The sequence below is a fragment of the Citrobacter sp. Cpo148 genome (assembly GCF_030332375.1).
GTDB classification, from domain to species: Bacteria; Pseudomonadota; Gammaproteobacteria; order Enterobacterales; family Enterobacteriaceae; genus Citrobacter; species Citrobacter portucalensis.
Window position 1 is genome coordinate 1 of sequence record NZ_JAOWHY010000048.1, and the last position, 115,343, is coordinate 115,343.

Below are 115,343 nucleotides of genomic sequence, written 5' to 3' on the forward strand. Positions count from 1 at the left end.
CGTGCGTGATGCGGTGGTGTCGGTCGCACGGGCCGTCTGGGACTGGATATTCTTCTGATATCGCAATTTTCTCTGCGAATGATGAACTGGTTGTTAATGATGTGTTGATTGTGGACACGTCCTTTCCACTGCGTTTTATCATCAATTAAATCAGGCGAAGCATCATTATCTGTCAGACGAGCGCCTACAAGGCTGGACTGCTCATAAAAAATAGTTCCGATGTTGTCCATACCCTGTCCACTCCTTCCTTTAAAGTAATCATTATTAATTCATAGAGTTAACTTCTCAGGAGAAATCTTTCATGACGCTTCAGGAGCGGCGACATGACCGGCTTGCCGTCAGGTTGTCGTTGATTATCAGCCGCCTGGTGTCCGGTGAAACTCTGTTTATTCGCAAGCTGGCAACTGAATTCGGGGTGTCAGAGCGCACGTTACGTCGTGACTTTCGGGAACGTCTGATGTATCTCGACCTGGATTATTACCAGGGGCAGTGCAGTCTGCGCTCAGATATTCACAGTACGCGGCAGGAAATAGATATTCTGACCTTTGCTCACCGCACGGGGCTGGCCGGGGTTTTCCCGGGCTTTGACCGGCGACTGGTCAGCAGCCTGCTGGACTGTGATGATCGACCCTGTCTGGTATGGCATCAGGACAGACCTCATCCCCCGGCAGGAAAACTCTGCTTCTACAGGCTGGTCAGAGCTATTTCGGGATGTCAGCGCATCACCATTCTGACTGAAGGGGAGCGTCATGAGGCCGTTGCACCTTACCGGCTAATCGCCCTGGATGGTTACTGGTATCTGGTCGCTGAACATAACAGGCAATTACGTGTCTTCCGGCTGGATGAGATTCATCTGGTAAGGCCATCCCGGGAAACATTTATTCGCAGTGAGCTTCTCTATCAGCTGTCGGAAGATAAACATTTTATCTCTGCCTTACCTCATTTCCATTTTATTCAGCAGTCGCTGAATTCATTTTCTCCATCAGAAAGTCGGGGGCAATCCGGACACACTGATTAGAGATAGTCTCCATAATTGAATGTAAGGTTAATCTAATGAAAAAATTGAAATTATTTTCTTTACTGCCAGTCATGTTGTTCCCCCTGCTTATCGCAGGTAATTCTCACGCAGCACGTCCTTATAGCGGGTTCCTGCCTGCGGCAGTGAATAATAAGAGTGGGAATATATTCTGGTGTGATGCCCACCGACAGGTCAGAAAACTGTGTACAGCGACGGAAGTGGATTCAATGGGATGGTTTATTGTTGTTCGCTCGAAACCTTCCAGAGATTGTCCGGGTGGCATATGGGGGTGGATCACTCCCAGTAAAGATGATGTGGCAACAGGGTATACCATTACGCCAGGTAAAGAATTCAATCTGACCATGAAGGATATGTGCAGTCCCGATATGAACGTAACGTTCCGCCCGAATAAAAAGGACCCTCGTTATGACGATCTCGTCGGGATTTATGCCGGGAAAGAAGCGTTTCGCTACAAACAAATAAAATAACCCAACTATTTATTCATTTCTTTATTGTTTTGCACAACAAAAGCTTTATTACATGATTTTAGGACAACATTATGCGACTGCCTTACGTAATAGTTACATTAGCTATGCTGGCTTCTGTATCAACAGCACAGGCTATTCCCAATATGTGGACGAGTGGTTTTGGGATGGGCGTGACCGAATATATCATTACCAGCCCGGATAAGGTGGTGTTTAATCTGAACTGTACTGGCAATCCGGATGCGCAGAATATTCTGCAACACGGTGTTGATCTCACCCTGCCTGATGGGACATCAATAAGCTCTCATGACGACGGGACAGAAATAACGGTAGTCATGGATAGCAGCCAGTATCCGTTACCTTCATCCCTCGGCTGGCGAAATGGTGATAATGCCTGGGTGTCATTTATTGACGCGCTGGGTCAGTCGTCCAATTTCGATGTTTACGTCAACAATAATAAAGTTGGCTCCTTCAGTCCGGGGCTGAAGAATACGCAAAAAGAGCTGTCTGACCTCAGTGAATGCCGGACCACACACTACAGCGATTAGTTACTTACATTTCAGACCTCTCCACCCCACAACATACCAACACCAGATAGCAACAGGCCATGCTCCTTCGGGAACATGGCCTTTTTGTTTTTAATTCATTATCAGATAAGGAGTTAGCTATGCGATTAGCCAGCCGCTTTGGTCGTATAAACCAGATACGCCGTGACCGGCCTCTGACCCATGAAGAGCTGATGAGTCATGTACCCAGCGTGTTCGGGAGTGACAAGCATGAATCTCGTTCAGACCGTTATACCTACATCCCGACCATCACCATCCTCGAAAGCCTGCAGCGTGAAGGCTTTGAGCCGTTCTTTGCCTGCCAGACGAAGGTCCGTGACCTGAGCAAGCGGGAGCACACCAAACACATGCTTCGCCTGCGTCGTGCCAGTCAACTGACCGGGCATCAGGTACCGGAAATTATTTTGCTCAACAGCCATGACGGCTCCTCGAGCTACCAGATGCTGCCGGGGCTGTTTCGTGGCGTCTGTACCAACGGCCTGGTCTGCGGTCAGTCGTTCGGAGAAGTGCGGGTGCCGCATAAAGGTAATGTCGTCGAGAAGGTGATTGAAGGGGCTTACGAAGTGCTGGGGGTCTTTGACCGGGTGGAGGAGAAGCGCGATGCGATGCAGTCGCTGGCGCTGCCAGCCCCGGCCCGTCACGCACTGGCAAATGCTGCACTTAAGTATCGATTTGGAGAGGACCACCAGCCGGTCACGGTATCGCAGTTGCTGACTCCTCGTCGCCGGGAGGACTACAGCGATGACCTGTGGACCGTCTACCAGCGTGTCCAGGAGAACCTGATGAAAGGTGGTCTGTCAGGGCGTAGCCCACAGGGGAAAAGCAGCCGTACCCGTGCTGTTACCGGCATTGACGGCGATGTGAAGCTCAATCGCGCTCTGTGGGTGATGGCAGAAAATATGCTCGAGTTTTTCGGGTGTTAAACAACAGTTCCGGCATAAGGAGATAGTTAAATGGATACACAACACCCTCAATTCGCTCAACAGACAGCAATTACGGCCTCAGTGGTCCCTGACGAGCTACGCATCGACTTCTGGCCGCAGCACTTTGGCACCATCCCGCAGTGGATAACGCTTGAGCCCCGAATATTTGGCTGGATGGATCGTCTGCGCGCTGATTACAGCGGCGGCGTCTGGAGCTTTTACACACTCAGCAACGGCGGCGCATTTATGGCTCCGGAGCCCGACGGTGGTGATAAATGGCATCTGTTCAACAGCATGAACGGTAATGGTGCGGAAATGAGTGTGGAAGCCGCAGGTATCGCGGTCTGCCTGATTGAATACAGCCATCACGCCTGTCGCACCGAATGCGATGCCATGACGGAGCTCTATTACCGGCTGAGGGATTACGCCCTGCAGCACCCTGAATCCAGCGCCATTTTGCGCATTATTGATTAAGGATACTCATGATGGAACAGTCACTTATCCCACAGGCTACGGCACTTCCATTGGCCGCACAACGCACAGTAAAACGCGCCTTAACGCTGCTTGACCGACACCTGCGCGAAACAGGCGTGGCATTCACTTCCACTCAGGCAGCCCGTGACTGGCTGAAACTGAAAATGGCGGGACTGGAGCGCGAAGAGTTTATGGTGCTGTATCTGAACCAGCAGAACCGGTTGATTGCCCACGAAACCCTGTTTGCCGGTTCTATTAGCAGTACCGAGGTACATCCTCGTGAGGTAGTCAAACGCGCCCTGTATTTCAATGCAGCAGCAGTGATACTGGCGCATAACCACCCCTCGGGCGACATCGCCCCCAGCCAGGCAGATAAAGCCATCACGCAGCGTCTGGTGCAGGCGCTCCAGCTCGTTGATATCCGTGTGCCTGATCATCTTATCGTCGGTGGTACACAGACATTGTCGTTCGCTGAACACGGTCTGCTTTGAGGTATTACATGAAAATTATCAGTAAACACCGGGCAATGACGATATACCGCCAGCATCCTGAGTCCCGAATTTTTCGCTACTGCACCGGCAGATACCAGTGGCACGGCAATGTCTGCCATTACACCGGTCAGGAGGTACCTGACATTCCCGGCGTGCTGGCGGTATACGCCGAACGCCGCCAGGACCGCAGCGGACCGTATGCCTGCCTGATGAGTATTACCCTGAATTGACAATAAAAGAGGTTATCAATGAGTAACATCACATGGGGCCTTCAGCGGGATATCACGCCGCGCCTGGGAACACGTCTGGTGCAGGAGGGCAACCAGCTGCACTACCTGGCTGACCGGACCAGTATCACAGGTAAGTTCAGTGATGCCGAATGTCTTAAGCTGGATGTGGCATTTCCGCATTTTATCAGCCGGATGGAATCCATGCTGACCACGGGTGAAATGAATCCTCGCCATGCCCACTGCGTCACCCTGTACCACAACGGTTTTACTTGCGAAGCCGATACCCTTGGCAGTTGCGGCTATGTATACGTCGCTGTTTATTCCACTCAGCGCTAACAAATTTCACGAGAGCAAATATGAAAATTCTACCTGCTACAATTTCGCGGGCGGCGAAGCCCTGCCTGCCGCCCGTTGCAGTCTGGCAAATGCTTCTTACACGGCTACTGGAAAAACACTATGGCCTGACCCTGAACGATACGCCGTTCAGTGATGAAACCGTTATAAAGGAACATATTGATGCCGGTATCACTCTCGCTAATGCCATTAACTTTCTAGTGGAAAAGTACGAACTGGTTTGTATCGATCGCAGAGGGTTTAGCTGGCAAGAACAGACGCCATATCTCACGAATATTGATATCATGAGGGCCCGCCGCGATCTGGGTTTATTAAATCGTAATTAGTCTGATGCTACTGGTGTCGCTGCTTTCGAGTATGCCTGCCATTTGCTATCATCTCGCTTCCTGCTGATTCATCGACAAAGGTAATTACTTGAATTCAAAGCCTCTGTGCTTTGGGGGTATCTTTGGGGGTATAAGTTAAGATATAACTTGGAAATTCTATGTTTTTCAAGTCATTGATTGGTTTGTTCTAATCCCTTCGCCCGCTCCAAAATTCTCTCCCTGTAATTAATCCTTAAAAATGTTAGATAGCGACACCGGAATCCGGTGGTAGCGTGCCGTTACCTTCACCCAGATTACGTTGTAGCAATACCGTGTCGAGCCATAGCCCATGTTTGAAGCCAATGTTTTTCAGTGTGCCGATTTGCGTAAATCCGGCCTGCTGATGGACTTTTAACGATCCCTGATTATTGCTGTCGCCGACGATGGCAATCAGTTGCCGATAACCCTGTGCTTCAGCCCAGCCAATCACATGACGCAGTAAGGCTTTTCCTACACCCTGACGCTGAGCCGTTGGAGCAATATAAATCGAATCCTCAAGGGTATAGCGGTAGGCATAGCGCTCGCGGTAGCGGGTGAGGTAGCAATACCCGATGACCTTATCTTCCTGCAGAGCGACGACCCACGGCAGCCCGAGGCTGCGGATTTTTTCCAGACGAGCAAGCATCTCGTGTGCATCCGGCGGGTCGGTTTCAAAGCTGCCGGTACCGTGAAGAACATGATGTGCATAGATATCGCGTATGGCGGGGATGTGCTTTTCTTCTGCGTTAACGATTTTCATTGACCGGCTCCCATTGGCGTCTTTGCCCAGATTACCTGAAAGACTGAGGGGAAGGTAAGTGCAAAAAATTATGCTTCTATCAGTTGCTTGTAATGCAAATAGGCTTGCATATTGTAAGGGGAAATAATTGATTGTGGTTGATATTGTCAATAGTACGCAAGGTTGGTAAATATATTAACAGGTAGAGTAATACACAATTATTCACGCATGTATTTGATTGAGTTTCCAAATACCAATTATGGTAGGTTTCGAAAAATGATAAATAAAGTTGTTTGATTTCAACGCATTGTTACTGTATCTAATTCTTCTTGCGCCTGTACCCTTATTTTCATTTCATTGGCCCTGTTTGAGCCCTAAAAATTAAGTTATATTTTGTTGTTAGCAGAGAGCCTATTATCAGATTTTTCTCTATTCACCTCTCAAAATAGTTACCATGCAAACAGTTGCGCGGTGTAGCTATGCTAACCAGCAATAGTAAGCATCGTCACATGATGTCACCGGGCAAACTTTGTTTAAATCCAGAATTCAATCCCAAGAGTATTAGGATTATTTAGTCTAAAATACTTTTTTGCCTAAGACTTTTCTTATTGCGTAGCCACGAACTACATGGAGTGATAAAATTCCCGAGTTTATGCCTCCTGTCCAACGATTAGAGGACGCGGTGCGGGTAGTCAATAAGACGAAAGAATTAATTGCTTCATAACCCTATTACGAAATAAGCGGCAGTGCATCTTACATGGTCGGCAACTGTCATGGATTGACCGTAACTTATTGAAAACGCTTATTTTTACTCTGATGTAAGATATAAGGGCAGATATGTTCAGTATGCGTCGACATGCCAACTTCATTAAACGTTTTAAGTCTGTAAGCTGTTTATTTACGGCAAGCATTCTTTTCCCTATGCAAATCTCTGCTGCGGTATCAGATTATGATGCTTTGGTTATTGAAGCGCGGGGGGGGAATAGTGCGCCACTATTGCGCTACCTTGAGGATCAGGGAAAGAAAAGTGCGCTAACGCCAAATCAGGTTGCCGACTGGCTGCAAGTTTCTGGTTGGGTTGAGAACAACGATAAAACAACCATTCAAATCTGGCAGCGGTATCGTGGGCAGATGGATGTGCCTGCGCGCGGCAAAGTCGCCGCTGCACGTGCGTACCGTAACCAGAAAAACTGGAATGATTCATTGGCGGTGTGGGAAAGCGTTTTACAGGAAGAGCCTGATAACGTGGATGTACGCACCGGCTGGATAATGACGTTGGCGGATGCGCGCTACAACCAACAAGCCCTTACTGAAGCGAATAAATGGGCGCAGGCGCATCCGGGCGCAGACTCCGACGCACTGCTTGCCTACGTATATCATTCTCAGGGGAAAAACTGGGATGCACTGTTGGTTGCCAGCCAGGCGGATGATGTTGATCCAGGCAACAAAAATGCAAAATCCACGCTGCTATCTGCGCTGTCGGCGAACCGCGTTTCCGGACCCGCTTTAAATATGGCTGAGGTCGTTCCCACGGCTGATCCAGTGAAGCGCCGTCTTGAGCTTGATGCGGCGGCTGAAATGGTACGCTCCTCTTATACGTCCGCACGTAATGAAGAAGAACGTTTTATCGTGGCCGATAAAGCGCTGGCCCGTTATGACCAGTTGCTGGCGGCCTGGAAAGATGAGCCGTCTGCGCAGAATGATGTCCGTCGGGCGAGAATTGACCGTATGGGTGCCTTGTTGGTGCGTAAGCGTACTGCCGAAGTGATTGATGAGTATGAGTCCCTTTCTGCAAGCGGCGAAGTACCAAACTATGCAAAACGCTGGGTGGCATCAGCATGGTTAAGCGAACGTCAGCCGGAAAAAACCGAAGCGATGCTGGCGAGCATTTACTACCCGAATGGACCTATCCCGGTGACGCCACTCAGTCCTGAGGATCAACAAGATCTGTTCTACGCGCACATTGATAATGAAAACTTCGATGCTGCCAAAAAACAAGTCGATGATTTGATCAAAGAGAGTCCGTATCTGCGGCGTATCTATGGCTCGCCAACGCCGCAGCCTAACGATAACTGGCTGCTCGGACAGTCGCTACTGACGCAATATCATATCGCTGCCAATGAACTGCCAGAGGCAGAAAAGCTCGCAGAGCATCTGGCACGAACAGGCTCTGGTAACCAGGGATTGCGCATATCTTATGCCTCTGTGCTTGAAGCGCGTGGATTGCCGCATGCGGCGGAGAAAGAGCTTAAGCTGGCGGAAGTCATTGAGCCAAGCAACCTGGAGCTGGAACGTCAGCAGGCTTACGTTGCACTGGATCTTCAGGAGTGGAAACAGGCAGATGAACTGACGGATGACGTTATTGCCCGTAGCCCGGATGATGAAGCGACGCTGCGCCTCGCGCGTATTCGTGATGTCCACAAAATGTCGGAAGTGCGTATTAGCGGAACGCAGGGGATCTCGTCCGATAGCCCGGTCAGCGGTAAGAATGACTTCAACATCAACACGGCTATTTACAGTCCGCCGATTAATGACAACTGGCGACTGTTTACCGGATTCAACTTTGCTACTGGTGAATTTGAGGAAGGGAAGGGCATCAGCCGCGATCTGGCGGCGGGTGCAGAATGGACTTCCCGCGATTACTGGGCGGAAATGGAAGTGTCTGGCCGAAATTATGGCGATGGTCAGAAGATTGGCGGGCGTCTATCCGGCTGGCATGACTTTAATGACAACTGGCGCGTTGGTGGCTCGGCCGAGCGCCTCTCTCGCAATACCCCGTTGCGCGCGCTGCGTAGTGGCGTGTATGCCAACGGCGGCGATATGTTTGTTCGCTGGTATCAAAACGAACGACGTGAATATCAACTGTCGTTTGCCGCATCACATTTCTCGGACGGTAACGATCGCATCGAATACGGACTCAGCGGAAAAGAGCGCATGTGGACCACGCCGCGCTTCACGCTGGACTTTACACCGGGTATCGGCGGGAGCACCAACACCAAAGAAAATGTTCCGTATTACAACCCGAAGAGTGATTTTTCGGTTGTCCCTGGCTTGAGCGCAGAGCAGGTTCTTTACCGCCACTATGATACCGTCTGGACGCAGCAAGGTCTGGCTGGCGTAGGTGGCTACTGGCAGCAAGGTGAAGATGCAGGCGCTATCGTCCAGGTGGGATACGGCCAACGGCTTAAATGGAACAACGTCGTAGACGGCGGGGTGATGCTGATTTGGGATAAACGCCCCTATGACGGTAAACGTGAGCGGAATATCTCCCTCGCTTTCGATTTAAATGTCAGGTTTTAAGGATTGTTCATGCTGAAAAGATGCCTGTGGCTTAGCGCATTAATCGCTGGCTGGTTGATGATTACCGCGTGCAGCAGCGCGCACAATACAACGCCTCGCTATGTTCCTCCCGCAGAGAGAACACCGCTGACGGCGGATCATCCGTGGCCGAAAAATAGCTTTCTGGTGCTCGGCTACCATGATGTGGAGGATGGTGCAGCCGACCAGCGCTACCTCTCTGTGCGTACCAGCGCGTTGAGCGACCAAATGGCCTGGCTGCGTGATAATGGCTATCAGCCGATCAGCGTGCAGCAAATTCTGGACGCCCATGACGGTAAAATTGTACTGCCGGAAAAAGCGGTATTACTCACTTTTGACGATGGATATAGCAGTTTTTATACCCGCGTCTGGCCGCTACTGAAAGCCTACAACTGGCCTGCGCTCTGGGCGCCAGTAGGCAGTTGGGTTGATGCGCCAGCCAACAAAAAAGTCGATTTTGGTGGCTTAATGACCGCGCGAGACAAATTCGCCACCTGGAAAATGGTCGAAGAAATGGGCAAGTCGCCGTTGGTGGAAGTCGGTGCGCACACCTGGAACTCGCACTTTGGCGCTGAGGCCAACCCGCAGGGGAGTAAAGAGCCCGCTGTGGCGAACCGCCTGTATGATAAGAAAACCGGCACTTACGAAACGGACGAACAGTACACGCGACGTATAAACACGGATATCTCTCTGATCACTAACAAGATCAAAGCGGTGACCGGCAAATCGCCGCGCGCGTGGGTATGGCCTTACGGCGCAGCCAACGGTACAACGTTAAACCTGGCCAAAGAGCATGGCTATAAGATGGCCTTTACGCTTAATGAAGGGTTGGCGAATGCCGCGTTTCTCGATGATATTCCGCGCGTGCTGATTTCTGATAACCCATCCCTTAAGCGCTTTGCCAGTCAGGTCGCTCAGGTCCGTGAACCACAGACGATGCGCGTGATGCATGTCGATCTGGATTACGTGTATGACAAAGACCCTGCTCAGCAGAAGCGAAATATCGATAAGCTGATCCAGCGCGTTTATGACATGCGTATTTCTCATGTCTTCCTGCAGGCGTACGCCGATCCGCAGGGCGACGGGAATATTCGCGAACTCTATTTCCCTAACCGTTGGCTGCCGATGCGTGCCGATCTGTTTAACTATATCTCCTGGCAGTTACAAACGCGGGCCGGGGTGACGGTGTATGCCTGGATGCCGGTTCTGGCTTTCGATCTCGACGCGTCCATTCCACGCGTAACCGCATGGGATCCGAAAACGGGACGCACTGCTATCAATCATGAGAACTATGTTCGTCTCTCGCCCTGGGACAGCGAAGCGCGCAAACGCATCACTGAAATCTATGAAGACCTGGCGAAGCACGCCAGCTTCAAAGGTATTTTGTTTCATGACGATGCTTTCCTGACGGATTTTGAAGATGCGTCACCGGAGGCGTTAGCCGCCTACCGTGCCGCAGGGCTTCCGGGCAGTATCGAGCAAATACGTAATAATCCTCAGGCGTTCGAGCGCTGGACTCGCCTGAAAAGTAAGATGCTTATTGACTTCACCAAACAACTGACCCGGACGGTGCGTAATATTCGCGGTCCACAGGTGCAAACTGCGCGCAATATTTACGCCATGCCGGTACTGGAGCCTGAAAGTGAAGCCTGGTTTGCACAAAACCTGAATGATTTCCTCAATACCTATGACTGGACGGCGCCGATGGCGATGCCATTCATGGAACAGATCCCGGCCAATGATGCCAACGCATGGCTTGACCGACTGGTGAATGCCGTTGCACAAACCCCTGGGGCGCTGGATAAAACCGTGTTTGAACTGCAGGCACGAGACTGGCGTAAATCCGGGGATCAGGCTGAAATCAGCGGAAAACAAATAGCCGAATGGATGCGCCAGCTGAAATTAAGCGGTGCAGGTAACTACGGCTATTACCCGGATGATTTCATCAGCGACAAACCTGAGATGTCAGAGATTCGCTCGACGTTCTCCTCATACTGGTATCCGCAAAAATGACCGATCGCATTATTGCTTTCCTGATACTTTGCCTGATGTTCAGCCTGCCGTTTGGTGTGGCTGTCATCTTTACAGGTGAAGTGATGTTGAACTTCGTCTTCTTCTGGCCTTTGTTCATGTCTGCTTTGTGGATAAGCGGCGGGGTCTATTTCTGGTTTTACCGTGAACGTCACTGGAAATGGGGAGATGACACGCCACCACCGACCCTGCCGGGGAATCCGCTGGTGTCCATTCTGATCCCCTGTTTTAACGAAGGGATCAACGCGCGTGAAACCATTGAGGCAGCACTGGCACAGCGATATAAGAATATCGAAGTGATCGCCATCAACGATGGTTCGACGGATGACACTCACGACGTGCTGGAACAACTGGCAGTGGAATACCCCAGCCTGCGGGTGATTCATCTGGCTGAAAACCAGGGTAAAGCGCTGGCGCTCAAGACCGGTGCAGCCGCTGCGCGCAGTGATTACCTGGTGTGCATTGATGGCGATGCGTTACTGGATCGTGATGCCGTTGCCTATATTGTGGCTCCTCTGATCCAGTTCCCGCGCGTTGGTGCAGTGACGGGGAACCCGCGTATTCGAACCCGCTCTACGTTAATCGGTCGTGTGCAGGTCGGTGAGTTCTCTTCCATTATCGGCTTAATTAAGCGTACTCAGCGAGTCTATGGGCAGATCTTTACCGTTTCCGGCGTAGTTGCGGCGTTTCGTCGTCGCGCGTTGGCCGAGGTCGGTTACTGGAGCCCGGACATGATCACCGAAGATATCGATATCAGCTGGAAGCTGCAATTGCGCCACTGGTCGGTATTCTTTGAGCCGCGCGCGCTGTGCTGGATCCTGATGCCTGAAACGTTAAAAGGGCTATGGAAGCAGCGTTTGCGCTGGGCGCAGGGTGGTGCAGAGGTGTTTATCGTTAACATGCGTCGTCTGTGGTCGTGGGAGTTCCGTCGCATGTGGCCGCTGTTTCTTGAGTTCTGTTTTTCTACCGCCTGGTCTTTTGCCTATGCGATCAGTATCGTGCTGTTCCTGTTAGGACTGATGATCCCGATGCCGGACTCGCTGTATGTACAGCATCTTTTCCCGCCAGCCTTTACCGGGCTTATCCTCGGCGTGGTGTGCTTGCTGCAGTTTGCGGTGAGCCTGATGATTGAACGACGCTATGAAAAAGGCATTGGCGCCTCGTTGTTCTGGATTATCTGGTTCCCGGTGGTGTACTGGATGCTAAGCCTGTTCACCACGCTGGTGGCGTTCCCGAAAGTGATGCTCAAACGCAAACGTGGCAGAGCGCGTTGGGTTAGTCCTGACCGCGGTATTGGGAGGATTGAATCATGAACCAGCCACTGATCTTCACGGAGCGGCGTTTGCTGCCGCGCATCATCGATGTGTTGTTGACGGCCATCGCATGGGTTGGATTTATCTATTTGATCTATAAAGGGCTGATCACAGCCCTGGCGCATTCACCGTATATGGGTGTGCGACCCTTTTTCACCACGCTGGATACGGTCACGTTTTATATCCTTGTCGCCCTGGTCAACGGCCTGGTGCTGATTGGCTGGGCGAAGTACAACCAGTTTCGTTTTCGGGTCGAACGCCGCAGTCGCAGACCCGGGCTTGAAGACCATGAGCTGGCAGAAAGTTTGCGTATTACCCGGGAGCTGGTTACGGAACTGAACAAGGCGAGGGTGCTGACGGTCCACCATCATGAGAATGGCGAAATCAGTCATATCGATGTGGACAGGGATATTGCCGATAACCGCCTCCCGCCGCCGACGCCTGCGATGCTGGAGTATTTGCCGCCAGAGCCGCAGCCGTCGATACAGAAAAAGCCTGAATGATATTTCTGCTTTCAGCCGCTTCCTTCAGCCTCGCATAGGTCTATGATTAGACCCAGACAATAAAAAAATGCGAGGCAATGTCGTGGATAAGGAACTACTGGATGCAGGTTACCGGGCCTATACCGGCGAGAAGATTGACGTCTACTTCAACACGGCGATGTGTCAGCATTCGGGCAATTGCGTGCGGGGAAGCGCGAAGCTGTTTAACCTGAAACGTAAACCGTGGATTATTCCGGATGAAGTGGACGTTGCCACGGTCATCAAGGTCATCGATACCTGTCCGAGCGGTGCGCTGAAATATCGCCAAAAATGAGTGAGGGAAGCATGGAAATTCTTGCAGGCCATAACAAGTTTTATGTCAATGATGCAGAGGGCAACCAGGTTGCCGAGATTGTTTTCGTGCCGACGGGCGAGCATCTGAGCATCATTGAACATACCGATGTTGATCCTAGCCTGAAAGGTCAGGGCGTCGGCAAACAGCTGGTGGCGAAAGTGGTAGAGAAGATGCGCGCTGAAAACCGCAAAGTGATTCCGCTGTGCCCGTTTGCCAAACATGAATTTGATAAAACCCGCGAGTACGACGATATCCGCGCCTGATTATCTTATATGCACTGGAAGGTATAACAGCCATCCGGTGCATCACGCCCGATGCAGTAAATCCTGATAAATCCCCGTCAGTATCCCTTGTGGGCCAAACTCTTTTTTAATCCACTGAGTGACACGACCGGTTGCCGAATGCTGGGTTGCCAAAAGCATTCGTGAATCCTGACGTGGGTTGTGGATCTGCCGTGTCACCAGCAACGACTTTTCCATCGCCTCGCGCACCATATAGTCTGGCAGAAAACCAATGCCCTCTCCCAGGATCTGGCACTGGCACTTGGTATTAAAATCGGGAACCAGAATCGACTCTTGACCGTGTAACAGCCAACCGACTTTTTTGTTGATGGTGTGTGCGGTGTCTTCCACCATGATGTTCGGGTACAGGCGCAGTTGGCTCTCAGAGATGGGTTCAGGCATAAACGCCAGCGGATGATCCGGGGCAATCGCGAACGACCAACGGATCGCGCCGATCTCGGTGTAATCAATTCCGCCGCCGTCCAGTAATGTATCGGGCGCGCCAATCGCGATATTGGCCAGGTTATTGATGATCGAATCCCAGACGCCGTTATACACCTCTGTAGTGACGGTTATCTGGCAGGTTGGAAACTGTTTCTTGAGTACCTGCAACAGCCTCGCCGTATGTTGAGGGGTATACAACAGCTGGTTAATGCAGATGCGCACCCGAGCCTCAATTCCCTGAGCGATGGTATCAATGCTGCGCTTGATGGCGTGGAAATCGTTGAGCAGGTCGGTCGCCTTGCGAAACAGGTAACGCCCGGACTCGGTCAGCTCAATGCTGCGAGTACTGCGGGTAAACAGCACCACGTCGAGACCCATTTCCATGCGCTTAATGGTGTAACTAATTGCCGATGTGGTTAAGCCAAGCTCCTCCGCCGCCTTGCTGAAACTGCTATAGCGGGCAGCCATCGTAAATGCCAGTAGGTTTTCCTCGGTAAATATTGAATTCATCTTTCTCCCCTCCGGCGACAATGCGCATCCGCAACACGATGATTGTTGAATGTATTTGTAATCCTTATACAGAGCAATCAGTTTTGAACAGAATTTAACACTAGTTTTACATTTGATTTGAAGGCAATCACACTTCTGTATTTTAATTGCAGGCCGCTATCCGTGCAGCATACCGCCTGATTTTCCGGACTACTGATTAGTGGCTAAAAGGGCCCCAGCCATAAGGGAAAGATTGCACTACAGCACGTTTTGTTCTCATTGTTAAAATTGATTCAATAATCGATGCGCTAACGATGAATGAAATTTAAGCGGATGTTATTCTCTGCACTCTGTTGCTATTCTCAGGTTATCGGATATTTAAAAAGTCTAAAAAACTGCAGGAGAGCGATTATGTCAGAGAAAGAACTCATTACTGAATTTCTGCTGGCGGCAGAGCAGGGCAATGCCGATGGATTAAAATCCTGTCTGGCAAAAAATGTGGATATTAACGCCACCAACCGCCAGGGGCGTACTGCCATTATTATTGCCAGCCTGAATAAACATTATGACTGTGTTTCTTTATTGATTGCTGCGGGTGCCGATATTAATAAACAAGATCAAACTTGTTTTAATCCCTTCCTGATTAGCTGCCTGACTAATGATTTAACGCTGTTGCGTACGGTATTACCGGCTGACCCCGACCTCAATTGCCTGAGCCGTTTTGGCGGCGTTGGTATTACACCTGCCAGCGAAAAAGGTCATGTCGAGATCGTGCGCGAACTACTGCTGCGTACCGATATCAATGTCAACCATACTAATTTTGTTGGCTGGACGCCGCTCCTGGAAGCCATCGTGCTAAATGACGGCGGTGCGAAGCAGCAGGAGATCGTTAAGCTGCTGCTCGACCATGGCGCAAACCCGCACATGACGGATAAATACGGTAAAACCCCGCTGGAACTGGCGCGAGAGAAAGGGTACCACGAAATTGCCGAGCTGCTGATTGCGGCCGGAGCCTGACACAGGAGCGCCATTATCGCTACGCCATCACGGCGATGCGTACGGGCGCTAACCGCAGACAGCGCGTTTCTCACTTTCCGGGGAACAGGACGGGTTGAACAGGTTTTTTCCCACGCGGTAAACCTGTTGATACCCGAACAGCAGCGGCTGCTGACGTTACTGAGTGAAGATTGTGATAACGCACCTAACAGCTGTCGGTTGGCGCTGACGCATTGTGAAGACCTGTTTCACCCTGGTGAGCGGGTCAATTTTAGCGGGTCGGGAATAGTTGTTGGCAATAATAAATGGATAGAAACCGCCGGTTGCCAGCTGTGGCGAATACCACGGTGGACATCTGATGCAGCAAGCCTTGCCGCAGTCGGCTGGCAGCACTGGGAAGAGGTTATCCGCCAACAGCTAAGAAGCGACGACACATTATTTCTGTACCGGGGTGACAATCCGTTTTATCAGGAAATCACCCGTCAATTACTCAACCGCCGACAAACATTACTGACGGCGTTGCGTACAGGAGAAAATATTACTACGGCGGTCAGCCATTTAATTGGTTTGGGGATAGGGCTGACGCCCTCATCGGATGATTATTTAGTAGGCTTAAGCACCATTTTATTTATTCCCGGACATCCGCTGAGGAAATATAGAGATGATTTTTTAGCGGCATTGCAACGTGCAGGAAATAATACAACGCTACTTAGCAAAATAACGCTAGAGGAAGCATTTAATCAGCGTTATCGGGAAAGCATCGGACGGCTGCTGAACCAATTTATTACTGAGCAACAACTCGTTTCTACGCAATATATTACTGACATTAAAAATATCGGTTCAAGTTCTGGCTGCGACATGCTGTATGGCATGGCGGATGCCTGCGCCCTGAGCCACAGGTCCGGAGGGAATTATGTCGATCAGGATAGTTGTTAAAAAGAACACGTATTTTGATTCTGTCTCACTGATGTCTATCTCCACGCGCGCAAATAAGCTCGATGGCGTTGAGCAGGCGTTTGTGGCTATGGCGACAGAGATGAATAAGGGCGTGCTGAAGAATCTCGGCCTGCTGACGCCTGAGCTGGAAGAGGCGAAAAGTGGCGATCTGATGATTGTCATTAAAGGCGCCAGCGAGGCGGCGAATGACCAAACGCTGATGGCGATTGACGATCTGTTTACGCATAAAGAGCAGGGTGGCCAGCATGAAGCGCGCTATGCCACGCTTGCCAGCGCGAAGAAGCATGTTCCTGAGAGCAATCTGGCGGTGATCTCGGTCAATGGCCTGTTTGCCGCGCGTGAAGCGCGCCAGGCGCTGCAAAATAACCTCAATGTGATGCTGTTCTCTGACAACGTCTCTCTTGAGGACGAGCTGGCGCTTAAGCAGCTGGCGCATGAAAAAGGACTGTTGATGATGGGGCCAGATTGCGGAACCGCCATCATTAACGGCGCGGCGCTGTGTTTTGGCAACGCGGTGCGTCGCGGCAACATCGGAATTATTGGTGCCTCCGGTACCGGCAGCCAGGAGCTGAGCGTACGCATTCACGAATTTGGCGGCGGAATTTCCCAGTTGATTGGCACAGGTGGACGCGATCTTAGCGAAAAGATTGGCGGCCTGATGATGCTTGACGCGATTGGCATGCTGGAGGCCGATCCGCAAACTGAGATCATCGCACTTATCTCCAAACCGCCTGCGCCAGCGGTGGCGCGCAAGGTGCTGGAACGTGCGCGCGCCTGTCATAAGCCCGTGGTGGTGTGTTTCCTCGGACGTGAAGCCGCGCCTGCGGATGAAAAAGGCCTGCAGTTTGCCCGCGGTACTAAAGAGGCGGCGTTGAAAGCGGTACTGCTGACCGGCGTGAAAAAAGAGAGTCTGGATCTGCATCCGCTCAACTGGCCGCTGATTGAAGAGGTTCGCGCCCGTCTGACCCCGCAACAAAAGTACATCCGTGGCTTGTTCTGTGGCGGCACGTTGTGCGATGAGGCGATGTTTGCTGCCATGGAAAAACATGCCGAAGTTTACAGCAACATTCATCCAGATCCGGCATTCCGCCTGAAAGATCTCAACCGCAGCGTGGCGCATACCTTCCTCGATTTCGGTGATGACGATTTTACCAATGGCAAACCGCACCCGATGATCGATCCCACCAACCGCATTAGTCGTCTGTTACAGGAAGCGCGCGATCCTGAAGTTGGCGTGATCGTGATGGACTTCGTCCTTGGATTTGGATCGCATGAAGATCCGGTTGGCGTGATGCTCGATGCGATCGTTGAAGCCAAAGCGATCGCCGCCGCAGACGGTCGTCCGCTTGAGATCCTCGGCTATGTGCTGGGAACCGATCTTGATACGCCGTCGCTGGAAAAACAGTGTCAGATGCTGACCAACGCCGGGGTTATCTGGGCGAGCAGTAGCACCAACACCGGATTGCTGGCGCGTGAATTTATCTGTAAAGGGGAGGAAGCCTGATGAGCCAGACACTGTTTAACCAGCCGCTGAACGTGATTAACGTTGGTATCGCAATGTTCAGCGATGACCTGAAAAAGCAGAACGTACCGGTGACCCAGCTCGACTGGACGCCGCCGGGGCAGGGCAACATGCAGGTCGTGGCTGCGCTGGACGACATTGCCGATTCGCCGCTGGCAGACAAAATCGCGGCCGCTAACCAGCAGGCGCTGGAACGCATTATCCAGTCGCATCCGGTGCTGATTGGCTATGACCAGGCGATCAACGTCGTGCCGGGCATGACCCGTAACACCATCCTGCACGCCGGGCCGCCAATCCGCTGGGAAAAAATGTGCGGCGCAATGAAGGGGGCGGTAACCGGGGCGCTGGTCTTTGAAGGGCTGGCGAAAGATCTGGATGAAGCCGCCGAACTGGCCGCCTCGGGTGAAATCATCTTCTCTCCGTGCCACGAGCATGACTGTGTCGGCTCGATGGCGGGCGTGACGTCGGCATCGATGTTTATGCACATCGTCGAGAACAAAACCTATGGCAACCGCGCATATACCAATATGAGCGAGCAGATGGCGAAGATCCTGCGTATGGGCGCGAACGATCAGAGCGTTATCGATCGTTTGAACTGGATGCGCGATGTGCTGGGACCGATGCTGCGCGATGCTATGAAGCTGGCGGGCGAAATCGATCTGCGTCTGATGCTGGCGCAGGCATTGCACATGGGTGATGAGTGCCATAACCGCAACAACGCCGGGACGGCGCTGCTGATTCAGGCGCTGACGCCGTGGATTATTCAGACCGGCTATCCGGTTGAGCAGCAACGTGAGGTGTTCGAGTTCGTCCTTAGTAGTGATTACTTCTCCGGACCGACCTGGATGGCGATGTGTAAAGCCGCAATGGACGCTGCACACGGTATTGAATACAGCACCGTGGTGACGACGATGGCGCGCAACGGCGTTGAGTTCGGTCTGCGCATTAGCGGCTTACCGGGCCAGTGGTTTACCGGTCCGGCGCAGCAGGTGATTGGGCCGATGTTTGCGGGCTACAAGCCGGAAGATTCCGGACGTGATATCGGCGATAGCGCGATAACAGAAACCTACGGCATTGGCGGTTTCGCGATGGCGACGGCACCGGCCATCGTGGCGCTGGTGGGCGGTACGGTCGAAGAGGCCGTTGATTTCTCTCGCCAGATGCGAGAAATCACTCTCGGCGAAAACCCCAACGTCACCATTCCACTGCTTGGTTTTATGGGCGTACCGACCGCTATCGATATTACGCGTGTAGGCAGCACCGGCATTCTGCCGGTGATCAACACCGCTATTGCGCACAAAGACGCGGGGATCGGCATGATCGGCGCCGGAATAGTTCACCCGCCGTTCGCCTGTTTTGAAAAGGCGATCCTCAACTGGCGCGACCGCTACTGCCAATAACAATAACCGGGGCTAACGCGGTTAGCCCCACAGTAGCGAAGCGAAAAACGTTGCTTACCTGCAGGGCTGGGCGATCTCCGCGATCGCAAATGATGCTTAACCTGTTAAGGATATTCCATGAACAGCATAAAACTAGAATGGAAACGTGGTGACTGGGCGGCTTACTTTGGGCTGATGACCAACAACCTGACTAACCTGCTGACAATGATGGGACTACTCATTTTTGTCGTCGGGATCCCTACCGAAATTGTCTATGGTCGCATTGCGCCTGCCTTTGGTCTGGCGGTGCTGGTGGCCAGCGTCTGCTACGCCTGGTTTGGTCTGCAGATGGCTAAGCACACCGGGCGTAACGACGTAACGGCGCTGCCGTCCGGACCGAGTGCACCGTCAATCTTCACCGTGACCTTCCTGGTGCTGATGCCGGTTTATCAGCAAACCAAAGATGCCAACTTCGCTATCCAGATAGCCCTGGTGTGGTGCTTTGTCGAAGCGTTGATCCTGGTCGGTGGCTCCTTCCTGGGCGAGACCATCCGCAAGATGATCCCGCGTACGGTACTGCTTTCTTGTCTGTCCGGCCTGGGGCTGTTGCTGCTGGCGATGAACCCGATGCTGCAGGCATTCGAAGCGCCGACGGTTTCTTTCATCGTCCTGTTGCTGATCTTCATTAACTGGTTCGGTAAGAAGCCGATTTTTGCCCGTATTCCTACCGGTTTACTGCTGCTGATTGCCGGTACGGCCCTGGCGTGGATCTCCGGTTTACAAAGCCCGGAAGCCATTAAAGCGTCGATGTCTTCCTTTGGCTTCAACCCGCCGGAAATTCATGTCGACAGCTTCCTGCAAGGTTTGCCGCACGCACTGCCGTATCTGGCTTCTGCTGTTCCTCTGGGCCTGGCGAACTACATTTTTGACCTTGAGAACATTGAAAGTGCGCACGCGGCGGGGGATGAGTACAACACCCGTAAGGTCATGATGGCGAACGGCTTTGCCTCCATGCTCGGCTGCATGCTGGGTAACCCGTTCCCGGTGACCGTATATGTTGGGCATGCGGGCTGGAAAGCGATGGGGGCCAGCATCGGCTATACCCTCGCTTCAGGCATCACCATGTTCCTGGTGCCGCTGTTTGGGCTGGGCGCGTTTATGCTCGCCATTATTCCGATGACCGCGATAGTGCCGATTCTGGTGTTTATCGGCGTGGTGACCGCCAACCAGGTGGTGCGAGAAACGCCCAAAGTCGAGGTTCCCGTTATCTTCATCTGTCTGTTCCCGTGGATCGCCAACTGGGCATTGACCATCGTCAACAGCGTGATGGGTGCCGCCGGAACTTCCGCGGGGAAACTGGGTAGTGACTTGCTGCACAGCAAAGGTGTCTATTACGACGGACTGGTGCATCTGGGAAGCGGCGCGCCGTTGGCCAGCATGCTGTGGGGCTGCGTCGCTATCTTCGCCATTATGAACAAGCCGTTACGCGGCGCGATTGCCGCAGCCTTTGGCGCGCTGTTATCGCTGTTTGGCGTGATCCACTCTCCGGCGGTTGGCTTTGCGGAAGGCAGCTCGATGATGTTTGTTGTGGCCTACCTGATGATGAGTGGCATGTTTGTCCTCAAGCATGTTCTTGATAGCCGTGAAGCGGTGACTGCGCCTGAGCAGGAACCAACGAAAACGACCTGAATTGCCTGCAAGCGGAAGATAACACTATGAAAGAACTTGTGGTCGTTGCCATTGGCGGCAACAGCATTATCAAAGATAACGCCAGCCAGTCGATTGAACACCAGGCTGAAGCGGTGAAAGCGGTAGCGGATACGGTGCTGGAGATGCTGGCATCGGACTACAACATTGTGCTGACGCACGGTAACGGGCCACAGGTAGGGCTGGATCTGCGGCGTGCGGAAATCGCGCACGAGCGTGAAGGGCTGCCGCTTACCCCGCTGGCAAACTGCGTTGCCGATACGCAGGGCGGTATCGGTTACCTGATCCAACAGGCGCTGAATAACCGTCTGGCGCGGCGCGGTGAGCAGAGGGCAGTTACGGTGGTCACGCAGGTGGAGGTCGACAAAAACGATCCGGGCTTCGCTAATCCGACCAAGCCCATTGGAGCGTTCTTTAGCGAAGTGCAGCGTGATGAACTGCAGCGGGTCAATCCGGGCTGGCGCTTTGTTGAGGATTCGGGGCGCGGCTACCGTCGGGTAGTCGCCTCTCCACAACCGAAGCGCATTGTCGAGGCGGAGGCGATCAAAACGCTGACCCAGCAAGGCTTTGTGGTTATTGGCGCGGGTGGCGGCGGGATCCCGGTGGTGCGTAGCGATCAAGGGGATTACCAGAGCGTGGACGCGGTGATTGATAAAGATCTCTCCACGGCGCTACTGGCGCAGGAGATCCGCGCCGACATTTTGGTGATCACCACCGGCGTCGAGCAGGTCTGTATTCATTTTGGCAAACCCAACCAGCAGGCGCTGGATACGGTGGATGTTGCAACGATGACCCGTTACATGCAGGAGGGTCATTTCCCGCCTGGCAGCATGTTACCCAAGATCGTTGCCAGCCTGGCGTTTCTGGAGCGTGGCGGTAAACGAGTAATCATCACCACGCCGGAATGCCTGCCTGCCGCACTGCGCGGCGAAACGGGCACCCATATTGTCCATTCCTGAGAGGAGACGTGAATGCAGGAAAGTAACAGCCGCCGTGAATTTTTAAGCCAGAGCGGAAAAATGGTGACCGCTGCCGCGCTGTTTGGCGCGGTCGCTCCGGTCGCGTATGCTGCTAATCCTGTCGGGAACACCTGCGGGTCGAAGAGCACAATGACGATTAACGATAAACACTATTACCTGGATAACGTCCTGCTGGAAGCGGGCTTTGATTACGAAAACTCGGTGGTGGTGCACACCCGTACCGCGCTGCAAACCGTTGAAATCCAGGACGGAAAAATCGTTGCGCTGCGCGAGAATAAGCAGCATCCGGATGCGACGCTGCCGCACTACGATGCGGGTGGAAAGTTGATGCTGCCCGCCATGCGCGACATGCACATCCATCTGGATAAAACCTTTTACGGCGGTCCCTGGCGTTCGCTGAACCGTCCGGCTGGCACCACTATTCAGGATATGATCCGCCTGGAACAAAAGCTGCTGCCTGAACTCCAGCCTTATACGCAGGAGCGTGCGGAAAAGCTGATCAATCTGCTGCAATCAAAAGGCACCTCGATCGCCCGCAGCCACTGCAACATAGAACCGGTTTCCGGGCTGAAAAATCTCGAAAACCTGCAGGCGGTACTGGCGCGTCGTCAACCGGGTTTTGTCTGTGAAATCGTGGCATTTCCGCAGCATGGCCTGCTGTTATCAAAATCTGAACCGCTGATGCGCGAAGCGATGCAGGCGGGAGCGCATTACGTCGGCGGTCTGGACCCAACCAGCGTCGATGGGGCGATGGAAAAATCCCTCGACACCATGTTCCAGATTGCGCTGGATTACGATAAAGGCGTAGATATCCATCTGCATGAAACCAGTCCGGCGGGTGTGGCGGCGGTGAATTACATGGTGGAAACGGTGGAGAAAACGCCGCAGTTAAAGGGCAAACTGACCATCAGCCACGCGTTTGCGCTGGCAACGTTGAACGAACATCAGGTAGACACGTTGGCGAGCCGCATGGCGGCACAGCAGATTACCATTGCCTCGACGGTGCCGATCGGTACCTTGCACATGCCGCTCAAGCAGCTGCGCGATAAAGGCGTGGAAGTGATTACCGGAACCGACAGCGTAATTGATCACTGGTCGCCGTATGGGCTGGGCGACATGCTGGAAAAGGCAAATCTGTACGCGCAGCTCTATATTCGCCCCAACGAACTGAACCTGTCGCGGGCGTTATTCCTCGCCACCGGCGATGTGTTGCCGCTTAACGATAAAGGCGAGCGCGTCTGGCCGAAAGCGCAGGATGAAGCCAGCTTTGTGCTGGTGGATGCCTCCTGTTCGGCGGAAGCGGTCGCGCGAATTTCCCCACGCACCGCGACCTTCCATCAAGGGCAACTGGTGTGGGGGAGTGTCGAAAGCTAGCCTGGTTTTACGCGCAGCGGCAAGCGCTGCTGCGCTCTCTTAGTGTTAACCGACGATCCCCATATAGCCGTGAATCCCCATATATAAGCCGACCATCGCAATGAGCACACTGGAAAAATAGGGAGCTTTGCGTGCCATCGTGTTAAATCCGCTCCAGCGTTTGGCCGCCTGCTGCACGCTGATTGCTGCACCCACGCCCACCGTTACCAGCGTCAGCGCCAGTCCGAGGCTGAAGCACAGCACCATGGTCGCGCCCAGCGTGAAGGCTTTGAGCTGGATGCAAATCAGCAGCACCGTAATGGCGGCAGGGCAGGGGATTAACCCGCCGGTCAAACCAAATAGTAATATTTGGCCGTTGGTGACCTCTTTGCCCGCAAAGCGGCGCTGAATATCGGTGGCATGCGCCCGTTCGTGGGCATCCTGATACTCTTTCGAGCCTTCGGTGAGTCCTGCCAGTGCGGCATGGTCGTGATTATGCTCGTGTTCGTGATGATGATGGTGATGATCGTCATCGTGATCATGATGATGGTCATCATGATCATGGTGGTGGTGATACTCGTGATTGTGGTCGTGATGCGTCTGGGCCAGCCAGTTCTGCTCTCCCTGCCAGGTTCGCCAGAACATCCAGAATGCGGTTCCGAGAATAATAATCGCCGAGACAAACTGCAGCCATGGCTCAACGGCCTGGGCAGTAAACGCTTTGCTGATATACATCCCACCGAGCGCAATCAGCCATACCACGGCGGTATGCGACAGCGTTGCTGCCAGCCCCAGCATCACCGCCTGTTTGATGGTCCCCTTAATGGCAATAATAAAGGCCGCCATCATCGTCTTGGAATGCCCCGGCTCCAGGCCGTGTAACACACCCAATAGAATCGCGCTGGGAATGAAAAACCAGGCGTTACCTTGCTGAAGAAGCGTAGAAAACTCACCCATGAGAATGATTCTTAGTTGTTTAATTTCGCCTGATTCTACTCCCCCCCAGTATCAAATACTACCCCCCAGTAGAATGTCGATGGTATTGTCCCTACAGCCAGACGTTAAAAAGGTAAAGTTATGTCACATACGATCCGCGACAAACAAAAGCTGAAAGCCCGAACCAGCAAGATTCAGGGGCAGGTAGCGGCGTTGAAAACCATGCTGGATGAACCGCATGAATGCGCGGCAGTATTGCAGCAAATAGCGGCGATCCGCGGGGCAGTAAACGGATTAATGCGTGAAGTGATTAAAGGTCATCTGACCGAGCACATTGTGCATCAGGGCGATGAACTTAAGCGCGAAGAGGATTTGGATGTGGTCCTGAAAGTGCTGGATTCGTACATCAAATAAGCCAGTCTAACGGCTCATCCACGTTCAATACTGTCCAGTTAAGCATGCAGGGGTGAACATGTTCTTCTTGCTCAGGGTTCCGTTCACCTCAGCAGTGTCATTTATCTGAAGCACAGATACCCGTGAACGTGTAAAGGGCGTTCTTCGCCACGCCCTTTACAATCCCGGCTCCCGGCGGGAAAATTGTTGCTGCGCAATACCCTCCGCTTATTCCTCCAGGCTACCGGGCCGGGCGCGAGGTAGCGTCCATGCAAAACGCGCCCTGAGCCAGCATCCATGCTGGCTCTCCCGGGCTTACGGAAACACGTCGGCAATTTTCAGCCGGACCAGCCCACACCTCACCATCTGCGTTTTTGGTCTGAACAGCAAAAAAGATTTAACTGGAAGTCAGTGCGTTGAAGCGATGACCCTGGTCCGGCTGAAAGTCGATGAGGCGTTGACGACTGACCGGGACTGCCCGCAGGGATGCGGGCAGAGGGGACGGCCTGCATGGACGCAGGCTCGGCCCCGACCCGACAGGCAGACGGCATAAGACGAATGAATCGCGTAGCGACGATTTTCCCGCCGGGAGCCTGGGTTGCAAGGGAGGCGGCGGTGAGCCTCCCTTGCACGTTCACAGGAATCGGTGCTTCAGAGAAACGATGAACATGAGGTGAACGGAACCCTTCTCTGAGATAGCATGTTCATTACTTCCGCCAACACAGGTTGATACTTTCTGAAATTGAGTCGTTAACTGAACGACATCGCACCCACTTCCAGGAGAATGAGCCGCTAAACAACACGTTCTAGCCAAAAAACATCACAGATACGCACAGCAGACCGACAATCAGGGTGATCAGGTTACCCACTGAACGGTACGGCTTCAGCGCCGGGATCAGATAGGTAGACAATGTCGGCATGATAAACAAAATCATGGCAATCAGCGGGCCGCTTATCGCGTAAATCATTGAAATAGCATTAGGATTAATGCAGCAGATGATAAACGTGATAGCCGAGACAAGCATGATGGACAGAGCGCGGTTAAAGGCCCGGCTTTTCTTCACACCCACCTGATGCAACGACGTTTTTACTACCTCCGTTGCCCCTTCAATCACGCCAAAGTAGGTGCCGAGGAACGATTTTGACATCGCGACAACGGCAACGATGATCCCGGAAATCGACAGCCATGCCGGTGCGTTTGGCATCATCGACAGCGCGGAAAGAATCGTCACGCCTTCATTTTTCGCGTCTTCGATATAGTTTGTCGGAATCGAAAGCAAGCAGCTGAAGACGAAAAACAGTACGCTCAGGCAGATGATGACGTAGGCTACCTTCATGATTTTTTTGCATTTACCCATGGCCTGCTCGCCGTATTTCTCTCGTCTGTCGATGGCGAACGTAGAGATAATTGGCGTATGGCTAAAAGCGAAAACCATCACGGGAATAGATATCCAAACCTGATGAAGCGTGTGCTGATCGAAAGACATCTGGCCGGTGAGTAGCGTTGGCTGCCAGCTTCCGGTCAGGTAGAGCGAAAGGAACAAAAAGTACGCGATGAGCGGGAACACCAAAAAGCCCATGACCCGAATAGTGGCTTGTCGGCCCATCAGAAAAATCAGGTTCAGCACCAGCACCACGCCAAGGCTGACCAACATGCGGATCCGCAGATCGATAGTGATATGTTTTGCCAGCTGTTCAGTGAGTGAATTGGTTATCGCTACGGCGTAGATCAGCACCACCACAAAGAAGGCAATAAAATAGAGGGTGGTGATCAGGCTGCCAATCTTCTTGCCGTAGTAGTGGGTAACCGCGCCAGTGATCCCTTCACCAGCCGACGTTTTTGAGGACAGGATAAACTGACACAGCGCCTTGTGCGGCCAGTAGGTTAAAGGCCAGGCGACGAGTGCGGTGATAAACAATACCACCGCGCCTGCAGAACCCAGCTGTATGGGTAGGAATAGGGTTCCTGCGCCGACGGCAGTCCCATATAGTGCGAAGCTCCAGAGAGTCTCTTCTTTTGACCAAAATTTCGACATTATTTGAACGTATCAACTATAAAATAAACAAAAAGAAGCGCAATTTACCACAAATGGCAGGGACTGGGGGAGGTGTGAACAAGCGGGCGAGTGAATGGGACAATAGCCGGAACCGAGAAGATTCCGACTATTATTTTAATTATCAGGCAGTAACGCGCTGCTGGCGGCGCTTCATAACGCGCTCGCGTAACGTGTCATAAGCCCAGTTATAGAACATGGTGTACGGCAGGAAGAACAGGAAGAAACCTATTTCCAGCGTGAATGCCTGAACCAGGCTGACGTTCAGCACATACGCCACGATGCTCACCCCGATCACAATAAAACCGCTCTCGAAGCCTAAGGCGTGAAATGCTCGCACTTTCGCCGTACGTTTTACCAGGTGCGACGGCCACAAACGGTCAAACAGGGCGTTATAAATGATATTCCAGATCATCGCTGTGGTGGCGAGAAGAATGGTCAGTCCGCCCATTTCCAGCACCGAGCGCTGCATCAACCATGCGGTGGTTGGTGCGAGGATCGCGGTGGCAATGCCTTCAAAGCAGACGGCATGAAAAATACGCTCCACTAACGAGCGGCGTTGGACAGTATCGTGTTGCATAACCTAAAACCTTCTTTGATGCCCGGATAACGGAATGGTGGCAATTTTATCGTTTTATGTGATATCTAAAAGATAGTATCCATCGATAAAGTAGATAGTTCATGCGTTATTCTCCTGAAGCATTAACGGCATTTGTGGAGACCGTTTCCTGCGGTTCATTTTCTGCGGCGGCCCGGCGGCTACGTAAAAGCCAATCCACTATCAGTACGGCCATTGCGCATCTGGAAGCCGATCTTGGTTTTGCGCTGTTTGACCGCTCATCCCGCCAGCCAACGCTGACCGAGGAAGGTAAGCGGGTGTTGGGCTATGTGCAGGCTATTCTGACGGCCAGCGAACGTCTCGATGAGGCGGCGATCTCGCTGTCGGGTGAAACTGAGGCGCGTCTGACCTTTGTGCTGTCTGACACGCTGCATCCGGATGTGCTGGAAGAGTTGATGGTGCAGTTTGATCGCAAGTTTCCCCATACCGAGTTTGAATGCCTGATTGGCGAAGATGAAGACGTGATCGATCTGCTGCAAAAAGGACGTGCTCAGGTGGGGTTGATCGAGGCGCGGGAAGATTACCCGACCGACATGGGCGTTACGCGTCTGCCGATGCAAACCTGGATGGGATTATACGTTGCAGCGTCGCATCCGCTCGCGGCTCAAGAAAAACTGCAGTGGGAGCAGCTACACACCTGGCGCGAGCTGCGCTTGAATACCTATCTGGAAAGCGGCACCAACGTGGCGCGCGGCCCCGTCTGGTCTGCTCCTAACTATCTGTTATTGCTAAGTATGGCTGTTCAGGGATTCGGCTGGTGCGCGCTCCCTTGTGCGCTGGTGGAGGAGTTTGCGGCAGAAAAACCACTGGTGCAATTAAAGATGCCTGGCTGGCCAAAGGCTATCTCTATCGATCTGTTGTGGAATAAGAAATCACCGCCTGGTGTGGCAGGAAGCTGGTTGCGTGACCATTTACAGCAGAGTGGCGTTCAGATGACCAATAAGTGATACGAATTTCCTTTGTGATAAAAATCACCGTTTTTAAACAACCTTGATAACTATTTTTAACAATCATCTACTATTGCGGTGTTATTTTGCGCTGAGGTAGTGATGAAAGAGGTTGTGATCGTCGGGGCATTAAGGACACCGATTGGCTGCTTCCAGGGGACGCTGGCGCGCCACTCTGCCGTTGAGTTAGGCAGCATGGTGGTCAAGGCGTTACTGGAACGCACGGGCGTGGACGTTCACGCTGTAGATGAAGTGATCCTCGGACAGGTGCTTACCGCAGGTGCCGGGCAGAACCCTGCGCGTCAGTCTGCCATCAATGGTGGACTACCCAATACCGTTTCCGCCATCACCATTAACGATGTCTGTGGCTCGGGTCTGAAAGCGCTGCATCTGGCGACCCAGGCTATCCAGTGTGGCGAAGCCGACATTGTGATTGCGGGCGGGCAAGAGAATATGAGCCGTGCACCGCATGTCCTTACCGATAGCCGCACTGGCGCACAGCTGGGGAACAGCCAACTGGTCGACAGCCTGGTACATGACGGTCTGTGGGATGCCTTCAACGATTATCACATGGGCGTTACCGCGGAAAACCTGGCGCGAGAATACGGAATCAGCCGCGAATTGCAGGATGCCTACGCGCTGCACTCGCAGCACAAAGCGCGGATGGCAATTGATGCCGGACGCTTTAAAGATGAAATCGTGCCGGTGGTAACACAGCGTAATGGGCAATCGTTCGTGGTGGACACCGACGAACAACCGCGTACCGATGCCAGCGCCGAGGGGCTGGCGCGTCTGGATCCTACCTTTGACAGACTCGGTTCGGTAACGGCGGGTAACGCGTCATCCATCAACGACGGTGCCGCTGCGGTGATGATGATGAGCGAGGCCAAGGCGCAGGAACTTAACTTACCTGTGTTGGCCCGTATTCGCGCCTTTGCCAGCGTCGGAGTCGACCCTGCGCTCATGGGGATTGCGCCAGTGTATGCAACACGCCGCTGCCTTGAGCGCGTGGGCTGGCAACTGGCTGATGTTGATCTTATCGAAGCTAATGAAGCCTTCGCCGCGCAGGCATTATCCGTTGGGAAAATGCTGGAGTGGGATGAACGGCGGGTGAATGTGAACGGCGGGGCCATTGCGCTCGGCCATCCGATTGGCGCTTCTGGCTGTCGTATTCTGGTTTCGCTGGTACATGAAATGGTGAAGCGTCGGGCGCACAAAGGACTGGCAACGCTGTGTATTGGTGGTGGTCAGGGGGTGGCGCTCGCTATCGAACGAGACTAATTTCCCTTCGATTTCTCTGCTTAAACGCCTTTTCTGATGACTTTCTCCTGCATCTATAAAAAAGCCCTCCAGCAGGAGGGCAAGGCCAGTTACAGAAACATACACTCTAAACCCTGCCAACATATCAAAACGTTGTTTCATTTCATGTGATTGATAGCGCACTTTGTTAGAAAAGGTGTGTGAATGACGTATGAGCCTGGCTGTATTTTCAATATCTTACCCCTGCCACTAATGATTAACTCTTTTGTGTTTTTATCTATCTAATTGTTTTAAATGATTTTATTGAAACAAATTTTGCGATTTATATGCGCTAGCGTGATCGCACTTACACTTTTGATAATAAGATGCGGAAAAAGTGAAACATCGTTTTAGTTATAATTGAAAACACATTCAGGGAGGGATATCATGAGCGCATAAGATAAAACGGAACAGCGTTTTGCTATTCGTTTAAGCATTCACGGTCAATTTATCACTGGAGGTAAATGTGGACGTAAGACAAAGTATCCATAGTGCGCATGCGAAAACCCTGGACACTCAGGGGCTGCGTAATGAGTTTTTGGTCGAAGAAGTGTTTGTCGCAGATGAATACACCATGGTCTACAGCCACATCGACCGCATCATTGTTGGCGGCATTATGCCAGTGGCCAAAACCGTCTCTGTGGGTGGCGAAGTCGGCAAACAGCTGGGCGTAACCTATTTCCTCGAACGTCGTGAGCTGGGTGTGATCAATATCGGCGGCCCGGGCACGATTACCGTTGACGGCCAGTGCTATGAAATTGGCCATCGCGACGCGCTGTACGTCGGAAAAGGGGCAAAAGAAGTGGTGTTCGCCAGTATTGATACGGCGAAACCGGCGAAGTTTTACTACAACTGCGCGCCGGCACACACGACTTACCCAACTAAGAAAGTCACGCCTGCAGACGTTGCGCCAGTGACGCTGGGCGATGACCTCACCAGTAACCGTCGTACCATCAACAAATACTTTGTGCCGGATGTTCTGGAAACCTGCCAGTTGAGCATGGGTCTGACTGAGCTGGCTCCGGGTAACCTGTGGAACACCATGCCGTGTCATACCCATGAACGTCGTATGGAAGTCTATTTCTACTTCAATATGGAAGAAGATACCTGCGTCTTCCACATGATGGGTCAGCCTCAGGAAACGCGTCATATTGTGATGCACAACGAGCAGGCGGTGATTTCTCCAAGCTGGTCTATTCACTCCGGTGTCGGCACAAAAGCTTATACGTTCATTTGGGGCATGGTCGGCGAAAACCAGGTCTTTGATGATATGGACCATGTTGCAGTAAAAGATCTGCGCTAGTTGCGGGCGACAGCCGTGCCTGCTGCGGCGGGCATTATAAAAAAATTAAGGATTTACAATGATTTTGAATGCATTCTCTCTTGAAGGTAAAGTCGCCGTTGTGACCGGTTGTGACACAGGTTTGGGTCAGGGTATGGCGCTGGGTCTGGCTGAAGCGGGCTGCGATATCGTCGGTATCAACATTGTTGAACCGACAGAAACCATCGAACGCGTGACCGCACTGGGCCGCCGTTTTTTAAGCCTGACCGCCGATCTGCGTCAAATCGATGGTATTCCGGCACTGCTGGAGCGCGCAGTGGCAGAATTCGGCCATATCGATATTCTGGTCAACAACGCGGGTCTTATCCGTCGTGACGATGCGATCGACTTCAGCGAAAAAGACTGGGATGACGTGATGAACCTGAACATTAAGAGCGTGTTCTTTATGTCTCAGGCCGCGGCGAAGCACTTTATCGCTCAGGGTAACGGCGGCAAAATTATCAATATCGCCTCTATGCTTTCCTTCCAGGGCGGGATCCGCGTGCCGTCTTACACCGCATCTAAAAGTGGCGTAATGGGTGTTACCCGTCTGATGGCGAACGAGTGGGCAAAACATAACATCAACGTCAACGCGATTGCACCAGGTTACATGGCGACGAATAACACCCAACAGCTGCGTGCTGATGAGCAACGTAGCGCAGAGATCCTCGATCGTATCCCGGCGGGTCGTTGGGGTCTGCCGAGCGATCTGATGGGGCCTGTCGTGTTCCTGGCGTCCAGCGCATCTGACTATATCAACGGCTATACCGTTGCAGTAGATGGCGGCTGGCTGGCACGTTAATTCGCTTTCCAGAACCGTTAAACCCTGCCCTCTGGCAGGGTTTTTTTATATTCGGATCATTAAAATCCATATTATGGTTATAAATTATTCCATATTAAATTTCATATGTATAAATTTATTGTTTTTAATATTCTTTAATATCAACGAATTAAATTTAATTGAGTGATTGTCGGTAAATTTTAAAATTGGAATGTCCATCACATAACCATGTGGTGTAGCTATTTAATCCATGTTTTTGCCGTTTCCCGCCTGACGCTTCCTGCAAGGGATCCCTTACTTTCAATGGCATGGTTACTCTGTATCTGGCAGGAAAAAATGGTCTCAATAAATAATGATGCTGCTTTAGCGCCGCGCCCAGTGCGCGATACGCGACGTATGAATATGTTTGTTTCTATCTCTGCGGCTGTCGCAGGGTTGTTATTCGGCCTGGATATTGGCGTGATTGCTGGCGCGTTGCCTTTTATCACCGATCACTTTGTGTTGACCAGCCGCCTGCAGGAGTGGGTGGTAAGCAGCATGATGCTGGGTGCGGCAATTGGTGCGCTGTTTAACGGTTGGTTGTCATTCCGCCTGGGGCGCAAATACAGCCTGATGGCGGGCGCGATCCTTTTCGTCGTCGGATCTCTGGGCTCGGCGTTTGCCTCCAGTGTAGAAATGCTCATTTTTGCCCGCGTGGTGCTGGGCGTTGCGGTGGGGATCGCGTCTTACACCGCACCGCTCTATCTCTCCGAAATGGCCAGCGAAAACGTGCGTGGCAAGATGATCAGTATGTATCAGCTGATGGTGACGCTGGGCATCGTTCTGGCCTTTTTGTCCGATACCGCGTTCAGCTACAGCGGTAACTGGCGCGCTATGCTTGGCGTGCTGGCGCTTCCGGCTGTATTGCTGATTATTCTGGTTGTTTTCTTGCCCAACAGCCCGCGCTGGCTGGCGGAGAAAGGTCGCCACATCGAAGCTGAAGAAGTACTGCGCATGTTGCGCGATACGTCAGAAAAAGCCCGCGATGAGCTGAACGAAATCCGTGAAAGCCTGAAGCTGAAGCAAGGTGGTTGGGCGCTGTTTAAAATTAACCGTAACGTGCGTCGCGCGGTTTTCCTCGGAATGTTACTGCAGGCGATGCAGCAGTTCACCGGGATGAACATCATCATGTATTACGCGCCGCGCATTTTTAAAATGGCGGGTTTTACCACCACAGAGCAGCAGATGATTGCCACGCTGGTAGTTGGCTTAACGTTTATGTTCGCCACTTTTATTGCCGTCTTCACGGTCGACAAAGCAGGACGTAAACCGGCGCTGAAAATTGGTTTCAGCGTAATGGCCATCGGGACGCTGGTGCTCGGATATTGCCTGATGCAGTTTGATAATGGCACGGCTTCCAGTGGGCTATCCTGGCTGTCAGTTGGCATGACGATGATGTGTATTGCAGGCTATGCAATGAGCGCCGCGCCGGTGGTGTGGATCCTGTGTTCGGAAATTCAGCCGCTGAAATGCCGTGATTTTGGTATTACCTGCTCCACCACCACCAACTGGGTGTCGAACATGATCATTGGCGCAACGTTCCTGACGCTGCTCGACAGCATTGGCGCCGCCGGTACGTTCTGGCTTTATACCGCGCTGAACGTTGTGTTTATCGGTATTACGTTCTGGCTGATTCCAGAAACCAAAAACGTCACGCTGGAGCATATCGAACGTAAGCTGATGGCGGGCGAGAAGTTAAGAGATATTGGGGTGTAAGTCAGACAAGCATGCCGGATAGCGATTCAGCCTTGTCCGGCCGGCGAGTGGAGTCTCTTACAGGCCGGGAAAGCGTCAACGCGACCCGGCTTTTTTATTTAGCACCTTACCCGTGCAGAAAATCTTCGCGAATTGGGGTAAAGGTATCCAACAGCGTTCCCGGTTTTAAGCAGACGCAGCCATGCATAATGTTGGGCTGTTTATACAGGGTATCGCCCGCCCTAACGATATGTTTCTCTTCGCCGATGGTAAATTCAAACTCACCGGACAACACGTAAGTCAGCTGTTCGTGCGGATGATTGTGCATCGGGCCGATTGCGCCTTGCTCGAAGTTCACCTCAACCGCCATCATGTTACCGCCGTGAGCAAGAATGCGCCGGGTAACGCCATTGCCCAGATCGTCAAGCGTGGTCTCTTTATGAAAAATAAACATCCGACCTTCCTGTAATTAATTAAAACAATGTTTCATTAAACCTATATCAGAAAATTAAAAAAAGAAATGCACGCCAACAGATGTGGAAAGTTGATCACATCTTTGGTTCACTGGAGAGACAACAACGAGTCAGGGGAAATGATGAAAACGATCGGTCTGTTAGGCGGTATGAGCTGGGAATCTACCATTCCTTATTATCGACTCATTAATGAAGGCATAAAACAGCGTCTGGGCGGTCTGCATTCTGCGCAGATTCTGTTGCACAGCGTGGATTTTCACGAGATTGAAGTCTGCCAGTCAAGCGGTGACTGGCAGCGAGCCGGTGAGATCCTCGCGCAGGCCGCCACAGGGCTACAGCAAGCCGGGGCGCAAGGAATTGTGCTGTGTACCAACACCATGCACAAAGTTGCTGAGGCGATTGAAAGCGCCTGTGACGTGCCGTTTCTGCATATTGCTGACGCGACGGGTCGGGCGATACAAAAGCAGCAGATGAACAACGTGGCGCTACTGGGTACGCGTTACACCATGGAGCAGGATTTTTACCGCGGGCGTTTACAGACTGAATTCGGCATTAGCACGTTGATCCCTGAAGCTGATGATCGTCAGAAAATAAACCAGATTATTTTCGATGAGCTGTGTCTCGGTGAATTCAGCGAGGCTTCCCGCGATTATTACCTGGGCGTCATCGACCAACTGGCGAAACAGGGGGCGCAAGGGGTGATCTTTGGCTGTACCGAGATTGGTCTGCTGGTTCCCACCGAGCTAAGCCCACTACCGGTTTTCGACACCGCGGCAATCCATGCGCAAGATGCGGTGGCGTTTATGCTTTCGGCTGTGGATGCAAAATAGCCTCCAGCGGGTCAATAAGCCTCGGTAGATGGGCCTGCAGATGCGCCGTAAAAGCATCAACCAGCGCCGAGGCGGGGCGATGAAGCGGGTGAATCAGGCTGACTGTAAAGGGTACCGAAATACTGAAGCGGCGGATAACGACTCCGCTGCTGGCGTAATCCAGCGCGGTCAGTGGGTTCACCACCGAGATCCCCACGCCTGCCCGTACCATTGCACAAATTGAAGCGGCGCTATGGGTTTCAATCACCATGCGGCGCTTCACCTGGTGCTCATTAAACAGGGTATCCAGTAGCTGACGGTAGCTGTCGGTGCGCGACAGGCTGATGTAGTTTTCTCCCTGAAAATCCTGCGGCGTTAACACCGCTTTCTTAGTCAGCGGATGGCCCTGCGGCAGCACGCACACTTCATCCAGCGCCAGCAATTCGGTGCGTTTCGTTCCGGCAGGCGTATGCAGCGTTTCCGTTAACCCCAGATCGTGGCGCTGCGCCGACAGCCACTCTTCCAGCAGCGGTGACTCCTGCGGCACTATCTGAATATTGACCTGTGGATAGCGTGCGAGGAATGGCTGCAGCAGCGGCGGTAAAAAAGACTGTGAGAATACCGGCAGGCAAACAATCGACAATTCGCCCTGGCGAAACTCGCGCAGGCTTTCGGCGGCGCTCACAATTCTGTCCAGGCCATACCACGAACGTTGCACCTCTTCAAACAGACGTAACCCTTGCACGGTTGGATGCAGTCGGCCACGCGTACGTTCAAACAGCGTTAATCCCAGCACTTTCTCGAATCGGGCCAGTTCCCGGCTGACGGTGGGCTGCGAGGTATGTAGCATGCGCGCAGCTTCCGTCAGATTACCTGCCGTCATGATGGCGTGAAAAATTTCGATGTGTCGCAGGTTAACGGCGGGCATGGGCAATCCTCGAATGAATCAATCCATATCATTTTTGCATAGACTTACGATAAAACGATATTTTTTATTCTTTTCGGGCTGTGGCGTAATCATAAAAAAGCCAATATCGGAGCACACTATGCCACGCCCACTCAATAGTACTGACACTGACCTGACCGCCGACAACCTGCTACGCCTGCCTGCCGAATTCGGCTGCCCGGTGTGGGTCTATGATGCGCAGATTATCCGCGGGCAGATTGCCAAATTGAGTCAGTTTGACGTGGTGCGTTTCGCCCAGAAGGCATGTTCGAATATTCATATTTTGCGCCTGATGCGCGAGCAGGGCGTGAAGGTTGATTCCGTCTCGCTTGGCGAAATTGAACGTGCGCTGGCGGCAGGCTTCGTACCGGGGAAAGATGAAATCGTCTTTACCGCCGATATGATTGATGAAGCGACGCTCGCGCGGGTGCATGAATTGAGCATTCCGGTAAATGCCGGGTCGGTGGATATGTTGGAACAACTGGGCCAGGTCTCGCCGGGCCATCGCGTGTGGCTACGCGTAAACCCTGGCTTTGGGCATGGGCACAGTCAGAAAACCAATACCGGCGGCGAAAACAGCAAGCACGGGATCTGGTATAGCGATCTTCCCGCGGCGCTGGAGGTGATTCAGCGCTATAAGCTGAAGCTGGTGGGGATTCATATGCATATCGGCTCCGGCGTGGACTATGCGCATCTGGAGCAGGTGTGCGGTGCGATGGTGCGCCAGGTGGTTGAATTTGGCCAGGATCTGGAGGCGATCTCCGCAGGTGGCGGTTTATCAATCCCGTATCACGAAGGCGAAGAGGCGATCGATACCGATCACTACTTTGGATTGTGGAACGCTGCGCGTGAACAGATTGCTAAACACCTGGGTCACCCGATCGCGCTTGAGATAGAGCCTGGTCGTTTTCTGGTCGCGGAAGCTGGCGTGTTAGTGGCGCAGGTACGTAGCGTAAAAGAAATGGGCAGCCGTCACTTTGTGCTGATCGATGCGGGCTTCAACGATCTAATGCGCCCGGCCATGTACGGTAGCTATCACCATATCTCAGCGCTGTCAGGAGATGGTCGCTCTCTGGAGCACACACCGCAACGGGAAACCGTGGTAGCCGGGCCGCTGTGCGAATCTGGCGACGTGTTTACCCAGCAGGAGGGCGGAAATGTGGAAACCCGTCTGTTGCCTGCGGTGGTGCCGGGCGATTATCTGGTGCTGCATGATACCGGGGCGTACGGCGCGTCAATGTCGTCAAACTACAATAGCCGTCCGCTGCTGCCGGAAGTTTTGTTCGATAACGGCGTGGCGCGGCTGATTCGCCGTCGCCAGACCATTGATGAGCTGTTAGCGCTGGAATTAATCTGATTACAGCGTTGTGAAATGCCGGATGGCGCTACGCTTATCCGGCCTACAAGATTAACTGCGCCGCCATCCGGCATTTGATTACTTAAAGTATGGCCCGAGCGTTACTGAGTCACGTAGTACCAGTTTGCCGGTGAACGGTGGGATTGGCTCGACGCTCTCGCCGTTGGCCAGCCGGATAGCCTGGTCGATTGCCGTGGTTATCATGGTATCAATCGGCAGATAAACGGTAGACAGCCCCGGCTCCAGCCATTTGGCGCTGGGCGCATCATCAAAACCAAACAGTGAGACGTCCGTTGGGATCCTCAGCCCGGCCTGATGTAACGCTTTTGATGCGCCTAATGCCATGTCATCGTTACAGGCGAACAGGGCGCTAAATTTTACCCCTTCCTCCAGCAGTTCACGGCAGGCCTCATAGCCTCGCGTCATCGTGGAGTCGCCGTATTTGACCTTATCGGGATCCCAGGGAATACCGTTTTTTTCCAGCGCCTTACGATACCCCATCAGGCGGGATTTACCGGTAGGCGTATGGCCTGGCACAGTGATACAAGCAATATCGCTATGTCCCTGCGAGATCAGATAATTGACCGCCTGATAGGCCGCGTCTTCCTGTTCAAAGAAAATTGCGCGATCGCGGGCCTGGCTGACATCACGGTTGATGACCAGCAAGGGCATAGCAATGCTGTTCATCAACGACATAATCGCCTTTTCACTCATATAGCGGGTATAGAGAATAATGGCGTCGCACTGCCTGTCCGCCAGCATTTGCACGGCTTCCTGCTCACGCTCTGGTGTGTCGTGTCCGTCGGTGACGATCAACTGCTTGCCGTGAGATTCCGTCTGGCGTGAAGCCTGTTGCAGCAGGCGGCCAAAGTAGAATCCATCAAATGTGGAAACTACCAGACCAATGCTGTTGCTGGTGCGGTTTGCCAAAGAGCGCGCTAAAAAATTAGGCCGATAATCAAGTGCCTGCATGGCCTTAAACACTTTCTGGCGCGTACTCTCTTTTACCTGACCCGTGCCATTCAGTACGCGCGAAACGGTCGCTTTTGATACGCCTGCGTGTCGTGAAACGTCCAACATCGTAGTCATAACGCTATCCTGGTTATTCGTTTGACGATGAATTCCCCGGCTCTGTCAGCGTCGAAACGGAATGGCGACGCACCAGAGTTGGGTTAAAAACGTGGGTAATTTCAGGCACGGGACGCTTCTCCGCCAGCGCGAGCGCCAGTTCGGCAGCCTGGGTTGCCATCGTCACGATCGGGTAGCGCACCGTGGTCAGACGCGGGCGCACGTAGCGGGAAACCAGCACATCATCAAAACCAATCAGCGAGATTTCTCCCGGCACATCAATGCCGTTATCATTCAATACGCCCATGGCACCAGCCGCCATTGAGTCGTTGTAGCAGGCTACCGCAGTGAAGTTTTTGCCACGGCCAAGTAACTCGGTCATGGCCTGCTCACCGCCACTTTCATCCGGTTCACCAAACGTTACCAGTCGATCGCTGACAGGAATATTGCTCTCTGCCAGCGCGTCGTAATAGCCCTGCAGACGATCTTCAGCATCTGAAATCGTGTGATTGGAGCACAGATAGCCAATGCGCGTATGGCCCTGCTGAATGAGGTGTCGGGTCGCGAGCCATGCGCCGAAACGGTCATCAAGGGCAACGCAGCGTTGTTCGAATCCCGGCAGAATTCGGTTAATCAATACCATGCCGGGGATTTGCTTCATGAGCGATGCCAGCTCAGCATCCGGGATAATTTTTGCGTGGACAACAAGGGCTGCGCAGCGGTGGCGAATGAGCTGTTCAATCGCCAGTCGTTCCTTCTGTTCGTTATGGTAGCCGTTACCAATCAGTAAAAAATTACCGGTGTTATACGCCACCTGCTCGACAGCTTTAACCATTGCCCCAAAAAATGGATCGGACACATCACCTACCACCAGACCGATGGTTTCAGTGGATTGTTGTGCCAGCGCACGCGCATTGGCGTTGGGGTGGTAGCTGAGTGATTCCATTGCACTCGTTACGGCCAGGCGCGATGCTTCGCTGGCTTTAGGGGAATCATTAATCACTCGAGAAACGGTGGCGACTGATACACCAGCTAGTCGGGCTACATCCTTTATGGTCGCCATGATAGTACCTGTTGTGGGTAAACGCTTACATTCCGTCAGTGTTACGGAAAATGGCTGGCTGTTCAAGCAGATTGCCCGTCAGAAGGTCGCAAATGTGAGCGCACACGAGCGAAGTAAGACAGAAAATAGAAAATGCTAATTTTTGCTTACACTTTGCGATGTGCTGTTGCGATTGTTCGCTGGTGAGGGAACTGAGCAGATTGCTAGAGTTGAGATCCCAGAGGTATTGATAGGTGAAATCAACTTTCGGGTTGATCACTAGAATTACACCAGCCTGCGCAGATGCGCAGGTTTTTTTTTACCTTCAGCCTATCTGTAACAGTAACCGATAATTTACACAACTCGTTGCATTTGGGTTCATTCCTTTGCGTTTTCGCACTGGCGTATCTGGCTGCTGACGACCACAATCAAGATCCCAGAGGTATTGATTGGTGAGATTATTCGGTACGCACTTCGTACCTGTCTCTTGCACCAACCTGCGCGGATGCGCAGGTTTTTTTTCGGATTGTATTTACCAGTTACCTGTCGCGCCAATTCCCCAACTCGTATACTCTCCCACCATTGATGTTTATATAATTAATGGCACAGGGAGTTGAGATGCTATTTGGCTTTTTTCGTAATCTGTTTCGCGTGCTTTTCCGCGTTCGCGTCACGGGCGATGTCAGCGCGCTACAGGGAGAACGCGTTCTAATCACTCCCAACCATGTCTCATTTATAGACGGCATCCTGTTGGCGCTCTTTTTACCGATTCGTCCCGTCTTCGCTGTTTACACCTCGATCAGCCAGCAATGGTATATGCGCTGGCTAACCCCGCTGATTGATTTCGTACCGTTAGATCCAACCAAACCGATGTCGATTAAACATCTGGTTCGTCTGGTCGAACAGGGCCGTCCGGTGGTTATTTTCCCGGAAGGACGTATTTCTACCTCCGGTTCGTTAATGAAAATTTATGACGGCGCGGGGTTTGTCGCCGCAAAGTCGGGGGCGACGGTCGTTCCTGTGCGCATTGAAGGCGCAGAGCTTTCCCGCTTTAGCCGCCTGAAAGGTTTGGTTAAACAGCGATTCTTCCCGAGCATCCGCTTACATATCCTACCGCCGACACAACTGCCGATGCCGGAAGCTCCGCGTGCTCGCGATCGCCGCAAAATTGCCGGAGAGATGCTGCATCAAATTATGATGGAAGCACGCATGGCGGTTCGTCCGCGTGAAACGCTATACGAGTCGCTGCTGGCGGCGAAATACCGTTTTGGCGCAGGCAAAAACTGCATTGAAGATGTTAACTTTACCCCGGACAGCTACCGCAAGCTGCTGACAAAGACGCTCTTTGTGGCCCGTATTCTGGAAAAATACAGTGTCGAAGGTGAAAAAATCGGCCTGATGCTGCCAAACGCGGGGATCAGCGCGGCGGTTATTTTTGGCGCCATTGCGCGTCGACGCATTCCGGCCATGATGAACTACACCGCGGGCGTGAAAGGATTAACCAGCGCCATTACTGCGTCTGAAATTAAAACGATCTTCACATCCCGACAGTTTCTCGATAAAGGCAAACTCTGGCATTTACCGGAACAGCTCACCCAGGTGCGTTGGGTTTATCTGGAAGACTTAAAAGCTGATGTGACCTTTAGCGATAAGCTGTGGATTTTCTCACATCTGCTGGCACCGCATCTGGCGCAGGTGAAGCAGCAGCCGGAAGACGCTGCGGTGATCCTCTTTACTTCTGGCTCAGAAGGCCATCCGAAAGGTGTGGTTCACAGTCATAAAAGCATTCTGGCGAACGTTGAGCAGATCAAAACGATTGCCGATTTCACCGCCGATGACCGTTTTATGTCGGCGCTGCCGTTGTTCCACTCCTTTGGCCTGACGGTGGGATTATTCACGCCGCTACTGACTGGCGCAGAAGTGTTTCTTTATCCCAGCCCGCTGCATTACCGCATTGTGCCAGAGCTGGTATACGACCGGAACTGCACCGTGTTGTTTGGTACTTCAACGTTCCTCGGCAACTATGCGCGTTTTGCGCATCCGTACGATTTCCACCGCCTGCGCTATGTGGTGGCGGGAGCGGAAAAACTTCAGGACAGCACAAAGCAGCTGTGGCAGGAGAAATTTGGCCTGCGCGTTCTTGAAGGCTATGGCGTGACGGAATGTGCGCCGGTTGTGTCGATTAACGTACCAATGGCGGCAAAATCGGGAACCGTAGGGCGCATCTTGCCTGGTATGGATGCTCGACTGTTGGCCGTTCCGGGAATTGAGGACGGTGGGCGTTTACAGCTGAAAGGTCCTAATATTATGAGCGGCTATTTGCGCGTCGAAAAACCTGGCGTGTTGGAAGTGCCGACGGCAGAAAATGCGCAAGGTGAGATTGAGCGCGGCTGGTATGACACCGGAGACATCGTGCGCTTTGATGAAAACGGCTTTGTACAGATTCAGGGACGCGCTAAGCGTTTCGCTAAAATTGCCGGAGAGATGGTCTCGCTGGAAATGGTTGAGCAACTGGCGTTGGCGGTATCCGCAGACAAAATGCACGCCACGGCGATCAAGAGTGATGCCAGCAAAGGTGAGGCGCTGGTGCTGTTCACTACCGATAGCGAACTCACGCGTGAAAAACTACAGCAGTATGCGCGGGCGCACGGTGTACCTGAACTCGCCGTACCGCGTGATATTCGCCATCTGAAGCAACTCCCCTTACTCGGCAGCGGTAAGCCGGATTTTGTTACGCTGAAAAGCTGGGTTGATGAGCCGGAAAAACAACATGAGTGAGTCAGTGCACACTAACACTTCAATCTGGTCCAAAGGGATGATGTCCGTTATCGCCGCGCAGTTTTTATCGGCGTTTGGCGATAATGCGTTACTGTTTGCTACGCTGGCGTTGCTGAAAGAACAATTCTATCCGGACTGGAGTCAGCCAATCCTGCAAATGGTGTTTGTGGGCGCTTACATTCTGTTTGCTCCCTTTGTGGGACAGGTGGCGGATAGCTTTGCCAAAGGCAGAGTGATGATGTTCGCGAACGCTCTGAAACTGCTGGGCGCGGCGAGTATTTGCTTCGGTATTAATCCGTTTCTTGGGTATACGCTGGTGGGGATCGGCGCGGCGGCATATTCACCGGCCAAGTACGGCATTCTCGGTGAACTGACTACCGGCGACAAACTGGTGAAGGCTAACGGCCTGATGGAAGCCTCCACCATTGCCGCGATTTTGCTCGGTTCTGTCGCCGGCGGCGTTCTGGCCGACTGGCACGTGATTGCCGCGCTTTCTGCCTGTGCCCTGGCCTATGCTGGCGCGGTGGTGGCTAACCTGTATATCCCGAAACTGGCCGCGGCTCGTCCTGGCCAGTCCTGGCATCTGGGGAAAATGACGCGCAGTTTCTTCTGTGCGGCTTCATCGTTGTGGCGTAATGGCGAGACGCGTTTCTCGCTGGTGGGAACCAGCCTTTTTTGGGGCGCGGGCGTTACGCTGCGTTTTCTGCTGGTGCTGTGGGTCCCGGTGGCGCTCGGCATCACCGATAACGCCACACCGACCTACCTCAATGCCATGGTAGCGATCGGGATTGTGGTCGGTGCGGGTGCGGCAGCGAAGCTGGTAACGCTGGAAACCGTGTCGCGCTGTATGCCTGCGGGGATCCTGATTGGCGTCGTGGTGCTGATTTTCTCTCTTCAACATTCGCTGCTTCCGGCTTACGCATTGCTGATGCTTATCGGCGTGTCGGGTGGCTTCTTTGTGGTACCGCTGAATGCGTTGCTGCAGGAACGGGGTAAGAAAAGCGTCGGCGCGGGTAATGCGATAGCGGTGCAAAACCTGGGCGAAAACAGCGCGATGCTGTTGATGCTCGGTATTTACTCACTGGCGGTGCTGGTGGGGATCCCGGCTGTTGCGATTGGTATTGGATTTGGTGCGCTGTTTGCGCTGGCGATTGCGGCGCTGTGGATTTGGCAGCGCCGCCATTAGTCTGTTGTATGCTGTTGCCGGATGGCGGCGTTGCCTTATCCGGCCTACAGGATGCTCACTTTGTAGGCCTGATAAGCGTAGCGCCATCAGGCGCTAACTGTTACGGTGCAGGATAGGTATACACCTGATGCACCGCTTCAATCTCTGCCAGTACTTCTTCGCTCAACTCCAGATGCAGGCTTTCAACGTTGGTTTTTAGCTGCTCCATCGTCGTGGCGCCCAGCAAAGTGCTGGCGACAAACGGCTGACGACGCACGAATGCCAGCGCCATTTGCGCAGGATCCAGATTATGGCGTTTCGCGATATCCACATAGGCCGCAACGGCTTTCTGCGTCTGCTCGCCGCTGTAGCGCGTGAAACGGCTAAACAACGTATTGCGTGCACCGGCAGGTTTCGCGCCGTTCAGGTATTTCCCGGTTAACGTACCGAAGCCCAGGCAAGAGTAAGCCAGCAGCTCAACACCTTCATACTGGCTCACTTCAGCCAGTCCAACCTCAAAGCTGCGGTTCAGCAGGCTGTAGGGGTTCTGGATGGTGGCGATGCGTGGCAGATCGTGTTTGTCCGCCAGGTGCAGATAGCGCATCACGCCAAACGCGGTTTCATTAGAAACGCCGATGTAGCGAATTTTCCCAGCGCGCTGAAACTCGGCCAGTGCGTCCAGCGTATCGAGAAGGGAAACGACCGGCGCGGAGTCTGTCCAGCTGTAGCCTAACTTACCAAAACAGTTGGTCGGGCGCTGCGGCCAGTGAACCTGATACAGATCCAGATAATCAGTTTTCAGTCTTTTCAGGCTGTCGTGCAGCGCTTCACGGATATTTTTACGGTCCAGCGCCTGATTCGGTCGAATGCCGCTGTCGTTGTTACGTGATGGTCCGCTGACCTTAGAAGCAACGATCAGCTTTTCGCGGCTGCCGTGTTTGGCGAGCCAGTTACCTACGTAGGTTTCGGTGAGACCCTGGGTTTCAGGACGCGGCGGTACCGGATACATCTCGGCAACGTCGATCAAATTAATGCCCTGTGCTACGGCATAATCGAGCTGTGCATGTGCGTCGGCTTCGCTGTTTTGTTCACCAAACGTCATTGTGCCCAGCCCCAGTGTACTGACTTCCAGCGAGCTGTGGGGTATACGGTGATATTGCATAGCCGTTTCCTTTTTATAATCACGACATAAGGATTATAAAAATGGCTGAGGGAAGAGAAAAAGGGAAGTAAAATTGTTAAGGCCAGCGCGCTGCTGACCTCAACCATCAGCGTTCAATGATTTGAGACACATCATCGCGGTTAATCTGCATCGCATTGCCCTGCTGGTCGTGATAGCTCACCAGACCGGTATCATCGTCAATTTCTGGTTTTCCATCGGTCAGGATCATTCGACCATCTTTTGTCGCCATAACATAATCGCTGCTGCATCCGGAAACGGCAAAAGCCAGTCCTACGGCGGAAATCAAAACTGCCCATTTTTTCATCTGCTTATCCTCACATGGCCTGCGTCTGACAATAGTTTAGTAATAACGCGAAGTTGTGCATGGTGAAAGCAGTAAAATCTTAAACTGTGAGAAGGGGTAGGTGTGGCCGGCATTCGCTCCCCTTGCAGGGAGCGATGGGTTTCCTCAGAGCGGATTTTTTTTATTACGCCACAGGTTCAGGGTCTCTACAGCGATAGAGAAGAACATGGCGAAATAGATATATCCTTTCGGAACGTGGACGTCGAAACTTTCCAGAATTAGCGTAAAACCGACCAAAATCAGGAACGAGAGCGCCAGCATTTTCACCGAAGGGTGGCGATCGACAAACTCACCAATCGGGCGAGCAGCAAACATCATCACGCCTACGGCAATCACCACCGCCGCCATCATGATAAACAGATGATCGGACAAACCAACCGCAGTAATCACGGAATCCAGACTGAAGATAATGTCTAACAACATGATCTGTACAATCGCGCCCAGGAAAGAAGATACGCGGGTTTTTAACCCCTCTTCCTCACCTTCAATGGATTCGTGGATCTCTTTACTGGCTTTCCAGATCAGGAACAATCCCCCCAGCAGAAGGATCAGGTCGCGTGCTGATATCGCCTCGCCAAACAGCTCGAATAACGGGTTTGTCAGCCGCGTTACCCAGGCGATAGAAGCCAGCAGTGCCAGACGCATGATCATCGCCGCCGCCAGCCCAATACGTCGGGCATGATTGCGTTGCGCTGTCGGGAGTTTGGCTACAACCAGAGAAAGGAAAATAATATTGTCGATCCCAAGAACGATCTCCAGCAGCGTCAGCGTACCGAGCGCAAGCCAGGCGTTAGGATCGGTTATCCATGCAAATAACATCGAACAAAGTCCTGCCAAAAAAAAGAAGCGGTAATTATAGGCCCGTAACGCGGCGGGTGAAAGGCCGGACGGTGCCTATTGCGCCTGGAACAAGAAATGTCGCTCAAGCAATGCGCGGGTGAAGTTCTTTTTCAGGTAAAAGCCGCGTGGCAGGGTCAGGATGGGTTCGCCGTTGGCGCCAATGGCCTCGGTAAGCGCGCGGGCGTTGGCGGCTTTAGGACGCAGTTGCAGTACTTCCCCATGGCGAGCGGTGATGCGTTCGACATGTCCTAACACAATCATGTCCATTAACTCTTCCCAGTCCAGACGCAATTGCCGGTCTTCTTCTTCATTCGGGCTCCACAGCAGGGGAGAGCCGACGCGGCGCTCAGCCAGAGGGATGCTGCGTTCGCCTTCTACCGGGATCCACAGAACACGTTTGAGTTTGTGCCGTACATGGCTGGTTTCCCAGGTGACGCCGGTATTGCCGGTTAACGGCGCCACACACACAAAGGTGGTTTCCAGCGGTCTGCCAAGACTGTCCACAGGGATCGTTTTCAGCTCCACGCCAAGCGCCGCAAAATCCTGCTCTGGTTTACTGCCCGCGCTGGCACCGAGCCAGATTTCCAGCAGGACGCCAATCCAGCCTTTATCGCGCTTAAGATCCTTCGGCGTAACGATTCCCGCCATTGCCGCTAATTCTCCTAACGCGTAGCCCGAAAGCTGCCGTGCCTGGCTCAGCAACTGGGCTTCAGATTCAGGGGGAGAAAGCAACGGACGGAGTTCTGGCATCGGGTTAACCCTTAGGTGAAAAAATGAGCAATGATTTTATACCGTGTGGACAGAGTTTATCTTTTTCCACATGCTTTATTCAATTCTATGATTTATATTGGTTTTTAGATTCACGTTCGCAGAGTTGCGCAACAGCGAAGCGGGTTTTCCAATTCTGGTCACTGACAATGAACAGGATCTTACACCATGTTATCCACAGAAAGATGGGATAACTGTGAAAAACCCCCACTACTGTTTCAATTTACAGCCTTGACGTGCGACGAAAATCGAATTTTCACACAAATTGTGCCTAACTTATTGGCATAATCTGTGGATAAAACCAACGCTGGTCGATCTTTCATCAGCGTGAAGATCGTATGCGTGATGCACATCACATTTCTGTGTGTTAATCTGCGTGGATCGGTTTTAACTTTATGAATGTATAAGAGTATTTTTGATATGTGACGAATGTCTTATTCGGACTGTTCTGGGTTTTCCCATAGTAATTCCGTACTTCTTCACAACTATATCCACAGAAAAGGTGAATAAAATCGCCTTGCTTGCCCTTCTTCTGTTTATAACTCGGCCTTTAACTGTGAGTTATTCAATTGTTATTAGAATATCGCACCCTTAACAGAGTGGTTTACCGCCCCTCAGGAGTGTGAAACAATCGTTTGTATATAAGGTTTATGTTGAGGTAGTCCGGTGATTGATGACGATGGCTACCGCCCGAATGTAGGGATAGTAATTTGTAACCGCCAGGGGCAGGTCATGTGGGCCCGGCGATTTGGTCAGCACTCCTGGCAATTCCCACAAGGTGGGATCAACGCAGGAGAGACAGCAGAGCAGGCGATGTACCGGGAACTCTTTGAAGAAGTGGGTCTCAGTCGTAAAGATGTACGGATCCTTGCTTCTACTCGTAACTGGTTGCGTTACAAGTTACCGAAACGTTTGGTGCGTTGGGACACGAAGCCGGTTTGTATCGGCCAGAAACAAAAATGGTTTCTTCTGCAATTGGTCAGCAGCGATGCTGAAATCAATATGCAAACCAGCAGTACACCTGAGTTCGACGGCTGGCGCTGGGTGAGTTACTGGTATCCGGTTCGACAGGTGGTGTCATTTAAACGCGATGTCTATCGCAGGGTGATGAAAGAATTCGCAAGTGTTGTCATGGCGCTTCAGGAGAGCACTCCTAAACCGCAAAGCGCACCTGCGTACAGACGTAAAAGAGGTTAAGCTACGCAAATTATGCTCACCCGCCTGCGCGAAATAGTCGAAAAGGTGGCCAGTGCTCCGCGTCTGAACGAAGCGCTGAATATACTGGTTACCGACATCTGTCTTGCGATGGATACAGAGGTCTGTTCGGTTTATCTGGCCGATCACGATCGACGTTGTTATTACCTCATGGCGACCCGGGGACTAAAAAAACCACGTGGTCGCACTGTCGCACTCGCGTTTGATGAAGGTATCGTTGGCCTGGTTGGCAGGCTGGCGGAACCTATCAACCTCGCCGATGCGCAAAAACATCCCAGCTTTAAATACATTCCTTCGGTAAAAGAAGAGCGTTTTCGTGCATTCTTAGGCGTACCGATCATTCAGCGTCGCCAGCTTTTAGGTGTGCTGGTGGTGCAGCAGCGTGAACTGCGTCAGTACGATGAAAGTGAAGAGTCTTTCCTCGTCACGCTCGCCACGCAAATGGCGGCCATACTTTCGCAGTCGCAGCTAAACGCGCTGTTCGGCCAGTACCGTCAAACGCGCATCCGTGCGCTGCCTGCCGCTCCCGGTGTGGCAATAGCCGAAGGTTGGCAGGATGCGACGCTGCCGTTGATGGAACAGGTCTACCAGGCTTCAACGCTGGATCCTGTGCTTGAACGCGAGCGACTGACCGGTGCGCTGGAAGAGGCGGCGAACGAATTCCGCCGCTACAGCAAGCGTTTTACCGCTGGGGCGCAGAAAGAAACGGCGGCGATCTTTGATCTTTACTCGCACTTGCTTTCCGATACCCGTCTGCGCCGCGAGCTGTTTGCGGAAGTGGATAACGGTTCGGTGGCCGAGTGGGCGGTTAAAACGATCATTGAAAAGTTTGCCGAACAGTTCGCCGCGCTGAGCGATAACTACCTCAAAGAGCGGGCCGGAGATTTACGCGCGCTGGGCCAGCGTCTGCTGTTCCACCTTGATGACTCTATCCAGGGGCCGAATGCCTGGCCGGAACGCTTTGTGCTGGTGGCGGATGAACTTTCAGCAACCACGCTGGCGGAGCTTCCTCAGGACCGGTTAGTTGGCGTGGTTGTCCGGGACGGCGCAGCCAACTCTCATGCGGCAATTATGGTGCGTGCGCTGGGTATCCCTACCGTCATGGGGGCCGATATCCAGCCGTCGGTGCTGCATCGCCGTACGCTGGTGGTGGACGGTTATCGCGGTGAACTGCTGGTCGATCCGGAACCGGTATTAATCCAGGAATACCAGCGTCTTATCAGTGAAGAAATTGAGCTGAGCCGCCTGGCGGAAGACGACGTCAACCAGCCAGCACAGCTGAAAAGCGGCGAGCGCGTGAAGGTGATGCTCAATGCGGGCCTCAGCCCGGAACATGAAGAAAAGCTGGGTAGCCGAATCGACGGCATTGGCCTCTATCGCACCGAAATCCCGTTCATGCTGCAAAGCGGATTTCCTTCGGAAGAAGAACAGGTTGCGCAGTATCAGGGTATGCTGCAAATGTTTAACGACAAGCCGGTGACCCTGCGTACGCTGGATGTCGGCGCCGATAAACAGCTGCCCTACATGCCGATCAGTGAAGAGAACCCGTGCCTTGGCTGGCGAGGGATCCGCATAACGCTCGATCAGCCGGAGATCTTTTTGATCCAGGTTCGCGCTATGCTGCGTGCGAATGCGGCAACCGGAAACTTGAGCATTTTGCTGCCGATGGTAACCAGCATCGATGAAGTGGACGAAGCGCGACGTTTGATTGAACGCGCCGGACGCGAAGTGGAGGAGATGATCGGTTACGAGATCCCGAAACCGCGCATTGGCATCATGCTGGAAGTTCCGTCGATGGTGTTCATGCTGCCGCATCTGACAAACCGGATAGACTTTATCTCGGTCGGAACCAACGACCTTACCCAGTACATACTGGCCGTCGATCGTAACAACACACGGGTAGCCAGCATTTATGACAGCCTGCATCCGGGGATGTTGCGTGCGCTGGCGATGATTGCGCAGGAAGCCGAAAGAAGCGGTATCGATTTGCGCCTGTGTGGTGAAATGGCGGGCGACCCGATGTGTGTGGCTATTCTGATCGGTCTCGGTTTCCGTCATTTGTCGATGAACGGTCGTTCTGTCGCTCGCGTAAAATATCTGCTGCGTCATATCGATTTTGATGAGGCGCAAACGCTGGCGCAGCGCAGCCTGGAGGCACAGATGGCAACAGAAGTACGCCATCAGGTAGCGGCCTTCATGGAGCGTCGTGGCATGGGGGGCTTGATTCGCGGGGGATTGTAGGTCTGATAAGCGTAGCGCTATCAGGTATTACGGGGGATAGAGATTACCTATACAGATCTTTTACATCTTCCCGGCATCCGCTTCTAACCCCTTGTGCTATCATTCGCACCTTTGGAGCGCCTGCATTATGCAGGCGCGCTTATCAATTGCTGTCTGACTTCAGCGAAATAACAAGAACTTGTGGTGACAGATGACCAGTAGCTATCTGCATTTTCCGGATTTCGATCCGGTCATTTTCTCAATCGGACCCGTCGCGCTTCACTGGTACGGCTTAATGTATTTGGTGGGGTTTATTTTCGCGATGTGGCTGGCGACGCGCCGCGCGAATCGTCCGGGCAGTGGCTGGACCAAAAATGAAGTAGAAAACTTACTGTATGCGGGCTTCCTCGGGGTTTTCCTCGGTGGGCGTATTGGTTACGTACTGTTCTATAACTTCCCGTTATTCCTCGATAATCCCCTGTATCTGTTCCGCGTCTGGGACGGCGGTATGTCCTTCCACGGTGGACTTATCGGTGTGATCCTGGTGATGATTATCTTCGCCAAACGCACTAAGCGTTCGTTCTTCCAGGTTTCTGATTTCATTGCCCCGCTGATTCCCTTTGGCCTTGGTGCAGGGCGTCTGGGCAACTTTATCAACGGTGAGCTGTGGGGACGCGTTGACCCGAACTTCAAGTACGCCATGCTGTTCCCGGGCTCCCGTACCGAAGATATTTTACTGCTGCAAACTAACCCGCAATGGCAGTCTATTTTTGATACCTACGGCTCGCTGCCACGCCACGCCTCACAGCTTTATGAGATGGCGTTGGAAGGCGTTGTGCTGTTTATCATTCTGAACTTGTACATTCGCAAACCGCGCCCGATGGGCTCGGTATCCGGTCTGTTCCTGATTGGTTATGGCGCGTTTCGTATTATTGTTGAATTCTTCCGCCAGCCGGATGCGCAGTTTACCGGCACCTGGGTACAGTACATCAGCATGGGGCAGATCCTCTCTATCCCGATGATTGTCGCAGGCATTATTATGATGGTTTGGGCGTACCGCCGCAGCCCACAGCAACACGTTTCCTGAGGAACCATGAAACAGTATTTAGAACTGATGCAAAAAGTGCTGGATGAAGGCACACAGAAAAACGACCGTACCGGAACCGGAACGCTTTCCATTTTTGGTCATCAGATGCGTTTTAATCTGCAGGAAGGGTTCCCGCTGGTTACGACTAAACGCTGCCATTTACGCTCGATCATTCATGAGCTGCTGTGGTTCTTGCAGGGTGATACTAACGTTTCCTACCTGCATGAAAACAACGTCTCAATCTGGGACGAATGGGCGGATGAAAACGGTAATTTAGGCCCGGTTTATGGCAAACAATGGCGCGCGTGGCCTACGCCAGATGGTCGCCATATCGACCAGATCACCACAGTGCTAAACCAGCTGAAAAATGATCCGGACTCTCGCCGCATCATCGTTTCAGCATGGAACGTCGGCGAGCTGGATAAAATGGCGCTGGCACCGTGCCATGCGTTCTTCCAGTTCTACGTGGCGGATGGCAAGCTCTCCTGCCAGCTGTATCAGCGTTCGTGCGATGTGTTCCTCGGCCTGCCGTTTAACATTGCCAGCTACGCTTTGCTGGTACACATGATGGCGCAGCAGTGCGATCTGGAAGTGGGTGATTTTGTCTGGACCGGCGGCGACACGCACCTGTACAGCAACCATATGGATCAAACTCATCTGCAGCTTAGCCGTGAACCGCGCGCGCTGCCGAAACTGGTTATCAAACGTAAGCCTGAATCAATCTTTGACTATCGCTTCGAAGACTTCGAAATTGAAGGTTACGATCCGCACCCGGGTATTAAAGCACCGGTAGCTATCTAACCTGTTTCATGCTGTCACAACCGACGCCCATGTGCGTCGGTTTTTTTTGTCTCAAATCGCGTTCTTCGGCGTGGATTCCTGAAATATTGCAACGGCCTGTAACGCGCTAAATATTCCCCATAGCTCGCCGTAGAAACCGAATTTCCCGCTCGTTATTCATTTTCCTCACGCCATACTGGCGATATGAAAAAACAACAAGGTTACACGCTTCTCGAAACCCTGATTGCGATGCTGATTGTCGCGGCGCTTGGTGCATCTGGGCTGTATGGTTGGCAGCGCTGGCAGCAGCAACAGCGGCTGTGGCAGACCGCCTGCCAGGTGCGGGACTACCTGCTGCAACTGCGTGAAGATGCTAACTGGCGTAACCGCGATCACGTGATAAGCGTGATTCGGGATGGCACATCATGGTGTTTTGTCAGCTCTGCGGCTTCGCAAACCACGTGTCGACCCGCTTCGTCTTTGGTTTTTACACCGCTCTGGGACGACGTCGAAATGGCAGAGATAACACCTTCACTGGCCTTTTTTGGACTGCGCAATACGGCATGGGCCGGACATATACGCCTGAAAAATGCGACTGGGGAATGGCGCGTGGTGGTGTCTGGCTGGGGGCGAATCAGGCTTTGCGAGCGCGATGAGGCCAGATTATGTCAGTAAACGAACGGGGATTTTCACTGCTGGAGATGCTCATTGCCATGGCGATTAGCAGTATTTTATTGCTTAGCTCAGCACGATTTTTACCGGCGCTACAGCGAGAGATTCTGCGTAACACGCGCCAGTTAGTACTGGAAGATGAAATATGGCAGCGGGTCTACACCGTGGCGAAGCATCTTCAGCGGGCGGGGTATTGCCGGGGAAACTGTGTCGGAGAGGGACTGGTGATATCGGCTAAGGGAGACTGTGTTATTGCCCGCTGGGATGCCAACAGCAATGGCGTTTGGGAAAGCGGTCCCGTGAAAGAGGCTGATTCTATTGGGTTTCGTTTACAGGACAAGGTGTTGGAAACCGTGCGTGGAGCCACCGGCTGCACTGGCAAAGGATGGGAGAAAATGACCGATCCGGCCACGATGCAGATTGAGGCATTCCAGGTTGAAAGGCTGAATTTCAGCGGATATTCCCCGCTTCTTACGCTGCGTTTGCGTGGAGTGAGCAATGACCAACCACAAAAAGTTGTTGAAGCGGTCTACAGCGTTACGGGATTCAACCTGTGAACCGTGAGAGAGGCGTATCCTCTCTGGCAATGGTCCTGTTGCTGCTGGTGCTCGGTAGTCTGCTGCTGCAAGGCGTTAGCAGACAGGAGGCCAGTTTTGCTGCGCGTGTGGCCACACAAAGTCAGGCGCTGCAGCGTCAGGCGGTAGTGCAATCCGCGATGGAATGGGGGCGTACACAGCCCTGGCGCTTACAACCCCCCGTACAGTGTCGGCGCGATCCCACGCAGGATGCCGCGGTTTGTCTGCGTCGGCTTACCAATAATTTTGTTCTGCTTATTGCCCACTATGAAGGGATATCGTTATGGCGTCAGGGGGCGGTTATTGATGGCAACATAGAATTTTCGGCGCGTGGCTGGAGCGATTTTTGTCCGCTAAAGGAGCAGACGTTATGCCAGATCCCCTGAACAGACAGCGTGGCTTTAGTCTGCCGGAAGTGATGCTGGCAATGGTACTGATGATCATGATTGTGACCGCGTTGTCAGGATACCAGCGGGTACTAATGAACAGCTTTATCATCAGAAACCAATATCAGCAACTCTGGCGCCACGCCTGGCAGCAAACCCAGCTGTACCCGTTTTCATCGCCTGTGAACTGGCAGGTTAACCGAATGCAGACAACGAGAGCGGGATGTGTCAGCATCAACGTTATAATTTCTTCACCCCACGGCAGGCAGGGTCAGATGACGCGTCTGCATTGCCCGAATCGTCAGTAGTCAGGAGTCGCTATGTTAAGGGTCTACCACTCCAACCGTCTGGATGTGCTGGAAGCGTTAATGGAATTTATCGTTGAGCGCGAGCGGCTGGACGACCCCTTTGAACCTGAGATGATCCTGGTTCAAAGTACCGGTATGGCGCAGTGGCTACAAATGACCCTTGCACAGAAGTTTAGTATTGCCGCCAACATCGATTTTCCGCTGCCTGCGAGTTTTATCTGGGATATGTTTGTGCGCGTGCTGCCGGATATCCCGAAAGAGAGCGCGTTTAGCAAACAGAGCATGAGCTGGAAGTTGATGACGCTGTTGCCACAATTGCTGGATAGCGATGACTTCGCATTGCTACGCCACTATCTGACGGACGACACTGATAAACGTAAGCTTTTTCAGCTTTCCTCGCGCGCGGCTGACCTTTTCGATCAGTATTTAGTCTACCGCCCTGACTGGTTGACCCAGTGGGAAGCGGGGCGACAGGTTGAGGGGCTTGGCGAGTCTCAGGCCTGGCAGGCACCGTTGTGGAAAGCGCTGGTGGAATACACCGCGGAATTGGGCCAACCGCGCTGGCATCGTGCCAATTTATACCAACGATTTATTCAGACGTTGGAAAACGCGTCCGAGTGCCCACAGGGACTGCCTTCTCGGGTCTTTATTTGTGGTATTTCGGCGCTACCGCCGGTTTACCTGCAGGCCTTGCAGGCGCTGGGTAAGCACATTGATATTCATCTGCTGTTTACCAACCCTTGTCGCTACTACTGGGGGGATATTAAAGATCCGGCCTGGCTGGCGAAGCTGATGGCACGTCAGCGTCGGCACAGCTTTGAAGAACGGCATCTGCCGCTGTTTCGTGATAATCAGAAAGCCGAAGGATTATTTAACAGCGATGGCGAACAGGATGTGGGCAACCCGATGCTGGCCTCGTGGGGCAAGCTGGGGCGTGATTACATTTATTTGCTTTCGGAGCTGGAAAACAGTCAGGAACTGGATGCGTTTGTCGACATTACGCCTGACAACCTTTTGCATAATATTCAATCGGATATTCTGGAACTTGAAAGTCATGCCGTGGCGGGCGTTACGCTGGAAGAATATTCCCGTAGCGACAATAAACGCCGGCTTGAGCTGAACGACGCCAGCGTGACTTTCCATGTCTGCCATAGCCCACAGCGCGAGGTGGAAATTCTTCATGACCGGCTGTTGGCCATGCTGGAAGCGGACCCAACGCTGACACCGCGCGATATTATCGTGATGGTGGCGGACATCGACAGCTACAGCCCATTCATTCAGTCGGTCTTTGGTAGCGCGCCAGCCGAGCGTTACTTACCTTATGCGATATCTGACCGTCGGGCACGCCAGTCTCATCCCGTCTTACAGGCCTTTATCAGCCTGCTGTCGCTGCCGGATAGCCGTTTTGTCTCAGAGGATGTCCTGGCGTTACTGGATGTTCCCGTGCTGGCGGCGCGTTTCAACATTGATGAAGAAGGGTTGCGCTATCTTCGCTTATGGGTCAATGAATCCGGGATTCGTTGGGGAATTGACGACGATAACGTGCGTGAACTGGAACTTCCGCCGACAGGTCAGCATACCTGGCAATTTGGTTTAACGCGTATGCTGCTCGGCTACGCGATGGAAAGCTCGAAGGGCGAGTGGCAATCGGTATTGCCTTACGATGAGTCCAGCGGCCTGATTGCCGAGCTGGTAGGGCATCTGGCCTCGTTGCTGATGCAGCTTAATCTCTGGCGTAGTGGGTTGGCGCAGGAACGACCGCTGGAAGAGTGGCTACCCGTTTGTCGGGAAATGCTTAATGATTTCTTCCTACCGGACGCGGACACCGAAGCGGCAATGACGCTGATTGAACAGCAGTGGCAGGCCATTATTACCGAAGGTTTAGGGGCCGAGTACGGCGATGCTATACCGCTCTCTCTGTTGCGTGATGAGCTAGCCCAGCGCCTTGACCAGGAACGCATCAGCCAGCGCTTCCTGGCGGGGCCCGTTAACATTTGTACGCTGATGCCGATGCGCTCCATTCCGTTCAAAGTGGTGTGCCTGCTGGGTATGAACGATGGGGTTTATCCGCGTCAACTTGCGCCGCTGGGCTTTGATTTAATGAGCCAAAAACCGATGCGGGGCGATCGCAGTCGTCGAGATGATGACCGCTATCTGTTCCTCGAAGCATTAATTTCGGCACAGCAGACGCTCTACATCAGCTACATTGGCCGCTCTATTCAGGATAACAGCGAGCGCTTCCCGTCGGTGCTGGTACAAGAACTGATGGACTACATCGGGCAAAGCCACTACCTGCCGGGCGATGAATCGTTGACCTGCGATCAAAGCGAGGCAAGGGTAAAAGCGCATATAACCCGTTTGCATACCCGTATGCCCTTTGATGCACAAAACTATTTGCCGGGCGAACAGCAAAGCTATGCCCGGGAATGGCTGCCTGCGGCGAGTCTGTCAGGAAAAGCGCACACGGATTTTGTGCAGCCTCTTCCCTTTGAAATGCCAGAAACGCTAACGCTGGAAACGCTGCAGCGATTTTGGGCACATCCGGTACGCGCCTTTTTCCAGATGCGTTTAAGGGTCAACTTCCGCTCTGAAGAGAGTGAGATCCCGGATACGGAACCTTTCACTCTTGAAGGGTTAACCCGCTACCAGCTTAATCAGCAATTGCTTAATACGCTGGTTGAAGAGAACGATGCTGAACGACTGTTCCGCCGTTTTCGTGCGGCGGGCGCGCTACCCTATGGGCCGTTTGGCGAAATTCTGTGGGATACGCAGCGTCAGGAAATGCAGTCGCTGGCTGAACGCATTATCGCCTGTCGTCAGCCCTGTCAGAGCATGGAAATCGATCTTAACTGTCACGGCGTGCAAATCACCGGCTGGCTGCCGCAGGTGCAAGAGGACGGTTTGTTGCGCTGGCGCCCATCTTTGATAAGCATTGCGCAGGGTGTGCAACTTTGGCTGGAACATCTTGTCTATTGTGCCAGTGGCGGTAGGGGAGAGAGCCGATTGTTCCTGCGTAAAGATGGAGAATGGCGTTTTCCGCCGCTGGATGCAGAACAGGCGTTGCTGTACCTGTCGCAACTCATTGAGGGGTATCGGGAAGGCATGTCGTCACCGTTGCTGGTATTGCCCGAAAGCGGTGGTGCATGGATAAAAACCTGTTATGACGCCGCAAATGATGCCATGTTAGATGACGATGCAACGTTGCAAAAAGCGCGCAGTAAGTTTCTGCAAGCCTATGAAGGCAACATGATGGTACGTGGCGAAGGTGATGATATCTGGTATCAGCGTCTTTGGCGTCAACTGGATGCTGATACGCAGGAGGCTATTGTTTTACAGTCACAGCGCTATCTGTTACCGATTTTTCGCTTTAACCAGTCCTGATGACTGTATAAAAATTGCGCAATTCGATGGCTTCCACTATGATGCGCATTCTGTCACGGACTGATTCTTACAAAGAGAAGATGCTGATTTGTTCAGCACAAAGTCTTGCCCTGTTCAGGCCACGTATTGATACGTGGTTTGCAGTGAACAGGTGAATTCGTTAATGATGAGGTTTGTGAATGCCCCGCAGCACCTGGTTCAGCGCATTATTGTTGTTCGTCGCCCTTTGGGTTCCCGTAAGTCAGGCAGATACCGGTTGGCAGCCTTTAGCTGAAACCATCCGTAAAAGCGATAAAGACACCCGTCAGTATCAGGCCGTGCGCCTTGATAACGGCATGGTTGTGCTGCTGGTATCCGATCCTCAGGCCGTGAAATCCCTTTCTGCACTGGTAGTCCCCGTGGGCTCGCTGGAAGATCCGGACGATCATCAGGGGCTGGCGCACTATCTCGAACACATGTGTCTGATGGGCTCGAAAAAATACCCACAGCCGGACAGCCTGGCTGAATTCCTGAAAATGCACGGCGGTAGCCACAATGCCAGCACTGCGCCTTATCGTACGGCCTTCTATCTTGAAGTCGAAAACGACGCGCTGGTGGGGGCGGTGGATCGCCTGGCGGATGCTATTGCCGATCCATTGCTGGATAAAAAATATGCCGACCGCGAGCGTAACGCGGTTAACTCCGAGCTGACGCTGGCGCGTACCCGAGACGGGATGCGTATGGCGCAGGTGAGCGCTGAGACGATCAACCCGGCGCACCCAGGTTCGCGTTTCTCTGGCGGGAATCTCGAGACATTAAGCGATAAACCGGGCAACCCGGTGCTGCAAGCATTACAAAAATTTCATGAAAAGTACTACTCTGCGAACCTGATGAAGGCGGTGATTTATAGCAATAAACCGCTGCCAGAGCTGGCGCGGATAGCGGCTGACACCTTTGGGCGCGTACCGAACAGGAATATCGCAAAGCCTGAGATTACCGTCCCGGTCGTCACTGATGCGCAAAAGGGCATCATCATCCACTATGTTCCGGCAATGCCGCGCAAAGTATTGCGCGTCGAGTTTCGTATCGATAACAACAGCGCGCAGTTCCGCAGTAAAACCGATGAACTGGTGACCTACCTGATTGGCAATCGTAGCCCGGGCACGTTGTCTGACTGGCTGCAAAAGCAGGGCCTGGTTGAAGGTATTCGCGCAGACTCCGATCCGGTAGTCAACGGGAACAGCGGCGTATTAGCCATTTCCGCGACGTTAACCGACAAGGGGCTGGCGAACCGCGATGAAGTTGTCGCAGCAATCTTTAGCTACCTCAATTTGTTACGAGAGAAAGGTGTCGATAAACGCTATTTTGACGAGCTGGCGCACGTGCTGGATCTCGATTTCCGTTATCCCTCCATCACCCGTGATATGGACTACGTGGAATGGCTGGCTGATACCATGATCCGCGTTCCCGTCGAGCATACGCTGGATGCGGTGAATATTGCTGACCAGTACGATGCGAAAGCCGTTGAGCAACGTCTGGCAATGATGACGCCGCAGAATGCGCGTATCTGGTATATCAGCGCGAAAGAGCCACATAATAAAACCGCTTATTTTGTCGATGCGCCTTACCAGGTGGATAAAATCAGCGACAAAACCTTTGCCGACTGGCAGCAAAAAGCGCAGGGCATTGCGCTGTCGTTACCGGAGTTGAACCCCTACATTCCGGATGATTTCACGCTGATTAAGACGGATAAAAAATACGCTCACCCGGAACTGATTGTCGATGAGCCGGATTTACGCGTGGTGTATGCGCCGAGCCAGTATTTTGCCAGCGAGCCGAAGGCTGATGTCAGCGTGATCCTGCGTAACCCGAAAGCCATGGACAGCGCGCGCAACCAGGTATTATTCGCCCTGAACGACTACCTGGCGGGAATCGCGCTCGATCAGTTAAGCAACCAGGCATCGGTGGGTGGAATAGGTTTTTCGACCAACGCTAACAATGGTCTGATGCTTAACGCTAATGGCTACACTCAACGTCTGCCGCAGCTTTTTCAGGCCTTATTGAGCGGTTATTTCAGCTACACCTCAACGGATGAACAACTGGCGCAGGCGAAATCCTGGTATGCCCAGATGATGGATTCCGCAGAAAAGGGTAAAGCTTACGATCAGGCTATTATGCCGGTGCAGATGCTTTCTCAGGTGCCGTACTTCTCCCGCGACGAGCGCCGTAAGCTGCTGCCTTCCATCACCCTGAAAGAGGTGGTGACCTACCGCGACGCTTTAAAAACCGGTGCGCGACCTGAATTCCTGGTCATTGGCAATATGAGCGAAGCTCAGACAACGAGCATGGCGCGGGATATCCAAAAACAGCTTGGTGCGAACGGGTCACAGTGGTGTCGCAACAAAGATGTGGTTGTGGACAAGAAGCAGTCCGTCATCTTTGAAAAAGCAGGCAGCAGCACGGATTCAGCGCTGGCGGCGGTATTTGTGCCAACCGGATACGATGAATACGCCAGTTCAGCCTACAGCGCTATGTTAGGTCAGATTGTTCAGCCGTGGTTCTACAATCAGCTGCGTACTGAAGAACAGTTAGGCTACGCCGTATTTGCTTTCCCGATGAGTGTTGGCCGTCAGTGGGGAATGGGGTTCCTGCTGCAAAGCAGTGATAAGCAGCCGTCTTACCTCTGGGAGCGTTATAAAGCGTTCTTCCCGACGGCGGAAGCGAAGCTGCGGGCGATGAAACCTGAAGAGTTCGCGCAAATTCAGCAGGCGATTATTGCGCAAATGCTGCAGGCGCCGCAAACGCTGGGGGCAGAAGCCTCACAGTTAAGCAAAGATTTTGATCGCGGCAATATGCGCTTCGATTCACGTGATAAAATAGTGGCTCAGATTAAACTGCTGACGCCGCAAAAACTTGCCGACTTCTTCCATCAGGCGGTGGTTGAGCCGCAAGGCATGGCGATATTGTCACAGGTTTCCGGCAGTCAGAATGGGAAAGCAGAATATGTGCACCCGGAAGGCTGGAAAGTGTGGCAGACCGTCAGCGCGTTGCAGCAAACCTTACCCCTGATGAGTGATAAGAATGAATGATGCCGCTGAGTCCCTTGATCCACTGCGCTTGCCTCTGACGGGCGAGCGCCTGATTGAAGCCTCTGCGGGCACCGGTAAAACCTTTACCATCGCCGCCCTATATTTACGTTTACTGCTTGGACTGGGCGGCTCTGCCGCCTTTCCTCGTCCTCTGACCGTCGAAGAACTGCTGGTGGTCACCTTCACCGAGGCGGCTACCGAAGAGTTGCGCGGTCGAATTCGTAGCAATATTCATGAACTGCGAATTGCCTGCCTGCGTGAAACCACCGACAACCCGCTATATGCCCGTTTGTTAGATGAAATTGCCGATAAAAAACAGGCCGCGCAGTGGCTGCTATTGGCTGAAAGACAGATGGATGAAGCGGCGGTGTTTACCATCCACGGCTTTTGTCAGCGTATGCTCAGTCTCAATGCCTTTGAGTCAGGCATGCTGTTCGAACAGCAGCTGATAGAAGATGAATCGCTGCTGCGCTATCAGGCCTGCGCGGACTTCTGGCGTCGGCACTGCTACCCGCTGCCTCGCGACATTGCGCAGGTGGTTTTTGAAACGTGGAAAGGACCGCAAGCGCTGTTGAGAGATATCGATCGCTATCTGCAGGGGGAAGCGCCGGTTATCAAGGCGCCACCGTCTGATGACGAAACGCTGTCCGCCCGGCATGAACAAATTCTCGCACGCATTAACCAGATCAAGCAGCAATGGCGTGATTCTGTTGATGAGCTGGATGGCCTGATGGAAGCCTCCGGAATTGACCGGCGTAAATTTAATCGCGGTAATCAGGGCAAGTGGATCGAAAAGATCAGCGCGTGGGCGCAGGAAGAAACACAAAGTTACCAGCTTCCTGACGCGCTGGAGAAATTCTCACAGCGTTTTCTGGAAGAGCGAACCAAAGCGGGCGGGATAACCCCTCAGCACCCGCTGTTTGTCGCTATTGATGAACTGCTTAGCGAACCGTTAACTCTCCGCGATCTGGTGATCACCCGGGCGCTGGCGGAGATCCGCTCGGCAGTTGCCGAGGAAAAACGTCGCCGCGGCGAGCTGGGTTTTGACGATATGCTCAGCCGTCTGGATGCGGCGTTGCGCAGTGAAAGCGGCGATGCGCTGGCGACGGCTATTCGTACTCGTTTTCCGGTCGCCATGATCGATGAATTCCAGGATACCGATCCGCAGCAGTACCGTATTTTTCGTCGGATCTGGCAGCATCAGCCGGATACCGCACTGCTGCTAATTGGTGATCCGAAACAGGCAATTTACGCGTTTCGCGGCGCGGATATCTTCACCTATATGAAGGCGCGCAGCGAAGTCAGCGCACACTATACGCTCGATACCAACTGGCGTTCGGCCCCCGGCATGGTCAATAGCGTGAATACGCTTTTCAGCCAGATGGACGACGCCTTTATGTTCCGCGAAATCCCTTTCAGCCCGGTAAAATCCGCAGAAAAAAACCAGGCGTTACGGTTTGTTTTGCACGGCGAAACGCAGCCAGCTATGAGTATGTGGCTGATGGAAGGAGAAAGTTGCGGCGTAGGCGATTATCAGAGCTACATGGCCCAGGTGTGCGCCACACAAATTCGCGACTGGCTTAAGGCCGGGCATTCTGGCGCAGCGCAACTGGTCAGTGGCAAAGCATCCAGCCCGGTACGCGCGTCGGACATCAGCGTACTGGTGCGTAGCCGCCAGGAGGCGGCGCTGGTCCGTGATGCATTGACGCAACTGGCCATTCCCTCTGTCTACCTCTCCAACCGTGACAGCGTATTTGAAACACTTGAAGCGCAGGAGTTGCTATGGGTGCTGCAGGCGGTGATGACGCCGGAACGTGAGAACACGTTGCGTAGCGCGCTGGCGACCTCAATGATGGGTCTGAATGCGCAGGATATTGAAGCGTTAAATACCGACGAGAATGCCTGGGATGCGGTGGTCGAAGAATTCGACGGCTATCGTCAGATCTGGCATAAACGCGGCGTGATGCCGATGCTACGTGCGCTGATGACGGCTCGCCAGATTGCAGAGAACCTGCTGGCGACGGCGGGAGGCGAACGTCGACTGACCGACATTTTACATATCAGCGAACTGTTGCAGGAAGCGGGCTCGCAGCTGGAAAGCGAGCATGCGCTGGTGCGCTGGTTGTCCCAGCATATTCTTGAACCCGACAGCAACGCGTCCAGCCAGCAGCTCAGGCTGGAAAGCGACAAGCATCTGGTCAAAATCGTCACCATCCATAAATCGAAAGGGCTGGAGTATCCGCTGGTCTGGCTGCCGTTTATTACCAATTTCCGCGTTCAGGATCAGGCTTTCTACCACGATCGTAGCTCTTTTGAAGCCGTGCTGGATCTCAGCGATGCTGAGGAGAGCGTTGAGCTAGCCGAAGCAGAGCGTCTGGCGGAAGACCTGCGTTTGCTGTATGTCGCGCTAACCCGTTCGGTATGGCATTGCAGCCTTGGCGTTGCGCCGTTGGTACGACGTCGGGGCGATAAAAAAGGGGATACCGATGTGCATCAGAGTGCACTTGGTCGCCTGTTGCAAAAAGGTGAGCCGATGGATGCCGTGGGTCTGCGTAGCGCGATTGAAGCGCTTTGTAGCAACGATATTGCTTGCCAGACTCCCGCGCAGCCTGACGGTGAACCCTGGCAGGTTGCGCAGGCCGTTAGCAGCGAACTGAGTGCTAATATACTGCAGCGTAAGCCCGGCGATAGCTGGCGCGTGACCAGTTATTCCGGTCTGCAACAGCGTGGACAGGGTATCGCGCAGGATCTGATCCCACGACTGGATATCGATGCCACAGGCGTCGGCGAGGTTATTGAAGAGTCAGGACTTACACCGCATCAGTTCCCGCGCGGCGCTTCGCCGGGTACGTTCTTGCATAACCTGTTTGAAGACCTCGATTTTACGCAACCGGTGGATCCGCATTGGGTCGAGGAGCAACTGGCGTTGGGCGGTTATGACGCACACTGGACGCCGATTTTGACCGAATGGCTGGACGCCATTTTGCAGGCGCCTCTCAACGAGACTGGCGTGAGTTTGAGCCAGCTATCCGCGCGTGAAAAACAGGTGGAGATGGAGTTTTATCTGCCGATTTCGCAGCCGTTGATGGCCAACCAGCTTGATGCGTTAATTCGCCAATACGATCCGCTCTCGGCGGGGTGCCCTGCGTTGGACTTTATGCAGGTTCGCGGCATGCTGAAAGGCTTTATTGACCTGGTATTTCGCCACCAGGGGCGTTATTACCTGCTCGATTACAAATCGAACTGGCTGGGTGAAGACAGCTCCGCCTATACGCAGCAGGCAATGGCCTCTGCCATGCAGGCGCATCGCTACGACCTTCAATACCAACTTTATACCCTCGCGCTGCATCGCTACTTACGCCATCGCATTGCTGATTACGATTATGAACGCCATTTTGGCGGCGTTATCTATCTCTTCCTGCGCGGCGTTGACAGTGAAAATCCGCAGCAGGGAATTTACGCGACCCGACCTGACGGAGAGTTGATTGCGTTGATGGACGAGATGTTTGCCGGTGCGGTGCAGGAGACGATGCTATGACAATCCAGAAACGATTTCTGGAGGCTGTTGAGCAAAAACAGCTCCGGCCTCTGGATGCTCAGTTCGCGCTGGCGGTTGCCGGAAATGACAACCCTGCCGTTGCGCTGGCTGCGGCGTTGCTCAGTCGTGAAGCGGGAGAAGGGCACGTCTGCTTACCGCTTTCACGGTTATCTCTGAGCGAGGACGCGCATCCTCTGTTAAGCGCCTGGCTCGCTGAAACGGGCGAGCCAGAAGACTGGGCGGAATGTCTGCTGGCTTCCAGTGCGGTAAGCCGTGGCGAGCAACCCACGCCGCTGGTGCTGTACGGCGATCGCTTGTATCTGAACCGGATGTGGCACAACGAACGTACGGTGGCTCGCTTTTTCAGTGAAGTGAACCACGCCATTGAAGTGGATGAACAACGGCTGACCCACACGCTGGCGGCGCTGTTTCCGCCATCGGAGGGGGTTAACTGGCAAAAAGTAGCCGCTGCTGTTGCGCTCACCCGCCGGATATCGGTGATCTCAGGCGGACCGGGGACGGGAAAAACGACAACGGTCGCAAGGCTGCTGGCGGCGTTGATTCAAATGGCGGACGGTGAGCGCTGTCGTATTCGACTGGCGGCGCCAACGGGAAAAGCGGCTGCGCGCCTGACCGCCTCACTGGGAGCGGCGCTACGAGAGCTACCGCTAACCGATGAGCAAAAGAAACGCATCCCCGATGACGCCAGTACGCTGCATCGATTATTAGGCGCTCAGCCTGGCAGTCAGCGCCTGCGTCATCATGCGGGAAACCCGTTGCATTTGGATGTGCTGGTGGTGGATGAAGCCTCGATGATTGATTTGCCGATGATGTCGCGCCTTATCGATGCGCTGCCGCCGCACGGACGGGTAATTTTTCTGGGCGATCGCGACCAGCTCGCTTCCGTCGAAGCGGGGGCCGTGCTGGGGGATATCTGTGCTTTCGTCGGTGACGGGTTTACCCCGGAACGCGCCCGCCAGCTCAGTCGCCTGACCGGGAGCGCTATTCCCGCCGGTTCGGGAATTCAGGCAGCAGCGTTGCGCGACAGTCTGTGCCTGCTGCAAAAAAGCTACCGTTTCGGCAGCGATTCCGGAATCGGTCAGTTGGCTGCGGCGATTAATCGCGGCGACAAAACTGCGATAAAAACGGTGTTCCAGCAGGGATTTAGCGACATCGAAAAACGCACGCTACACAGCAGCGAGGATTATGCCGCGATGCTGGATGAGGCGCTGTCGGGATACGGGCACTACCTGGATTTGCTGCACGAGGGTGCCGAGCCGGGGGCTGTCATTCAGGCCTTCAATGAGTATCAACTGCTATGCGCCCTGCGGGAAGGTCCGTTTGGCGTTAGTGGTTTGAATGAACGCATTGAGCAGGTGATGGCGCATCAACGTAAAATTCATCGTTCGACCCATAGCCGCTGGTATGAGGGAAGGCCGGTGATGATCGCGCGCAATGACAGTTCGCTGGGATTATTTAACGGTGATATCGGCGTTGCCCTCGACCGTGGACAGGGCCTGAGGGTGTGGTTTGCGCTGCCGGATGGTTCTATCAAATCGGTGCAGCCCAGCCGCTTGCCTGAACATGAAACCACCTGGGCGATGACGGTGCACAAATCGCAGGGATCTGAGTTTGATCACGCGGCGTTGATTTTACCCAGCCAGCATTCACCCGTGGTTACCCGCGAGCTGGTCTATACCGCCGTTACCCGCGCGCGTCGCCGCCTGTCGCTGTATGCCGATGAGCGGATATTGAGCCGCGCCATTGCCACCCGTACCGAACGTCGCAGCGGACTGTCAGCATTATTTAATGACGGCATGATGTAGATGTAGGCCGGATAAGCGTCAGCGCCATCCGGCCTAAAAAAGATGTGCCAGCGATGTAGGCCGGATAAGGCTGTTATGCCGCATCCGGCAACGACTCTTACCCCAAATCCGCCATCAGCACTTTTGACCGCCGCTGATAGTTGTACATCTCTTTCTTGCTTTCCGGCAGCAGGTCGATATCCACCGGCGTGAAGCCGCGCTCCTGGAACCAGTGGATGCTGCGTGTGGTTAACACAAACAGCTTGCTCAACCCCATTTGCCGGGCCTGCGCGGCGATTCGTTCCAGCAACACTTCCCCGCGTGACGAGCTACGGTAGTCCGGATGCACTGCTACACACGCCATTTCGCCAATTCTCTCTTCCGGGAAAGGGTACAGAGCGGCACAGGCGATGGTCAGGTTATCACGCTGAATAATCGTGAATTTGTCGATCTCCATTTCCAACTGCTCGCGCGAGCGGCGCACCAGAATACCTTGCTGCTCCAGCGGGCGGATAAGCTCCAGAATCCCGCCGATATCGTTAATGGTAGCGCGACGGATCTGCTCGGCGCTTTCCATTACGATCTGCGTACCGATCCCGTCGCGGGAGAACAGTTCCTGCAGCAATGCACCATCTTCCTGATAGCTGATCAGATGGCAACGGCGTACGCCACTGCGACAGGCCTTCACTGCCCCACGCAGGAAGCGCACCGTGCCGGAGCTGTAATCGCCTTTCTCTTCCTGCAACTCAACGCGAGCCTGAGCTTCGTTAGGAAACAGCTCGGAAATAATATCGCCGTCATCGTTGGTGACACCCTGAGAGGAGCAAAAGCCGATCATTTTCTCGGCCTTCAGTTTGATAGCCAACTGCGTGGCGACCTCTTCTGACGTCAGGTTAAAGCTCTCACCGGTGACGGAAACGGCGACCGGGCCCATCAGCACAATTGCGCCGCTGTCTAACTGGCGGTGAATGGCATCTTCATCAATACGACGAATACGCCCGCTATGGCAGTAATCTACGCCGTCATCAACGCCCAGCGGCTGGGAGATAATAAAATTACCGCTGACCACATTGATGTGAGCACCCTGCAATGGCGTATTATTCAGGCTCATCGACAGGCGGGCGGTAATATCAAGCTGAAGTAATCCCGCAGCCTGCTTGACCAGCTCCAGCGTTTTAGCGTCGGTAACGCGCGTATTTTTGTGGTACACCGGCTCATGATGATGCGCCGCAAGATTGGCATCAATCTGCGGTCGTGCGCCATAGACCACGACCAGGCGGATGCCGAGGCTATGAAGAAGACCAATGTCATTGACGATACTGGAAAAGTTTTCATGCTCGATGGCTTCGCCGCCCAGCATAATGACAAACGTTTTTCCCCGATGGGTATTGATATAGGGAACAGAATGGCGGAATCCCTGTACCAGTTCGGTTCTACGCTCCTTCACCACGGCACACCCTCATTGCATGATTATTCGTAATTTGTGTATTTTTATTCTGTTTTTGCGCTGTGCGCAAGCGTAATTTTTACCCATGCCGAAGATTTTTCTCAGTAATGCCGTGAATATAAAAAGAATGTTTACCCTTTTATAGATGACAGATTATGCGTCATTCGCTAAAGTTTCCGGTCAATTCGGACGTTTTACGTATTACCTCTAAAAAAGATTTCTTTTGCTCGGGAGAAGCATGTCGGGATCCAATTCAGCAATCAGTCGCCGCCGTTTATTGAAAGGTGCGGGTGCTATGTGGCTTTTGAGCGTCAGCCAGGTGGGTCTGGCGGCCGTGAGTCAGGTCGTTGCCGTACGTATCTGGCCTGCGTCCAGCTACACTCGCGTCACGGTAGAATCTAACCGTCTGCTGAAATACAAACAGTTTGCCCTGAGTAATCCTGAGCGTGTGGTTGTGGATATTGAAGACGTTAATTTGAACTCGGTGCTCAAAGGCATTGGGACGCAGATTCGTCCTGACGATCCGTATATTAAGTCGGCGCGCGTTGGCCAGTTTGATCCAAAGACCGTGCGGATGGTGTTCGAGCTGAAACAGAATGTGAAGCCGCAACTTTTTGCGCTGGCTCCGGTGGCAGGCTTTAAAGAACGTCTGGTTATGGATCTCTATCCCGCGAATGCCCAGGACGTTCAGGATCCGCTGCTGGCATTGCTGGAAGATTACAACAAGGGCGATCTGGATAAACAGGTGCCACCTGCACAAAGTGGCCCGCAGCCGGGTAAAGCGGGGCGCGATCGTCCCATTGTCATTATGCTCGATCCAGGCCACGGCGGAGAAGACTCCGGTGCGGTGGGGAAATACAAGACGCGTGAAAAGGATGTGGTGCTGCAGATTGCCCGCCGCCTGCGAGCCCTCATAGAGAAAGAGGGCAACATGAAGGTCTTTATGACACGAAATGAAGATATCTTCATTCCGCTTAAAGTCCGCGTGGCGAAAGCGCAGAAGCAGCGTGCTGACCTGTTTGTCTCTATTCACGCCGATGCCTTTACCAGTCGACAACCCAGCGGTTCTTCGGTTTTTGCGCTCTCGACCAAAGGTGCGACCAGTACCGCCGCGAAATATCTGGCGCAGACCCAGAACGCCTCGGATCTCATTGGTGGCGTCAGTAAGAGCGGTGACCGCTACGTCGACCACACCATGTTCGACATGGTGCAGTCGCTGACCATCGCCGACAGCCTGAAGTTTGGTAAAGCGGTATTGAACAAGCTTGGCAAAATCAACAATCTGCATAAGAACCAGGTTGAACAGGCCGGGTTTGCGGTGCTAAAAGCGCCGGATATCCCGTCCATTCTGGTCGAAACGGCATTTATCAGTAACGTTGAGGAAGAGCGCAAACTCAAAACGGCGACCTTCCAGCAGGAAGTTGCAGAGTCGATTCTGGCAGGGATTAAAGCCTACTTTGCCGATGGGGCGACGCTGGCGAGAAGGGGATAACAAAAAAGCGCTGAAAAGCGCTTTTTTTATGGGCGACAGAAACAAAAAAACACCCGTTAAGGTGTTTAATGTGTTGGTTGCGGGGGCCGGATTTGAACCGACGACCTTCGGGTTATGAGCCCGACGAGCTACCAGGCTGCTCCACCCCGCGTCACCGTACTGCTTATATTTTATCAAATTTGATTGGTTGCGGGGGCCAGATTTGAACTGACGACCTTCGGGTTATGAGCCCGACGAGCTACCAGGCTGCTCCACCCCGCGTCCGTCTTTTTGCTTCGTATTTCAAACCACATCAGCGTTGGCTTTCCTCGTTCACCTCAGTTACTTACTGGAGTAAGTTCCTAAGGATTCACTGCGTCGCCGCCTTGCTGTGATTCGAACTACTTTGCAAAAATCTTACATCAAATTTTAATTGGTTGCGGGGGCCAGATTTGAACTGACGACCTTCGGGTTATGAGCCCGACGAGCTACCAGGCTGCTCCACCCCGCGTCCGTGGATGCGCACTATACTCTGCTCGCATTTTCATGCAACCCTTTTTTCACCTTGATCACGTTTTTAGGGTGAAAATGAACAAAAACAACGCATTCTGGATTATTTTTTGCTCAAAATTTGCGTTCGGGTATGTATACGCATTTCATTAGGTTCGGGGGTTTGTTATCTTCGTCTCGCATTCAGGCAACATAAGACGAGAACAATGAAAGGACGTTGGGCAAAATATCTTCTGGCGGGAGCTGTAGTCGCGATGCTCGCCGCGTGTTCCTCAAAACCCACCGATCGTGGGCAGCAGTATAAAGACGGGAAATTTACCCAGCCTTTCTCACTGGTGAACCAGCCTGATGCGGTTGGCGCGCCAATCAATGCCGGTGATTTCGCCGAGCAGGTTAATCAAATTCGCAGCGCTTCGCCACGTTTGTACGGCAACCAGAGCGACGTCTACAACGCTATCCAGCAATGGTTACGTGCGGGCGGTGATACGCGCAGTATGCGCCAGTTTGGTATTGATGCCTGGCAAATGGAAGGGGCGGACAACTACGGTAACGTCCAGTTTACAGGTTACTACACACCGGTTATCCAGGCGCGCCATACGCGCCAGGGCGAGTTTCAGTATCCTATCTATCGCATGCCGCCAAAACGTGGGCGCTTACCCTCTCGTGCCGAGATCTACGCGGGCGCGCTAAGCGACAATTATATTCTGGCATACAGCAACTCCCTGATGGATAACTTCATTATGGATGTTCAGGGCAGTGGTTACATCGATTTTGGCGATGGCAGCCCGCTCAACTTCTTTAGCTATGCCGGGAAAAACGGCCACGCCTATCGCAGTATCGGTAAAGTGCTTATCGACCGTGGCGAAGTGAAAAAAGAAGATATGTCGATGCAGGCTATTCGCCACTGGGGTGAAACGCACAGCGAAGCCGAAGTGCGTGAGCTGCTGGAGCAGAACCCATCGTTTGTCTTCTTTAAACCGCAATCTTTTGCTCCGGTGAAAGGGGCCAGCGCGGTGCCGCTGATTGGCCGCGCGTCCGTAGCTTCTGACCGTAGTATCATTCCTGCGGGCACAACGTTACTGGCGGAAGTCCCGTTACTGGACAATAACGGCAAGTTTACCGGCCAGTACGAACTGCGCCTGATGGTGGCGTTAGATGTGGGTGGGGCTATTAAAGGGCAACACTTCGACATCTATCAGGGTATTGGCACTGACGCCGGACACCGTGCCGGGTGGTATAATCACTACGGTCGCGTATGGGTACTAAAAACAGCGCCGGGTGCGGATAACGTGTTCAGCGGTTAATTGCCGGATGGCACTTCGCTTATCAAGCCTACATTATTGAGTAGGCCTGATAAGGCGTAGCCGACATCAGGCAGTCAGACTGCTCGGTATTAATGAATTTGAGGTTCTATGTCTGTGGTTATTAGCGATGCCTGGCGCCAACGTTTTGGCGGTACGGCACGTCTGTATGGCGAAAATGCGTTGCAGCTGTTTGCCCAATCGCACGTTTGCGTTGTTGGGATTGGTGGAGTAGGGTCATGGGCGGCGGAAGCGCTGGCGCGAACCGGTATTGGCGCTATCACACTCATCGATATGGATGATGTGTGCGTCACCAATACAAACCGCCAGATCCATGCGCTGCGTGATAACGTCGGTCTGGCAAAAGCTGAAGTGATGGCGGAGCGTATCCGACAGATTAACCCGGAGTGCCGGGTGAACGTGGTCGATGATTTTGTTACGCCAGATAACGTTGCTGAATATATGAATGCGGGATTTTCGTACGTCATCGATGCGATTGATAGCGTGCGCCCAAAAGCGGCACTGATCGCGTACTGTCGGCGTAACAAAATTCCGCTGGTGACCACCGGTGGTGCGGGCGGACAGATCGATCCTACCCAGATTCAGGTCGTTGATTTGGCAAAAACCATCCAGGATCCGCTGGCGGCCAAGCTACGTGAGCGGCTGAAAAGCGATTTTGGCGTGGTGAAAAACAGTAAAGGCAAGCTGGGCGTGGACTGCGTGTTCTCGACCGAAGCGCTGGTTTACCCGCAGGCGGATGGCTCGGTATGTGCGATGAAAGCGACGGCGGAAGGGCCGAAGCGTATGGATTGCGCGTCCGGGTTTGGCGCGGCCACCATGGTGACAGCCACCTTTGGCTTTGTTGCTGTCTCCCATGCGCTGAAGAAGATGATGGCGAAGGCCGCGCGTCAGGCCTGATTGTGTCGGATGTCGCTACGCTTATCCGACCTACAGTTCGTGCAGTGTTGTAGGCCGGATAAGACGTATCAGCGTCGTCATCCAGCTTTCTGGGCCGCCTCGAGAATCGCCTCGTTCAGAGCATGTAGTCCCTGGCTACGCGAGGCGCTGAGCTGAGCGCGTAAACCCAGTTCGTCAAATAACGTCATCGGAGAACGCGCCAGTAACTCGGCTGCCGTTTTACCTTCGACCGCGGTGAGTAATACCGCCAACAGTCCACGTACTATTCGACCTTCGCTGTCGCCGAAGAAATGCAGAGTACCATTCTCATTAAAAGTATGCCCCAGCCAGACGCGGTTTTCGCAGCCCGCAATTTCTTTGGCCTGCGCCTTTAGCGCATCCGGGAGCGCCGGCAACTGCTTACCCAGCAGAATCAGCTGGCGATATTTATCTTCCCACTGAGTAAGTGGGATAAAGGTATTGCGTAACGTCTCTTCGGTTACGGTTGTGCCAAACGGGTGTCCGGCGAACTGAGGGCTTGTCATTAATCCACCAATATTTCCAGCGCGCGGTCGACGGCTGCGACCAACGCATCCACATCGCTTTGGGTATTATAAGGGGCAAATGAGGCGCGTAGTGTTCCGGATACGCCAAGTTCCGCCAGCAGCGGCTGTGCGCAGTGTTGCCCCGCGCGCAGCGCAATGCCATATTCGGCCAGCAGAGTGACCATATCGCTGTGATGAACACCCGCGAAATCAAAGGCTAACAGACTGGAGTCCTGGCAGCGGAAGGAACGAAAGCCAGGGCGTTTCGCCAGGGCATCTTCTGCCAGCGTCGCCAGACCCCGGCTCCAGTTTTCGGCCTGCGCAACGTCGACGTCCGCCAGCCATTCGAGCGCCGCGCTTAGCCCGATAACGCCTGCAACGTTAGGCGTACCGGCTTCCAGCTTCCATGGTGCGGGCTGAGTGGTGAAACCGTCAAAACTGACTTCGCTAATCATCTTACCGCCCCCAAGCCAGGGAGACATGGCTTCCAGCAGTTCCGGCTTACCGTACAGCACGCCAATACCGGTGGGGCCATATAGCTTGTGGCCTGAAAACGCATAGAAATCAATATCTAACTGCTGTACATCGGCAGGGTAATGCACAATCCCCTGGGCACCATCAACCATCACCACCATGCCAGCCGCATGGGCGAGCGTAATGGCGCGGGCCAGATCCGGGCAGCCACCGGTGACGTTCGACATTTGCCCGAGCGCCAGAATGCGGCTGCGCGGGGTGATGAGCTGCGTGAGGCGCTCAACGTCTGGCAATAAATGGGGGGTGAGTGGGAGTTTGACAACCTTAGCCCCCGTTTGCTCCGCGACCATCAGCCAGGGAACGAGGTTGGCGTGATGTTCCGCTGCGCTAACGATAATCTCATCACCCGGTTGAAGGCGTGGACGCGCATAGCTTTGGGCAACCATGTTGATCGCTTCCGTTGTGCCGCGGGTCCAGACGATGGTTTTGTCATCCGACGCATTAATCAGGTGTGCGACTTTTTCCCGCGCGGCTTCATAGCGTGCGGTCAGGCGCTGGGCTTCAGCAAACTGGCTGCGATGGACGTTCCCGGCACTCAGGCTATAAAACTGATGGGTAGCCTCAATGACTGCCTGTGGCTTCAGTGCCGTAGCAGCGCTGTCGAGATAGACGCCAGCATCGTTGAGTGCGGGAAATTGTGCGCGAAACTGCGCGGGGTTAAAAGCGTTCATGGTATTCCTCAGTTCAGTAAACCGATCGTGGCGCAAAAAGGGCATTGATACAAGGGTTGTGCTAACCATCGGAATACTCTGGATATCCTGGCAAAGCCCGTTCAGTGTCTTATGCTAAATAGCGTTAGGCGAACAATTTTGCCTGTTACGGAGTATGTTTTTAATAGCATAAATCGCTTTAAGGAGAAGAAGATGAAAAAGACTGCCGCCATTATTTCTGCCTGTATGCTGACTTTTGCCCTGAGCGCCTGTTCTGGTTCGAATTACGTTATGCACACCAATGATGGTCGATCAATCGTAGCTGATGGTAAACCACAGACCGATAATGAGACGGGGATGATTTCGTATAAAGACGCTAACGGCAACAAACAGCAGATTAACCGCACTGACGTGAAAGAGATGGTAGAACTGGAGCAATAATAGCCGGTCGGCCATCGACGAAATGTGGACAAAAAAAAGCACCGCAATTTGGCGGTGCTACATTAATCACTATGGACAGACAGGGTAAATGTACAGGAAGTGAAAAAGGGTAGCTTTGCTACCATGGTCTGAATCGCAGACCAATTGCAAACACAACAACACAACATCACAACCGTAAGCCAAAAGCCCACCAGAACACGCATTCCGATAAAACTTTTCGTTCCGGCTTCAGGAAGTGCCGCCACTATAGGTATTTGCTGGTAGAACCTCAACGGACAATTTATAATGGCTCAGATAAAAAAAACTAATAGGTTACAGCCTGTTAGCTAATTGTTAAATTCATTTAACATCAAAGCCTAAAAGTCATGTCAAAACGATTACCACCCTTAAATGCGTTACGTGTTTTTGATGCTGCAGCGCGTCATTTAAGCTTTACTCGCGCAGCAGAAGAGCTTTTTGTGACGCAGGCCGCAGTAAGTCACCAAATCAAGTCACTTGAGGATTTTTTGGGGCTAAAACTGTTTCGTCGACGCAATCGATCTTTGCTGTTAACGGAAGAAGGTCAAAGCTACTTTCTCGACATTAAAGAGATTTTTTCGCAATTAACCGACGCGACGCGTAAACTTCAGGCACGCAGTGCAAAAGGTGCGCTTACCGTTAGTTTATTGCCCAGTTTTGCGATCCAATGGCTGGTGCCCAGACTCTCTAGCTTTAACTCAGCTTATCCGGGAATCGATGTCAGGATCCAGGCGGTGGACCGTCAGGAAGACAAACTGGCTGATGATGTTGATGTGGCGATTTTCTACGGACGCGGCAACTGGCCGGGTCTGCGCGTTGAAAAATTGTACGCAGAATATTTATTGCCGGTCTGCTCTCCGCTGTTGCTTACCGGTGATAAACCGCTAAAGACACCGGACGACCTGGCAAAACACACTTTATTGCATGATGCGTCGCGACGAGACTGGCAAGCCTATACGCGCCAGCTTGGCCTGAATCATATCAACGTACAGCAGGGACCTATCTTCAGCCATAGCGCCATGGTGCTACAGGCTGCAATCCATGGACAGGGGATCGCGCTGGCTAACAACGTCATGGCGCAGTCCGAAATTGAAGCCGGACGTCTGGTCTGTCCGTTTAACGATGTTCTGGTCAGCAAAAACGCATTTTATCTGGTTTGTCATGACAGTCAGGCAGAACTGGGTAAAATAGCCGCCTTCCGTCAGTGGATTCTGGCGAAAGCGGCCACGGAACAAGAAAAATTCCGCTTTCGTTATGAACAATAATTTACGTAGGGTATTCAAATGACCAGCCGTTTTATGCTGATTTTTGCCGCCGTAAGTGGCTTTATCTTTGTGGCGTTGGGCGCCTTTGGGGCACATGTTCTGAGCAAAACCCTCGGTGTTGTTGAAATGGGGTGGATTCAGACCGGCCTTGAGTATCAGGCGTTTCATACGCTGGCTATCTTTGGCCTGGCCGTCGCCATGCAACGGCGCATTAGTATTTGGTTTTACTGGAGTAGCGTGTTTCTGGCATTAGGTACAGTGCTGTTTAGCGGCAGCCTGTATTGTCTCGCGCTCTCTCATTTACGCCTGTGGGCGTTTGTTACCCCTGTCGGCGGCTTCAGCTTCCTCGTAGGCTGGGCGCTGATGTTAGTGGGCGCTATTCGATTGAAACGTAAGGGCGTTAGCCATGAATAAGGTTGTATTGTTGTGTCGCCCAGGTTTTGAAAAAGAGTGCGCCGCAGAAATTACGGATAAAGCAGGACGCCGGGAAATCTTCGGTTTTGCCCGCGTGAAAGACAATGCGGGTTACGTCATCTTCGAATGCTATCAGCAGGACGATGCTGAAAAGTTAGTGAAAGAACTGCCGTTTAGTTCGCTGATTTTTGCTCGTCAAATGTTTGTGGTGGGCGAGCTGCTGCAATACTTACCGCCGGAAGATCGTATTACACCGATCGTTGGCATGTTGCAGGGCGTGGTGGAAAAGGGTGGCGATCTACGAGTAGAAGTTGCCGACACCAATGAAAGCAAAGAGCTGGTTAAATTTTGCCGTAAATTTACTGTACCGTTGCGTGCAGCGCTGCGCGAAGCGGGCGTACTGGCAAAGTATGAAACGCCAAAGCGTCCGGTGGTTCACGTCTTCTTTATCGCCCCTGGCTGTTGTTATACCGGCTATTCCTGGCCTGACAATAACTCACCGTTTTACATGGGGATTCCGCGTCTGAAGTTTCCAGCCGATGCGCCGAGCCGTTCAACGCTCAAGCTGGAAGAAGCGCTGCACGTGTTTATCCCTGCCGATGAATGGGATGAGCGTCTGGCGAACGGAATGTATGCGGTGGATTTAGGCGCCTGCCCGGGCGGATGGACCTATCAGCTGGTTAAACGCAATATGTGGGTTTACTCCGTGGATAACGGTCCGATGGCGCAAAGCCTGATGGATACCGGGCAGGTCACCTGGCTACGTGAAGACGGATTTAAGTACCGTCCGAATCGCAACAACATTTCGTGGATGGTCTGTGACATGGTGGAGAAGCCGGCGAAGGTTGCCGCGCTGATGGCGCAATGGCTGGTCAACGGCTGGTGTCGTGAGACGATCTTCAACCTCAAGCTGCCGATGAAAAAACGCTACGAAGAGGTATCACAGAACCTGGCTTACATTCAGGCCCAGCTTGATGAACATGGTGTAAATGCCCAGATTCAGGCGCGTCAGCTGTATCATGACCGTGAAGAAGTAACCGTTCACGTACGTCGTCTGTGGGCTGCCGTTGGCGGTCGTCGCGACGAGCGATAAGGCTACAACCCAGGCCGGATGGCGGCATAATTGCCCTATTCGGCCTGGATTGCTTCAATCAGCTGTGTATCTGAAACAATATGCGTCACATCATCCAGATGCCCAATTCTGGCCTCTCCCGAACGATTAAATTTACTTTTATCGATCAGTAATAAAGACTGCGATGCACGCTTAAGCAGAATGGATTTGAAGTCTGCGTTGGTTGCATTTGAGTCCCAGAGCGCGCCGTCGCTGTCGATCCCTTCACAGGAAAAAATAAACAGGTCAATCTCGAGTGGTTTTAGCTGCGAGATAAGCGAGGGATTAACGTAGCAACCGTATTTGCGCTCAAGGCGACCGCCGGAGCTGATAAGCTGAATGTGTTCACGTTTAGCCAATTCCTGGCAGATGGGCTGGCTGTTGGTAAAAACGTGAATGTTGATGTCCGGTAACTGTCGCGCAAGATACCAGCAGGTAGAGCTGGCGTCTAAGGCAATCACCATACCTTCTTCGATCCATGCCAACGCTTCACGGGCGATATCCGCTTTGTGTGCATAGTGGCTTTTGAGTCGAATATGAAATGGGTCACCGCTGTCCTGATTTTCCCGGTGAATAACTTTGGCCCGACCGTGGTTGCGTAACACTTTTCCCTGGGTCTGTAACTCGCTGAGATCGCGGCGGATGGTCTCTTTGCTGACGTTAAGCTGCAAAGCCAGGGCTTCGGTTGTCAGGCTTTTGTGGTTAGTAAGCAGATCTACGATTGCCTGCTGGCGCGCCGCTTTCATGTTCTGATCCTCATCTTATGATGAATGCCCGTACCTGACGGGCATTCTGACCAGAGATTACGGCGTTACCCCTTTTTTTAAAAGAATATTCCCGTACTTTGCCCGCTCTCCTGTGATAACGATCGCAAACGCCTTTTGTGCTCGTTCGTAAAAGGCATAGCGGTCAATACGCGTGATGTCCGGGCAGGGGGTCTGCAATGAAAGCGCCTGACGATAGCGAGTCTCAACGTCAGGATCGAGAGTGTCACCTTCAACCGCAGCCATCATCACCAGCGGTGGGGCGTAGCTGTCCAGTTCAAATAGCGGAATAAGCGCCTGCAGCAGATCGCTGACCAGCAGACCGTCAGCGCGGATGACCTGTGGCCCCATGCTGTTGGCCGGGAAGTGGGCATCGGAAAAGATAATCTCATCGCCGTGTCCCATTTCGGCCAGCACTTTCAGTAAGTCGGGGGAAATTAAGGGAGATATCGTTTTAAGCATGTTACTCGACTCCTGTGAGTTCGGATTCGGTTTGCGGATAGAAGTAACGGTACTGATAGCGCACCTGTTCGCGCGCCTGCTCCGGGGAGGTAAATTCCCCGATGCCTGACCAGGCAAACATTGCGGCGCCTGCCACGGTGGTTTCGGCATCATCCAGCACTTTGACAGGGATCCCGAGAACGTTCGCTTTGATTTGGTTCCACAAGATGTTGCGGCTGCCCCCGCCAACTAATAGCAGTTCAGAGGCCTGGAAATGGCCGATTTTTTCCAGCGTTTGCAGATTCCGCTGCAGCTGTTCTGTCAGTCCTTCCAGCGCGGCGCGATAAAAGTGCCCACGGGTAGTATTGAGGGTAACCCCTTGCCAGCCCGCATTCTGACAGGCCAGCAGGTCGCAGTGCATCTTCACCCCTTCGGCACCAGCGGGAATATCCCGAGCTTCATCAATCAACGTTTGCCAGGGCGTGTCCGCGGTCCATAACAGCTTACGAACCCATTCAAGCACACCGGAGGCCAGCCACTGCATACCGGGATTGTTAAGCCCAGCCTGACTATCCAGCTCACAGGTGGAGCCCGCATAATGACTGAGCAGGGAGGTATTTACCTGCGCACTGCGTACCATCAGAATTTCCCATGTGCCGGAAGAGAGTACCGGTTCATCCTGTTGGGCTCCTGCGCCAAATAGCGCAAACTGTGTGTCGTGTCCGGCAGAGATGACTGGAATACCCTCTGGAAGTCCGAGCTGGCTGGCGGCCTCGCGTTGCAGTACCCCAATTTGTTCGCCTGCTTCAACCAGGCGCGGAAACAGGCGACGCGGTATGCCTGTTGCCTGCAAAATGTCCTGGCTGAAATCACGTTGCTGGATATCCAGCATCTGGCTGGTTCCCGCCATGGTGATGTCAGTTGTGAACTCGCCGGTTAAACGTTGGTTGATAAGCGACGAGATAAACAGCCAGGCGTGCGCCTGTTCCAGTAATTGCGGGTGGTTCTCTTTCAGCCACACCAGTTTGTACAGCGTATTGAAGCTAAACGCCCCAACGCCGGAGATTTCCTGCAGTTGCTGCGGTGACATGTAGCGATGGATATTCTCCATTACCGCTGCGGTACGTAGGCATTTCCAGCTGATCACCGGGTACAGTTGTTTGCCGTTCTTATCCACCAGCGCGCCATCCACGCCGAAGGTGGTGACGGCGATCCCGCGAATTTGGCAGGCGGCCAATTGTGAGGAAAGCCGCTGACAGCAGTCGGCAAAGCGCTGCAGAATGGCCTCCAGCGACCATTGGTGCCAGGCACTGTTTTCTGCGGCGATGTCACTGGCGTTCGGGGTCGCTGCGCGGGCGACAATCTTTCCCTGTCGGTCAACGGCAATGGCCCGTACGTTGGTCGCGCCACAGTCGAGAACCAGAATAACCTCTTGTTTCATAATTGCTCCTGGGAGATTACCTATTGCCGGATGGCGGCTTCGCCTTATCCGGCCTACAAAACCGTGTGCTTCGTAGGCCGCGCCGCCATCAGGCAATCGCTCGATGTTTAACGCTTATACAGCGGGCCGTAGTTCTGACAAGCGCGGTAATCCTGACCTTCCGTATCCATACCGTGGGCGGCCCAGGAGGAAGGACGATAAATTTTCTCGTCTTCCACGTTGTGCATGCACACCGGGATACGCAGCATGGCAGCCAGAGTGATAAAGTCCGCACCTACGTGACCAATCGTCAGCACCCCGTGGTTAGCGCCCCAGTTAGCCATGACGGAATAGACGTCGCTGAACGGGCCCTTGCCGGTTAAGCGCGGAGCAAACCAGGTGGTTGGCCATGTGGAGTTGGTACGCGCATCAAGCTGGTCGTGCATATCTTTCGGCAACTCCACGCTCCAGCCTTCCGCGATTTGTAGCACCGGCCCCAACCCTTTGATGATGTTGATACGGCTCATGGTGAACGGCACACCGCCTTCAGTCAGGAAGCGAGATGAGTAACCGCCCCCGCGGAAGTATTCGTGAATAGCCGGGCACCATTCGGTTGCCGCCAGGCATTCATCCGCCTCTTTCTGCGAGATTTCCCAGTGTGGTTTCATGGTCGGTTTACCTTCGCTGTCGCGCTGTTTGCAGGAACCGTCCAGTGCCGCAGAACCGGAGTTAATCAAGTGAATAATGCCGTGCTCAGCAAGACCGGTCAGCGGTTTACCCGTGACGCGTTCAACCGCCTCTGGCGACCAGTAGGTACGCACATCGGCAAAGACCTGGGCCGTGCCGGTGAGTTGATGGCCGAACAGCATCGCCACGCCGTTCAGGCTGTCGTTTTCGGTTGCGACAACGAACGGTTCACGAACGCCATTCCAGTCAAAGGAGCTGTTGAGCAACGCTTCGGCGGTATCGCCATTTGGGTATTGATCGGTCCAGTGACGCTGGCCCTGGAAGCCTGCGGCGATCGCGTTATAGCCCAGGGATTCTTCGACCAGACCTTTGTCTGCCAGCTTTTTGTTACCCTGCATCATGTCGCGAATGCACATGGCCATCAGCAGGCTTTCTTTCAGCACTGCGCGGCTTTGTTCTGCGTTACGCTTATATTGCTGCGCGTTCTGATCTTCGCCGTAGCGGAAGTTTTTGTCCGCCCACGCCAGCGCCATTTCCAGCTCGGTTTCATCATAGATTTTCTGGTCAATGCGACGACGCAGCTCGGTCATATCAACCGCCTGCACCTTCATACCCAGCCAGGATTCAAAGAAGTTATGGTCGACGATAGAACCGGCGATGCCCATTGATACACCACCGACAGACAGGTAGCTTTTCCCTTTCATACTGGCGACCGCTAAGCCGGCACGGGCAAAGCGCAGCAGTTTTTCTTCAACATCGGCAGGGATAGATGTGTCGTCTGCATCCTGTACGTCATGACCATAGATGGAGAAGGCAGGAAGGCCTTTTTGGCTGTGAGCTGCCAGTGCGGCGGCCAGGTAAACCGCCCCCGGACGTTCCGTGCCGTTGAAGCCCCAGATCGCTTTCGGGCGCATCGGATCCATGTCGATGGTTTCACTGCCGTAGCACCAACATGGGGTAACGGTAATCGTCACGCCAACATTCTGGCTGCTGAATTTTTCTTCACAGGCTGCGGATTCCGCCATGCCGGCGATACAGGTATCGGCAATCACACATTCAATTTGTGCGCCGCAGGCATGACGAAGTTTTTCAGTGATAAGCGCTGCGGTAGCTTTAGCCATATTCATGGTTTGCTCTTCGAGCGACTCACGTACACCCATACGACGTCCGTCAATAACCGGGCGAATACCAATTTTTGGTAAGCTGATTTTTTTCATCACAGATTCCTCACGTTATTCGGATAAATATTCAGTTGGCTGCCGTTTGTGAACGGAAGCGGGCAAAAATAAAGATGATGGCGAAGCAAAGCACCGGGACCAGTTCAGCGGTCGGGATATTGCCAGCGGCATCGCTGACAAAGCCCATCACCGGGGTCACAATGCCGCCGCCAATGATGGTCATGACGATAAAAGACGAGCCGTATTTGGTGTCTTGTCCCAGATTTTTGATCCCCAGAGAAAAAATGGTTGGGTACTGAATCGACATAAATGCGCTGCACAACGTCAGGGCCAGCAGGCCGATCTGGCCACCGGTGAAGGCGGAAATCAGGCACAGAATCATGGCAAGCAGGGCATATGCGGCCAGCACTTTATGCGGCGCAAAGCGACTGATAAGCCAGGTGCCGGAGAAACGACCGATAAAGAAGCACACCATGGTGCCGGTCAGGTAGTTGGCGGCGAAACCTGGCGTCATGCCTGGGATCTCTTCGATTGCGTAGCGAATCAGGTAGCTCCAGCAGGCAGTTTGTGCACCGACGTAGCAGAACTGCGCCAGTACCGCCCAACGCCAGTGACGAATGCGCACCAGGCGGGAAAGGGACGCGGAGAATGAACTCTGAGCGTTGTCACTGTGATCGTCACTTTGCAGGGTCGGAAACTTGGTAAACATGATCAGCAGGGCGACCAGCAAAACGACCGCGACGATGATCATATAAGGGGTTTGAACCGATAACACCAGGCTGTGCTTGTAGGCGCTTAGCTGTTCTGGCGCCATCTTATCGAGTACGTCTTGAGATTGATGTGGCACATTAGACAAAATAAGACTTTGCCCAAAAACAACCGCAATAATGGCACCAAATGAGTTAAAAGTTTGCGCGAGATTTAATCGGAAATGACCGCCGCTTTCCGGGCCCAGTACGGTTACAAAGGGGTTGGCAGCCGTTTCCAGACAACCTAAGCCCGCCGCAATAATAAATAGGCCAATCAGGAATAAGGTGTAATTCATTACCTCAGCCGCTGGCCAGAATAATGCTGCACCGATGGCATATAAAAATAATCCGGTAATAATGCCTGCTTTATAACTAAGTTTTTTCATCAGGATCCCGGCTGGGATTGGAATGACGAAATAACCAAAATAAAAAGCAGATTGAATCAGACCAGCCTGAAAGTTTGTTAATGTAAAAGCTTGCTGAAATTGTGGTAATAAAATGTCATTAAGATTATTGGCAACCGCCCAAAGAAAAAACAGTGAACAGAGTAACGCGAAGGGAATGACATAATTTTTTGTCTGCCCCCGCTCTACCGCATGAAAACTTTGTGTTTGTATTGATGTGTTTCCCATAGCATCCTCATCAGTTCATAAGCATGTTCAACAGCTTAAGAGTACGGTTGGTGATTTTTACCAACCTGCTAATCCAGGTGAGTTCCGGTAACCTGCCAGATAAAATTGGCCTTCATGAATGAACTCATGAATTCATTTTCAAATAAAAACCGGCCATTAATATGATGGTGGTCACATTTATGCTCAGGGTGTGGGTTTATGTGATTATCATCACTTTAATTTCTTTAAAACAATGACCGTTTGAGAAAAATAAATTAAAAAGCCACAGGGATAATGCCCGAATTAATTAGTTAAGTGGAAAACGGGCAATGGTAACAATTTATTCGCAAATGACCGTTTTACAATGGTTTTATTAAGAACGGACATTTTGGAATTGTAATATTATGCCTGCATGTTTTTATTCAGCGTTATTAGTTGATGAACATCACAAAATCCAGTGCTAAAAATTCCCTTCTCTTTATTCAGCATGATGATAGTTAGCAAATACCCGCTTAAATCAACAGAGCGTCGAGGTATTAGCAATGTTCTGTTGTCGCATTTTGACTCACTGAGAGAGGTAAGTAATGGAACGAAATACGCTGGCACGGCAGATTATCAATACCTGCCTGGAAATGACCCGTCTGGGGTTGAATCAGGGGACTGCGGGTAATGTAAGTGTGCGTTACCAGGACGGGATGTTAATTACCCCGACGGGTATTCCGTATGACAAACTCACCGAATCCCACATAGTGTACATCAACGCTGAGGGGCAGCACGAAGAAGGGAAATTACCTTCCAGCGAGTGGCGGTTCCATATGGCCGCTTATCAGACGCGTCCCGATGCTCAGGCGGTGGTCCATAATCATGCCGTGCATTGTACTGCTGTTTCTATTCTCAATCGGCCAATCCCGGCAATCCATTACATGATTGCGGCGGCTGGCGGTAACTCAATTCCCTGTGCGCCATATGCGACGTTTGGTACGCGTGAGCTTTCCGAGCACGTTGCGGTAGCGCTGAAAAACCGAAAAGCAACGCTGTTGCAGCATCATGGGCTGATCGCCTGCGAGGAAAATCTGGAAAAAGCCCTGTGGTTAGCGCATGAAGTGGAAGTGCTGGCGCAGCTTTATCTCAGCACGCTGGCGATTACCGATCCGGTTCCGGTACTGGACGATGAGGCTATCGCTATTGTGCTGGAAAAATTCAAAACATATGGATTGCGTATTGAGGAATAGGAGATAAAACGATGGCGAACAGAATGATTCTGAACGAAACGGCATGGTTTGGCCGGGGAGCTGTTGGCGCATTAACCGATGAAGTTATTCGTCGTGGTTATCGCAAAGCATTGATTGTGACTGATAAAAATCTGGTGCAGTGCGGCATTGTTGAGAAGGTGACTTCCCGAATGGATGCTGCAGGTCTGGCATGGGAAATCTATTCAGGCGTTATTCCTAATCCAACCATTGCGGTAGTTCAGGAAGGATTGAGTGTCTTTCAGCAAAGCGGCGCAGACTATCTGGTCGCCATTGGCGGCGGCTCCCCGCAGGATACCTGTAAAGCGATTGGCATTATTAACAATAACCCGGAGTTTGCGGATGTACGCAGCCTTGAAGGGTTATCGCCGACACGCTTCCCGAGCGTGCCAGTTATGGCTATCCCAACCACTGCGGGAACGGCGGCGGAAGTGACCATTAACTACGTGATCACTGACGAAGAGAATCGGCGTAAGTTTGTTTGTGTCGATCCACATGACATCCCGCAGGTGGCGTTCATTGATGCTGACATGATGGACGGCATGCCTGCCGCATTAAAAGCGGCTACTGGCGTAGATGCACTGACTCATGCCATTGAAGGCTACATCACGCAGGCTGCGTGGGCGCTTACCGATGCGCTGCACATTAAAGCCATCGAAATTATTGCCGGGTCATTACGCGGTTCCGTTGCGGGCGACAGCCAGGCGGGGGAAGCGATGGCTCTGGGCCAGTACGTTGCCGGGATGGGTTTCTCCAACGTAGGTCTGGGATTAGTGCATGGCATGGCACACCCGTTAGGCGCGTTCTACAACACGCCGCACGGCGTCGCGAATGCCATTTTGCTGCCGCACGTGATGCACTATAACGCCGAATTCACCGGGGAAAAATTCCGCGATATCGCCCGGGTAATGGGGGTTAAGGTTGAAGGACTGACGCTGACAGAGGCACGCAAAGCGGCTGTGGATGCCGTCTTCGCCCTTAATCGCGATGTAGGTATCCCACTGCATCTCCGCGATGTTGGCGTCCGTAAAGAGGATATTCCTGCGCTGGCGCAAGCCGCATTTGACGATGTTTGTACCGGGGGAAACCCGCGTGAAGCGAGCCTTGGGGATATCGTTGAGCTGTACCATACCGCCTGGTAATCACCTGGCGTTTATCTGGCCTACAGGGTTGTACAATAAGTAGGCCGGATAAGCGCAGCGCCATCAGGAAATAAGGCTACCGCGCCAGCCGTAGCTGTTGTAGGTTTCCGTCGATATGTAAGTCTGTTTGCAGCCGCGCGATATCGCGGCACAAAAACGCCATCTCCCGATGTTCTTCGAGTTTCTTACGCCATTTCTCCGGTACGTCATCCAGATGTTCATACAGCGCTTCCAGCGTTGGAAACTGTGCCAGCAGTTGTGTGGCACTTTTAGGACCAATACCGGCAACCCCCGGTATTTTAGAACTGCTGATCCCGGCCAGTCCCCAGTAATCTGGCAGCTGTTGCGGTAGTACGCCAAACTCTTTCTCGATAAACGGCGCATCCAGCCAGCGTTTCTGGAAATAATCACGAATACGCAGCGTCGGGGAGAGTAGCTGACAGTAGCCTTTATCGGTTGAGACGATAGTCGCCTGGTGTCCCGCCTGGCTAACTTTCACCGCCAGAGTGGCGGCTAAATCATCGGCTTCATTCCCGCTGGATACCCAGCAGCAGACGCCGCGCTGTTCAAAAGCGGCGCGTAAGGCGGGCATTTCCTGGTGTAAATCGTCAGGCATCGGCGGGCGACCGGCTTTGTAGTCAGGTAACCGTTGGTGACGCCAGCCGCTGTTACGCGCTTCGTCATCAAATACCGCCACGGCGTGCGTGGGCTGACTGTGCACAATCAGCTGAGCGAGCGCGTGCTGGCATGCCTCCACGCAAGGGGAGCCCTGTACGGCGTGAATACGGCGGATGAGATTCAGTGCATCAACAATGAGTAGGTGGACGGCCACGGTGTTCTCCCTAACAAATTAGTCTGTAGGGTAACATTCACGACGAGTGGAGACGAGCATTGCGAAAGAGCGCTATCCGTAAGCCTGATAAGCGAAGCGCCATCAGGCAATAAAAGCCGGATGCGGCGAGCGCCTTATCCGGCCTACAGATACAAAAATGTGCTGAGAATTAATCGCAGGTGACAATCTTCATCGCCAGACCACCACGAGAGGTTTCGCGGTATTTGGCGTTCATGTCTTTACCGGTTTCGTACATGGTCTCGATAACTTTATCGAGGCACACGCGTGGTTCACTGGTACGGCGCAGCGCCATACGTGCAGCGTTCACCGCTTTAACCGAAGCAATGGCATTACGCTCAATGCACGGTACCTGAACCTGGCCGGCAACCGGATCGCAGGTCAGACCCAGGTTGTGTTCCATACCGATTTCTGCCGCGATGCACACCTGCATTGGGCTACCACCCAGCAGTTCAGCCAGACCAGCCGCTGCCATGGAGCAGGCGACGCCAACTTCACCCTGACAGCCGACTTCGGCACCAGAGATAGAGGCGTTCATCTTGTACAGTGAACCAATGGCGCTCGCGACCAGCATGTAGCGTGCCAGCGAGTTAGCGTTCACTTCACGGATAAACTTGTCGTAATACGCCAGTACGGCAGGAACAATCCCGCATGCACCGTTGGTTGGTGCAGTCACCACGCGTCCACCGGCTGCGTTTTCTTCGTTCACGGCCAGCGCGAACATGTTGATCCAGTCAACAACCGCCATCGGGTCAGTGGTGGTTTTGTCGCTGCTGACCAACATACGACGTAGCGCAGCAGCACGACGCGGAACGCGCAGTTTGCCCGGCAATACACCTTCGGTGGTGATGCCGCGTTCAATCCCGCTACGCATCACTTCCCAGACGTTAGCAAAGTGCTGTTCCAGCTCTTCTTTGCTGTGCAGCGCCAGTTCGTTTTGCATCATCAGACCGGAAAGCGACAGGCCGGTTTCCTGGCAATGACGTTGCAAATCAGCTGCGGATTTATACGGATATGGCACGTTTACCGGAGAGTTGTTCGGTAAACCAAAATGTTCTTCATCAACGATGAACCCACCGCCAATGGAATAGTAAGTCTGGCTGTAAATGGCCTTTTCGCCCGCCAGTGCGGTAATGCGCATCCCGTTTTCGTGCAGGGACAGATTGTCCGCATGGAAATTCATGCACTTGTCGACCGGGAACTCGACCTCATGTTGACCGTCTGCCAGCAGCAAACGCCCATGAGTATTCACATCCTGGATAAAGGACGGAATGGCATCAATGTCTACGGTATCCGGCAGATTACCCGCCAGGCCCATAATAATCGCGATGTCGGTATGGTGACCTTTCCCCGTCAGAGATAAAGAGCCATAGACATCAACCACTACGCGGGTTACGTCAGTGAGAATTCCGCGTGCAATCAGGTCATCCGTGAATTGTTTGCCTGCTTTCATCGGGCCAACAGTGTGGGAGCTGGAAGGGCCAATGCCGATTTTGAAAATATCGAATACGCTAATCATGAGGCGTCCATTGTGTATCGAGGTGCGCCGCCCCGAGGAGCGGCGCAGGGGAATTAACTGAACAGAGAGTAGAAAATAGCGGAGATAGCGATCAGGCCCATAATCACAACGAAGACGTTGCTGATATGGCCGCTGTACTTACGCATTGCCGGTACTTTCTGAATGGCATACATCGGCATCAGGAACAGAATCATCGCGATGATTGGGCCACCCAGGGTCTCAATCATGCCGAGGATGCTTGGGTTCAGCGTCGCCACAATCCAGGTGGTTACCAGCATGAACAGCGCAGTGATTTTGTTCAGTTTGTTGATTTCGATGGATTTGCCTTTGCCACGCAGAGACTTAATCACCATACCATTGAAGCCTTCACGTGCGCCCAGGTAGTGGCCCAGGAAGGATTTGGTGATAGCGATAATCGCGATGATCGGTGCCATCCAGGCAATAATCGGCGCGTTAAAGTGGTTCGCCAGGTAAGACAGAATCGAGATGTTCTGCTCTTTCGCTGCTGCCAGGTCCGCCGGAGTCAGGCTGAACACGCAGCTGAAGACGAAGAACATAACGGTCAGTACCATCATGATGTGAGCGAATGCCAGAATCTTGGAGCATTTTTTCTCTGCTTCATCACCGTACTCTTCACGCTTCGCCACGGCGAAGGAGGAGATGATCGGGGAGTGGTTGAAGGAGAACACCATTACCGGAATTGCCAGCCACAGGGTCAACAGCAGGCCGTTGCCGGTGGTTGCCGCAGAGTCAAAAGACATGGTTTCCAGAATCGCACCGCTCCACTGAGGGATCAGGTACAGCGCCAGCAGCATCAGAGCCGCAACGAACGGGAATACCAGGATGCTCATCGCCTTAACGATCATCTGCTCACCGAAGCGCACGATGGTCATCATGCCGACAATCAGGATCAGTGACAGGATTGCGCGCGGCGGCGGCGTAATCGCCAGCTGGTGGGTCAGGAAGCTTTCAACCGTGTTGGTGATTGCTACGCTGTAAACCAACAGAATCGGGTAGATAGCGAAGAAGTAGAGCAGGGTAATCAGTTTACCTGCACCAACACCAAAGTGTTCTTCTACAACTTCGGTGATGTCTTCACCCGGATTTTTACCGGACAGCACAAAGCGAGTCAGACCGCGGTGTGCAAAGAAGGTCATTGGGAAGGCAAGGATCGCCATGATGATCAGCGGGATCATACCGCCTACGCCTGCGTTAATCGGCAGGAACAATACACCCGCCCCAATCGCCGTGCCGTAAAGGCCCAGCATCCACATGGTGTCTGTTTTGCGCCATGCGCTGCGGGTCTGGCCCGTAACGATAGTGCTGGTTTGAGTGTTTTCCATCTATTTCTCCTGGAGGAAGCTTAAAAAGTCGGGTTTGGGGTCAATCCAATGAGAAAGTACCCGACTGTAAATCGAAATTCGTTGAGCGATTTTTATATAATTTTTCGCCGTAATAATTTTCGGGCGGAAAGATACATTTTAGTAATGAATGTATCAGTGATCGGGATCCCAAATGCAATAATCCACCTTTTATGTGGATAAATTTGGGCCATTAATCTGTTAAAAAATAGTCAAAGCGAATTTACGGGCGCGAAGGCTAACATTAACGACATATCTCATGAAAGCGAAGGCGCGAAGATAGGCGTGTTCAGCTGTAAAAACTGTTGTTTTTAGATGATTTCGGCGACTAATAATAATTTTCTAAGATAAATCACGGTTGGTTTTTCAAGGTAATCGTTTGCGTGACGCGCTGTTTTTAATGAATCATCACTGGTATTTATATGATTGTCGGGGCTATGTGACTGGTATCACTAAAAAAAGCCGGGAGGCAAGTGCGCCAAACCCGGCTTTGATATGGACAAAACTGCCACCGCTATAGCGCTGCTAGCGGGTGTTGAAGGTTAGGCGCAGATCTCGTAGCAAGGGATATACGCAGTGCCCGGTAACTTCATACGATGTTGTGCAACAAAGCCCTGAAGGAGATCGTCCATGCGGCGCATCATTTCGCGGTCACCGTGGATTTTGTACGGGCCAAACTCTTCAATAGCGCGGATCCCGACTTCCTTCACGTTACCCGCCACAATACCGGAGAATGCACGCCGTAAATCGGCGGCCAATACTTCAACGGGTTGATCCGGGTACAGCTTCAGGTTGGCCATGTTTTCATGGGACGGCTCGAACGGCATCTGCAGATCGGGCGCGATACGAATCGACCAGTTAAAGCTGTAAGCATCTCCTGTGTCGCGACGGTTTTCTTTCACCAGCGGCATCGCTTTTTTCATCAAACGCGCAACTTCCGCCGCATCGTCAATGATAATGCGATAGTGGCGACGCGCATCTTCCCCTAGCGTGTGCACGATAAATTCGTCCAGCACGCGGAAGTAATCCGCACTCTCTTTTGGTCCGGTCAGGATCAGCGGTAGAACCTGATCTTTGTTGGCCGGATTCATCAGGATCCCCAGCAGATACAGCAGCTCTTCTGCTGTCCCTACGCCACCCGGGAAGATGATAATACCGTGGGCGATACGCACGAACGCTTCCAGACGTTTTTCAATGTCCGGCATGATGATCAGTTCGTTTACCAGCGGGTTAGGCGGTTCAGCGGCGATGATTGACGGTTCGGTCATGCCAATAAAGCGGCTGTCTTTGTATCGCTGCTGGGCGTGACCGACCGCAGCGCCTTTCATTGGCGCTTCCATCGCCCCCGGACCGCAGCCGGTACAGATGTTCAGTTCGCGCAGGCCCAGTTGGGTGCCGACGCGACGGGCATACAGGTACTCATTTTCGTTGATTGAGTGACCGCCCCAGCAGACGACCATGTTCGGCGCTTCACCAACGTGTAGCGCCCGCGCATTACGCAGGATCGAGAATACGAGGTTGGTAATATGTACCGAGCTTTCGAGATCCAGATGCTGAAAACGACCGGCGTTATGGATCTGTCCATTGACGAACAGAATGTCGCGCAGTACGGCAAACAGGTTAGCCTGTAGCGCACGAATAATGCGTCCATCAACAAACGCATCTTCAGGTGGGTTGATCAGTTCCAGCTTCACGCCCCGTTCGCGGCGCAGTACGTTAATATCGAAACTTTCAAAGCGGGACAGCAGTTCTTTACTGTTGTCGGTCAAACTGCCGGAGTTCAGAACGGCAAGCGAACAGTTACGAAACAGTTGATACAGGTCGCTGCTGGCCGTGCGTTTAAGCATATCGACTTCCAGCTGCGACAACATGTCCATTGAGCCAAGCGGGCTAATATGTGTAATCAAGTAAACTCCTTATGGGACGCAACACGTCATTCCCTATTGATTACAATAGCCCTGGCTTATGACCTTTCACAACCTTGCGCGCGGAATCCGGCACGCAAAATTGAGAAAAAAGATTACTGACGTACCAGACGACCGGTTGCCGGAGTGAAATCGGTGTTGGTGCGCCATGGGTTAATGTCCAGGCCGCCACGTCGCGTGTAGCGTGCGTAGACGCTCAGTTTCTCTGGCTGGCAGAAGCGCAGAATGTCATTGAAAATACGTTCCACGCACTGCTCATGAAATTCATTATGGTGGCGGAAGGAGACCAGATAACGCAGCAGCTTCTCTCTGTCGATTTTCCGTCCACGATACTGAATTTGTATGGAGCCCCAGTCAGGCTGATGGGTAATCAGACAGTTGGATTTCAGCAGGTGGCTGACCAGCGTCTCTTCGACTGCCTTTTCACCGCTCACGGCATTTTCCAGATACGCAGTGCTGAACTGATAGTTGTCGATAACGATATCCTGATTGTCGATACAGGTCCCATTAAAGTGGGCTATCGGCTGCCCTTCCAGTTCGTCAAGGCGGTACAGCGCCACGCTGACATCGCCCTGAGCGCAGGCGCGCAGATCGTTTTCCAGCGTCTGGCGTACCGCGTCCCAGGAATCAAAACGCGTCTGGTTAAAACTGTTCAGGTACAGCTTAAAGCTTTTCGATTCAATCAGATTTACGCTGGTGTAATCCAGCTCCACATGACCGACCGCAACCTGCGGTAAGCCGTTGGCATTCAGCCACGACAGTTCATATAGCGTCCAGATATCCGCACCGTGAAAAGGCAAGTTATCGGCCTTTAAATCCAGCGGGTCGCGATTCAGGCTGCGCGGAACGCCCTGCAACAGACTTGCATCGTAATTGTCTCGGTAATCCGTTGATTTACCGAGTGTCAGGCCGTTAAGCGCCTGATGATTTTCATAAGAGGACATGTTTCACCGTCATAAACCAGATACACTATGCGACAAGTGTATCCTGGCTTTTGTGAAGAGAGAAATCAGTGGACGAATTGACAGCGCAGGCGTTGATAGCCTTTACGACGCGTTATTGCGACGCATGGCATGAAAAAAACAACAGTTGGCCGCTCAGCGAAGAGCTGTATGGCGTACCTTCTCCGTGTATCATTTCTTCCACAGACGATGCGGTATTTTGGCAGCCTCAACCTTTTGTCGGCGAAAATAACCTCAATGCGGTTGAACGGGCCTTTGATATTGTGGTACAACCTGCCGTTCACGCTTTTTACACCACCCAGTTTGCTGGTGATATGCACGCGCAGTTTGCGGATGAAAAGCTCACGCTGCTGCAAACCTGGAGTGAAGATGACTTCAGGCGCGTTCAGGAAAACCTGATTGGTCATCTGGTAACGCAAAAGCGCCTCAAGCTATCACCTACGCTTTTTATTGCCACACAAGATAATGAGCTTGACGTCATTTCGGTGTGCAATCTGTCCGGTGAAGTGTGCAAAGAAACGCTGGGAACCCGTAAACGAACGGTGCTGGCGGCCTCACTTGCGGAATTCCTCACTCAACTTAAGCCAGTTCTGTAATCCAGTTTGCCCTGAATCTTGTGAGAGATCTCTTACAAACCCTGTAGGACATTGCCAGGTGATAAGTAAAGACTTAATGAATTGATAAAATAATAATTTATTATTATTCAATTGGTTAGTGTTTTATTGTCAACTTTCATACGAAAATAATCGTAAGGGTAAGCCTGTAAGCATCTTGTAAGACAAAGCGAAACAGGCGATTCTATATCTGTCGACAAGGAGTCGCACAACGAAGAGAACATCAGGATGATGGCTCTTCGCCAGGACACACCAGGACGGTGTTGCAAGGACAGGCTTCAGGACGAAGCAAAGAGGAAGACGCTGGATGCGTTAAAGGACACCTCCAGGATGGAGAATGAGAGCCGGTCAGGATGTTCGGCGGGTCTGGATGGCCAGGATACTTCAGGATGAAGTTTTCACATCGGGGTGATGTGAGCAGGATGCAAAAGTTCAGGATGAACACGGTCGCAAGACCACAGGAAAAGTTGTCAAGGATGAGCAGGGAGCACTAAAAGTAGCTGGAATGCTGCGAAACGAACCGGGAGCACTGTTTTTACAGTGCTCCCTTTTTTTATTTCCCTCCACTAGTGCTATTCTTCGCGCCAGATTTTTCATCATTGAGGTTAATTTCATGACGACTCATGACCGTGTGCGCCAGCAGTTACACGCACTTGAAGCGCTATTGCGTGAACATCATCACTGGCGGATGGATGAGCCAGCAGAGCATCTGTTTACCAGTACGCAGCCTTTTTGTATGGATACCATGGAGCCGGTCGAGTGGCTGCAGTGGGTGTTGATTCCCCGCATGCATACGTTGATTGATAACGCGCAGCCGCTTCCGCAAGCTTTTGCCGTCGCACCGTATTACGAAATGGCGCTGGCAGCCGATCACCCGCAACGCGACATTCTTCTGGCGGCATTGCAGGAGCTGGATGCGCTGTTTACAAGTGATAACGCCTGATGCTGGAAATTCTTTATCAGGACGAATGGCTGGTCGCCGTCAATAAACCTTCGGGCTGGTTGGTTCACCGCAGTTGGCTCGACCGGGATGAGAAAGTGGTGGTGATGCAAACGGTGCGCGACCAAATTGGTCAGCACGTATTTACCGCCCATCGACTCGACAGACCAACCTCCGGCGTGCTGCTGATGGGACTGTCCAGCGAAGCCGGGCGTTTGCTGTCCCAGCAGTTTGAACATCATCAAATTCAGAAACGCTATCATGCGATTGTGCGTGGCTGGCTGATGGATGATGCCGTGCTGGATTACCCGCTGGTCGAAGAGCTGGATAAGATTGCCGATAAGTTTGCCCGTGATGATAAAGGCCCGCAGCCTGCTGTCACCCATTATCGTGGCCTGGCAACGGTAGAAATGCCGGTAGCGACCGGGCGTTATCCGACTACCCGTTACGGGCTGGTGGAACTGGACCCTAAAACCGGTCGCAAGCACCAGCTCAGACGCCATCTGGCGCACTTGCGCCATCCGATTATCGGCGACAGCAAGCACGGTGATTTGCGGCAAAACCGCAGCGCCGCAGAGCATTTCGGTTGCCAGAGATTGATGCTGCATGCCAGCCAGCTTGCGCTGACCCATCCTTTCACCGGCGAACCGCTGGTTATTCGCGCCGGGCTGGATGACGTCTGGATGCAGGCGTTGTCACAATTTGGCTGGCGTGGACTTCTCCCTGAGAATGAAAGGGTTGAGTTCAACGGGCTGTCAGGTCAGGATGAGCAGATAGATTCTTAAGTCCCAGGAGATTACGGTTATGGCGGAAATTGGAATTTTTGTCGGCACGATGTACGGAAACGCGCTGCTGGTTGCCGAAGAGGCCGAAGCTATTTTGACGGCGCAGGGTCATAAAGCCACGGTGTTCGAAGATCCGGAGCTTAGCGACTGGCAGGCATATCAGGATAAATATGTACTGGTGGTGACTTCCACGACCGGGCAGGGCGATCTGCCGGATAGCATCGTGCCGCTGTTTCAAGGGATCAAAGATAATCTCGGTTTCCAGCCAAATCTGCATTACGGGGTAATTGGGCTGGGCGACAGTAGCTACGTTAATTTCTGCAATGGCGGCAAACAGTTCGATGCCTTGTTGCAGGAACAAAGCGCCCACCGCGTAGGGGAAATGCTGCTGATTGATGCCAGCGAGCATCCTGAACCGGAAAGCGAATCCAATCCCTGGGTAGAAAACTGGGGAACCTTGCTTAAATAACTCCCTCGCTCGTACGGGCATGCAACCCCCATTTGAACCGCAAGCCGGGCCAGGCGAAGCCGCCACCCGGCAATAAAACCCCAATTACGTGAACTAACTTCCACTACTTTGGGCTTATGCCCCAAACAACTTCTCACTGTCTCCCTAATGTTGTGTTCATGCACGGTGAGGGCAAGTGGCACTCCTTCATATACTTTTCCCGTCAGTTCCCGGAATGGCAGCGAGTCAGAATAAAACGGCCCTGAGCTGTACCAACACTGCCACACACTAACCTCTCATTCTGATCACCCTACAGGTGCTGTACAGAATGAACTGGCGAAAGCCAGGATTCAGGAGTGCAACAATGAGTTCATTAAGTCAGGCGGCGAGCAGCGCGGAAAAACGCACTAACGCTCGCTACTGGATAGTGGTGATGCTGTTTATCGTCACATCCTTCAACTACGGCGATCGCGCCACCTTATCCATTGCCGGTTCGGAGATGGCCAAAGACATTGGTCTGGATGCCGTAGGGATGGGGTATGTATTCTCCGCTTTCTCATGGGCCTATGTTATCGGCCAGATCCCCGGCGGCTGGTTGCTCGACCGCTTTGGTTCAAAACGCGTTTATTTCTGGTCCATCTTTATTTGGTCCATGTTTACCCTGTTGCAGGGTTTTGTCGATATCTTCAGTGGTTTCGGCATTATCGTTGCGCTGTTTACTTTGCGCTTCCTCGTTGGTTTAGCTGAAGCGCCCTCTTTCCCCGGCAACAGTCGTATTGTGGCGGCGTGGTTCCCGGCACAGGAAAGGGGCACGGCGGTCGCTATCTTTAACTCTGCGCAATACTTTGCCACCGTTATATTCGCGCCAATCATGGGTTGGCTGACCCACGAAGTGGGCTGGTCGCATGTGTTCTTTTTTATGGGCGGCCTCGGGATCATTATCAGTTTCGTCTGGCTGAAGGTGATTCATGAACCTAACCAGCATCCAGGCGTAAACCAAAAAGAGCTGGATTACATTGCCGAAGGTGGGGCGCTGATCAACATGGATCAGGCGGCAGCCAAAACCAAAGTGCCGTTTAGCGTGAAGTGGGGGCAAATCAAACAGCTGCTGGGTTCACGGATGATGATCGGGATTTACATCGGCCAGTACTGCATTAACGCGCTGACCTACTTCTTTATCACCTGGTTCCCGGTTTATCTGGTGCAGGCTCGCGGTATGTCGATTTTGAAAGCTGGCTTTGTTGCTTCGGTTCCGGCCATTTGCGGATTCGCCGGCGGCGTGCTCGGCGGCATTATTTCCGACTGGCTGATGCGCCGTACCGGTTCGCTGAATATCGCCCGTAAAACGCCAATCGTCATGGGGATGCTGCTATCGATGGTGATGGTGTTCTGTAACTACGTCAACGTCGAGTGGATGATCATTGGCTTTATGGCGCTGGCCTTCTTCGGCAAAGGCATCGGCGCGCTGGGATGGGCGGTGATGGCTGATACCGCACCTAAAGAGATCAGCGGTCTGAGCGGCGGTTTGTTCAACATGTTTGGCAACATCTCCGGCATCGTCACGCCAATTGCTATCGGCTACATCGTTGGGACTACCGGCTCGTTTAACGGCGCGTTGATTTACGTCGGGGTACATGCGCTGATTGCGGTGGTGAGCTATCTGGTGCTGGTGGGCGATATTAAACGTATCGAACTGAAACCTGTCGCAGGACAATGATGATGACAACACAATCGAGTCCCGTTATTACCGATATGAAGGTCATCCCGGTGGCCGGTCATGACAGCATGCTGCTCAATATTGGCGGCGCGCATAACGCATACTTTACTCGTAATATCGTGGTGCTCACCGATAATGCCGGAAACACCGGTGTCGGTGAAGCGCCTGGTGGTGAAGTGATTTATCAGACGCTGGTGGATGCGATTCCGCAGGTGCTGGGCCAGGAAGTGGCGCGCCTGAATAAGGTGGTGCAGCAGGTGCATAAGGGCAACCAGGCCGCTGATTTTGACACCTTTGGCAAAGGCGCCTGGACCTTTGAACTACGGGTCAATGCGGTAGCGGCGCTGGAAGCCGCATTGCTCGACCTGCTGGGCAAGGCGCTCAACGTGCCGGTTTGTGAACTGTTAGGGCCGGGCAAGCAGCGCGATGCGGTCACCGTACTCGGTTATCTGTTCTACGTGGGCGATCGCACAAAGACCGATTTACCGTATCTGGAAAGTGCGCCGGGAAACCATGAGTGGTATCACCTGCGTCATCAGCAAGCGATGAACAGTGAGGCTGTGGTGCGTCTGGCTCAGGCTTCGCAGGATCGCTACGGCTTTAAAGATTTCAAACTCAAAGGTGGTGTACTGCCTGGTGAGCAGGAAATCGACACCGCTCGTGCGCTGAAAAAATGCTTCCCGGATGCGCGTATTACGGTTGATCCCAACGGTGCCTGGCTGCTGGATGAAGCCATCTCCCTGTGTAAAGGGCTGAACGATGTTCTGACCTACGCCGAAGATCCATGCGGCGCTGAACAGGGTTTTTCTGGCCGTGAAGTGATGGCCGAGTTCCGCCGTGCAACCGGTCTGCCGGTAGCAACGAACATGATAGCTACCAACTGGCGTGAAATGGGCCATGCGGTGATGCTGAATTCAGTAGATATTCCGCTGGCCGATCCGCACTTCTGGACCCTTTCTGGCGCGGTACGCGTGGCACAGTTATGCGACGACTGGGGCCTGACCTGGGGCTGCCATTCTAACAATCATTTTGATATTTCCCTGGCGATGTTCACCCACGTTGGTGCGGCTGCACCGGGTAATCCAACGGCTATTGATACCCACTGGATCTGGCAGGAGGGCGATTGCCGCCTGACCAAAAATCCGCTGGAGATTAAAAACGGAAAAATTGCGGTACCCGATGCGCCCGGTCTGGGCGTGGAACTGGACTGGGATCAGGTACAGAAAGCACATGAAGCCTATAAGGCGCTGCCCGGTGGCGCGCGTAATGACGCAGGCCCAATGCAGTATCTGATCCCCGGATGGACTTTTGACCGTAAACGTCCCGTTTTCGGCCGCCACTAATTTTGAATAAGGACTTAATTATGAGCGCACAATTTTCTACCCCATTGGTTACCTCTATGCAGGTTATTCCGGTTGCGGGTCATGACAGCATGTTGATGAACCTGAGCGGCGCACATGCTCCGTTCTTCACGCGCAATATTGTGATTATTAAAGATAACTCCGGTCATACCGGCGTGGGTGAAATTCCCGGCGGCGAAAAAATCCGCAAAACTCTGGAAGATGCGATCCCGTTGGTGGTAGGTAAAACGTTAGGTGAATACAAAAACGTGCTGAATGCAGTACGCAATACTTTTGCCGATCGTGATGCGGGCGGTCGCGGTTTGCAGACCTTCGATTTACGTACCACTATTCATGTGGTTACTGGGATCGAAGCGGCCATGTTGGATCTGTTAGGTCAGCATTTGGGCGTAAACGTCGCCTCTTTGCTGGGGGATGGCCAGCAGCGTAGCGAAGTTGAAATGTTGGGTTACCTGTTCTTCGTGGGTAACCGTAAGGCAACGCCGCTGCCGTACCAGAGTCAGCCGGATGATAAATGCGACTGGTATCGTCTGCGTCATGAAGAAGCGATGACCCCGGATGCGGTAGTGCGCCTGGCGGAAGCCGCGTATGAGAAGTATGGTTTCAACGACTTTAAACTGAAAGGCGGCGTACTGGCCGGGGAAGAAGAAGCGGAATCTATTGTCGCGCTAGCGAAACGCTTTCCGCAGGCCCGCGTCACGCTGGATCCGAACGGCGCGTGGTCGCTAAATGAAGCGATTAAGATCGGCAAATATCTGAAGGGTTCTCTGGCCTATGCGGAAGATCCGTGCGGTGCCGAGCAGGGCTTCTCTGGTCGTGAAGTGATGGCGGAGTTCCGCCGCGCCACCGGTCTGCCGACCGCCACCAACATGATCGCCACCGACTGGCGTCAGATGGGGCATACGCTGTCGTTGCAGTCTGTGGATATCCCACTGGCGGACCCGCACTTCTGGACCATGCAGGGTTCTGTCCGTGTGGCGCAGATGTGCCATGAGTTCGGGCTGACCTGGGGATCGCACTCTAACAATCACTTTGATATTTCGCTGGCGATGTTTACGCATGTCGCGGCGGCTGCTCCGGGTAAAATAACCGCTATCGACACCCACTGGATCTGGCAGGAAGGCAACCAGCGTTTGACCAAAGAGCCGTTTGAAATCAAAGGCGGCATGGTGCAGGTTCCGGCAAAACCGGGTCTGGGCGTGGAGCTGGATATGGATCAGGTCATGAAAGCGCATGAGCTGTACCAGCAACATGGACTGGGGGCGCGTGATGATGCGATGGGTATGCAGTATCTTATCCCGAACTGGACGTTTGATAATAAGCGTCCGTGCATGGTTCGCTAAGTGATCCAGGACCGCTCCTATAGAGTGAGCGGTTTTGCTCCTGGTGTATGCTTAACATAATCAACATGCGTAAGGATGCTTTATGAAAATAGTAATCGCACCCGATTCCTATAAGGAAAGTTTGAGTGCGCTTGAGGTGGCAACGGCTATAGAGCTGGGGTTTCGTGAGATCTGGCCCGATGCGGATTACGTGAAGATCCCGGTTGCAGATGGCGGTGAAGGTACGGTCGAAGCGATGGTTGCCGCAACGCAAGGTCACCTTGTGCATGTTGATGTTACCGGCCCTTTGGGCAACACAATTCAGGCATTTTATGGTTTATCTGGTGATGAGCGCTCGGCGTTTATCGAAATGGCGGCCGCCAGCGGACTGGAACAGGTTCCTGTGGGTTTACGCGATCCGCTGAAAACGACATCCTGGGGAACCGGGGAGTTAATCCGTCATGCGCTGGACGCTGGCGTTGAGCATATCATCATTGGGATTGGCGGTAGCGCCACCAATGATGGCGGTGCCGGGATGGTGCAAGCGCTGGGAGCAAAACTGCTGGATGCGCAAAATAACGAAATTGCGCAAGGCGGAATCGGTCTAGAATCTCTGTCCCGAATTGATATTTCTCAGTTAGACAGCCGTCTTGCCGGGTGCCTTATAGAAGTGGCTTGCGATGTGACCAACCCGTTGACTGGAAAAGAGGGCGCATCTGCGGTTTTTGGTCCGCAAAAAGGGGCGACGCCGGAGATGATTACCCGTCTGGATCGGGCGCTCACGCACTATGCGCGACTTATTGCCCGCGATCTGGACGTCAACGTGCTGGATCTGGCCGGTGGTGGTGCGGCGGGTGGTATGGGGGCGGCGCTGTATGCGTTTTGCGGCGCACAGTTACGCTGCGGTATTGAGATAGTGACCGATGCGTTACACCTTGATGCCTGCGTTGCGGATGCGGATTTAGTGGTCACAGGTGAAGGGCGCATTGATAGTCAGACCATTCACGGTAAGGTTCCGGTTGGCGTGGCGAAGGTCGCAAAGCGTTACAACAAGCCGGTTATCGGTATCGCAGGTAGCCTGACGGCCGATGTGGGGGTCGTACACGAGCATGGGCTGGATGCGGTTTTCAGCGTCATCTACTCCATTTGTACCCTGGATGAGGCGCTGAAGAACGCGAGCGACAACGTACGAATGACGGCGCGAAACGTAGCCGCAACGCTTAAAGCAGGGCAGCAATTACGCTGAGTTGTAGGTCGTATAAGGCGTTTACGCCGGATTTGGCGATGTGCCCGATGCGCGACGCTTATCGGGCCTACGGTAAACAGCGAAGCCTGTAGGCTGGATAAGGCGTTTACTGCCCGATGCACGACGCTTATCGGCTCTACGGTAAACAGTGAAACCTGTAGGCCGGATAAGGCGTTTACTGCCCGATGCGCGACGCTTATCGGGCCTACGGCAAACAGCGAAGCCTGTAGGCTGGATAAGGCGTTTACTGCCCGATGCTCGACGCTTATCGGGCCTACGGTAAACAGCGAAACCTGTAGACCGGATAAGGCGTTTACTGCCCGATGCACGACGCTTATCGGCTCTACGGTAAGCAGCGAAACCTGTAGGCCGGATAAGGCGTTTACGCCGCATCCGGCGAATATCACCCCAATATCCGTTTCGCTTCGCGCGCAACGTTGTCCATTTCATCCAGAAGCTCTAAAAATTCAGGTTCCAGCTCTTCTTCTTTGGTTCCACTGCGTAGCTGTTGTTCAATGAGCTGACACAGGTTTTTCATGCGGGGGACACCACTATAACCGCAACTACCGTGCAGCTTGTGAATCATATCCACCAGCCCTTCGGGGTTCTCTCCGACCAGTTGCTCTTCGATTTTGTTACGCACCTCAGGCAGAAAATCGATCAGCATTTGCAGCATATCCCGCGCCAAATCGTTCTTACCCGCGGCTTGCCTTAATGCCAGTTGCCAGTCGAGCGTCGTGTTCGGATTGACGACCGGCTCAAGAGGTTCTGCGGTGAGTGCCCGCAGCGATGTGCTTGCGCCCGGTTTGTAACGTAACAGCAGATTATGCAGCTTATCTTCCTCGATAGGCTTCGCCAGGTAATCGTTCATCCCGGCGCTGAGCAGCTTCTCTTTCTGCCCGGCCATGGCGTGTGCGGTGACCGCAATGACCGGTGTCTGCTGTTGATGAGGAAGCTGGTGGATTAGTTCGCAGGCGCGAATACCGTCCATGTCTGGCATCTGAATATCCATCAGGATCAGGTCAAACGGCATTTGTCTGGCGCGATCCACCGCCTGATGCCCGCTGTCGCAAAGCACGACGTGCTGGACCTTATCTTCCAGCAATGCGCCAATCAGCTTGAGGTTCGCCGGGTTGTCGTCTACCGCCATGACGGTCATTGCGATTTTGCTCTCGTCTAACAGCAGCGGATCCGCGCTGTGGTTTAGCTGACAATACTCTGTCAGCGCAGGCAGTAAGCGGGTTGAGGTGAGAGGTTTCAACAGACACGCCGCCGCGCCGCCCTGTTTCAATTTCTCAGCGTTAATTTGTGCATGACAAGGCAAGGCTAGCAACAGGAAGTCGGTCATCGCTGCTGCGCTTGCCAGCCGCTCATGCTGCATGGTGAGTGGTTCGCGCAAAGTGACCGGAATGCCGAGCAGCAGAATGTCGTAGTGCTCCGCTGGCAACCCGGAGAACGAAGGGCTGTAAATCACCTCCAGCGGTGTTTCACTCAAGATATCTAACGTGCATTGCGCGGCGGTGGCGTTAGGTTCGACGTAGGCCAGTCGTTTACCGGCAAGGCATCGGGTTGTCGAACGATCAATAAGCACGTTAGGGTTGAGATCGAGGCTGATATGGAACCAGAACGTGGAACCCCGATTAGGTTGGCTGTGGAAGGAGATATCCCCACCCATTTCGTTGACCAGTTTTTGCGTAATGACCAGACCTAGCCCGGTTCCGCCATGACGCCGGGAAATACTGGCATCCGCCTGACGGAAAGCCTGGAACAGGCGGGATTGATCGCGCTCAGGAATACCGATCCCGGTATCGCGGATTTGTACTTCAATTTGCACTTTCGTGTTACTAAGGGCTCGCTTCTCGACCAGAATGTCGATGTTGCCGCCTTCGGTAAATTTGATGGCGTTGCCGACCAGATTGGTGATCACCTGCTGTAAACGCAGCGGGTCACCGATGACGTTGTCCGGTACGTCATTCTTAATATTCAGCGTCAGCTCAAGCCCTTTATCATGGGATGAATGCGCTAACAGCGTAACGACGTCATCCAGCGTGCTGCGCAGCGGGAATGGAATGCTTTCCAGAATCAGCTTGCCCGCCTCAAGTTTGGAGAAGTCGAGTACATCATTGATGATGGCCAGCAGATTGTTAGCCGAGCGTTCAATGGTATTCAGGTGATCGCGCTGTGTGGTGTTGAGCTCGGTTTTTAGCGTCAGACGGGTGAAGCCAATCACGCCATTCAGCGGTGTTCGCAGCTCGTGGGACATGTTTGCCAGAAACTCAGACTTAATACGCGCCGCTTCCTGGGCGCGTTTCTTCGCCAGATCCAGCTCGACGTTCTGGATTTCCATCTGCTCCAGCGTTTCGCGCAGGTCAGAGGTGGCCTGATCGATGTTGTGCTGCATCTCTTCATGGTAAGCAGCGAGAGACATCGCCATCGAGTTGATACCATTTTTGAGCATATCCAGCTCGCCCAGCATGAAACCTTCCACGCGGCTGTCGAGCTGTCCTCTACGTATTCGGTCAACGGTATTCACCATATTGCGAATCGGGCCGGTCACGTCGCGCATTAGACGCCAGCCGAAAATTAACGCAATACCAATACAAAACAGCATCATTACGCTGGAGATAAAGATCTCTTTGTACTGCTGCAATCGTACGGACTTAAGGTCCAGCTCAAGCGCCACATACCCCAGCATATTTTTGGTGTTTTTGGCGTCGCTTACGGCGGATTCATCCGGTGAATAGCTTTCCGATATAATAGGGGTTCGCAGGATCATGATATCCCCGTGCCGGGTGACGCTCAGCTTCCGGGGAAACGGTGAACCTGTCGCCAACTGCATTTCAGACGGATCGAGATGAAAATTAGAGGTGACGAAAAGTCGGTTATTTTCGTCATAAACAGAAATTGCCCGCACGATATCGGAATGGCGACGATGCAGCACGCTGATAAGCTGGCCGATGGATTCCCTGTTTTGCAGGTTCATGCCATATTCGCTGGAGACCGCGAGTGGTTCAATGATGCTGGCACCAGCATCTTCCAGTTGACGCTGCAAGTCGTTATAGCGATGCACAACAAAAAAGATACTGAGCAACAAACCTATCAGGACGGTCGGGGCCAGGATCAGAATCATCATGCGTGCGCGCAGGCTGTAGTTGGTCATGGAGTTCCGTTATGGGACAATTAGGGTCACACTGTTAAATAGAGAAATATCTCGTCGATGGCGCAATTCTACTCTGCAAAACGACGCGTGACGACGCGTCAGATCATAACCGTTACCGTCAATGACCTCGATCCTTTTGGTCAGGGCGTCGCTCGCCATAACGGAAAGGCGTTGTTTATACCGGAATTGCTACCCCAGGAAAGCGCCGAGGTGGTGATTACCGAAGATAAAAAACAGTTTGCCCGCGCGCAAGTAAAACGACGTTTAAACGACAGCCCACAGCGTGAAGTGCCACGTTGCCCGCATTTTGGCGTGTGCGGCGGTTGCCAGCAGCAGCATGCCAGCATCTCATTGCAGCAGCGTAGCAAAAGCGCAGCGTTGTCGCGTTTAATGAAATGTGAGGTGTCGGATGTTATAGCTGATGCCCCGTGGGGCTATCGTCGTCGCGCACGTTTGAGTCTGAACTATCGGCCAAAAGAACAAAAATTGCAGATGGGGTTTCGCAAATCCGGTTCCAGCGACATTATCGATGTCAAACAATGCCCTATTTTGGTGCCCCAGCTTGAGGCGTTATTGCCCCATCTCAGAGCGTGTCTGGAAAGTCTGCAAGGGTTACGCCATCTTGGCCATGTCGAACTGGTGCAGGCGGGAAGCGGAACCCTGATGATTTTGCGCCACACGGCGCCATTGAGTGCTGCGGATAAAGAAAAACTGGAATGCTTTTCGCATTCTCAGGGGCTGTCTTTGTTTCTGGCCCCGCAAAGCGAGATACTGGAATCAATATCAGAAGAATCGCCCTGGTATGATTCAAATGGACTACGGTTAACCTTCAGCCCGCGCGATTTTATTCAGGTCAATGAAGGGGTAAACCAACAAATGGTCGCCCGTGCGCTGGAATGGCTGGATGTGCAACCTGAAGATCGTGTACTCGATCTGTTCTGTGGAATGGGAAATTTTACCCTACCGCTGGCAACTCGGGCAGCAAGCGTGGTTGGCGTGGAAGGTGTTCCTGCGTTGGTGGAAAAAGGCCGAGAAAACGCGCTGAATAACGGATTACACAATGTGACATTCTTTCATGAAAACCTTGAGGAAGATGTTACCCGACAGCCGTGGGCGAAAAACGGATTTGACAAAGTATTGCTCGATCCTGCGCGTGCGGGGGCTGCAGGTGTGATGCAACATATTATAAAATTAGAACCTATACGCGTTGTTTATGTATCCTGTAACCCAGCAACGCTGGCTCGTGACAGCGATGCTTTGCTCAACGCTGGATACGCCATACGGCGACTGGCGATGCTCGATATGTTTCCGCACACTGGACACCTGGAATCAATGGTCCTGTTTGAGCGTTTGTAATGAATTTTGTACCCATTGGATTTCGGGTTGTAATGCAGCATGAAAGACAATGGGTAGGGCTTGTCGACTTCGACAGGCCTGGCCCCTTAAGGAGAGGACAATGGTTGCGGTAAGAAGTGCACATATAAATAAAGCTGGTGAGTTTGATCCAAAGAAATGGATCGCGAGTCTGGGGATCTCCAGCCAGCAGTCGTGTGAACGCTTAGCCGAAACCTGGGCGTACTGCCTCCAGCAGACACAGGGGCATCCGGATGCGGATCTGCTGCTGTGGCGTGGCGTGGAGATGGTAGAAATTCTCTCTATGTTGAGCATGGATATCGACACGCTGCGTGCCGCAATGCTGTTCCCTCTGGCTGATGCCAACGTGGTCAGTGAAGACATCCTGCGCGAGAGCGTGGGCAAATCCATTGTTCATCTTATCCACGGTGTGCGTGATATGGCGGCAATACGCCAGCTTAAAGCCACGCATACCGATTCAGTTTCTTCCGAGCAGGTCGATAACGTCCGTCGCATGCTGCTGGCAATGGTGGATGACTTCCGCTGTGTGGTCATCAAGCTGGCAGAGCGGATTGCCCATCTGCGTGAAGTGAAAGATGCGCCGGAAGATGAACGCGTTCTGGCGGCAAAAGAGTGCACCAATATCTATGCACCGCTGGCCAACCGTTTGGGAATCGGGCAATTAAAATGGGAGCTGGAAGATTATTGCTTCCGTTATCTGCACCCGGCTGAATACAAACGCATAGCCAAGCTGCTGCATGAACGTCGTATCGACAGGGAACATTACATTGATGAGTTCGTCGGTCATTTGCGCTCAGAGATGAAAACGGAAGGCGTCAAAGCCGAAGTGTATGGACGTCCGAAGCATATCTACAGCATCTGGCGCAAAATGCAGAAAAAGCAGTTGGCCTTCGATGAACTGTTCGATGTACGCGCAGTGCGTATCGTGGCAGAGCGTTTACAGGACTGCTATGCCGCACTCGGGATAGTACATACTCACTATCGCCATCTGCCGGATGAGTTCGATGATTACGTTGCTAATCCGAAACCCAATGGCTACCAGTCAATCCATACGGTTGTACTGGGGCCGGGCGGGAAAACCATCGAAATTCAGATCCGTACCAAACAGATGCACGAAGATGCCGAACTGGGCGTCGCGGCGCACTGGAAGTACAAAGAGGGCACCGCTTCAGGCGCGGCGCGTTCTGGTCATGAAGATCGCATTGCGTGGCTGCGTAAGCTGATTGCCTGGCAGGAAGAGATGGCGGATTCCGGTGAAATGCTGGATGAAGTCCGTAGCCAGGTCTTTGATGACCGCGTGTACGTCTTTACGCCAAAAGGCGACGTTGTAGACTTACCTGCGGGCTCCACGCCGCTCGATTTTGCTTACCACATTCATAGCGATGTGGGGCATCGATGCATTGGCGCGAAAATTGGTGGGCGCATCGTACCGTTTACCTACCAGCTGCAGATGGGCGATCAAATTGAAATTATCACCCAGAAACAGCCAAACCCAAGCCGCGACTGGCTGAATCCTAACCTTGGCTACGTAACCACCAGTCGTGGGCGTTCGAAGATCCACGCCTGGTTCCGTAAACAGGACCGCGACAAAAACATCCTTGCTGGTCGCCAGATCCTCGACGATGAGCTGGCGCATTTAGGTATCAGCCTGAAAGAGGCGGAAAAACACCTGCTGCCGCGCTACAGCTTCAATGAGCTGGACGAGTTGCTGGCGGCGATTGGTGGGGGAGACATCCGCCTCAACCAAATGGTGAACTTCCTGCAGGCACAGTTTAATAAGCCCAGTGCTGCCGAACAGGATGCCGCCGCGCTGAAACAGCTTCAGCAGAAAACGCAGGCACCGCAGAGTCGTCGTAAAGACGACGGTCGTGTGGTGGTGGAAGGGGTAGGTAACCTGATGCACCACATCGCCCGCTGCTGCCAGCCGATTCCGGGCGATGAGATTGTCGGATTTATTACCCAGGGACGCGGTATTTCCGTGCACCGGGCGGATTGTGAACAGCTGGCTGAGCTGCGCTCCCATGCACCGGAACGTATTGTTGATGCAGTCTGGGGCGAAAGCTACTCGGCAGGGTATTCGCTGGTGGTTCGCGTCCAGGCCAACGATCGCAGCGGTTTGTTACGTGATATCACCACGATTCTCGCCAACGAGAAGGTGAACGTGCTGGGAGTAGCTAGCCGAAGTGATACAAAACAACAGCTGGCCACCATCGATATGACCATCGAAATTTATAACCTGCAGGTGCTCGGGCGCGTGCTCGGCAAGCTGAACCAGGTACCGGATGTGATCGACGCACGTCGCTTGCACGGTAATTAATTATTTTGTAGGCCGGATAACCTTGTAGGCCTGATAAGACGCGTTAGCGTTGCCATCAGGCATTGCTATGTTGCCGGATGTCGGCTATCGCCTTATCCGGTCTACTGTATTGAAATTTCAGGACATTCCAATGAATCAAATCGACCGACTGCTCGGTATTATGCAGCGCCTGAGCGACCCGGAAAACGGCTGTCCGTGGGACAAAGAGCAGACATTCTCCACTATTGCCCCTTACACCCTCGAAGAAACCTATGAAGTGCTGGACGCGATTGCGCGTGAAGACTTTGACGACCTGCGCGGAGAGCTGGGCGACCTGCTGTTCCAGGTGGTGTTTTACGCCCAGATGGCGCAGGAAGAAGGACGCTTCAACTTTGATGATATTTGTGCTGCGATTAGCGATAAGCTTGAACGCCGTCATCCACATGTTTTTGCTGATGTTTCTGCCAGTAACAGTACTGAGGTTTTGACCCGTTGGGAAAAAATCAAAAGTGAAGAACGCGCCCAGAAGGCACAGCATTCCGCACTCGACGATATTCCCCGCAGTTTACCGGCATTAATGCGCGCCCAAAAAATCCAGAAACGCTGCTCAAATGTTGGCTTCGACTGGAAAACGTTAGGACCGGTTGTCGACAAGGTTTACGAAGAGATCGACGAAGTCATGTTTGAGGCTAAGCAGGCTGTTGTCGACCAGGCTAAACTGGAGGAGGAAATGGGCGATCTGCTGTTTGCTACGGTTAATATGGCCCGGCATTTAGGCACTAAAGCAGAGACCGCATTGCAGAAAGCGAACGAGAAGTTTGAGCGGCGTTTTCGTGAAGTTGAGCGAATTGTGGCTTCGCGCGGTCTGGAAATGACTGGTGTTGATCTGGAAACTATGGAAGAAGTCTGGCAACAGGTAAAACGGCAGGAAATTGATCTCTAAGGGATTTCGTCGGTCAAGGGCGATTTGTGTGATTTTTTAAATAACAAGCGCTTGATTTACGTCAAAAACATTTACCCAAAAGAGGCTATTTTCTCTTCCCGTTATGTTGATGAAACACCTTGTATACTGCCTCTTCGAGTTATTCGAGTCGCAACAAGGCGGCGACTGAAAGAATCCCCAGGAACATAGAAATGCTATGTGACTGGGGTGAGTGAAGGAAGCCAACACCGGTGCGGCTTGAAGAACGAAGGAGAGGGGATAATGAAAGTTTGTGGCGCTCGTCATGTTCGGGTATACTACTTTCCCGTCTTGGTAATTCCATCGTTTCACCCTAACTTCTCAGGTCCAGCATGACAACGAACTATATTTTTGTGACCGGCGGGGTCGTATCCTCTCTGGGAAAAGGCATTGCCGCAGCCTCCCTGGCAGCCATTCTTGAAGCCCGTGGCCTCAATGTAACCATGATGAAACTGGATCCGTACATCAACGTCGATCCAGGTACTATGAGCCCAATCCAACACGGGGAAGTGTTCGTTACCGAAGACGGCGCTGAAACCGACCTGGACCTGGGTCACTATGAGCGTTTCATTCGTACCAAAATGAGCCGCCGCAACAACTTCACTACGGGTCGTATCTACTCCGACGTTCTGCGTAAAGAGCGCCGTGGCGACTACCTGGGCGCAACAGTTCAGGTTATCCCGCACATCACGAATGCCATTAAAGAGCGCGTTCTGGAAGGCGGTGAAGGTCATGATGTTGTTCTGGTCGAAATCGGCGGAACCGTTGGGGATATCGAATCTCTGCCATTCCTTGAAGCGATTCGTCAGATGGCCGTAGAAATTGGCCGTGAGCACACGCTGTTTATGCATCTGACGCTGGTTCCGTACATGGCGGCGGCTGGTGAAGTCAAAACTAAACCGACTCAGCACTCTGTAAAAGAGCTGCTTTCTATCGGTATTCAGCCAGATATCCTGATTTGCCGCTCCGATCGCGCAGTTCCGGCTAATGAACGTGCAAAAATTGCATTGTTCTGTAACGTTCCGGAAAAAGCGGTGATTTCTCTGAAAGATGTCGATTCCATCTATAAAATCCCGGGCCTGTTGAAATCTCAGGGCCTTGACGATTATATTTGTAAACGATTCAGCTTGAACTGTCCGGAAGCTAATCTGTCAGAATGGGAACAGGTTATCTACGAAGAAGCGAATCCGGCAGGCGAAGTGACTATCGGTATGGTCGGCAAGTACATTGAACTGCCGGATGCCTATAAGTCAGTTATCGAAGCGCTGAAGCACGGTGGTCTGAAGAATCGTGTCACCGTCAACATCAAGCTGATCGATTCGCAAGATGTCGAAACGCGTGGCGTTGAGATCCTGAAAGGTCTTGATGCAATCCTGATCCCAGGCGGCTTCGGCTACCGTGGTGTTGAAGGTAAAATCGCGACGGCGCGCTTTGCGCGTGAGAACAATATTCCTTATCTGGGCATTTGCCTGGGTATGCAGGTTGCGTTGATTGAGTTTGCACGTAACGTAGTGGGTATGGATAACGCCAACTCCACGGAATTTGTGCCAGACTGTAAGTACCCGGTGGTGGCCCTGATTACCGAATGGCGCGATGAAGACGGCAACGTCGAAGTCCGTACTGAGAAGAGCGATCTGGGCGGCACAATGCGCCTTGGTGCGCAGCAGTGTCAGTTGAGCGACGATAGCCTGGTTCGTCAACTGTACGGCGCGCCGACAATTGTTGAACGCCATCGCCACCGTTACGAAGTCAACAATATGCTGTTGAAACAGATTGAAGCTGCGGGTCTGCGTATTGCAGGCCGTTCCGGTGATGATCAGTTGGTCGAGATCATTGAGGTACCGAATCATCCGTGGTTCGTGGCCTGTCAGTTCCACCCGGAATTTACTTCCACGCCACGTGATGGGCACCCGCTGTTTGCCGGCTTTGTGAAAGCCGCCAGTGAACATCAGAAGCGTCAGGCGAAGTAAGAAGTAAATAAGTTAGAACGGCAATGCACCCATTAGGGTGCATTGTTTGTCTGGAGTTTTAGTTTAACTTGTACTGAGGAAAATCTAATGTCCAAAATCGTTAAAATCATCGGTCGTGAAATCATCGACTCCCGTGGTAACCCGACTGTTGAAGCCGAAGTACACCTGGAAGGTGGTTTCGTTGGTATGGCAGCAGCTCCGTCAGGTGCTTCTACTGGTTCCCGCGAAGCACTGGAACTGCGCGATGGCGACAAATCCCGTTTCATGGGTAAAGGCGTACTGAAAGCTGTTGCAGCTGTTAACGGCCCAATTGCTCAGGCTCTGCTGGGTAAAGATGCTAAAGATCAGGCTGGCATCGACAAGATCATGATCGATCTGGACGGTACTGAAAACAAATCCAACTTCGGTGCAAACGCCATCCTGGCTGTGTCCCTGGCGAACGCCAAAGCAGCAGCTGCTGCAAAAGGCCTGCCGCTGTATGCACACATCGCTGAACTGAACGGTACTCCGGGTAAATACTCCATGCCGGTTCCGATGATGAACATCATCAACGGTGGTGAGCACGCTGACAACAACGTCGACATCCAGGAATTCATGATTCAGCCGGTTGGCGCTAAGACTCTGAAAGAAGCCGTTCGTATGGGTTCTGAAGTGTTCCACAACCTGGCTAAAGTTCTGAAAGCTAAAGGTATGAACACTGCAGTTGGTGACGAAGGTGGCTACGCGCCGAACCTGGGTTCCAACGCTGAAGCTCTGGCTGTAATCGCTGAAGCGGTTAAAGCAGCTGGCTACGAGCTGGGCAAAGACATCACCCTGGCGATGGACTGTGCAGCTTCTGAATTCTACAAAGACGGTAAATACGTTCTGGCTGGCGAAGGCAACAAAGCATTCACCTCCGAAGAATTCACTCACTTCCTGGAAGAACTGACCAAACAGTACCCGATCGTGTCCATCGAAGATGGTCTGGACGAGTCTGACTGGGACGGTTTCGCATACCAGACTAAAGTACTGGGCGACAAAATCCAGCTGGTTGGTGACGATCTGTTCGTAACTAACACCAAGATCCTGAAAGAAGGCATCGAAAAAGGCATCGTTAACTCCATCCTGATCAAATTCAACCAGATCGGTTCTCTGACCGAAACTCTGGCTGCGATCAAAATGGCGAAAGACGCTGGCTACACCGCTGTCATCTCTCACCGTTCTGGCGAAACTGAAGACGCGACCATCGCTGACCTGGCTGTTGGTACCGCTGCAGGCCAGATCAAAACTGGTTCTATGAGCCGTTCTGACCGCGTTGCTAAGTACAACCAGCTGATTCGTATCGAAGAAGCTCTGGGTGAACAAGCACCGTACAACGGTCGTAAAGAGATCAAAGGTCAGGCGTAATCCTGTTCTTTAGCTCTTAACGTAAAAACCCGCTGCGGCGGGTTTTTTTATGTCTTTAAAGCAGCAACGGTAAGGTCGCGCTGGCGGTTTGCTGGCTCACATCACCGTACTTTTCATCCAGCGCAATCAGCGACGTGGTGAGAAGTTCTACCAACAGCATCACTCCCACCTTGGCATTTAGCGCACCGGCACTTAACGGACCTTCTGGTTTGGCTGCGACCAGTTGAATATCGCTCAGCGAAGCCAACGGGCTGCGCGGCGTATTACTTAACGCCAGTACGCGCACGCCTTGCTTACGCGCCAGTTTAACGACATGCAGTAGATCGCGCGTCGAACCTGAACTGGAAATCGCTACCACCAGCGTGTCTTTGTTAAGCGTTGTGGCGTTCATGGCTGCACGATGCATGTCACTGAACAATTGTGCAGGTTTGCCGAGGCGCAGGAGTTTGTAATGTAAATACTCACCCAGAATAGCGCTGGCCGCTACGCCATAAATCTGTACCGACTGGGCCTGATGCAGCGCCAAAGCGGCGGATTCCAGTAATGTCCTGTCGAGTAATTTTGCTGTGTCCTGCAGCGCTTGTACGGATTCATTGACCACATTGTCAATCTCATCTCCGCTGTGCTCTACCGGCTGTCCTTGCTGGAGATCGAGTGCCAGCGCCATTTTGAATTCGTTATAACCCTTACACCCTAGTGCGCGGCACAGACGTGTGACGCTCGCCTCGCTGGTGTCGCTTTCACGCGCCAGTTCGGTAATCGTCAGGTAGACAACTTTTGCCGGATCGCTGAGCACAAACTCTCCCAGCTTCTGCTGTGTTCGGCTATATCCGTCAACGCCCTGGCGCAATCTCAGCAGCAGGTTTTCATTTTCTGACATGCAAAATCCTTAATGCGTTTCTCTGTTGATAGTGTGGCGGAAAGCAGGGGAGAGATGCCAGTCATTTTAAAAAAGTATGATCGGCTTCCTGGATTTTGATGAAAATTTTCATTATTAATATTAAATGTGGTAAAAATTTTCATCATTAATCGGAGAGATGAAAAAATGATGCAAATGTTTAGCGGCGCTTCATCGGGCGCATGGTTCGAAAAGGCACAGCGGTTCGGCAAATCGTTCATGCTGCCGATTGCGGTACTGCCCGCTGCGGGGCTGTTGTTAGGGATTGGCGGCGCGCTGTCGAATCCAAACACATTGACTGCTTATCCGTTTTTGGACGTTGACTGGTTACAGGCAATCTTCACGATCATGACCAGCGCAGGTTCTATTGTGTTTGCCAACCTGTCGGTGCTCTTTGCGGTGGGTGTCGCAGTAGGACTGGCGAAAACGGATAAAGGCACCGCCGGGCTTGCGGCATTGCTGGCATTTCTGGTGATGAACGCCACCATCAACGCTTTATTGACGCTCAACGGAACGCTGGCACACGAGAATCCCGGTGCCGTAGGCCAGGGGATGACGCTGGGTATTCAGACGCTGGAAACGGGTGTGTTCGGTGGGGTAGTGATTGGGCTTGTCACCTGCGCGCTGCATAGCCGTTTCAATAAAGTCTCATTACCTCAGTTCCTTGGTTTCTTCAGCGGTTCGCGCTTTGTACCGATTATTAGCTCCCTTGCCGCGATTGTCGTGGGTGCGGTCATGACGGTGGTTTGGCCGCATTTCCAGAAACTCATTTTTGGACTGGGTGGTCTGGTGGATGCGACAGGCTATCTGGGGACGCTGTTGTACGGCTTCATCCTGCGTATGCTTGGCCCACTGGGTTTACACCATATCTTTTATTTGCCGTTCTGGACGACAGCGCTTGGCGGTAGTGAAATCGTCAATGGCCAGTTAGTTGAAGGTACGCAGCGTATTTTCTTCGCGCAACTTGCCGATCCGAATACGCAGCAGTTCTATGCGGGCACCTCGCGCTTTATGTCCGGGCGCTTCATCACCATGATGTTTGGCCTGCTTGGCGCATGTCTGGCGATGTACCACACCGCCAAGCCTGAGAACAGAAAACTTGTCGCTGGTCTGCTGTTGTCAGCGGCCCTGACCTCTTTCCTGACAGGGATCACTGAGCCTATCGAGTTCTCCTTCCTGTTTGTCGCACCCGTGTTATACGTCATTCACGCCTTCTTCGATGGTCTGGCGTTTATGATCGCGCATATTTTACATATCACCATCGGGCAAACCTTTTCGGGTGGGCTTATCGATTTCCTCCTCTTCGGCGTGCTACAGGGGGAAGCTAAAACCAACTGGATGTACGTCCCCATGGTGGGGATCCCGTGGTTCTTCCTTTACTACTTCACCTTCCGCTATTTGATTAACCGCTTTAACTGGTTGACGCCTGGTCGTGAAAACGCAGCACCGACTGAATCCGGCCTGCCGCAAAGTGAGCGTGCTGCGGCCGTAATTACTGGGCTGGGAGGCAAAGAGAATCTGGAAGAGGTGGACTGTTGCGCCACACGTCTACGCGTGACGGTGAAAGAGAGCAGCAAGGTTGATGAAGCGGCACTGAAAGCGACCGGAGCGCGTGGCGTAATTATTCGCGGCAACGGGGTTCAGGTGATTTATGGCCCGCATGTCACCATCATTAAAAACGAAGTCGAAGAGATCTTATCGTAATGAAAACTGTACTGGATTCCCTGAAAGGTAAATTAATCGTCTCCTGTCAGGCGCTGGAAAATGAGCCTCTGCACAGCTCGTTTATTATGTCACGTATGGCGCTGGCGGCAGCGCAGGGCGGTGCGGTAGGTATTCGTGCGAACAGCGTGGTGGACATTCGCGCGATCAAAGAGAGCGTCTCCCTGCCGGTGATTGGGATTATCAAGCGTGATTATCCGGGTAGCGATGTGTTTATCACGGCCACTTTACAGGAAGTCGATGAACTGATGACCGTTGAGCCAGAAATTATTGCTCTGGATGCGACAGCGCGCCCGCGCCCCGGTGGGCAAACGCTGGAAGAACTGGTTACGCAGATCCGCGCTCGCTATCCGTCCGTACTGCTGATGGCGGATATTGCCACCGTAGACGAAGCGGTGACCGCCGAGCGCCTGGGCTTTGACTGTGTGGGCACTACGCTCTACGGCTATACCGCTGATACTGCCGGGCATGTGCTGGCGGAAAAAGACTGCGGTTTTTTACGTGATGTGTTGGCTGCAGTTAGCGTACCGGTTGTGGCAGAAGGAAACGTCGATACTCCGGAACGTGCTGCACGATGCCTGGCATTAGGCGCCCATACCGTGGTGGTTGGTGGGGCTATCACCCGTCCGCAGCAGATAACGGCACGCTTTGTCGCAGCGATCGCCTCGTAAAGCATCGATGGGGCATGATACTTTGGCGGGGATCTGCGATAATTATCGTTTATCCCCATATTGAGAGCGCTATGCAGTACCCGATTAACGAGATGTTCCAGACCCTGCAAGGTGAGGGTTACTTTACCGGCGTCCCCGCCATTTTTATTCGTTTACAGGGATGCCCGGTTGGCTGTGCCTGGTGCGATACCAAACACACCTGGGATAAGCTTGAGGATCGGGAAGTCTCCCTGTACAGCATCCTGGCCAAGACCAAAGAAAGCGATAAATGGGGTGCTGCGAGCAGCGAAGATCTGCTGGCGGTCATTTCGCGTCAGGGCTATACCGCCCGTCACGTGGTGATCACCGGTGGTGAGCCCTGCATTCATGACCTGATGCCGCTGACTGACCTGCTGGAAAAGAACGGTTTTAGCTGCCAGATTGAGACCAGCGGCACGCACGAAGTACGCTGTACGCCGAATACCTGGGTGACCGTATCGCCGAAGGTGAATATGCGCGGTGGCTATGATGTGCTGTCACAGGCGCTGGAGCGCGCGAATGAAATCAAGCATCCGGTTGGCCGTGTCCGCGATATTGAAGCACTGGATGAACTGCTGGCGACGTTAAGTGACGACAAACCGCGAATCATCGCCTTACAGCCAATCAGCCAGAAAGAAGATGCGACGCGTTTGTGCATTGATACCTGTATTGCGCGTAACTGGCGTCTGTCGATGCAGACCCATAAGTATCTGAATATTGCCTGATAACTTTGCCGGGGGCGTTTCGCTTACCCGGCCATAGTTTATTGCTCAATGCAGGCCGGAGAAGATGCGTTGCCATCCGGCAAGCCTAAAATCACTCGCCGCGATAAACGCAGCCCGCTGTGCAGGTTTCTTTCACCATTACAGCACTCAGCAGAGGGACCACAGGTTTAACCTGATCCCAAATCCATTTGGCCAGCACTTCGCTGGTTGGATTTTCTAAGCCAGGAATATCGTTCAAATAGTAGTGATCGAGTCTGTCGTAAGTCGGCTTAAACGCGGCTTTTAACTCAGCAAAATCCATGATCCAACCGGTATGCGGATCGACTTCACCGGTAATTTCAAGACGCACCATAAATGAGTGACCATGCAGGCGGCCACACTTATGCCCTTCCGGTACATGCGGCAGGTGGTGAGCGGCTTCGAAGGTGAAATCTTTAAACAAGGTGGTGGACATTTTTTACTCTCAAGAATGCGAAAAACCGCGGTAGGGTACCGTAAAGAGCAAATTTTATCATTATTTATACACGTCATTCTTTAAGCTGCTTCTTTGTTGGCTGCCTTTGCTCGCCCCAGTCACTTACTCATGTAAGCTCCTGGGGACTTGCTCAGTTGCCGCCTCGATGCATCTTAAATTATTTAGTGTATAAAAGGATGCTCAGTACCAAAGCTACATATTCATACAACCAATATTGGTTAATTATTTATATATCAAATGCTTATATAATCTGTTTTGCAGTTAATAACTATAACTAAAACAGGTTAGTCCATTTGGTTATTTGTTATTTCCATCCCTTCTTTAATTGTTACTATCCCCGCCGTTAACCTTATCTTCAGTTTGGGTTTTATTGCTGAAATCCGCTTTGCTTACTGGAACATGACAACGCATGACGACACAGGCCCCACCTTCCGCTTTGCTACCGCTAAACCCGGAGCAACTGGCACGCCTTCAGGCGGCCACGACCGATTTCACTCCCGCACAGCTTGCGTGGGTTTCTGGCTATTTTTGGGGCGTGCTGAATCAGCAGCCTGGCAGCAACGCGGTGGCGCCTGCGCCTGTCGCTGAAATGCCTGGCATTACGCTTATCTCCGCCTCGCAAACCGGTAATGCGCGACGTGTGGCGGAAGCCCTGCGCGATGATCTGAT

The 115,343-nt window shown here is 52.8% G+C and carries 100 protein-coding genes and 3 tRNA genes (1 of these 103 running past the window's edge); 70 read left to right on the top strand and 33 right to left on the bottom strand.

From position 1 onward, the window contains the following. A partial coding sequence (locus tag OGY10_RS18675) for a hypothetical protein (RefSeq protein ID WP_286576339.1) occupies positions 1 to 230 on the bottom strand: 230 nt, incomplete at its 3' end. Between the two features lie 71 nt (positions 231 to 301). Here OGY10_RS18675 and OGY10_RS18680 point away from each other — a divergent pair. From OGY10_RS18680 to OGY10_RS18720, 9 genes are all read left to right on the top strand, one after another. Then, positions 302 to 1,018 carry a helix-turn-helix transcriptional regulator gene (locus OGY10_RS18680; RefSeq protein ID WP_072420580.1) on the top strand — a complete coding sequence of 239 codons (717 nt, stop codon included), beginning with the start codon at positions 302 to 304 and terminating at the stop codon, positions 1,016 to 1,018. A gap of 35 nt (positions 1,019 to 1,053) precedes the next feature. Further along, complete coding sequence (locus OGY10_RS18685) at positions 1,054 to 1,506, top strand: hypothetical protein (RefSeq protein ID WP_072420579.1); 453 nt, start codon at positions 1,054 to 1,056, stop codon at positions 1,504 to 1,506. 71 nt (positions 1,507 to 1,577) lie between these two features. Beyond that, positions 1,578 to 2,051: a YfjT/YkfB family phage-associated protein gene (locus tag OGY10_RS18690; protein WP_096002207.1), complete on the top strand. Its 474-nt coding sequence runs from the start codon at positions 1,578 to 1,580 to the stop codon at positions 2,049 to 2,051. Positions 2,052 to 2,170: 119 nt separating this feature from the next. Continuing rightward, entirely contained in the window at positions 2,171 to 2,992 is an 822-nt protein-coding gene (locus tag OGY10_RS18695; RefSeq protein WP_072420577.1) for a DUF932 domain-containing protein, read from the top strand. A 30-nt stretch (positions 2,993 to 3,022) separates the two neighbouring features. Beyond that, positions 3,023 to 3,466: an antirestriction protein gene (locus OGY10_RS18700; protein ID WP_072420576.1), complete on the top strand. Its 444-nt coding sequence runs from the start codon at positions 3,023 to 3,025 to the stop codon at positions 3,464 to 3,466. 8 nt (positions 3,467 to 3,474) lie between these two features. Continuing rightward, a complete protein-coding gene (locus tag OGY10_RS18705; RefSeq protein WP_072420575.1) occupies positions 3,475 to 3,957 on the top strand; it encodes a JAB domain-containing protein in 483 nt (160 codons plus the stop codon). An 8-nt stretch (positions 3,958 to 3,965) separates the two neighbouring features. Continuing rightward, a complete protein-coding gene (locus tag OGY10_RS18710; RefSeq protein ID WP_072420574.1) occupies positions 3,966 to 4,187 on the top strand; it encodes a DUF987 domain-containing protein in 222 nt (73 codons plus the stop codon). 18 nt (positions 4,188 to 4,205) lie between these two features. Next, complete coding sequence (locus tag OGY10_RS18715; protein WP_072420573.1) at positions 4,206 to 4,523, top strand: type IV toxin-antitoxin system YeeU family antitoxin; 318 nt, start codon at positions 4,206 to 4,208, stop codon at positions 4,521 to 4,523. A 20-nt stretch (positions 4,524 to 4,543) separates the two neighbouring features. Then, entirely contained in the window at positions 4,544 to 4,867 is a 324-nt protein-coding gene (locus OGY10_RS18720) for a TA system toxin CbtA family protein (RefSeq protein ID WP_286577182.1), read from the top strand. Between the two features lie 241 nt (positions 4,868 to 5,108). Here the strand turns inward: OGY10_RS18720 and OGY10_RS18725 are convergent, their stop codons facing one another. After that, positions 5,109 to 5,645: a GNAT family N-acetyltransferase gene (locus OGY10_RS18725; protein WP_032944886.1), complete on the bottom strand. Its 537-nt coding sequence runs from the start codon at positions 5,643 to 5,645 to the stop codon at positions 5,109 to 5,111. Positions 5,646 to 6,461: 816 nt separating this feature from the next. Between OGY10_RS18725 and pgaA the strand changes: the two genes are divergently transcribed. The 6 genes from pgaA (at position 6,462) to OGY10_RS18755 (ending at position 13,386) form a co-directional block, all read left to right on the top strand. Further along, positions 6,462 to 8,924 carry a poly-beta-1,6 N-acetyl-D-glucosamine export porin PgaA gene (gene pgaA, locus OGY10_RS18730; protein WP_057067439.1) on the top strand — a complete coding sequence of 821 codons (2,463 nt, stop codon included), beginning with the start codon at positions 6,462 to 6,464 and terminating at the stop codon, positions 8,922 to 8,924. A gap of 9 nt (positions 8,925 to 8,933) precedes the next feature. Next, complete coding sequence (pgaB, locus tag OGY10_RS18735) at positions 8,934 to 10,955, top strand: poly-beta-1,6-N-acetyl-D-glucosamine N-deacetylase PgaB (RefSeq protein ID WP_048215612.1); 2,022 nt, start codon at positions 8,934 to 8,936, stop codon at positions 10,953 to 10,955. Then, the gene (gene pgaC, locus OGY10_RS18740; RefSeq protein ID WP_003033859.1) at positions 10,952 to 12,286 is read left to right on the top strand and encodes a poly-beta-1,6-N-acetyl-D-glucosamine synthase; all 1,335 of its coding nucleotides are present in this window, start codon (positions 10,952 to 10,954) and stop codon (positions 12,284 to 12,286) included. The genes pgaB and pgaC overlap by 4 nt, the downstream gene beginning before the upstream one ends. Continuing rightward, positions 12,283 to 12,789, top strand: coding sequence for a poly-beta-1,6-N-acetyl-D-glucosamine biosynthesis protein PgaD (gene pgaD / locus OGY10_RS18745; protein WP_003825542.1), 507 nt, complete (start codon positions 12,283 to 12,285; stop codon positions 12,787 to 12,789). The genes pgaC and pgaD overlap by 4 nt, the downstream gene beginning before the upstream one ends. 82 nt (positions 12,790 to 12,871) lie before the next feature. Further along, entirely contained in the window at positions 12,872 to 13,102 is a 231-nt protein-coding gene (gene yjdI, locus OGY10_RS18750) for a 4Fe-4S mono-cluster protein YjdI (protein ID WP_003825544.1), read from the top strand. 11 nt (positions 13,103 to 13,113) lie between these two features. Beyond that, positions 13,114 to 13,386, top strand: a complete 273-nt coding sequence (locus tag OGY10_RS18755) for a GNAT family N-acetyltransferase (RefSeq protein ID WP_003033869.1) — start codon at positions 13,114 to 13,116, stop codon at positions 13,384 to 13,386. A 42-nt stretch (positions 13,387 to 13,428) separates the two neighbouring features. Here OGY10_RS18755 and OGY10_RS18760 read toward each other — a convergent pair whose 3' ends face one another. Continuing rightward, entirely contained in the window at positions 13,429 to 14,358 is a 930-nt protein-coding gene (locus OGY10_RS18760) for a LysR substrate-binding domain-containing protein (protein WP_003825551.1), read from the bottom strand. Between the two features lie 390 nt (positions 14,359 to 14,748). Between OGY10_RS18760 and OGY10_RS18765 the strand changes: the two genes are divergently transcribed. The 7 genes from OGY10_RS18765 (at position 14,749) to OGY10_RS18795 (ending at position 23,252) form a co-directional block, all read left to right on the top strand. Continuing rightward, complete coding sequence (locus OGY10_RS18765; RefSeq protein ID WP_008785731.1) at positions 14,749 to 15,354, top strand: ankyrin repeat domain-containing protein; 606 nt, start codon at positions 14,749 to 14,751, stop codon at positions 15,352 to 15,354. Positions 15,355 to 15,369: 15 nt separating this feature from the next. Further along, positions 15,370 to 16,269 (top strand): oxamate carbamoyltransferase subunit AllH family protein, encoded by a 900-nt coding sequence (locus OGY10_RS18770; RefSeq protein WP_502873683.1) that lies wholly within the window; start codon positions 15,370 to 15,372, stop codon positions 16,267 to 16,269. Next, positions 16,247 to 17,794, top strand: a complete 1,548-nt coding sequence (gene fdrA / locus OGY10_RS18775; RefSeq protein WP_191226824.1) for an acyl-CoA synthetase FdrA — start codon at positions 16,247 to 16,249, stop codon at positions 17,792 to 17,794. Before OGY10_RS18770 ends, fdrA begins: the two co-directional genes overlap by 23 nt. Continuing rightward, positions 17,794 to 19,212 (top strand): YlbE family protein, encoded by a 1,419-nt coding sequence (locus OGY10_RS18780; protein WP_008785728.1) that lies wholly within the window; start codon positions 17,794 to 17,796, stop codon positions 19,210 to 19,212. Before fdrA ends, OGY10_RS18780 begins: the two co-directional genes overlap by 1 nt. A gap of 117 nt (positions 19,213 to 19,329) precedes the next feature. Continuing rightward, positions 19,330 to 20,880: a hypothetical protein gene (locus OGY10_RS18785; protein ID WP_003825560.1), complete on the top strand. Its 1,551-nt coding sequence runs from the start codon at positions 19,330 to 19,332 to the stop codon at positions 20,878 to 20,880. A gap of 26 nt (positions 20,881 to 20,906) precedes the next feature. Beyond that, positions 20,907 to 21,857 carry a carbamate kinase family protein gene (locus OGY10_RS18790; RefSeq protein ID WP_008785727.1) on the top strand — a complete coding sequence of 317 codons (951 nt, stop codon included), beginning with the start codon at positions 20,907 to 20,909 and terminating at the stop codon, positions 21,855 to 21,857. Between the two features lie 12 nt (positions 21,858 to 21,869). Beyond that, complete coding sequence (locus OGY10_RS18795) at positions 21,870 to 23,252, top strand: amidohydrolase family protein (protein ID WP_191226825.1); 1,383 nt, start codon at positions 21,870 to 21,872, stop codon at positions 23,250 to 23,252. 45 nt (positions 23,253 to 23,297) lie between these two features. Here the strand turns inward: OGY10_RS18795 and OGY10_RS18800 are convergent, their stop codons facing one another. Then, the gene (locus tag OGY10_RS18800) at positions 23,298 to 24,188 is read right to left on the bottom strand and encodes a nickel/cobalt efflux protein RcnA (protein WP_191226826.1); all 891 of its coding nucleotides are present in this window, start codon (positions 24,186 to 24,188) and stop codon (positions 23,298 to 23,300) included. 120 nt (positions 24,189 to 24,308) lie between these two features. On the opposite strand from OGY10_RS18800, the gene rcnR reads away from it, so the two are divergent. Further along, complete coding sequence (gene rcnR / locus OGY10_RS18805) at positions 24,309 to 24,581, top strand: Ni(II)/Co(II)-binding transcriptional repressor RcnR (protein WP_191226827.1); 273 nt, start codon at positions 24,309 to 24,311, stop codon at positions 24,579 to 24,581. A gap of 785 nt (positions 24,582 to 25,366) precedes the next feature. On the opposite strand, the gene OGY10_RS18810 is transcribed toward rcnR, so the two are convergent. Together OGY10_RS18810 and OGY10_RS18815 are read right to left on the bottom strand one after the other, a co-directional pair. Continuing rightward, a complete protein-coding gene (locus OGY10_RS18810) occupies positions 25,367 to 26,596 on the bottom strand; it encodes an amino acid permease (RefSeq protein WP_008785724.1) in 1,230 nt (409 codons plus the stop codon). A 142-nt stretch (positions 26,597 to 26,738) separates the two neighbouring features. Next, the gene (locus OGY10_RS18815; RefSeq protein WP_008785723.1) at positions 26,739 to 27,194 is read right to left on the bottom strand and encodes a multidrug/biocide efflux PACE transporter; all 456 of its coding nucleotides are present in this window, start codon (positions 27,192 to 27,194) and stop codon (positions 26,739 to 26,741) included. Between the two features lie 101 nt (positions 27,195 to 27,295). Here OGY10_RS18815 and OGY10_RS18820 point away from each other — a divergent pair, with 101 nt between their 5' ends. The 5 genes from OGY10_RS18820 (at position 27,296) to araE (ending at position 33,336) form a co-directional block, all read left to right on the top strand. Then, positions 27,296 to 28,180 (top strand): LysR family transcriptional regulator, encoded by an 885-nt coding sequence (locus tag OGY10_RS18820; protein ID WP_008785722.1) that lies wholly within the window; start codon positions 27,296 to 27,298, stop codon positions 28,178 to 28,180. Between the two features lie 102 nt (positions 28,181 to 28,282). After that, positions 28,283 to 29,461 (top strand): acetyl-CoA C-acetyltransferase, encoded by a 1,179-nt coding sequence (locus OGY10_RS18825; protein WP_032944867.1) that lies wholly within the window; start codon positions 28,283 to 28,285, stop codon positions 29,459 to 29,461. Between the two features lie 484 nt (positions 29,462 to 29,945). Continuing rightward, positions 29,946 to 30,782 carry a 5-dehydro-4-deoxy-D-glucuronate isomerase gene (gene kduI / locus OGY10_RS18830; RefSeq protein WP_048215619.1) on the top strand — a complete coding sequence of 279 codons (837 nt, stop codon included), beginning with the start codon at positions 29,946 to 29,948 and terminating at the stop codon, positions 30,780 to 30,782. A gap of 58 nt (positions 30,783 to 30,840) precedes the next feature. Then, positions 30,841 to 31,602 (top strand): 2-dehydro-3-deoxy-D-gluconate 5-dehydrogenase KduD, encoded by a 762-nt coding sequence (gene kduD / locus OGY10_RS18835; protein ID WP_003033923.1) that lies wholly within the window; start codon positions 30,841 to 30,843, stop codon positions 31,600 to 31,602. Positions 31,603 to 31,917: 315 nt separating this feature from the next. After that, positions 31,918 to 33,336, top strand: coding sequence for an arabinose-proton symporter AraE (gene araE / locus OGY10_RS18840; protein WP_003033926.1), 1,419 nt, complete (start codon positions 31,918 to 31,920; stop codon positions 33,334 to 33,336). A 106-nt stretch (positions 33,337 to 33,442) separates the two neighbouring features. Here the strand turns inward: araE and OGY10_RS18845 are convergent, their stop codons facing one another. Continuing rightward, on the bottom strand, positions 33,443 to 33,769 hold the full coding sequence (locus tag OGY10_RS18845) for a cupin domain-containing protein (protein ID WP_003825583.1): 327 nt from the start codon (positions 33,767 to 33,769) through the stop codon (positions 33,443 to 33,445). 141 nt (positions 33,770 to 33,910) lie between these two features. Here OGY10_RS18845 and OGY10_RS18850 point away from each other — a divergent pair, with 141 nt between their 5' ends. Further along, positions 33,911 to 34,618, top strand: coding sequence for an aspartate/glutamate racemase (locus OGY10_RS18850; protein ID WP_048236705.1), 708 nt, complete (start codon positions 33,911 to 33,913; stop codon positions 34,616 to 34,618). Here OGY10_RS18850 and OGY10_RS18855 read toward each other — a convergent pair. Further along, positions 34,590 to 35,525 (bottom strand): LysR family transcriptional regulator, encoded by a 936-nt coding sequence (locus tag OGY10_RS18855; RefSeq protein ID WP_008785717.1) that lies wholly within the window; start codon positions 35,523 to 35,525, stop codon positions 34,590 to 34,592. The two genes, OGY10_RS18850 and OGY10_RS18855, sit on opposite strands and share 29 nt — an antisense overlap. 118 nt (positions 35,526 to 35,643) lie before the next feature. On the opposite strand from OGY10_RS18855, the gene lysA reads away from it, so the two are divergent. Beyond that, on the top strand, positions 35,644 to 36,900 hold the full coding sequence (gene lysA / locus OGY10_RS18860; RefSeq protein ID WP_008785716.1) for a diaminopimelate decarboxylase: 1,257 nt from the start codon (positions 35,644 to 35,646) through the stop codon (positions 36,898 to 36,900). 78 nt (positions 36,901 to 36,978) lie between these two features. Here the strand turns inward: lysA and OGY10_RS18865 are convergent, their stop codons facing one another. Next, positions 36,979 to 37,989, bottom strand: a complete 1,011-nt coding sequence (locus OGY10_RS18865) for a LacI family DNA-binding transcriptional regulator (RefSeq protein ID WP_008785715.1) — start codon at positions 37,987 to 37,989, stop codon at positions 36,979 to 36,981. Positions 37,990 to 38,002: 13 nt separating this feature from the next. Beyond that, entirely contained in the window at positions 38,003 to 39,031 is a 1,029-nt protein-coding gene (galR, locus tag OGY10_RS18870; protein ID WP_008785714.1) for an HTH-type transcriptional regulator GalR, read from the bottom strand. Between the two features lie 597 nt (positions 39,032 to 39,628). On the opposite strand from galR, the gene aas reads away from it, so the two are divergent. Both aas and lplT read left to right on the top strand, forming a co-directional pair. Continuing rightward, positions 39,629 to 41,788: a bifunctional acyl-ACP--phospholipid O-acyltransferase/long-chain-fatty-acid--ACP ligase gene (gene aas, locus OGY10_RS18875; RefSeq protein ID WP_191226829.1), complete on the top strand. Its 2,160-nt coding sequence runs from the start codon at positions 39,629 to 39,631 to the stop codon at positions 41,786 to 41,788. After that, a complete protein-coding gene (gene lplT, locus OGY10_RS18880; RefSeq protein ID WP_008785713.1) occupies positions 41,781 to 42,974 on the top strand; it encodes a lysophospholipid transporter LplT in 1,194 nt (397 codons plus the stop codon). Before aas ends, lplT begins: the two co-directional genes overlap by 8 nt. Before the next feature lie 100 nt (positions 42,975 to 43,074). Here lplT and OGY10_RS18885 read toward each other — a convergent pair whose 3' ends face one another. The 4 genes from OGY10_RS18885 to mutH form a co-directional block, all read right to left on the bottom strand. Next, on the bottom strand, positions 43,075 to 44,115 hold the full coding sequence (locus tag OGY10_RS18885) for an NADP(H)-dependent aldo-keto reductase (RefSeq protein ID WP_003825597.1): 1,041 nt from the start codon (positions 44,113 to 44,115) through the stop codon (positions 43,075 to 43,077). 106 nt (positions 44,116 to 44,221) lie between these two features. After that, entirely contained in the window at positions 44,222 to 44,440 is a 219-nt protein-coding gene (ygdR, locus tag OGY10_RS18890; protein WP_000758660.1) for a lipoprotein YgdR, read from the bottom strand. 144 nt (positions 44,441 to 44,584) lie between these two features. Further along, the gene (locus OGY10_RS18895) at positions 44,585 to 45,298 is read right to left on the bottom strand and encodes a TerC family protein (RefSeq protein ID WP_003033961.1); all 714 of its coding nucleotides are present in this window, start codon (positions 45,296 to 45,298) and stop codon (positions 44,585 to 44,587) included. A 75-nt stretch (positions 45,299 to 45,373) separates the two neighbouring features. After that, complete coding sequence (mutH, locus tag OGY10_RS18900) at positions 45,374 to 46,069, bottom strand: DNA mismatch repair endonuclease MutH (RefSeq protein ID WP_003033965.1); 696 nt, start codon at positions 46,067 to 46,069, stop codon at positions 45,374 to 45,376. A gap of 684 nt (positions 46,070 to 46,753) precedes the next feature. Between mutH and rppH the strand changes: the two genes are divergently transcribed. The 12 genes from rppH to recD all read left to right on the top strand — a co-directional run bounded on the left by rppH (position 46,754) and on the right by recD (position 65,143). Beyond that, positions 46,754 to 47,284 (top strand): RNA pyrophosphohydrolase, encoded by a 531-nt coding sequence (rppH, locus tag OGY10_RS18905; RefSeq protein WP_003825602.1) that lies wholly within the window; start codon positions 46,754 to 46,756, stop codon positions 47,282 to 47,284. Between the two features lie 12 nt (positions 47,285 to 47,296). Continuing rightward, on the top strand, positions 47,297 to 49,543 hold the full coding sequence (gene ptsP / locus OGY10_RS18910; protein ID WP_003825604.1) for a phosphoenolpyruvate--protein phosphotransferase: 2,247 nt from the start codon (positions 47,297 to 47,299) through the stop codon (positions 49,541 to 49,543). Between the two features lie 190 nt (positions 49,544 to 49,733). After that, on the top strand, positions 49,734 to 50,609 hold the full coding sequence (gene lgt / locus OGY10_RS18915) for a prolipoprotein diacylglyceryl transferase (RefSeq protein ID WP_003825606.1): 876 nt from the start codon (positions 49,734 to 49,736) through the stop codon (positions 50,607 to 50,609). A 6-nt stretch (positions 50,610 to 50,615) separates the two neighbouring features. Beyond that, positions 50,616 to 51,410, top strand: coding sequence for a thymidylate synthase (thyA, locus tag OGY10_RS18920; RefSeq protein WP_060683296.1), 795 nt, complete (start codon positions 50,616 to 50,618; stop codon positions 51,408 to 51,410). A 183-nt stretch (positions 51,411 to 51,593) separates the two neighbouring features. Next, positions 51,594 to 52,064 (top strand): prepilin peptidase-dependent protein, encoded by a 471-nt coding sequence (locus tag OGY10_RS18925; protein WP_128611732.1) that lies wholly within the window; start codon positions 51,594 to 51,596, stop codon positions 52,062 to 52,064. Then, on the top strand, positions 52,055 to 52,618 hold the full coding sequence (locus OGY10_RS18930; protein WP_219987660.1) for a prepilin peptidase-dependent protein: 564 nt from the start codon (positions 52,055 to 52,057) through the stop codon (positions 52,616 to 52,618). The genes OGY10_RS18925 and OGY10_RS18930 overlap by 10 nt, the downstream gene beginning before the upstream one ends. Then, positions 52,615 to 53,022, top strand: a complete 408-nt coding sequence (locus tag OGY10_RS18935) for a DUF2509 family protein (protein WP_125363220.1) — start codon at positions 52,615 to 52,617, stop codon at positions 53,020 to 53,022. Before OGY10_RS18930 ends, OGY10_RS18935 begins: the two co-directional genes overlap by 4 nt. Continuing rightward, positions 53,007 to 53,330: a prepilin-type N-terminal cleavage/methylation domain-containing protein gene (locus OGY10_RS18940; RefSeq protein WP_284879789.1), complete on the top strand. Its 324-nt coding sequence runs from the start codon at positions 53,007 to 53,009 to the stop codon at positions 53,328 to 53,330. Before OGY10_RS18935 ends, OGY10_RS18940 begins: the two co-directional genes overlap by 16 nt. Positions 53,331 to 53,342: 12 nt before the next feature. Then, complete coding sequence (gene recC, locus OGY10_RS18945) at positions 53,343 to 56,711, top strand: exodeoxyribonuclease V subunit gamma (RefSeq protein ID WP_286577186.1); 3,369 nt, start codon at positions 53,343 to 53,345, stop codon at positions 56,709 to 56,711. Between the two features lie 179 nt (positions 56,712 to 56,890). Beyond that, on the top strand, positions 56,891 to 59,779 hold the full coding sequence (gene ptrA, locus OGY10_RS18950; RefSeq protein WP_286577188.1) for a pitrilysin: 2,889 nt from the start codon (positions 56,891 to 56,893) through the stop codon (positions 59,777 to 59,779). Then, positions 59,772 to 63,317 (top strand): exodeoxyribonuclease V subunit beta, encoded by a 3,546-nt coding sequence (gene recB, locus OGY10_RS18955; RefSeq protein ID WP_286577190.1) that lies wholly within the window; start codon positions 59,772 to 59,774, stop codon positions 63,315 to 63,317. Before ptrA ends, recB begins: the two co-directional genes overlap by 8 nt. Then, on the top strand, positions 63,314 to 65,143 hold the full coding sequence (gene recD / locus OGY10_RS18960) for an exodeoxyribonuclease V subunit alpha (RefSeq protein WP_286577193.1): 1,830 nt from the start codon (positions 63,314 to 63,316) through the stop codon (positions 65,141 to 65,143). The genes recB and recD overlap by 4 nt, the downstream gene beginning before the upstream one ends. Positions 65,144 to 65,240: 97 nt before the next feature. On the opposite strand, the gene argA is transcribed toward recD, so the two are convergent. After that, complete coding sequence (gene argA, locus OGY10_RS18965; protein WP_008785703.1) at positions 65,241 to 66,572, bottom strand: amino-acid N-acetyltransferase; 1,332 nt, start codon at positions 66,570 to 66,572, stop codon at positions 65,241 to 65,243. 235 nt (positions 66,573 to 66,807) lie between these two features. On the opposite strand from argA, the gene amiC reads away from it, so the two are divergent. Beyond that, entirely contained in the window at positions 66,808 to 68,061 is a 1,254-nt protein-coding gene (amiC, locus tag OGY10_RS18970) for an N-acetylmuramoyl-L-alanine amidase AmiC (RefSeq protein ID WP_003034016.1), read from the top strand. A gap of 74 nt (positions 68,062 to 68,135) precedes the next feature. Here the strand turns inward: amiC and OGY10_RS18975 are convergent. The 3 genes from OGY10_RS18975 to OGY10_RS18985 form a co-directional block, all read right to left on the bottom strand. Next, positions 68,136 to 68,212, bottom strand: a tRNA-Met gene (locus OGY10_RS18975). Between the two features lie 33 nt (positions 68,213 to 68,245). After that, a tRNA-Met gene (locus OGY10_RS18980) sits at positions 68,246 to 68,322 on the bottom strand. 152 nt (positions 68,323 to 68,474) lie between these two features. Then, a tRNA-Met gene (locus OGY10_RS18985) sits at positions 68,475 to 68,551 on the bottom strand. A gap of 205 nt (positions 68,552 to 68,756) precedes the next feature. Here OGY10_RS18985 and mltA point away from each other — a divergent pair. Continuing rightward, entirely contained in the window at positions 68,757 to 69,854 is a 1,098-nt protein-coding gene (gene mltA / locus OGY10_RS18990; RefSeq protein ID WP_267439183.1) for a murein transglycosylase A, read from the top strand. Between the two features lie 108 nt (positions 69,855 to 69,962). Continuing rightward, positions 69,963 to 70,769 carry a tRNA cyclic N6-threonylcarbamoyladenosine(37) synthase TcdA gene (gene tcdA / locus OGY10_RS18995; RefSeq protein WP_003825630.1) on the top strand — a complete coding sequence of 269 codons (807 nt, stop codon included), beginning with the start codon at positions 69,963 to 69,965 and terminating at the stop codon, positions 70,767 to 70,769. A gap of 77 nt (positions 70,770 to 70,846) precedes the next feature. On the opposite strand, the gene csdE is transcribed toward tcdA, so the two are convergent. After that, entirely contained in the window at positions 70,847 to 71,293 is a 447-nt protein-coding gene (csdE, locus tag OGY10_RS19000) for a cysteine desulfurase sulfur acceptor subunit CsdE (protein WP_267439182.1), read from the bottom strand. After that, positions 71,293 to 72,498, bottom strand: coding sequence for a cysteine desulfurase CsdA (gene csdA / locus OGY10_RS19005; protein WP_063940940.1), 1,206 nt, complete (start codon positions 72,496 to 72,498; stop codon positions 71,293 to 71,295). The genes csdE and csdA overlap by 1 nt, the downstream gene beginning before the upstream one ends. A gap of 192 nt (positions 72,499 to 72,690) precedes the next feature. On the opposite strand from csdA, the gene OGY10_RS19010 reads away from it, so the two are divergent. The 4 genes from OGY10_RS19010 to rlmM all read left to right on the top strand — a co-directional run bounded on the left by OGY10_RS19010 (position 72,691) and on the right by rlmM (position 75,708). Further along, positions 72,691 to 72,918: a YgdI/YgdR family lipoprotein gene (locus OGY10_RS19010; protein ID WP_003825635.1), complete on the top strand. Its 228-nt coding sequence runs from the start codon at positions 72,691 to 72,693 to the stop codon at positions 72,916 to 72,918. A 365-nt stretch (positions 72,919 to 73,283) separates the two neighbouring features. Then, on the top strand, positions 73,284 to 74,201 hold the full coding sequence (gene gcvA, locus OGY10_RS19015; protein ID WP_003034035.1) for a glycine cleavage system transcriptional regulator GcvA: 918 nt from the start codon (positions 73,284 to 73,286) through the stop codon (positions 74,199 to 74,201). 18 nt (positions 74,202 to 74,219) lie between these two features. After that, entirely contained in the window at positions 74,220 to 74,615 is a 396-nt protein-coding gene (locus tag OGY10_RS19020) for a DUF423 domain-containing protein (protein WP_003034037.1), read from the top strand. Then, positions 74,608 to 75,708 carry a 23S rRNA (cytidine(2498)-2'-O)-methyltransferase RlmM gene (gene rlmM / locus OGY10_RS19025; protein WP_003034040.1) on the top strand — a complete coding sequence of 367 codons (1,101 nt, stop codon included), beginning with the start codon at positions 74,608 to 74,610 and terminating at the stop codon, positions 75,706 to 75,708. The genes OGY10_RS19020 and rlmM overlap by 8 nt, the downstream gene beginning before the upstream one ends. A gap of 35 nt (positions 75,709 to 75,743) precedes the next feature. Here rlmM and fucR read toward each other — a convergent pair whose 3' ends face one another. The 5 genes from fucR to fucP form a co-directional block, all read right to left on the bottom strand. Beyond that, complete coding sequence (gene fucR / locus OGY10_RS19030) at positions 75,744 to 76,472, bottom strand: L-fucose operon activator (protein WP_003825642.1); 729 nt, start codon at positions 76,470 to 76,472, stop codon at positions 75,744 to 75,746. Between the two features lie 57 nt (positions 76,473 to 76,529). Then, positions 76,530 to 76,952 (bottom strand): L-fucose mutarotase, encoded by a 423-nt coding sequence (fucU, locus tag OGY10_RS19035; protein WP_048236690.1) that lies wholly within the window; start codon positions 76,950 to 76,952, stop codon positions 76,530 to 76,532. A 1-nt stretch (position 76,953) separates the two neighbouring features. Further along, the gene (gene fucK, locus OGY10_RS19040) at positions 76,954 to 78,372 is read right to left on the bottom strand and encodes an L-fuculokinase (RefSeq protein ID WP_286577201.1); all 1,419 of its coding nucleotides are present in this window, start codon (positions 78,370 to 78,372) and stop codon (positions 76,954 to 76,956) included. A 107-nt stretch (positions 78,373 to 78,479) separates the two neighbouring features. Further along, positions 78,480 to 80,255, bottom strand: a complete 1,776-nt coding sequence (fucI, locus tag OGY10_RS19045) for an L-fucose isomerase (protein WP_003825648.1) — start codon at positions 80,253 to 80,255, stop codon at positions 78,480 to 78,482. Positions 80,256 to 80,286: 31 nt separating this feature from the next. Further along, positions 80,287 to 81,597, bottom strand: a complete 1,311-nt coding sequence (fucP, locus tag OGY10_RS19050) for an L-fucose:H+ symporter permease (RefSeq protein ID WP_286577203.1) — start codon at positions 81,595 to 81,597, stop codon at positions 80,287 to 80,289. 563 nt (positions 81,598 to 82,160) lie between these two features. Here fucP and fucA point away from each other — a divergent pair. Then, on the top strand, positions 82,161 to 82,808 hold the full coding sequence (fucA, locus tag OGY10_RS19055) for an L-fuculose-phosphate aldolase (protein ID WP_003825656.1): 648 nt from the start codon (positions 82,161 to 82,163) through the stop codon (positions 82,806 to 82,808). A gap of 11 nt (positions 82,809 to 82,819) precedes the next feature. After that, positions 82,820 to 83,968, top strand: a complete 1,149-nt coding sequence (gene fucO, locus OGY10_RS19060; protein WP_286577204.1) for a lactaldehyde reductase — start codon at positions 82,820 to 82,822, stop codon at positions 83,966 to 83,968. A gap of 76 nt (positions 83,969 to 84,044) precedes the next feature. Here fucO and xni read toward each other — a convergent pair whose 3' ends face one another. The 5 genes from xni to queF all read right to left on the bottom strand — a co-directional run bounded on the left by xni (position 84,045) and on the right by queF (position 90,567). Next, positions 84,045 to 84,800 (bottom strand): flap endonuclease Xni, encoded by a 756-nt coding sequence (gene xni, locus OGY10_RS19065; protein ID WP_286577205.1) that lies wholly within the window; start codon positions 84,798 to 84,800, stop codon positions 84,045 to 84,047. A 169-nt stretch (positions 84,801 to 84,969) separates the two neighbouring features. Beyond that, on the bottom strand, positions 84,970 to 86,337 hold the full coding sequence (locus OGY10_RS19070) for an L-serine ammonia-lyase (protein WP_003034070.1): 1,368 nt from the start codon (positions 86,335 to 86,337) through the stop codon (positions 84,970 to 84,972). Between the two features lie 53 nt (positions 86,338 to 86,390). After that, positions 86,391 to 87,680 (bottom strand): HAAAP family serine/threonine permease, encoded by a 1,290-nt coding sequence (locus OGY10_RS19075; protein WP_003034073.1) that lies wholly within the window; start codon positions 87,678 to 87,680, stop codon positions 86,391 to 86,393. Positions 87,681 to 88,240: 560 nt separating this feature from the next. After that, positions 88,241 to 89,605 carry a nucleotide 5'-monophosphate nucleosidase PpnN gene (gene ppnN, locus OGY10_RS19080; RefSeq protein ID WP_003034076.1) on the bottom strand — a complete coding sequence of 455 codons (1,365 nt, stop codon included), beginning with the start codon at positions 89,603 to 89,605 and terminating at the stop codon, positions 88,241 to 88,243. Between the two features lie 113 nt (positions 89,606 to 89,718). Further along, positions 89,719 to 90,567 (bottom strand): NADPH-dependent 7-cyano-7-deazaguanine reductase QueF, encoded by an 849-nt coding sequence (gene queF / locus OGY10_RS19085; RefSeq protein ID WP_003825665.1) that lies wholly within the window; start codon positions 90,565 to 90,567, stop codon positions 89,719 to 89,721. Positions 90,568 to 90,635: 68 nt separating this feature from the next. On the opposite strand from queF, the gene syd reads away from it, so the two are divergent. The 8 genes from syd (at position 90,636) to OGY10_RS19125 (ending at position 99,018) form a co-directional block, all read left to right on the top strand. Then, a complete protein-coding gene (gene syd / locus OGY10_RS19090; RefSeq protein ID WP_032944836.1) occupies positions 90,636 to 91,181 on the top strand; it encodes a SecY-interacting protein in 546 nt (181 codons plus the stop codon). A gap of 631 nt (positions 91,182 to 91,812) precedes the next feature. Next, positions 91,813 to 92,142 (top strand): YqcC family protein, encoded by a 330-nt coding sequence (locus OGY10_RS19095; protein WP_003825670.1) that lies wholly within the window; start codon positions 91,813 to 91,815, stop codon positions 92,140 to 92,142. Further along, on the top strand, positions 92,142 to 92,924 hold the full coding sequence (truC, locus tag OGY10_RS19100; RefSeq protein WP_047499384.1) for a tRNA pseudouridine(65) synthase TruC: 783 nt from the start codon (positions 92,142 to 92,144) through the stop codon (positions 92,922 to 92,924). The genes OGY10_RS19095 and truC overlap by 1 nt, the downstream gene beginning before the upstream one ends. A gap of 19 nt (positions 92,925 to 92,943) precedes the next feature. Continuing rightward, positions 92,944 to 93,393 carry a flavodoxin gene (locus tag OGY10_RS19105; protein ID WP_003825676.1) on the top strand — a complete coding sequence of 150 codons (450 nt, stop codon included), beginning with the start codon at positions 92,944 to 92,946 and terminating at the stop codon, positions 93,391 to 93,393. Positions 93,394 to 93,736: 343 nt separating this feature from the next. Continuing rightward, positions 93,737 to 95,089 carry a galactarate/glucarate/glycerate transporter GudP gene (gene gudP, locus OGY10_RS19110; RefSeq protein ID WP_174771120.1) on the top strand — a complete coding sequence of 451 codons (1,353 nt, stop codon included), beginning with the start codon at positions 93,737 to 93,739 and terminating at the stop codon, positions 95,087 to 95,089. A 2-nt stretch (positions 95,090 to 95,091) separates the two neighbouring features. Further along, positions 95,092 to 96,432 carry an enolase C-terminal domain-like protein gene (locus OGY10_RS19115; protein WP_167820626.1) on the top strand — a complete coding sequence of 447 codons (1,341 nt, stop codon included), beginning with the start codon at positions 95,092 to 95,094 and terminating at the stop codon, positions 96,430 to 96,432. A 20-nt stretch (positions 96,433 to 96,452) separates the two neighbouring features. Beyond that, a complete protein-coding gene (gudD, locus tag OGY10_RS19120) occupies positions 96,453 to 97,793 on the top strand; it encodes a glucarate dehydratase (RefSeq protein WP_008785687.1) in 1,341 nt (446 codons plus the stop codon). A gap of 82 nt (positions 97,794 to 97,875) precedes the next feature. Then, positions 97,876 to 99,018, top strand: a complete 1,143-nt coding sequence (locus OGY10_RS19125) for a glycerate kinase (RefSeq protein WP_137377693.1) — start codon at positions 97,876 to 97,878, stop codon at positions 99,016 to 99,018. A gap of 403 nt (positions 99,019 to 99,421) precedes the next feature. Here OGY10_RS19125 and barA read toward each other — a convergent pair whose 3' ends face one another. Further along, complete coding sequence (barA, locus tag OGY10_RS19130) at positions 99,422 to 102,178, bottom strand: two-component sensor histidine kinase BarA (RefSeq protein WP_048215651.1); 2,757 nt, start codon at positions 102,176 to 102,178, stop codon at positions 99,422 to 99,424. Positions 102,179 to 102,235: 57 nt separating this feature from the next. Here barA and rlmD point away from each other — a divergent pair, with 57 nt between their 5' ends. The 5 genes from rlmD (at position 102,236) to eno (ending at position 110,165) form a co-directional block, all read left to right on the top strand. Then, on the top strand, positions 102,236 to 103,534 hold the full coding sequence (gene rlmD, locus OGY10_RS19135; RefSeq protein ID WP_008785684.1) for a 23S rRNA (uracil(1939)-C(5))-methyltransferase RlmD: 1,299 nt from the start codon (positions 102,236 to 102,238) through the stop codon (positions 103,532 to 103,534). A gap of 100 nt (positions 103,535 to 103,634) precedes the next feature. Beyond that, a complete protein-coding gene (gene relA, locus OGY10_RS19140) occupies positions 103,635 to 105,869 on the top strand; it encodes a GTP diphosphokinase (protein WP_003825690.1) in 2,235 nt (744 codons plus the stop codon). 130 nt (positions 105,870 to 105,999) lie between these two features. Beyond that, on the top strand, positions 106,000 to 106,791 hold the full coding sequence (gene mazG / locus OGY10_RS19145; protein ID WP_286577208.1) for a nucleoside triphosphate pyrophosphohydrolase: 792 nt from the start codon (positions 106,000 to 106,002) through the stop codon (positions 106,789 to 106,791). Between the two features lie 350 nt (positions 106,792 to 107,141). Then, on the top strand, positions 107,142 to 108,779 hold the full coding sequence (gene pyrG / locus OGY10_RS19150; RefSeq protein WP_003034127.1) for a glutamine hydrolyzing CTP synthase: 1,638 nt from the start codon (positions 107,142 to 107,144) through the stop codon (positions 108,777 to 108,779). 87 nt (positions 108,780 to 108,866) lie between these two features. Beyond that, a complete protein-coding gene (gene eno / locus OGY10_RS19155; RefSeq protein ID WP_003034129.1) occupies positions 108,867 to 110,165 on the top strand; it encodes a phosphopyruvate hydratase in 1,299 nt (432 codons plus the stop codon). Between the two features lie 55 nt (positions 110,166 to 110,220). Here eno and OGY10_RS19160 read toward each other — a convergent pair whose 3' ends face one another. After that, complete coding sequence (locus OGY10_RS19160) at positions 110,221 to 111,045, bottom strand: MurR/RpiR family transcriptional regulator (RefSeq protein ID WP_153686786.1); 825 nt, start codon at positions 111,043 to 111,045, stop codon at positions 110,221 to 110,223. Between the two features lie 165 nt (positions 111,046 to 111,210). Between OGY10_RS19160 and OGY10_RS19165 the strand changes: the two genes are divergently transcribed. From OGY10_RS19165 to queE, 3 genes are all read left to right on the top strand, one after another. Next, positions 111,211 to 112,767, top strand: a complete 1,557-nt coding sequence (locus OGY10_RS19165; protein ID WP_057068342.1) for a maltose/glucose-specific PTS transporter subunit IIC — start codon at positions 111,211 to 111,213, stop codon at positions 112,765 to 112,767. Beyond that, a complete protein-coding gene (locus tag OGY10_RS19170; RefSeq protein WP_286577210.1) occupies positions 112,767 to 113,456 on the top strand; it encodes an N-acetylmannosamine-6-phosphate 2-epimerase in 690 nt (229 codons plus the stop codon). The genes OGY10_RS19165 and OGY10_RS19170 overlap by 1 nt, the downstream gene beginning before the upstream one ends. 71 nt (positions 113,457 to 113,527) lie before the next feature. Then, positions 113,528 to 114,199 (top strand): 7-carboxy-7-deazaguanine synthase QueE, encoded by a 672-nt coding sequence (gene queE / locus OGY10_RS19175; protein WP_003034139.1) that lies wholly within the window; start codon positions 113,528 to 113,530, stop codon positions 114,197 to 114,199. A 91-nt stretch (positions 114,200 to 114,290) separates the two neighbouring features. Here queE and queD read toward each other — a convergent pair whose 3' ends face one another. Then, positions 114,291 to 114,653, bottom strand: a complete 363-nt coding sequence (gene queD, locus OGY10_RS19180; RefSeq protein WP_003825707.1) for a 6-carboxytetrahydropterin synthase QueD — start codon at positions 114,651 to 114,653, stop codon at positions 114,291 to 114,293. Positions 114,654 to 115,083: 430 nt separating this feature from the next. Here queD and cysJ point away from each other — a divergent pair, with 430 nt between their 5' ends. Beyond that, positions 115,084 to 115,343 carry the 5' end (the start) of an NADPH-dependent assimilatory sulfite reductase flavoprotein subunit gene (gene cysJ / locus OGY10_RS19185; RefSeq protein WP_286577211.1) on the top strand. The gene runs 1,540 nt beyond the window's last position, so only the first 260 of its 1,800 coding nucleotides appear in the window; it begins with the start codon at positions 115,084 to 115,086; its stop codon lies off the right edge, out of view.

Excerpts from the sequence above, each read along its gene's own strand:
- OGY10_RS18680 (WP_072420580.1), top strand. The coding sequence starts at position 302 with ATGACGCTTCAGGAGCGGCGACATGACCGGCTTGCCGTCAGGTTGTCG.
- OGY10_RS18685 (WP_072420579.1), top strand. The coding sequence starts at position 1,054 with ATGAAAAAATTGAAATTATTTTCTTTACTGCCAGTCATGTTGTTCCCC.
- OGY10_RS18690 (WP_096002207.1), top strand. The coding sequence starts at position 1,578 with ATGCGACTGCCTTACGTAATAGTTACATTAGCTATGCTGGCTTCTGTA.
- OGY10_RS18695 (WP_072420577.1), top strand. The coding sequence starts at position 2,171 with ATGCGATTAGCCAGCCGCTTTGGTCGTATAAACCAGATACGCCGTGAC.
- OGY10_RS18700 (WP_072420576.1), top strand. The coding sequence starts at position 3,023 with ATGGATACACAACACCCTCAATTCGCTCAACAGACAGCAATTACGGCC.
- OGY10_RS18705 (WP_072420575.1), top strand. The coding sequence starts at position 3,475 with ATGATGGAACAGTCACTTATCCCACAGGCTACGGCACTTCCATTGGCC.
- OGY10_RS18710 (WP_072420574.1), top strand. The coding sequence starts at position 3,966 with ATGAAAATTATCAGTAAACACCGGGCAATGACGATATACCGCCAGCAT.
- OGY10_RS18715 (WP_072420573.1), top strand. The coding sequence starts at position 4,206 with ATGAGTAACATCACATGGGGCCTTCAGCGGGATATCACGCCGCGCCTG.
- OGY10_RS18720 (WP_286577182.1), top strand. The coding sequence starts at position 4,544 with ATGAAAATTCTACCTGCTACAATTTCGCGGGCGGCGAAGCCCTGCCTG.
- OGY10_RS18725 (WP_032944886.1), bottom strand. The coding sequence starts at position 5,645 with ATGAAAATCGTTAACGCAGAAGAAAAGCACATCCCCGCCATACGCGAT.
- pgaA (WP_057067439.1), top strand. The coding sequence starts at position 6,462 with ATGTTCAGTATGCGTCGACATGCCAACTTCATTAAACGTTTTAAGTCT.
- pgaB (WP_048215612.1), top strand. The coding sequence starts at position 8,934 with ATGCTGAAAAGATGCCTGTGGCTTAGCGCATTAATCGCTGGCTGGTTG.
- pgaC (WP_003033859.1), top strand. The coding sequence starts at position 10,952 with ATGACCGATCGCATTATTGCTTTCCTGATACTTTGCCTGATGTTCAGC.
- pgaD (WP_003825542.1), top strand. The coding sequence starts at position 12,283 with ATGAACCAGCCACTGATCTTCACGGAGCGGCGTTTGCTGCCGCGCATC.
- OGY10_RS18755 (WP_003033869.1), top strand. The coding sequence starts at position 13,114 with ATGGAAATTCTTGCAGGCCATAACAAGTTTTATGTCAATGATGCAGAG.
- OGY10_RS18760 (WP_003825551.1), bottom strand. The coding sequence starts at position 14,358 with ATGAATTCAATATTTACCGAGGAAAACCTACTGGCATTTACGATGGCT.
- OGY10_RS18765 (WP_008785731.1), top strand. The coding sequence starts at position 14,749 with ATGTCAGAGAAAGAACTCATTACTGAATTTCTGCTGGCGGCAGAGCAG.
- fdrA (WP_191226824.1), top strand. The coding sequence starts at position 16,247 with ATGTCGATCAGGATAGTTGTTAAAAAGAACACGTATTTTGATTCTGTC.
- OGY10_RS18780 (WP_008785728.1), top strand. The coding sequence starts at position 17,794 with ATGAGCCAGACACTGTTTAACCAGCCGCTGAACGTGATTAACGTTGGT.
- OGY10_RS18785 (WP_003825560.1), top strand. The coding sequence starts at position 19,330 with ATGAACAGCATAAAACTAGAATGGAAACGTGGTGACTGGGCGGCTTAC.
- OGY10_RS18790 (WP_008785727.1), top strand. The coding sequence starts at position 20,907 with ATGAAAGAACTTGTGGTCGTTGCCATTGGCGGCAACAGCATTATCAAA.
- OGY10_RS18795 (WP_191226825.1), top strand. The coding sequence starts at position 21,870 with ATGCAGGAAAGTAACAGCCGCCGTGAATTTTTAAGCCAGAGCGGAAAA.
- OGY10_RS18800 (WP_191226826.1), bottom strand. The coding sequence starts at position 24,188 with ATGGGTGAGTTTTCTACGCTTCTTCAGCAAGGTAACGCCTGGTTTTTC.
- rcnR (WP_191226827.1), top strand. The coding sequence starts at position 24,309 with ATGTCACATACGATCCGCGACAAACAAAAGCTGAAAGCCCGAACCAGC.
- OGY10_RS18810 (WP_008785724.1), bottom strand. The coding sequence starts at position 26,596 with ATGTCGAAATTTTGGTCAAAAGAAGAGACTCTCTGGAGCTTCGCACTA.
- OGY10_RS18815 (WP_008785723.1), bottom strand. The coding sequence starts at position 27,194 with ATGCAACACGATACTGTCCAACGCCGCTCGTTAGTGGAGCGTATTTTT.
- OGY10_RS18820 (WP_008785722.1), top strand. The coding sequence starts at position 27,296 with ATGCGTTATTCTCCTGAAGCATTAACGGCATTTGTGGAGACCGTTTCC.
- OGY10_RS18825 (WP_032944867.1), top strand. The coding sequence starts at position 28,283 with ATGAAAGAGGTTGTGATCGTCGGGGCATTAAGGACACCGATTGGCTGC.
- kduD (WP_003033923.1), top strand. The coding sequence starts at position 30,841 with ATGATTTTGAATGCATTCTCTCTTGAAGGTAAAGTCGCCGTTGTGACC.
- araE (WP_003033926.1), top strand. The coding sequence starts at position 31,918 with ATGGTCTCAATAAATAATGATGCTGCTTTAGCGCCGCGCCCAGTGCGC.
- OGY10_RS18845 (WP_003825583.1), bottom strand. The coding sequence starts at position 33,769 with ATGTTTATTTTTCATAAAGAGACCACGCTTGACGATCTGGGCAATGGC.
- OGY10_RS18850 (WP_048236705.1), top strand. The coding sequence starts at position 33,911 with ATGAAAACGATCGGTCTGTTAGGCGGTATGAGCTGGGAATCTACCATT.
- OGY10_RS18855 (WP_008785717.1), bottom strand. The coding sequence starts at position 35,525 with ATGCCCGCCGTTAACCTGCGACACATCGAAATTTTTCACGCCATCATG.
- lysA (WP_008785716.1), top strand. The coding sequence starts at position 35,644 with ATGCCACGCCCACTCAATAGTACTGACACTGACCTGACCGCCGACAAC.
- OGY10_RS18865 (WP_008785715.1), bottom strand. The coding sequence starts at position 37,989 with ATGACTACGATGTTGGACGTTTCACGACACGCAGGCGTATCAAAAGCG.
- galR (WP_008785714.1), bottom strand. The coding sequence starts at position 39,031 with ATGGCGACCATAAAGGATGTAGCCCGACTAGCTGGTGTATCAGTCGCC.
- aas (WP_191226829.1), top strand. The coding sequence starts at position 39,629 with ATGCTATTTGGCTTTTTTCGTAATCTGTTTCGCGTGCTTTTCCGCGTT.
- lplT (WP_008785713.1), top strand. The coding sequence starts at position 41,781 with ATGAGTGAGTCAGTGCACACTAACACTTCAATCTGGTCCAAAGGGATG.
- OGY10_RS18885 (WP_003825597.1), bottom strand. The coding sequence starts at position 44,115 with ATGCAATATCACCGTATACCCCACAGCTCGCTGGAAGTCAGTACACTG.
- ygdR (WP_000758660.1), bottom strand. The coding sequence starts at position 44,440 with ATGAAAAAATGGGCAGTTTTGATTTCCGCCGTAGGACTGGCTTTTGCC.
- OGY10_RS18895 (WP_003033961.1), bottom strand. The coding sequence starts at position 45,298 with ATGTTATTTGCATGGATAACCGATCCTAACGCCTGGCTTGCGCTCGGT.
- mutH (WP_003033965.1), bottom strand. The coding sequence starts at position 46,069 with ATGCCAGAACTCCGTCCGTTGCTTTCTCCCCCTGAATCTGAAGCCCAG.
- ptsP (WP_003825604.1), top strand. The coding sequence starts at position 47,297 with ATGCTCACCCGCCTGCGCGAAATAGTCGAAAAGGTGGCCAGTGCTCCG.
- lgt (WP_003825606.1), top strand. The coding sequence starts at position 49,734 with ATGACCAGTAGCTATCTGCATTTTCCGGATTTCGATCCGGTCATTTTC.
- thyA (WP_060683296.1), top strand. The coding sequence starts at position 50,616 with ATGAAACAGTATTTAGAACTGATGCAAAAAGTGCTGGATGAAGGCACA.
- OGY10_RS18925 (WP_128611732.1), top strand. The coding sequence starts at position 51,594 with ATGAAAAAACAACAAGGTTACACGCTTCTCGAAACCCTGATTGCGATG.
- OGY10_RS18930 (WP_219987660.1), top strand. The coding sequence starts at position 52,055 with ATGTCAGTAAACGAACGGGGATTTTCACTGCTGGAGATGCTCATTGCC.
- OGY10_RS18940 (WP_284879789.1), top strand. The coding sequence starts at position 53,007 with ATGCCAGATCCCCTGAACAGACAGCGTGGCTTTAGTCTGCCGGAAGTG.
- recC (WP_286577186.1), top strand. The coding sequence starts at position 53,343 with ATGTTAAGGGTCTACCACTCCAACCGTCTGGATGTGCTGGAAGCGTTA.
- ptrA (WP_286577188.1), top strand. The coding sequence starts at position 56,891 with ATGCCCCGCAGCACCTGGTTCAGCGCATTATTGTTGTTCGTCGCCCTT.
- recB (WP_286577190.1), top strand. The coding sequence starts at position 59,772 with ATGAATGATGCCGCTGAGTCCCTTGATCCACTGCGCTTGCCTCTGACG.
- recD (WP_286577193.1), top strand. The coding sequence starts at position 63,314 with ATGACAATCCAGAAACGATTTCTGGAGGCTGTTGAGCAAAAACAGCTC.
- amiC (WP_003034016.1), top strand. The coding sequence starts at position 66,808 with ATGTCGGGATCCAATTCAGCAATCAGTCGCCGCCGTTTATTGAAAGGT.
- mltA (WP_267439183.1), top strand. The coding sequence starts at position 68,757 with ATGAAAGGACGTTGGGCAAAATATCTTCTGGCGGGAGCTGTAGTCGCG.
- tcdA (WP_003825630.1), top strand. The coding sequence starts at position 69,963 with ATGTCTGTGGTTATTAGCGATGCCTGGCGCCAACGTTTTGGCGGTACG.
- csdE (WP_267439182.1), bottom strand. The coding sequence starts at position 71,293 with ATGACAAGCCCTCAGTTCGCCGGACACCCGTTTGGCACAACCGTAACC.
- csdA (WP_063940940.1), bottom strand. The coding sequence starts at position 72,498 with ATGAACGCTTTTAACCCCGCGCAGTTTCGCGCACAATTTCCCGCACTC.
- OGY10_RS19010 (WP_003825635.1), top strand. The coding sequence starts at position 72,691 with ATGAAAAAGACTGCCGCCATTATTTCTGCCTGTATGCTGACTTTTGCC.
- gcvA (WP_003034035.1), top strand. The coding sequence starts at position 73,284 with ATGTCAAAACGATTACCACCCTTAAATGCGTTACGTGTTTTTGATGCT.
- OGY10_RS19020 (WP_003034037.1), top strand. The coding sequence starts at position 74,220 with ATGACCAGCCGTTTTATGCTGATTTTTGCCGCCGTAAGTGGCTTTATC.
- rlmM (WP_003034040.1), top strand. The coding sequence starts at position 74,608 with ATGAATAAGGTTGTATTGTTGTGTCGCCCAGGTTTTGAAAAAGAGTGC.
- fucR (WP_003825642.1), bottom strand. The coding sequence starts at position 76,472 with ATGAAAGCGGCGCGCCAGCAGGCAATCGTAGATCTGCTTACTAACCAC.
- fucU (WP_048236690.1), bottom strand. The coding sequence starts at position 76,952 with ATGCTTAAAACGATATCTCCCTTAATTTCCCCCGACTTACTGAAAGTG.
- fucK (WP_286577201.1), bottom strand. The coding sequence starts at position 78,372 with ATGAAACAAGAGGTTATTCTGGTTCTCGACTGTGGCGCGACCAACGTA.
- fucI (WP_003825648.1), bottom strand. The coding sequence starts at position 80,255 with ATGAAAAAAATCAGCTTACCAAAAATTGGTATTCGCCCGGTTATTGAC.
- fucP (WP_286577203.1), bottom strand. The coding sequence starts at position 81,597 with ATGGGAAACACATCAATACAAACACAAAGTTTTCATGCGGTAGAGCGG.
- fucA (WP_003825656.1), top strand. The coding sequence starts at position 82,161 with ATGGAACGAAATACGCTGGCACGGCAGATTATCAATACCTGCCTGGAA.
- fucO (WP_286577204.1), top strand. The coding sequence starts at position 82,820 with ATGGCGAACAGAATGATTCTGAACGAAACGGCATGGTTTGGCCGGGGA.
- OGY10_RS19070 (WP_003034070.1), bottom strand. The coding sequence starts at position 86,337 with ATGATTAGCGTATTCGATATTTTCAAAATCGGCATTGGCCCTTCCAGC.
- OGY10_RS19075 (WP_003034073.1), bottom strand. The coding sequence starts at position 87,680 with ATGGAAAACACTCAAACCAGCACTATCGTTACGGGCCAGACCCGCAGC.
- queF (WP_003825665.1), bottom strand. The coding sequence starts at position 90,567 with ATGTCCTCTTATGAAAATCATCAGGCGCTTAACGGCCTGACACTCGGT.
- OGY10_RS19095 (WP_003825670.1), top strand. The coding sequence starts at position 91,813 with ATGACGACTCATGACCGTGTGCGCCAGCAGTTACACGCACTTGAAGCG.
- truC (WP_047499384.1), top strand. The coding sequence starts at position 92,142 with ATGCTGGAAATTCTTTATCAGGACGAATGGCTGGTCGCCGTCAATAAA.
- OGY10_RS19105 (WP_003825676.1), top strand. The coding sequence starts at position 92,944 with ATGGCGGAAATTGGAATTTTTGTCGGCACGATGTACGGAAACGCGCTG.
- gudP (WP_174771120.1), top strand. The coding sequence starts at position 93,737 with ATGAGTTCATTAAGTCAGGCGGCGAGCAGCGCGGAAAAACGCACTAAC.
- OGY10_RS19115 (WP_167820626.1), top strand. The coding sequence starts at position 95,092 with ATGACAACACAATCGAGTCCCGTTATTACCGATATGAAGGTCATCCCG.
- gudD (WP_008785687.1), top strand. The coding sequence starts at position 96,453 with ATGAGCGCACAATTTTCTACCCCATTGGTTACCTCTATGCAGGTTATT.
- OGY10_RS19125 (WP_137377693.1), top strand. The coding sequence starts at position 97,876 with ATGAAAATAGTAATCGCACCCGATTCCTATAAGGAAAGTTTGAGTGCG.
- barA (WP_048215651.1), bottom strand. The coding sequence starts at position 102,178 with ATGACCAACTACAGCCTGCGCGCACGCATGATGATTCTGATCCTGGCC.
- rlmD (WP_008785684.1), top strand. The coding sequence starts at position 102,236 with ATGGCGCAATTCTACTCTGCAAAACGACGCGTGACGACGCGTCAGATC.
- relA (WP_003825690.1), top strand. The coding sequence starts at position 103,635 with ATGGTTGCGGTAAGAAGTGCACATATAAATAAAGCTGGTGAGTTTGAT.
- mazG (WP_286577208.1), top strand. The coding sequence starts at position 106,000 with ATGAATCAAATCGACCGACTGCTCGGTATTATGCAGCGCCTGAGCGAC.
- pyrG (WP_003034127.1), top strand. The coding sequence starts at position 107,142 with ATGACAACGAACTATATTTTTGTGACCGGCGGGGTCGTATCCTCTCTG.
- eno (WP_003034129.1), top strand. The coding sequence starts at position 108,867 with ATGTCCAAAATCGTTAAAATCATCGGTCGTGAAATCATCGACTCCCGT.
- OGY10_RS19160 (WP_153686786.1), bottom strand. The coding sequence starts at position 111,045 with ATGTCAGAAAATGAAAACCTGCTGCTGAGATTGCGCCAGGGCGTTGAC.
- OGY10_RS19165 (WP_057068342.1), top strand. The coding sequence starts at position 111,211 with ATGATGCAAATGTTTAGCGGCGCTTCATCGGGCGCATGGTTCGAAAAG.
- OGY10_RS19170 (WP_286577210.1), top strand. The coding sequence starts at position 112,767 with ATGAAAACTGTACTGGATTCCCTGAAAGGTAAATTAATCGTCTCCTGT.
- queE (WP_003034139.1), top strand. The coding sequence starts at position 113,528 with ATGCAGTACCCGATTAACGAGATGTTCCAGACCCTGCAAGGTGAGGGT.
- queD (WP_003825707.1), bottom strand. The coding sequence starts at position 114,653 with ATGTCCACCACCTTGTTTAAAGATTTCACCTTCGAAGCCGCTCACCAC.